A 115,343-nucleotide genomic window follows, 5' to 3' on the forward strand; every position below is an offset into this window, starting at 1 on the left:
CGCACTGGAGATGGAGGCCCAGCTTGATCATCAGGGCCCCCTCTATCCCGGTCAGCCGGTGATCTATCGGCTCACGCTCTGGCTCCCCACCACCATGCAGCAGCCCGGGCTCAGTGAACTCAACTCGCCCCATTTCATCATTCGTCGCCTTGGCAGCGATGAGTGGCTTCCCCCAGTGCAGAGCGGGCTACCCGGCAGATTGACCCGCAGCTGGCTAATCCAGGCTAAGGCACCGGGCCTCTGGCTTATCGACTCCCCGCGGCTACAGGGACAATTGCCCCAAAACGGGGGCCAGCTGCAACGCCTTGCCGCCCGAGCAGCCCCACTTCAGGTACGTGTTGACCAAGCTCCCGCAACGCCGGTAGCCAGTCGCTTGCTGCTGACCCAGCGGATAGAGCCCTCGGCAGAGGGGCACGCGGGGGAGCCGTTGATCCGGGTCATTACCATCACGCTCGAAAATGGCGACAGCAGTCAGGTGCAGCTTGCCCCTCTTATGGCACAGCGGCTCCCCGCCGAGCTGCAAACGCACCCCGATGGCGAGCAGCAGCAGGAGCGTTATCGGGCGGGCAAACTGCTGTTTGAGCGGGAGTGGCGCCAAACCCTGCTGGCCCGCGAGGCAGGAGAGTATCAGCTACCGGCAATCACCCTGCCCTGGTTCAACACCGAGACCGGTCGTATAGAACAGGCGAAGCTGCCTGCCACTCGCCTCGTTTTCCAACCGGCCAGCCGGCAAGGTGCGGGCGAGTCACTGCCACTGGCCAACGAGAGCCTCTGGTGGGTATTGCTGGCGCTGCTGCTGCGAGGCATAAGGCGCAACACTCCGCGCTGGCTCGCCTTTTATCGGCTGCAACGGGCCCTTGCCAACCATCAAAGCGAGCAAAGCCGCCTGGCCCTGCGCCATTGGGTCTCGCTTTCCGCCCCATCCGTTTGGGCCAAACCGGCCAATACAAAGCAGTTGCAAAGATGGCAAACCGAGCTGGATCGCGCCTGCTTTGCCCCCCTGGCGCCGATTGTGCCATGGCGCACAATCTCCCGTGAGCTCTGTCATGTTGAAACAGCGGGCATTGCTCAGCTCCTTGCCCTGATTGCTCACCGGTTCCCCTTGCGGGGTTAACCCAGCCTCCACAACAGGAGACACTCCCATTGCTCTTTTTTAGAAAAAAGCGGGGTCAGCCTCATAAAAGTGGAAATGATCCGGCCACTTTGCCGGTCTATGACCCTATGGCTGACAAACAAACCAAATTCGAAGCGCTGGTTCATGCGCTGCACAAGGATATCTATCGCTACGCCTACTGGCTGGTGAGGGATCCCCACGTCGCGGAAGATCTGGTGCAGGAGACCTTCCTGCGAGCCTGGAAGGGTATCGACGCCCTGCAGGACGATCAGGCAGCCAAAGGTTGGTTGATCACTATCTTGCGCCGGGAGAATGCCCGCCGTTTCGAGCGCAAACAGTTTGATCTGGTGGATCTGGACGACCATCCCCAACCCCAGCCCGATGCGCTACACAGCGAAGAGGAGATGGAGAACGAGTGGTTGCATCGTCACATTGCCCGCCTGCCCGAAGAGTATCGGGAGCCCCTGATGCTGCAGGTGCTGGGCGGATTTAGCGGTGAGGACATTGCCGAACTGCTCGGGCTCAACAAAAACACTGTGATGACAAGACTGTTTCGCGCCCGCAACCAGCTAAAAGAGGCGATGGCGCAGAAGAAATTATCAAGAGGAGATGGACATGGATGAACTGGAGTTTCGCCGTCGCGCCATGATCCAGCCCGGCGATCAGCAACCCGACTTCCTCGAGGCTGCCCGTGCCAATCCTGCCAACCTGCGCTATCTCGACGAGATGAAAACTCTCGAGCAACAGATTGCGCGCACCATGAGTATCGAGCCGCCGTCAGGGCTGGCAGAGCGGATCCTGCTCAAACAAGCTCTGCAACAGAGTGAAGAGAAACAGGAGAAAATACGGCATGTTGCCAGCAGCACTGCGCCGAAATCCCATTGGCGAGCCGTGGCTATGGCTGCATCCGTCGCTTTTCTACTTGGAGTGAGTACCCGATGGATAAGTTGGCCTGCCAGCTCTGATCAAACACTCTCCCTCGCTCAGGTGGCGATGGCCCATGTCTATGGTGAGGAGCCGTTTATCGAAGGTATCGATGAGCGGGTCAATTTGCAGAGCATCAACGCCAAGATGGAGAAATATGGCGCAACCCTGAGTGGTATGGATGGTCTCAGGGTGACTTATGTCAACCACTGCGCCTTCTATCAGGGGCCGGCATTGCATATGGTGATCCAGGGCAAGATGGGGCCCGTTACCCTCTTTCTGGTTCCCAAGCATGTTCCTCTCTCTCTGCAGCCCAGTTTTGCAGATGGCACCCTCAAAGGAGAGATCGTCCAGTTTAAAGGAGGAAATATGGTACTGATTGGCCAGATGAAGGAGCCGCTTGCCCCCGTCGCTACGGCCCTGCAATCACGACTTCACTGGAACATTTAACGAGCCGATTCCATCGGTAAAAACAGGCAGCGACACCAGCCAGCTGCCTGTTTCCCCTCTCTTTCCCGACCCATTACCTGCTTTTTGTCGCAAAATTGCGAAAAACAGGAAAATTATTTTTGTGAGCAGGATCAACCGTTTCGCCTAAAAAACACCCTGCCTTACCCCGTAAATGATGAATTAAACATCAGGTTAAAACAAATGATTAACAGAACGATCACTTTTATGTATTCTGCTGTCACTGGTCTGATTTCTTACCTCCTACCAGATACATAGAATCACGCCAGAATTGATTCGGAAGAAGCTGAAATAAAAACGGATTTTGTCGAGGTTTGCATTGAACATGCAGCCAATATCGACAAAAAAATCTGCCTACAAGAGAGACCACCATGACGACAACTATGTTTAAGAAGAGCCTGATTGCCGCCACCATTGCGCTGGCCACCGGTCAAGTCCATGCAGCGGCATTCCAGTTGAACGAGCACTCCGCCTCCGGTCTGGGTCGTGCCTATGCTGGTGAAGCAGCCATTGCCGACAACGCCTCCGTTCTGGCCCGCAACCCGGCAGCCATGACGACCTTCGACAAAATGACCTTCTCCGTCTCCGGTACCTATATCCAACCTGACGTGGATGTAAATGGTGCTGTCAACATGACCGATGGTAAGGGTAATAAACTCGCGAAGATGTCTGACTCCAGCGAATCAGGTATTGCACCTTCAGCATTTGTGCCAGCCACCTACTTTATCCAGCCGATAAACGACAAGCTGGCTTGGGGTATCGGTCTCTTCTCCAACTACGGTCTCTCCACCGAATATCCAAAGAACTTCCCGGCTGGTGCCGCTGCCGGTGACACCGAGTTGGTAACCTTCAATATCAACCCGAACATTGCCTATCGCATCAACGAGCACTTCAGCGTTGGCGCCGGTATCAATGCTGTATATGGTGAAGCTGAGCTGAACCGTTATGCAGGTCTACTTGGGCCTCTCGGTGCATTGGGTCAAAAAGTACCTTCTGATTACCGCATTGCCCACATGAAGGGCGACACCTGGGGCTTTGGCTGGAACGTCGGTACCCTGTACGAAGTGAACGAAAACAACCGTTTTGCTCTGACCTATCGCTCAAAAGTGGATATGAGCTTTGATGGTGATTTCCAGGGAGCAACCTCCGCAAACCGCACTGTTGACGGTAATCTGGAGCTGCCGCTGCCTGCACAAGCAGAGTTCGCCGGTTACCACCGCCTGAACCAGCAGTTTGCCGTTCACTACTCAGTCAACTGGACTGACTGGAGTGCCTTCGAGGAGCTAAAAGCTACCAGCAGCCAGTGCAAAGGTGGTGTTTGCCTGCAAAAAGATGAAAAGTTCAAAGATTCTGTTCGTTACTCTATCGGCGGTACCTGGTACATCAACCCGTCTTGGGAAGCTCGCATGGGCTTTGCCTACGACAACACCCCGATCGAAGCGGAATATCGCAGCCTGAGTATTCCTGACTCTGACCGTATCTGGTATAGCGCTGGTGCAACCTACCATATCAACACCGATATGAGCGTTGACTTCGGTATGGCTTACCTCGACGGTAAGGAAGTTGATGTCAACGAAGGTCTGACTAGCCATTCCGATAAGCTTCGCTGGCAGGGCACTTCCCACGGCAACGCCTTCCTGGCATCTGCCCAGTTCAACATGAAGTTCTGATTGTTGAGCAATTTAAAAGAGCGCCGCAAGGCGCTCTTTTTTTATGCAAGATCCCGTTTTCAGCGCACACATGTAGCACACACATGTTCATTTTTCTTTTTTAATCAATCCATTAGAGCTAGTTTCATCAGCATTTAATCCCGTTTTTCCCTGATTTACTCCATCACCGTTGCCTTGCTGGTCGTACCATATAAAATCCCGCCTTCAATGATATGGCCGACTGAACATTCGGTATTCACGCAAGGATAATTCATGCATTCCACTCTCAAACTATCCGCCCTTTCCCTGCTGGTGATTGCAAGTCATGCCCATGCAGCCGGTTTCCAGCTTGCTGAACAATCAGCAACCGGGCTTGGCAGAGCCTTTGCCGGAGAAGCAGCTATCGCGGACAATGCCAGCGTTCTATCTCGCAACGTGGCAGCCATGACTCGCTTCGACAAGATGGCATTTTCGGGCGGTGCAATTTACGTCAGCCCTGATGTCAATATAGAAGGCAAAACGACGGGGTTGCTGACCCATGCCGATGCGACTGCACGAGATATCGCGGCCGATGCTTGGGTTCCCAACATCAATCTCATCATTCCACTCAATGAGCAGTGGCGTCTTGGATTCTCGGCCACTTCTTATTACGGTCTCGGCGTCAAGATGCCGGATAACTACAGCGCCGGTCACTTTGGCAATGTCTCCGATATCAAGACCATGGATCTGGGTACATCCCTTGCCTATCGCATCAATGAGATGTGGTCAATTGGTGCCGGGATCTCTGCTATTCAGGGCGAGGGCGAAGTCGGTGGCACCTTCCCTTCTCGCAACCTGATAGCAAAACATCTGCAAGGGGATGGCTGGGCATGGGGCTGGAATGTAGGCACTTTACTGGAGTTGTCGGAGCAAACCCGGATTGGCCTATCCTACCGTCATGATGTCACTTTGACCCTCTCGGGTGATGCTATCGTGGGCCGACCCAATGCAGATGGCTCCGTTACCGAGATCAGAGATACCGGCAGTCTGGATCTGCCGTTGCCCGCAACGGCTGAATTGGCGGCATTTCATCAGCTGACAGACAAGCTGGCTCTTCATGGCAGCCTGAACTGGACCAACTGGAGCAAATTCGTTCAGTTGGAAGCTGATCTCAACCATTTGCAGAGCATGCACATTAAGGATGAGCACTGGGAAGATAGCTGGCGCTATGCCATTGGCATGACCTATCAGCTGACCCCCCAATGGCAACTGCGCTCCGGGGTTGCCTATGACGCAAGCCCGGTACCTGCAGATCGCCGTACCATCTCGATACCGGATGCCGATCGTCTCTGGTACAGCCTTGGCATGGGTTATCAGTTCACCCCCAACCTGACTGTGGATCTGGGGCTGACCCTGATCGACGGTAAAAAGGTCGATGTCACCGAGAAGATGGAACTGCAACCGGGTAACCCGCTAACGACGTCAACCTTCCAGGGCACTTCTGAAGGGGATGCCTGGCTGGCTGGCTTACAAATGAGCTATCTCTTCTAAATTCGGCTCTGACAGAAAAACACTATGCCAATTATTGCCTTACTCAATAGGGTCAGGACTGGCATAGTGTTCTGCAACACCATAAAATCAAGCCAGTACCCATATCGGAGCCAGGCATGTATTCCTACGTTGCAAGACAGCCCATTCTCGACAGAGACCTTAATACCTACGCCTATGAGCTGCTCTTTCGCGATAGCCTGAATAATGTCTTCCCGAGCATCTCCTCACGGCAAGCAACGTCGAGTCTTGTCGTGGAACAGTTCCTGCAACAAAACATCGATCAGCTACTTGGCGGCCGCCCCTGCTTCATCAATTTCCCTCACTCCCTGTTGCTGGATGGCTTGGCAGAGTGCCTCCCCCCCGAGAAGGTGGTGATTGAAATTCTGGAGGACGCAGCACCGGACGATGCCCTGCTGGAGAAGGTCAAACAACTCCATAAACTGGGCTATACGCTGGCGCTCGATGACTTCACCATGTCGCCAGACTGGGAGCGTTTCCTCCCCTTTATCAAGATCATCAAGTTCGATCTGCGGGCAACACCGCTATTGCAGATCAAGGTGTTCATCCAGCGCCACCAAAGCATGAATCTCACCTATCTGGCCGAGAAGGTAGAGGACAAGGCGGAATTCGAACGGGTCAAGCAGCTGGGGATCCAGCTCTTTCAGGGCTTTTTCTTCAGTCGCCCCGAAATGGTCAAGCAGGCGACCATGGAGCCAGCCCAGGTCGTCGTGATGCAGCTGCTCAACGTAGTCAATCAGTCCGAACCTGACATCAACCGGATCGAGCAGTTGCTAAGCCAGGATATATCTCTCTCCCTGAAGCTGCTGCGCTACGTCAACCATCTCAAGGGGCACACCAATCCCATCTCCTCGTTTCGCCAGGCAGCCATCTACCTTGGCAACACCCAGCTAAAGCGTTTTGTCTCGCTGGTGGCTGCCACCAGTGCAGGCAAGGGCAAGAGTGCAGAGCTCTATCAGATGTCGCTAATAAGAGCCCGCTTCTGTGAGCTGCTGGCCCATGCTCATGCCCCGACCCAGCAGGCGCCACAGGCTTTTATCACCGGCCTATTTTCCCTGCTGGATGTGTTGATGGAGCAGCCGATGGACAAGCTGCTCGGCACCATTCCGTTGATCGATGCCATCCGGCTGGCACTGCTTGAGCGCAAGGGCAATCTCGGCTTCTATCTCGCATTTTGCGAAGACTACGAAAATGCCAACTGGTCACGGGTCACAGCCAGAACGGCCAAGCTTGGCTTGAGCGAGGAGAAGGTCAGCCACCTCTATCTGGCTGCGACCACCTGGGTCAACGAACAGCTGCAGGCGATGGAAGCAACCGATTAATCGATCTCCACCGCAATCGCTGTCGCCTCTCCCCCTCCGATACACAGAGAGGCAATCCCTCTTTTTCCTCCCCGCTGACGCAGGGCCGAGATCAGGGTGACCAGAATACGGGCTCCACTCGCTCCGAGTGGATGCCCCAGCGCACAGGCCCCACCGTATACATTGACCTTGTCATGGGGAATACCACATCCTGCCATGGCCAACATGGTCACCATGGCAAATGCCTCGTTGATCTCGAAGAGATCCACCTCCTTCACTGACCAGTCAAGCCGCACCAGCAATTTGGATATTGCGCCAATGGGTGCCGAGGTAAACTCGGCTGGCAAGGCTGCATGGCTCTGATAACCGACGATCCTTGCCAATACCGGCACCTGCAGGGCAACTGCCGTAGCGCTATCCATCAATATCAGCGCCGCCGCACCATCAGAGATGGAGCTAGCATTGGCTGCAGTAATGGTTCCCTCTTTACCAAACGCAGGTTTTAGCGTTGGTATCTTTTCCGGCCGTCCTCGGCCAGGTTGCTCATCCTCTGCCAGCAGCAAGCGCCCCTCATGATGGCAAGGCGTCAGCTCCGAAATAAACGAGCCAGCCTGCTGGGCATCAAGGGCTCGCTGGAGCGATGCCAAGGCAAATTCATCCATGGCTCTGCGGGTCAAACCGGCCAGATCAGCGCTGCGCTGGGCATGGATTCCCATCAGCTGGCCATCATAGGCATCCTGCAATCCGTCGAGAAAGAGGTGATCCAGCGCCCGCTGATGCCCCATCCGAAAACCGCTACGGGCGTTATCCAGCAGATAGGGGGCACGGCTCATGCTCTCCATGCCACCAGCAACCACAACCCGGTTGTCGCCAACCCGGATAGAATCTGCTGCCAACATCACCGCCTTCATACCGGAACCACACACCTTGTTGACTGTGGTTGCGGGTATCGATGGCGGCAATCCCGCTTTCAACATCGCCTGCCTGGCGGGAGCCTGCCCCACCCCGGCCGACAGCACGTTGCCCATAAAGACTTCGTCGACCTGCTCCGGATGCAGGCCGCTTTGCTGCAACGCAGCCTCAATGGCACACGCCCCCAACTCAGGTGCCGTTACCTCTGCCAATGCACCCTGAAATGCGCCCATCGGGGTCCGCTTTGCCGCCACAATCGCAATATCCATTTGCCAGCCTCTTTTTGTTACATGGCCATAACATAGGTTTTCTGCGCCACGGGAACAAGAGTTGCAGTGCAGTTTACGTTTAGGTAAGGTGCCAGCAGGATTTAGTTCGCCAAGAAGTCTGTATGAACAAAAACAGGGATGAAGCCCGGCGCTACAGCATCAGTGAGCTGGCTCGGGAATTTGATATTACGACGCGCAGTATCCGCTTTTATGAGGATCAGGGATTACTCAATCCCGCACGAGAGGGCCAGACCCGCATCTACAGCAAGCAGGATCGGGTTCGCCTCAAGTTGACCCTGCGTGGCAAACGTCTTGGTTTCAGCCTCGCCGAGATCCGCGAATTGTTTGATCTCTATGATGCCGACAAGAGCAGCCGTACCCAGCTGCAAACCATGCTGGGACTGGTAACGGATAAACGTGAAACACTGCAGCAACAGATGGAAGATATCAGGATGGTGCTGCTGGAGCTGGATGCCGCCGAACAGCGTTGTCAGCAGGCGCTGAACCAGCTGGGGTAATGAGGCCTGAGGGCAAACATGCCCTCTTTTCACACAGTGAAAACAACCAAACGCCAGATAGCAAAAAGCCACTCCTGAGAGTGGCTTTTCTTCAACCTGACGACTCGCGATTAGACGCGAACGAAGTCCAGGTGAACCAGCTTGTAACGTACCGGGTGACGCTGGATAGCTTTCACTTTTACGTTAACTTCTTCGCCGTTGATGACCAGAGTCAGTACGGACTCATAGAATTCCGGCTTCTCTTGAGCCAGGATCATTTTCTTGTGGTCAACAGCTACGGACAGAGCTTCTTTGCCTGCACCGTAAACGATGGCAGGAACTTGGTCAGCTTGACGCAGGCGGCGGCTCGCACCTTTCCCCAGGTCAGAACGGACTTCAGCTTGGAATACGAAAGACATAGTATGTATCTCTTTTGGATGAATTTATGGTGCTAACTGCGACCGGTCAGCACCTCGCAAAACGAGCGCGAATACTACCATGGGCCAATAGCGGATACAAGGCTAATCCCGTGCCTTAACGCCCCTGCTCAAGGCGAGCAAATTGCTGTTGCCGCTGGGCCGGGCTCAGCGCATCAAACTGCGCCAGCGTCTCGGCGCGGGGACAGTAGAGACCATCCCCGGTTTTGACCCGGATGCTATGGCCAAGTCGCGCCTGATTTTCAGCCACTAACGCCAGCAAATAGCTGTACGTATCGGCCCCCATGGCACTGGAGAGCTGGTTCGCTATGCGCCACAGCGTCTCACCAGCCACCACCTGATGGCACACAGCACGCTCACCTCCTGCCGCTGGGGCCGATAGCGTAAGGGTGACGCTATCGGTGGTGGTGGCAGCAGCCAGCTGGATATCAGCATTGTTTACCGATTCACGCGCAACGCTCCCCAACATCGCCAGCAACGGCTCCGCCTCGTAGCGAGGCCTTACCGCCAGCTGAACCGGCATGGTATGCGCGGCACTGAACTCGGCAATAAAGGGGGCAAGCGGCCCATTTTCATCCAACGGAGAGAGACCCTGCTGCTGCACTGCAGCAACAGCCTGAACGGATGCGACGCCATAAGCCATCTCGTCGATGCGCCGCAACCTTGCCAGATAAGCTTTGGAGAGCTCGGCCTCCCCCTCGAACAGATCAAAAGGAGGTACCAGACGGGCAGGAAAGAGGATCTGCCAGCGACCATTTTTTTGTTTCTGGGCCAGCGGCGGAAACTGGTTGCCGTGCCATGCCACAAACATGGCGGGCGGCGTGCGTGCCAAGGGGTAATACTCCGGGTTCAACTGCACCCAGGTTTGCTCTGCAATAGGCTGGTAACCGCTGATCACCACCTGCGCCACACTCAACCAGATCCCCAGCATCCTTGCCTCCCTGACTTCCGTTTAAAAGAGCCCGCCACCTTGGCAGCCCCTTCCCACACTCTATATCACGCAGTTAAAACAGACAGATAGCAGCTTAGCACTGGGCGATAGCATTCAGCACCCGTTTATCGGAGACCGGATAGGGGGTTCCCAGATTCTGGGCAAAAAACGACACCCGCAGCTCCTCGATCATCCAGCGGATATTGGCCACCTCGGTGGGAATAAGCTGGGATTTGGGGATCTTGGCGAGCAACGCCTTGTACTCCAACTCCACGCTGTGCACCTTGAGCATGTAGACCCGATCCCGGTTGGGATCGATGGCGAGCTTCTCTAGCCGCCGCTCGATGGCCCGCAGGTAGCGCAGCAAGTCAGGCAGCCGCTGCCAGCCGGTCTCGGTGACAAAGCCCTTGTGAATGAGGTTACCCAACTGCTGCTGGATGTCCGACATGGCAAAAGCGGTGTCGAGCTGCATCTTGCCCTTGAGCCGTTTCTTGATCTCATGGGACAGCGTCAGCACGGCTTCGACCTGCTTGGCCACCTCCACCACCGCATCGTTGAGCTCGGCGCGGACATACTCCTTGAGCGCCTCGAAACCGGCCTCGTCCCAGGCCATGCCGCCGTGCTGCTCGATGAGCTTGTCACAGCCGCAGGCAATGCAGTCATCGATAACCTCGGCCACCTTGCCAAACGGGTTGAAATAGAGCCCGAGCTTGGCCTTGTTGGGCAGCTTCTCCTGCAGATACTTGATGGGGGATGGTACGTTGAGCAGCACCAACCGGCGCTGACCGGCCCACATCAGCTGCTGCTGTACCACCGGGCTCTCCACCAGCTGGATGGCGACCGAATCCTTCTGATCCACCAGGGCTGGATAGGCCTTCACCTCGAACCCGCCCCGCTTCTGACTGTACTCTTGCGGCAGCTCGCCAAAGCTCCACAAAGTGAGACCGGACTGCTCGATATCATCGTCCGCCACTTGTGACAGGGTCTCCTGCACCTTGCCGCGCAGCGACTCTTTCAAGGCCTCCAGATCTTTGCCTTCCGCCACCTTCTTGTGTTTGTCGTCCACCACCCGGAAGGTGAGTTTGAGGTGATCGGGCACCGCAGACCAGTCCCAGGATTCACGGGGCACGGTCACGCCAGTCATACGGCGCAGCTGACGCTCCATTTCGTCCAGCAGCGGCCCCTGTTCGGGGTTGATGCTGGCGAGCAGTGCATCGGCATAGTTGGGCGCTGGGACGAAGTTCTTGCGCATCGGCTTTGGCATCGACTTGATGAGGGCCACCAACAGCTCATGACGCAGCCCCGGGATCAACCACTCGAACCCCTTCACCTCTACCTGATTCAGGAGCGGCAGCGGAATATGCAGGGTCACGCCATCGGCGGCCTCCCCCGGCTCGAACTGATAGGTCAGCTTGAGCTTGAGGCGCCCCTGCTGCCAGAAGTTGGGGTAGTCGAGATCGCTGATGTGGGCGGCATCCCCCTTCATCAACATCTCTTTTTCGAAGTTGAGCAGCTCAGGATCCCGCTTTTGCGCCTCTTTCCACCACTTGTCGAAATGGCGAGCGGAGATCACCTCCTCCGGCAAGCGGGCATCGTAGAAGCGGAACAGATCCTCGTCATCCACCAGAATGTCGCGACGACGGGATTTGTGCTCCAGCGCCTCTACCTCGGCCAGGAGCTTGCGATTGTCGCTGAAGAAACGGTGACGGGTCTCGAAATCCCCTTCCACCAAGGCGCGGCGGATAAACAGCTCGCGGCACAACGCCGGATCGATACGGCTGAAGTTGATGGTGCGCTCATTGACCAGAGTCAGGCCATAGAGGGTCGCCTTCTCCTTGGCCATCACGGCGCCGTTTTTCTTCGACCAGTGGGGGTCGCTGTGGTGCAGCTTGATGAGGTGGCCTGCCAACGGTTCCACCCACTCCGGTTCAATCTTGGCGTTGATACGAGCGTAGAGGCGCGAGGTCTCCACCAGCTCGGCGGCCATCACCCACTTGGGTGGTTTTTTAAACAAGCCCGAAGCCGGGAAGAGGTGGAAACGGCCATTGCGAGCACCGAGGAACTCGGGCTTTTCCAAATCCTTGTTGCCGATATGGCTCAAGAGGCCGGTCAGCAGCGCGCAGTGCACCGTCTTGAAATCCGCCGGTTCATGGTTGGCTTTAAAACCAAGCTCCTTCACCGTCTGGCGCAGCTGGAAATGGATGTCCTGCCACTCGCGCACCCGCAGGTAGGAGAGAAACTCCTTCTGGCACATGCGGCGGAACGGGTTGCTGCCAAGGAGATCCTGCTGCTCTTTCAGGTAGTTCCACAGATTGACGAAGGCGAGGAAGTCGGAATCCTTGTCTTCAAAGCGTCTGTGCTGCTCGTCGGCGGCCTGCTTCTTCTCCATGGGCCGTTCGCGGGGATCCTGAATACTGAGGGCCGCGGTGATCACCATCACCTCGCTCAGGCAGCCAGTCTGCGCCGCGCTGATCACCATCTTCGCCAAACGCGGATCAAGGGGGATGCGCGAGAGCTGGCGACCGGCCTCTGTCAGCTGCAGCTTGGCTTCGCGATCGCCGGTGGCGGGCAGCTCGCGCACCGCCTCCAGCTCTTTCAAGAGAGTCAGACCGTCCTTGATATGGCGCGACTCAGGCGGCTCGACGAACGGGAAGGCCTCCATGTTGCCAAGGCCTAGCGCCAGCATCTGCAGGATGACGGAGGCCAGATTGGTGCGCAGGATCTCGGGGTCGGTAAAGGCGGGACGGCTATTGAAATCCTCCTCCGAGTAGAGGCGGATACAGATACCGTCTGCCACCCGGCCGCAACGCCCTTTACGCTGGTTGGCGCTGGCCTGGGAGATCGGCTCGATGGGCAGGCGCTGCACCTTGGTACGCCAAGAGTAGCGGCTGATACGGGCGGTGCCCGGATCGATGACGTAACGAATGCCCGGCACCGTCAGCGAGGTCTCCGCCACGTTGGTGGCAAGCACGATGCGCCGTCCAGCGTGTTGCTGGAACACCTTGTTCTGCTCGGCGTTGGAGAGGCGGGCGTAGAGCGGCAGCACCTCGGTATCGCGCAGGTTGAGCTTGCGCAGGGCATCGGCGGTATCGCGGATCTCCCGCTCGCCGTTCATGAAGATGAGGATGTCCCCCAGCCCTTCGCGGGCCAGCTCTTCCACCGCATCGAAAATTCCCTGCAGTTCATCGCGCTCTTCCAGCCCTTCACTCTTGTCACTGGTAAGGGGACGGTAGCGCACCTCCACCGGATAGGTGCGACCGGAGACTTCGATCACCGGCGCCTTGTTGAAATGGCGGGAGAAGCGCTGGGGGTCTATGGTGGCCGAGGTGATGATCACCTTGAGATCCGGGCGTTTTGGTAGCAGCTGTTTGAGATAGCCCAGAATGAAGTCGATATTGAGGCTGCGCTCGTGGGCCTCATCGATGATGATGGTGTCGTACTGGGTCAGCATCCGGTCGTTCTGGATCTCCGCCAGCAGGATACCATCGGTCATCAGCTTGATGTGGGTCTGCTCACTCACCTGATCGGTAAAGCGCACCTTGTAGCCCACGTAGTCACCGAGTTCGGACTCCATCTCTTCTGCAATACGGGCCGCCACGGTACGGGCCGCCAGACGGCGTGGCTGGGTGTGGCCGATAAAGCCCTTCACCCCACGCCCGAGCGCCAGACAAATCTTGGGGATCTGGGTGGTTTTGCCCGAGCCGGTTTCCCCGGCGATGATCACCACTTGGTGCTCTTGAATCGCCTTGGCGATCTCCGCCTGCTTCTGGCTGACCGGCAGGTTATCCGGATAGGTGACCTTGGGTACGCCCGCAAGACGGGATTGGTAGCGCGCCTGTGCCGCATCCAGATCGGCGGCGATGGTCTCGAGCACGGCAGCCTGTTTGCCTTCAGGCAACTTTTTGACCCCGTGCAGACGGCTGGAGAGACGGCGGGCGTCGAGGTTCATGCAGGCAGAGAGACGGCGGCGCAGCGCCTCGATAGAGAGAGACAAGGTACGAATTCCTTAAAAGAGTGCCCGGCAAGGGGGCCATATCGATAGCTGGGGCTGATCCTAAAGAGCGAGAAGGAGAGGTGCAAGCCTTAACATGAAGCTCGGGGCATACGAGTAGATCCCTTTACTTCATTGAAAGCATCAGGTCGGCGAACTTGCTGTCTCCCAAAATAACGAAGCAGGCCATTGGCCTGCTCCAACATAGAGACACAACACTCAGCCGTGGCTATGGACAAAACAGGTAGTGAGCTGAGCGTGGATCGCCTGCATCACATTGTGGCGATTGATCACCCCGAGCAGCCTGCCCTCTTCCACCACCGGATAGATCTTGGGCTTCTGTCCCATCATCATCTCAGCCAGAGTCAGGATGCTGGTATCTGGCCCTACGGTCAGCACTTCTTTGCGCATCACATCCCGCACCTGTGCCACCTGTTCACAGTGATACGCCTCCTTGAGCATGACCGCGATGCAATCCTGCTCGGAGATCCAGCCGATCAGATGTCCTTTTTCATCGGTCACCGGGCCCCCCAGTTGGTGGCTATTCAAAAATTTCTCGACTGCCGCTTGTACCATCATGTCCGCTTTAAAGGTGATGGGTCTGCTCTGCATATAATCCCTGGCTTTTAGCGATTCCATATCTGTTCCCCCATGGTGGTCAGTCAAGCCTGCTTATTGCACGTGGATATCGGCACCATGCACGGCTTATTCCAAGCATAGCTGGAAGCCGGAGCAGGTCAGCAGTACGCATGTACCTCCTCTACCGTTGGAATGGCGGCCTGTACCATCTGTGGCAAATTCTCAGCCAGCACGGCAACAACGTCGCCATCCACCCGCCCCTCTCGTACCAACTGCTTCATAAAGGAAAGCGCCTCGCCAGCAGAGAGCCCCTGCCGATAAGGCCTGTCCTGCACCATGGCCTGAAAAATATCGGCCACCCGCAAAATCCTCGCCTCCAATGCCATCGCCGAAGCCGGCAGATGAAACGGATATCCCTCGCCATCCGGTTCTTCATGGTGATAGGAGGCCCAGCACGCAATCTCTTCGAATCCCTCGATGTGGCGCAAAATCTGATAGGTCTCGAAACTGTGGGTATTGATGATGGCCCGCTCCTCGGAGGTTAATCGCCCCGGTTTATCCAGAATTTCATCCGGCACTCGCAGCTTGCCAAGATCGTGCAGCAATCCGGCAATTTCCAGCATGTCACAATGGATGGCACTGACACCCATACGCTCGGCCAGCAGACGCGAGAGACGGGCGACACCGAAGGAGTGAGCCATGGTAAACGCACTTTTGGCATCGACAATACCCGAAAAAATCAGCGCCAATGCTTTCAACTCGCCATTGGTCGTCGTGCAAGGCTCGCGCTCTTGCAGCATTTCAAGCATGTAGTCATTGATGGAACGAGCTTCCAGCTGCAGCCAGAAAGCCTCCGAGCGAGAAGCTTGCAGGAATGCCGCCACCAGCTCGGGGTCAAAAAACTCACCGCTATAACCCTGCAGCCGTTCGCGGATCTCGTTGGTATGCATCAAGAGCGACCCGTCGCTATAGTGAGGGGCCGCCAGCGCGTCACAACGGTCTACCAGAAAGATGAGATTGGCCTGACGGGCAACTTTCTTGTCCACGTCGGGTAAATTGCGCAGCAACTTCCAGTGGGTGTGGTGATAACGGATGGGAAGTGCCAGAGGAGCGAGCAGCCGGAAATCCTTTAATAGCTGATACCCCACTTCACAGTGAAGCTGTGACGACTCCCAGTCAAACTCGCTGACCAGGTGGTGATGGATGACTGTCGAGGAGACGCCGATATCATGCAGGACGCCCAACTCGAAGAGCAGTCGGCGCTCCACATCGTCCATCCCCAGTACCCGACTGCACTCGGCTGCCATGATCCCGACTCGTTTACCATGGGCAACATCGCCAATACCCACCAGATCCAGCGACGCAGACAAGGCATATACCACCTGTCTGATGTCGACCTGCAATGAGAACGAGTTCTTCCCTGTCAGCGTTCTGTCCATGATCACTATCCCATGCCGCCATGTTGTTATCAGAGGAGCCGTTTTACTCTGCCCATATAAATAATTTAGTCAACAGCCCTCCTCTTGGCCTTGGTGGACAGACAAAAAGTGTGATTTGGCAGAGGATTACCGTGAAAAGTACCTATGCGGCCTCCTACCTGCCGGAACATTTGCAAATCAGCGCTTTGTTACTGGTACACAAAGTGTCCCCTTGTCTAATAAAGCGACGAATGAGGGTCCAACCCTTCGTTCTACCTGCGCTATGGTTTACCATGCTGGCCATTGTGGTGCATGGCACCATCCACCCAGGCGCTAGCCGCCGTCATCGGATACCTCATCTCGAGCAACATGAGCAAAACAGCACACGCGGGCAACGAGCCGACCTTCTATTTCCACGACTACGAGACATTCGGCATCAGCCCCGCCAAGGACAGGCCGTCGCAGTTTGCCGGTATTCGTACCGATGCGGATTTCAACATCATTGGCGAGCCGCTAGTCATCTATTGCAAACCGCCAGCGGACTACCTGCCGGATCCGGAGGCGTGCCTTATCACCGGTATCACGCCACAAAAGGCGATGAAGGACGGGCTGTGCGAGGCGGATTTCATTCGCCAGATCCACGAGCAGTTCGCCACTCCGAATACCTGTGTGCTGGGCTACAACAGCATCCGCTTCGATGATGAAGTGACCCGCTACACCCTCTATCGCAACTTCTATGACCCCTATGCCTACAGCTGGCAGAATGGCAACTCCCGCTGGGACATTCTCGACATGCTGCGGGCCTGCTACGCCCTGCGCCCGGAGGGGATCGAGTGGGCCTTTGATGATGAGGGCAAGCCGAGCTTCCGGCTGGAGAAGCTGACTATCGCCAACGGCGTCGCCCATGCCAATGCCCACGATGCACTCTCCGACGTGCTGGCCACCATCGAGATGGCCAAGCTGGTGAAAAAGGCCCAACCCAAGCTGTTCGGGTACCTGTTTGACCTTCGCAACAAGAACAAGGTGAAGGCACTGATCGACGTGGTGACCATGAAGCCACTGGTACACGTCTCCGGCATGTTCTCCCCGTGGCAGGGATGCGCAAGTTGGGTCTCGCCGCTCGCCTGGCACCCCACCAACCAGAACGCGGTGATCATGGTAGATCTGACCCGCGACCCCACCCCGCTTATCGAGCTCACCAGCGACGAGATCCGCGAGCGCCTCTACACCAAGAAAGAGGAGCTGGGGGATCTGGCGGGCATTCCGGTCAAACTGGTGCACATCAACAAGTGTCCGGCACTTGCACCGGCCGCCACCCTGAAGGTAGAGCGCGCCGACCAGCTTGGCATCGACCGGGAGCAGTGCCGCAAGAGCCTGGATCTGCTGCGCGCCCACCCCGAAGTGCGGGAAAAACTGGTGGAAGTGTTCAATCAGGAGTTTGCGGGCAGCAGTGACGGCGATCCTGATACCCAGCTCTACGCCGGCTTCTTCGGTCACGGCGACAAGTCCACCATGGATCTGGTGCGCGCCACCCCGGCAGATCTGCTGGGCGAGCGGGAGTTCGCCTTTACCGATTCACGGCTGCCGGAGATGCTGTTTCGCTATCGCGCCCGCAACTGGCCGCACACTCTGAGCGAAGCGGAGCAGAAACGTTGGCGCCTGCACTGCAGCGACTACTTCAGCAACCGCCTGCCTGACTATGTACCGCGCCTCGAAGCGCTGGCAGAGCAGAATCAGGGTAACGAACGAAACTTTGCGATTCTTAAGAGTCTCTACCACTATCTGGAAGATTTATGAGTTGTGAGTGATTTCACACTAAATCCTCCTCGCCAATCCCCTTCTTCAGGTCATAATGACGAAGGGGATCTTCTCAAAAACCAATGTGTTGCATCCCTCTGTCTTGCCTCTATCGAACGGAAGCCATTTGCTGATGCCTCGTCACCACGCTCTGCTGGGATTACTGGCCCTGCTGCCGCTGGCAGCCAACGCCGCATACCGGTTCGATATGCCGGACTACCTTGCGCTGTTGCCAGAGCAAACCTATCACATCGTTGAGCACAGCTTCAGCACCCTGTACCAGCAGACCGACTTTACGCCTCAGGTCACCAACAGCTACTTCAACAACTCCAACCTCTACAAGTTTGTCGGGGTGCCGCTGGTCATCTCCGCCCAGTCCGGCTTTCAGCTGGAGGTGTTTGGTCAGGCCTATAACCGCGCGTCTCAGGCCTATATGCACCTGAGCGAAGATATGTCGCTTTACCGGGTGATGCGGGTCGATGTGATGGGTAACCCCAACGATCGGCTGGCTATCGGTTTTGGCTTTGGTATGCCAATCACCCCTAATCTCACCCTCAAGGCCATCACCTCGGGCAGCGATATCCCGGGTTATGGTTCAGCCAAATACGCGGCTGGCGTCGAGTGGCGTTACTGACACAGCCCCCTAAATAGCAAACAATTCAGGCTCCCGAAGGAGCCTGAATTGTTTGAGAGACGAGCCTTATCAGACGTAACGGATCACCCGCCCTTCGCCCCCTTGCAGGGTCACTGCCGTACCGACTGCCTGCCCATCCCAAAAATCGGTTCCCCCTTCCGGCAGCAGAAACTCCTGTGGTTGCCCCTCCCAGTTGAAGAGGCAGAGCAGAGTGCCGCCCTCGGGCAGGCTTACTTCGCCGCAGGCAAAGTCCATCGATTCGAAACGGGCAGAGGGTGCCTGGGCGGCGCAGAGCGCCAGCAACTTGCGCAGTTGCGCCGCCTGCTCCTCATCGAAATCTTGCAGCCGATCACCGGCCAACATCATGCCGCCGCTTGCCACCAGCGCTGCCAGATGGAAACTGTATTCCGCCTTGTTTGCCTGCTGGCTTGGCAGATCCCTCAGACAGATGCAGTCAGGATCGAGGGCCCAGAGCTTGTCATTTTGCCAGGCGCGGCAGAAGGCCTCGTGAGCGATCTGGCGATAGCGGTGGCCATTGCGCTCCACGTCATCGCTCACCCGCATGCCGTGCACCAGCCCAAGACTTGGCCAGATGGGCGCGTTGCAACCGAGCAGGAAAGCGCCTTCACCTGCACCACGCAGGATGGCCGCCATACCGCGCCGATAGGCTTCAACCCGGGTGGCTGCCGGATCGTGGAAACGGCCACCGTGGATGGCGCCCCAGAAGTTGGCATCGAGCTTGAAATAGTGGATGCCCCACTGCTCGCGCAGGGTGCGGAACACCTGCTCAAGGTGCGCCTGCACCTCGGGGTGGGTACCATCCAGCACATACCAAGGGGTACAACGCCAACCACCATAGGTGACCCGCTCGGAGGGCAACGGCAGACCGTCATCCCCCTTCACAAACCAGTCGGGATGATCCTGAAACACCTGTGAACCGGGCTCTGCAATAAAGGGTGCGACCCAGAGGGCAGGCTCGCAGCCAGCCTGTTTGATCTCGGCAGCCAGTGAGGCTACACCTTGCTCGAACTTGGCCGATGGAGTGAGCCAGTCGCCCATTTTGGCCTGATAGCCGTCGTCGATCTGCACATAGCGCAGGGCCGGGAAGCGCTCGGCACGCACCTGCAGGTTCTCGCGAATATCGGCAGCGCTCACCTCGGCGTAGTAGTGATACCAGGAGCACCAGCCGCTCGGGCGATCACTCACCTTGCCGATCAGCGAGCCGTGCTCGGCCTCGATCAACCGTGCCAGCTCGGCCAGCAGATCCTCGCGCTCCGCTCCTTCGAGGCAGATCAGCGCCTCGCTCTGCCAGTGCTCACCGGCCGCAAGTTTTCGCCCTTCGCAATTCATCAGGATCTGCAAGCGGCCATCGGGATAGAGGCGAAACTCCCCACCAAAACGGTGGCAGCTGGCAAAGGCGAGCAGCAGCCACCCCTTGCCATGTTCCACCAGCAACAGGTTGTGAATGGTGTGATAGCCATTGTCATCGGTGATGCGATAGACGCTGGCATCAGGGCAACGGCCGACATGTTGCGGTGATTGCCAGCTACCCATGGTCTGGGCCAGCATCTGGAATCCTTCGCCATAGATGGCGCTCTCCACCGGCAGGCCAAGCTTGCCGTCAAACAGCACCCAGCGGTCAACCGGAGTGGCATCAGCGCCGGTGTTGTCGAGTCGCACCCGGCACAGAGGCCCTTCCCACTGACGGGTTTGCAGCAGATGGGGTGGCAACGCGTTATCGTTCGCCAGCTGGCGAACTCGGGACAAGAGGGATGTCATCACTACTCCTTGTAGTTCGAAAAGGGTTCTATCAGGCACTTTTCAAAAAATGCCAATCAAATCAGCTTCAAATGAACTGATTTCAGTTGTTATTGTTTTAATGCCGCGACCCGGCCTCTCTGGTAAACTGCGATTTTTCATCCCAGTCGATGAGGTTCACGTGATCGCGCAACGCGCCTTGCTGTACTTTCGTGACTTTATGGTCATCGTCGCCTGCCTGCTGGCAGGCAAATCCGTGGCAGCCATCCTGCCGTTTGCCTTTCCCGGCAGCATCATCGGCATGCTGCTGCTGTTCGTGCTGCTCTCCCTGCAACTGATCAAGCTGCACTGGGTCGAGCTGGGCGCTGGCCTGCTGCTGCGCCACATGGGCGTTTTGTTCGTTCCGGTCGCGGTCGGACTGGTGGCCTGGCTTGAGCCCCTGCGCCAATCCTTCGGCGTCATCATGCTCTGCATCGTGCTCGGGATCGTGCTGATCCTCGCCACCGTCGGTCGGCTCTACCAGAGGATGAACAAATGATCTTCTGGCTAGCCATTCCCCTGACCCTGGCGCTCTATTTCGCCACCCGCGCCCTCTATCGACGCCTGCCCTGGCCCATCATCAATCCGGTGCTGGTGCCGACCGCGGTGATCATTGGCCTGCTGCTCTGGCTCGATCTGCCCCTTGAGCAGTACGAGCGCGGCAGCAGCCCCATTACCATGCTGCTGGAACCCGCCGTGGTGGCGCTGGCGCTGCCGCTCTATCAACAGGCGCGCCAGATCCAGGCCAAGCTCAAGCCCATCCTAATCTGTACCCTCGCCTCCGTCTTGATCTCGGTGTGTACAACCCTGCTGATCGGTCATTTTATGGGCACAGATCCGGCACTGCTCGCCTCATTGGCGACCAAATCCATCACCACCCCGCTCGCCATGAGCGTCAGCCAGTCCATCGGCGGCATTCCCGCCATCGCGGCCGCCGTGGTGGTGGTGGTGGGGATTGTCGGCGCCCTGATCGGCTACCCGCTGCTCAAACTGCTGAAAGTGACCGACCCGGAAGCGCAAGGGCTCGCCATGGGGGCCTGTGCCCACGCCATCGGCACCGCCACCTCCGCCGAGAAGGGGATCACCCAGGGCGCCTTTGCATCGCTCGCCATGGTGGTGTGCGGGATCCTCACCGCGGCCGTCGCTCCCCTCCTCTTTGCCATCTATCACTGGCTCACCTGACCGATGATTAGCCACCCCGACGGCTCTGCAGCGCTGTCGGGGTGCGACCTGCCGCACAATTTGCACAAGACAAACGTTTCCATTACCATCCCCCTCCGTTTGCCCGTCAGGGCGTGAGCCTGCTCACACATTTACCCGAGCTTGCTCCCTACAATGGCCGCCCAATTGGCCTTTGAGGACACACTATGCATCCCCGTTTTGCCAAGCCATTCGATACCCTATCTGCCCCGCTCAAAGCAGCCGTGCAGCCCATGCTGGATAGTGCCGACTTCAACGCCCGCTTCACGCCGGAGCAAGTCGCCACCCTGAAAGCCGCCACAGGTCTCGATGATCGCGCCCTGCGCCTCGCCCTGTTGCCGCTGGCCGCCGCCTGCTCGGTCGCGCCCATCTCCAAGTTTTATGTCGGTGCCATCGCCTGCGGCCTGAGCGGCAGCTGGTACTTTGGCGCCAACATGGAGTTTGCTGGGCAAGGTCTGTTCCACTCGGTTCACGCCGAGCAGTCCGCTATCTCCAACGCCTGGCTGGGTGGCGAGACCGGGATCAGCGAAATCACCGTCAACTACACCCCTTGCGGTCACTGCCGTCAGTTCATGAACGAGCTGAGCACCGCCAAGATCCTGAAAGTCTCTCTGCCCGATGACCTGAGCGCCCTGCAATCCTTCCTGCCCCACTCGTTTGGCCCGGCGGACCTCGACATCACGGATGCGCTGATGAGCCCGCAGGATCACGCCGAGCTTCAGCTTCAAAGCGAAGACCCGCTGTGGCAAGCCGCGCTGGCCGCCGCCCGTCAAAGCTATGCCCCCTATAGCCAGGGCTATGCCGCGGTGGCGCTGCAGTTTGCCGATGGCCGCATCTTCTCTGGCCGCTACGCCGAGAACGCCGCCTTCAACCCCAGCCTGCCACCGATGCAGATGGCCTGCACCCATGCGGTGCTTAACGGCGAAGATCTCGCCACCATCCGCCGCGCCGTGCTGCTGGAGAACAAAAACGGCCAGATCAGCCAGCGTGATTCCGCCCAGTCCACCCTCAAGGCGCTGGGCTCCGTCGAGCTGGAGTATCAGGCGGTCTGACCCCGGCCTTGCTTCGATAAACGAAAGCCCCCGCACCTTGGTGCGGGGGCTTTTTACTTGGCCGTTTAATCGGGGGCAGCCCTCGATCTCACTGCTTGGCGCGGTTGATCACCACATCTAACCGGTTGCTGATCAGACCGGTTTTAGCCGCGCAGTGAAGTGGCGCAGCAGCGGCGGCTCGTAGTCGAAGGTGAGCCCGCGAATGTCGCAGGCCCGCGCTTTCACCGCGATCAGGCAGTCGGCCACATAGTCCATGTGATCCCGGGTGTAGACCCGGCGCGGAATGGTCAGACGCAACAACTCGAAGTCCGCCGCCTCCTGCTTGCCGGTGGCGGGATCGCGCCCGAGCAACAGGGAGCCAATCTCCACCCCGCGCACACCCCCTTCCAGATAGAGCTCGCAGGCGAGCGCATGGGCGGGGAACTGCTCGGCCGGAATATGGGGCAGCAGCTTTTTGGCATCCACAAACACCGCATGGCCGCCAGTGGGGGTCTGGATCGGGATGCCCGCCTCGGCCAGCCGCTCGCCGAGATAGGCCACCTGACTGATGCGGTAGGTGAGATACTCCTCATCCATCCCCTCGCGCAGACCGATGGCAAGCGCCGCCATATCCCGCCCGGCGAGGCCGCCATAGGTGACAAACCCCTCCATCGCCACGCAGCGCACCTGTACCGCGCGGAACAGGTCGAGATCCTCTTTAAAACAGCAAAGCCCGCCGATATTGACCAGTCCGTCCTTCTTGGCCGACATGGTGAAGATGTCCCCCAGCGCAAACATCTGGCGCACTATCTCCTTGATGCTGCACTTGGCATAGGCCGGGTCCCGCTCCTTGATAAACCAGGCGTTCTCGGCAAAGCGGGCGGCGTCGATCACCACCGGAATCTGGTGGCGACGAGCCAGCTCGGAGACCGCCTCCATATTGGCCATGGAGACCGGCTGACCACCGGCGCTGTTGCAGGTCACCGTTATGATGATGCCGGCCACGTTGTCGGCCCCCAGGGTTTCGATGGTGTCGCTCAGGCGAGGAAGATCAAAATCCCCCTTCCAGGCGTAGGGGGCGGTGGTGTCGAGGGCTTTCGGGGTGAGCAGGTTGATGGCCCGTGCGCCAGCCAACTCCACGTGGGCCTTGGTGGTGTCGAAGTGGTGGTTGGAGATAAAGACCGGTGCCTTGCCCTTGCAGCGCTTGACCAGCTCGGGGAAGAGGATCTGCTCGGCCCCGCGCCCCTGGTGGGTGGGCATCACATGCTGGTAACCAAAAATCTCGCGCACCGTGCGCTCCAACTCGACGAAGTTGCGGCTGCCCGCATAGGCCTCATCTCCCATCATGATGCCGGCCCACTGACGATCGGACATGGCACCAGTGCCGCTGTCGGTCAGCAGATCGATATAGACATCTTCGGCCAGCAGCAGGAAGGGGTTCCAGCCAGCGGCCTCGAGGGCGGCGCGGCGCTCGGCGCCAGTGGTCTGTTTGATGGGCTCGACCATCTTGATACGAAACGGCTCGGGTATACGACGCATATAAGACTCCTCACCGGCGCAAGGCCAGTGTGTTTGAAATTGGAATTGGCAAAGAGACCGGGGCGATCAGGGTCGTCCGGCTGACAAATTCAAACGGCGGGTGACGCCAATCAGCGGTGAGGAAAGTCGAAGGTGAGAATGGGATCCCGGGTATACCAGTGGGCGAGCAGGCAAGCTGCCCGGGGCGTAGCTGTCATGATTGGCATCACTCCCCTCCATATCGGTTGTAGACAGTCGATGGCCAATAAGATCCGTTGATGGATGCTGCCAACGGGCAGCCTCGCCACGTTAACGGCTGGTTAATTTGCAAACAAGGAGTGCACCGACGGGCTGTGCGCCCGCTCACAAAGTGCACATCTGCGCGGCAAACTGGCAGTGAGGTTGATCCGTCCACGTCCCCGGTTCGTTATTCTCCCTACCCACACGCTACATCCCCCCATCAGCCAAGGCCGGAAGCCATCATGCATCGCAAACCCTATCTGCCCGAGAAGATCTGCCCCGTCTGCAAGCGCCCCTTCAGCTGGCGGCGCAAGTGGGCGCGCAGCTGGGAGGAGGTTCGCTACTGCAGCGAGCGCTGTCGCCACGCTCGTCACAGCAGCCAGCAACCTGAGGAGGATCGAGTGTGATGGAGCTGCGTCTTGTTCTTGGCGATCAGCTGAACGCCGCTCACAGCTGGTTTCGCACCCCGGATCCGGCAATCTGCTATCTGATGGCGGAGCTGCGCCAGGAGACCGACTACTGCCGCCACCATCGTCAGAAGGTGCTGGCCTTCTTTGCCGCCATGCGCGCCTTCGCGGCAGCCCTCACCCAAGCGGGCCACCGCGTCTGTTACCTGACCCTCGATGAGAGCGCCCGCTGGCCCGACTTGCCCAGCCTGCTGGCAGCCCAAATCGCGGCGCATCAGGCCGACAGCTTTGCCTGGCAGAGCCCGGACGAGTGGCGCCTCGCCAACCAGTTGAAAAGCTGGGCGGCTGGCCTTGCCATCCCTGCCACCGAGGTGGGGAGCGAACATTTTCTCACCCCCCGTGATGGCTGGCAGCGCTACCCCCACAGCCGGATGGAGTTCTTCTACCGTGCCCTGCGCAAGCAATATCAAGTGCTGCTCGATGAGCGCGGCCAACCCCTTGGCGGGCGCTGGAATTTTGATGACGAGAACCGCGCCAAACTGCCGGCGAGCCAGCCCATCCCGGCGCCCCTCACCTTTGCCAACGAGGTGAGCGAGATTGACGCCATGCTGACCCGCCACGGGGTCTGCACCATCGGCAAGGCGGATGCCCGCAAGCTGCCGTGGCCCATCACCCGGCGCCAGAGTCGCGAGCTGCTGGCCCATTTTCTGGCCCACTGCCTGCCCCACTTTGGTCGCTATCAGGATGCCCTGAGCGAGCGGGGCTGGAGCCTGTTTCACAGCCGACTGTCGTTTTCCCTCAACAGCAAGATGCTTCATCCGCTTGAGGTGATCCGCGCCGCCGAAGCCCACTGGCAGGCCAATCAGGCCACCATCACGTTGGCGCAGGTGGAGGGGTTTATTCGCCAGATCCTCGGCTGGCGCGAGTTTGTCCGTGCCCTCTACTGGGAAAAGATGCCCGACTATCAGCGCACCAATTTTCTCGGTGCCAACCGGCCGCTGCCCGGTTTCTTCTGGAATGGAGAAACCAGGATGGCCTGCGTGCGCCACGCCATCAACCAATCCCTTGAGCAGGGTTACGCCCACCATATTCAGCGGCTGATGGTGACCGGCAACTTTGCCCTGCTGGCGGGGATTGACCCCGATGAGGTGGATCAGTGGTATCTCGGTATCTATGTGGATGCCATCGAGTGGGTGGAGCTGCCCAACACCCGCGGCATGAGCCAGTTTGCCGATGGCGGCCTGATGGGCAGCAAGCCCTACGCCAGTAGCGGCGCCTATCTCGAGCGGATGGGCCACTACTGCAAGGGGTGCCACTATCAGGTCAAAGCCCGCCACGGCGACGGGAGTTGCCCCTTTAACAGCCTCTACTGGCACTTTCTTTGGCGCAACCGGGACAAACTGGGCGGCAATCCCCGCCTCGCCCTCCCCTATGCCAACTGGGATGGCCAAGCCGCCGAACAGCAGCAGGCCATTCTGGCGACGGCGGAGCAGTACCTGATCCAGCTGGAGCAGCTGTAAGCGGGCCATGCCCCCTGACACACACCCCTGACAACAGCGCAGCGATTTACGCTGGCAATCAGGCGCGTCATCGCACCAAACACCACCCCGTGACTGGCAGGCAGACGGAGATCCCAATCCTGCGCAGAGCGGTTGAATATCCTGTGGCGGCTGATTATGGTGGTGGCCACATCAAGGTTTCCATCAACCAAACATCAGAAAAACGAGTCTAAGGAAAGACGATATGGAGATAGTGGTTCTCGGTGGCGGCGTGATCGGGGTAACCAGCGCCTGGTATCTGGCCAAAGCGGGTCACAAGGTGACCTTGCTGGAGCGACAAGGGGGCGTTGCCCTTGAAACCAGCCATGCCAACGCCGGCCAGATATCCCCGGGCTATGCAGCCCCTTGGGCAGCTCCCGGCATCCCGCTCAAGGCGGCCAAATGGATGCTGCAAAAGCATGCCCCCTTCACCGTGCGCCCCACTGCTGATCCCTTCCAGCTGCGCTGGATGCTGAAGATGCTCGCCAACTGCACCCCGACCGCCTATGCCACCAACAAGGGGCGCATGGTGCGTCTGGCCGAATACAGCCGCGACTGCATGAAGCTGCTGCGCGACGAGCTGAGCATCGATTACGAAGGGCGCCAGCTCGGCACCCTGCAGCTGTTTCGCAGCCAGTCCCAGCTCGATGCCAGTCAGCGCGATATCGAGGTGCTGGAGGAGTACGGTGTCCCCTACCAGTCGCTGGATGCCAGCGGCTGCGAAGCGGCAGAGCCTGCGCTGGCACGGGTACGCGGCAAAATCGTCGGCGGCCTGCGCCTGCCCGGCGACGAGACCGGCGACTGCTTCCGCTTCACCAAGGCCCTTGCCCTTGAAGCCGAGAAGCTCGGGGTCAAGTTTGTCTTCAACTGCGACATCGACGAGATTGAGCAAGCCCGCGGCCGCGCCGTGGCGGTGCGGGCGGGCGAGCAGCGCTATCGCGCCGATGCCATCGTCTGTGCGCTGGGCAGTTATGCCACCGGTTTTCTGCGGCCGCTGCTGCGCCCGCTCGGGCTGGAGCTGCCGGTCTATCCGGTCAAGGGCTACTCCCTCACCCTGCCGATGATCAACGCCGAGGCCGCGCCGCGCAGTACCGTGCTCGACGAGACCTACAAGGTGGCCATCACCCGTTTTGACGAGCGGATCCGTGTCGGCGGCATGGCGGAGCTGTCGGGCTACAACCTCGCCCTCAACCCGAGGCGCCACGACACCCTAGCGATGGTGGTGGGCGATCTCTTCCCCGAAGGGGGCGATATCAGCAAGGCCGAGTTCTGGACCGGCCTGCGCCCCATGACGCCGGATGGCACCCCGCTGGTGGGGCCGAGCCCCATTCCCGGTCTCTGGCTCAATACCGGCCACGGTACCCTGGGCTGGACCATGGCGGCCGGTTCGGGTCAGCTGTTGTGCGATCTTATCAGCGGCAGCGAGCCCGCCATCAGCGATGAGGGGTTGACCCTGGCGCGCTACGCCTGAGCACCCACGCGGTCAGGCTGTTTCACCCACTTTATTGACAGGCCACCGCCATAAGCGGTGGCCTTTTCATCGTTACTGCGCCCCGTTTTATCCCTCGCTCCGCCGTTGCCGGTTATTGCAGCGAACAGCACAGAATATTGCGCAATTCGACTTGCACCCGCCGTCATAATCCGTAATGTGGATAGACGCATTTTTCGCAGCGCATATTTTTTTAATCGCTTGTAAAGACCTTGTGAATGGCCTTCGCCAGCAGGGACGCAGGCGTGCAATACCCCTTTCATTAGCAGCAATCCAGGGTAGGACATTATGAAAAAAGTAGGTTTGGTCGGTTGGCGTGGCATGGTGGGATCGGTTCTGATGAGCCGGATGCAGGAAGAGCAGGATTTCGCCCATATTCAACCCACCTTCTTCACCACCTCCCAGGCCGGTGAGGCCGCCCCCAACTTCGGCGTCGATGCCGGTACTCTGCAGGATGCCTTCGATATCGAGGCGCTGGCCAAGCAGGATATCATCATCACCGCGCAAGGCGGCGACTACACCAAGGATGTCTATCCGCGCCTGAAAGCCGCCGGCTGGCAGGGCTACTGGATTGACGCCGCCTCCGCCCTGCGGATGGAGAAGGATGCCGTCATCATTCTGGATCCGGTCAACGGCGACGTCATCGAGCATGCCCTGAACAACGGCATCAAGACCTTCGTGGGCGGCAACTGCACCGTCAGTCTGATGCTGCTGGCCCTCGGTGGCCTGTTCAAGGCCGATCTGGTGGAGTGGGTGAGCGTAGCCACCTATCAGGCCGCCTCCGGTGGCGGTGCCCGCCATATGCGCGAGCTGGTCACCCAGATGGGGATGCTGCGTGACGAAGTGGCGGTCGAGCTGGCGGATCCCGCCTCCGCCATTCTCGATATCGAGCGCAAGATCACCGAGAAGACCCGCTCCGGCACCCTGCCGGTGGACAACTTCGGCGTACCGCTGGCCGGTGGCCTTATCCCCTGGATTGACACCAAGCTCGACAACGGCCAGAGCCGTGAAGAGTGGAAGGGTCAGGCCGAGACCAACAAGATTTTGGGTATCGAAAACGCCGTCATTCCGGTGGATGGTCTCTGTGTGCGGATCGGCGCCCTGCGCTGCCACAGCCAGGCGTTCACCATCAAGCTGAAAAAGGATGTGCCGCTGGCGGAGATCGAAGCGCTGCTGGCCGCCCACAACGACTGGGTGAAAGTGATCCCCAACGATCGCGACATCACCGCCCGCGAGCTGACCCCGGCTGCCGTCACCGGCACCCTCAGCATTCCGGTGGGCCGTCTGCGCAAACTCAATATGGGCCCTGAGTATCTGGCCGCCTTTACCGTGGGTGACCAGCTGCTGTGGGGCGCCGCCGAGCCGCTGCGCCGCATGCTGCGTATCCTGCTGGCGCGCTAATCCGCTACAGAAGCAGATACAACAAGGGCGGGGAGTCACACTCCCCGCCCTTTTTATTGGCTGTTTTTATAAGCCCTTTAGCAGGCTCTCACTTTTGCTGTTACTTAAGCAGAATACGCTGACAGCCGCTGTAGATCTCGGCCCGCCCGGGGCGGCAAAAACCCACCAGGGTGAGCCCGGTCTGCTCGGCCCGCTCGACTGCAAGCTCGGTAGCGGCCGAGATGGCGAGCAAGATCTCCACGCCGGCGCTGGCGCACTTTTGCACCATCTCGAAGCTGGCGCGGCTGGTCACCAGAATGGCTCCGTCACGGCGACCCGTGCGGCACAAGTGCCCCACCAGCTTGTCCAGCGCAATATGGCGTCCCACATCTTCACGGATGGCGAGAATGTTGCCCTCACCGTCCAGATGCACTGCCGCATGGGTAGCGCCGGTACGCTGACCCAGCAGCTGGAGCGGGCGCAGAGCGCTCAGCACCTTGTCGATATGGCCCACCGCCAGACGCTGACTGTCGGGCAAGCTTGGTTGGGTGCGGATCACCTGCTCCAGACTCTCGCTGCCGCAGATGCCGCAACCGGTGCGCCCCGCCATGGTGCGCCGCTTCTCTTTGAGGCGATGGACGCAGCGATTGGCCAGGGTGATATGCAGCTCAATCCCCTGACAGCCGTCGATCTGCTCGATGTCGTGGATATCGAGCAGGCTGTCGATGATCCCCTCGGAGAGCGAAAAACCGATGGCGAAATCCTCCAGATCGGAGGCCGAGCACATCATCACGCTGTGGGCGATGCCGTTGTAGACCAGTGCCACCGGCGTCTCGGAGGGGAGCTCCATCTCGCTGTCGCAGGTCAAGGTATCGGCGCGGTAGTGCACCACCTCGCGGTGGATGGCGCAGCGTGCCAGCTCGCTCTGCTCGCTCTGTTCTCTCTGCTCGCTCCGCGCCTCAAGCTCTATGGCCTCTCTCATGGTGCGACCCCGTCAATGATCTCGGGATCTCTGGCCGAAATGCCGAGCCGCTTCATCTTGGAGAGCAGCGTGGTGCGCTTCATACCGAGGCGATTGGCCGCCCCCCGCTCGCCAGCGACTATGCCATTGCAGTCACGCAGGGCGGCGATGATCGCCTCGCGCTCATCCTCCGGCCCCTCGGCAAAGAGCGGAGTGGCGGGCTCGTCATAAACCAGGGTCTCAATCTTGTGGTAGCCCTTGAGGGGCATCAGCTCCTCCGGCGAGAGGTTGAGCACGTGACCGCGGGTCATCACCACGGCGCGCTCGATGACGTTCTCCAGCTCGCGGATATTGCCGTACCACGGCAGCGACACCAGCATCTTCATGGCATCGGCGGGGATGGCGGTGATGGTGCGGCGCATCCGCTTGGCAATCTTTCTGACGAAGAAGTTGACCAAGAGCGGAATATCCTCGCGCCGCTCGCGCAGGGGCGGCAGCTCGATGGGAAAGACGTTGAGCCGGTAGTAGAGGTCACTGCGAAAGCGCTTGTTCTTGACCATGGAGAGCAGATCACAGTTGGTGGCGGCCACCAGCCGCACATCCACCGCGATAGGGTTGCTGTTGCCGACCCGCTCCAGCTCGTGCTCCTGCAATACCCGCAACAGTTTGGGCTGCAAATCCAGCGGCATATCCCCCACTTCGTCGAGGAACAGGGTGCCCTTGTGGGCCCGCTCGAAGCGGCCGATGCGCTGGGTCAGGGCACCGGTAAAGGCCCCCTTCTCGTGGCCAAACAGATCGCTCTCGATAAGGCCGGTCGGGATGGCGGCGCAGTTCACCTTCACCATCTCGTGATCGTGGCGGGCACTCAGGGCGTGAATGGCCTGAGCGATCAGCTCCTTACCGGTGCCGGTCTCGCCAAGGATCAGTACGGTACTGTCGCTCTCAGCCACCAGCCGCACCTTCTCCAGCACGTTCGCCATCACAGCGCTCTGGTAGATGATGTGGGGGAACTCCCCCTGCATCTGCGGCTCGTTGATGCGAATGGTCTTCTCTTTGGCACCGTTGGTGTTGGAGATCTCCTGCTGCGCCTGCACGTTGTTCATGGCAATGGCCGTGCGCGCCGCCACCTGCTCCAGCAGGGAGATATCGATATCGGCGAAGAAGTTGGCCTCTGGGTGAGAGAGGATCAGCACCCCCAGCAGATTGCCCTGATAGCGCAGCGGCAAAATGCAGGAGCTGTCGGCATCGGGGGGCAGGATCTGGGAGGTAAAGCGGCAGCTCGACTGGCAGCCGTGGCCCTGCTCGCGGTAAACGAAGAAGGGCTCGCTGTGGCGCAGCGCACCCTGCAGGCAGTTCTTCTCAAAACACGAATGATCGATGATCCCCGGCTGCTCGCTCTGCTGCTGGTTGACCAGATAGCTCTTGAAGCTGTCGGAAGTGGCGTTGTACTCGGCCAGACAGAGGCTGCTGATACCAAAGTGGTGGTGCAGGATGGCAAACAGGCTCTTGGGCAGCTCGGCGATACGCACTAATTTAATCACCGCATTGGTCACATCCACCAGAATTTTGCAGCTGTCGCGCTCAAGGCGCAGGGAGTTGGCCTGCTCCAGAGTGCGCTCCTTGTCCTGCACGTTCTCCAGCGCAATGGCGATGATGGCGGCCAACTGGGTCAGCTTGGCCAGGGTCTCCATGGTGAAGCTGTCGAGGCGGGTGTTGATGAACTCGACCCCGCCCAGATGGCTGCGGGCGGTGGTGATGGGGAGCTGGCAGTAGGAGCGCAGTCCCTCGTAAATCCCTTCGGAATCGAGGGGGGCACAGCGGTTGGCAAAACGGGCGGCAGGCAGGATGATCGCCTGCTCGGTGCCATCAGTGGGAGCGTGCAGGTCTGCCTTGCGGCAGACAAGGTGCTTTGGGCCGCTCTCTCCCATATAACAGAAAGTGGCCTCCTCGCCGGAGCCCCGGTTGAGGATCAGGTTGACCCGGGTTACGCCGCCAAAGCCGGCATCTATCTTGTTGAGTTTGTGGATAAAGTCATCGAGCGTCACGGCCGACAGGAGGGATTTGGAGAGCAGGAGGAAACCGTCGTCCCAGATGGGAGAGATCTCGTCCAGGGGGATGGCACTCACAGTAAGCATTGCGGCCTCACGTTATATCAATTTCAGTCACCAGTCAGGCTGTCCATGCCATCGCATCGCGACACAAGCGTTTCACCAGAATTAATAGCCGCAGCGCACTATCCACGCTGCCAAAAGGAAGGCGGTGACGACACTTGTCGCATGTTGCAATTCCACCGTTGTTATTAACGAACGATAACAAAAAATAACATTGTCATCGGGTGATTATTATTGGAATGGCGACTCATCATAGATGAGCTCAAATTTCATTACAATCCGATTTAATATATCTGGTTGCCATATTCAGGCAATAATTACATCGCGGATTGAATAATGGATTGGTGGCCGCACAAGGGGCCATTGTCAACTGTCAGATCTCGCTGTTGCCTCCCCTTTGCTGTGCAGTAAAGGCATCATTCGAAACACGATTCGGTGGCCACTCACGAAGTGACAAGGCGGGTGTGGCAGCACTTCAAACCGCCCAAAATAAAGAGCGCGGAGAAGCCCTGAAAGGCGAGCAGCAGCCAGCTGGCGTTGTCGGCAAGCTCAACCGATACGCACTGGTGAGTGAGGTAGACCAGCAGGGTGATCACCCCCAGCAGCAGGCAGTTGATCAAGGTGGTGGAGATAAACCCGATCAGCCAGGCACTGGAAATACTCAAGGCGGAAAATACACTGCCCATGGCGAGCCTTGCTGCCATAAAACAGCCGAAAAAACCGAAGCCGAGCAGAAATATCATCTCGTCGCGCCAAATATAGCAACCTATTCCCAGCAATATCGCCGCCAGATAGGTGCCAATATAGAAAATTCCGAATAAGCGACCAATTTCATGTTGCATCATTTATCCCCTGTTTTTGGCTAATAAAAGGGTGCCCGACTCGATAAATCCGAGTCGGGTTCCCTTATTTGTGCAGAACGTCCTTTTTTAGGGCGGGTCAGCCTTTGGCTGCGCTGCGCAATTTCGCCTTGAGCGCGCTGTATTCAGTCTGGACGTACACTTCCGCCTCAGGCTGATTATCGATGCGCTCGATCTTCACCGCGCAGTACTTGTACTCCGGCGTGTGGGAGACGGGATCGACGTGCTCGATGGTGAGCTCGTTGCAGGCCCCGATCCACCACTGGTAGGTCATGTAGACCACCCCGGCGTTGACCCGGTCGTTGTAGTTGGCCCGGGTGATCACCTTGCCACGGCGCGACGAGATCCAGACCAGCGCCTGATCCTTCACCCCAAGCTTTTTGGCATCGCTCGGGTGGATCTGCACATAGCCCGGCTCATCGGCCAGGGTTTGCAGCGCCGAGCAGTTGCCGGTCATGGAGCGGCAGGAGTAGTGACCCACCTCGCGCACGGTGGAGAGCACCAGCGGGTACTCGGCACAGGGCTGCTCCAGCGGCGGCCGCCACTCGGAGGCAATCAGCTGACCCTTGCCGCTCGGGGTAGTGAACACGTTCCCCTCGAACAGGGTGCTGGTGCCCGGGTGATCCTCGGTCGGGCAGGGCCACTGCACGCTCTTGAGATCGGCCATCTTGTCGTAGCTGACCCCGGCGTAGAGCGGGCAGAGCGCACGCATCTCGTCCCAGATCTCTTCGGTGTTGTGGTACTCCATGGGATAACCCATGGCGGTCGCCATCAACGAGAAGATGGCCCAGTCCGGTTTCACGTTCTCAGGGGGCGTCACCGCCTTGTAGAAGCGCTGGAAGCCGCGATCTGCCGAGCTGTAGACCCCTTCATGCTCGCCCCAGCTGGTGGCGGGCAGAATAACGTCGGCCATCTCGGCGGTCTGGGTCATGAAGATATCCTGCACGATCACCAGCTCCATCCCCGCCAGAGTGCGGCGGAACTGACCCAAGTCTGCCTCGGTCTGGGCCGGATCTTCACCGAAGATGTAGAAGGCCTTGCACTTGCCCTCCTCCACCTTGTGGCCAAGCTCGGTCAGGCGATAGCCTGGTTTCTGGGACAGCGACTCCACGCCCCACGCCTTGGCGAACTTGGCGCTGATGGCGGGATCGGCCACCGACTGATAACCCGGGAACTGGTGCGGCAGCATCCCCATGTCACAGGTGCCCTGCACGTTGTTCTGACCACGTACCGGCCCGCAACCGGTGCCGCGGCGACCGAAGTTGCCGGTCAGCAGCGCCAGACCCGCCAGCCCCTTGACCACGTCCACTGCCTGACCGTACTGGGTCACCCCCATGCCCCACAGGATCATGGAAGCAGGCGACTCGGCGTAGGTGCGAATGGCGGCGCGGATATCGGCGGCTTTGAGGCCAGTGATCCCCTCCACATATTCCGGGGTGTACTTGGCTACCGTCGCCTTGAAGGTCTCGAACCCTTCGGTGTAGTTGGCGACAAAGGCCTTGTTGTAGAGCCCTTCATTGATCAACACGTTGGCGAAGGCGTTAACCAGCGCCATGTTGGAACCGTTTTTGAGCGGCAACCACTGATCGGCGATACGGGCGGTCTCCACCATGCGGGGATCACACACAATCACCTTGGCCCCGTTTGCCTTCGCCTTGAGGATATGGCGGGCGACGATGGGGTGAGAGTCAGCTGCGTTGTAACCAAACACCAGCAGGCACTTGGTCTCTTGAATTTCGGGAATGGCGTTGCTCATGGCGCCGTTGCCTACAGTTGTCTCCAGACCGGAGACTGAGGGTGCGTGTCACACCCTCGCGCAGTGGTCGACGTTGTTCGTCCCAATCACCGCACGGGCAAATTTCTGCATCACATAGTTGGCTTCATTGCCGGGGCCACGGGCAGAGCCGGTGGTCATGATGGCGTCCGGGCCATATTTCGCCTTGATGGCGGAGAGACGGCTGCTGGCGAACTCGATCGCTTCGTCCCAGGAGACCGCCTCGAACTTGCCACCGCGCTCGCGGCGGATCATCGGGCTCTTGAGACGGGGGGTCAGCAGGTTGGTGTCGTTCAAAAAATCCCAACCGTAATAGCCCTTGAGGCAGAGCTGCCCCTCGTTGGTCCGGCCGTTGGCGCCTTCGGCCCCCACCACCTTGTCGTTTTCAACCAGCAGGTTGATTTTGCAACCGGTGCCGCAATAGGGGCACACGGTAATGACTTTTTTCATGACTCACACTCTTGTTTGTTAACGAAAAACGGCTCGGCAAGCCCGCTCACACCCGCGCCGGCATCGCCAGCAGTGCCTCGGCACTGGCCAGCTGCTTCTGCCGGTTCAGGTTTTCAAGATGCTCCGGCGTGACCAGCCGCAGCGCCTGGGTCGGACACACCTCGACACAGGCCGGGCCCGCCTCGCGGTGACGGCAGAGATCGCACTTGAGCGCCTGCGCCTTGGTCTGCGGACGCTTGAAGAGCGAATCGGCAGCGGGTGCCACCTCTTTGAGCACCACCGCCATGGCGCCGTAAGGACAGGCCACCACGCAGGACTTGCAGCCGATGCAGCGCTCCTGCAACACCTTGACGCAACCATCCTCGCTGACGATGGCATTGTTCGGGCAGGCCATGGCGCACGGCTTGTCTTCACACTGGCGGCAGAGCACCGGCGTGGTCACCTTGCTGCCCACGATCACCTTCAGGCGCGGCTGAAAGTAGCTGTCCTTGGAGACCAGATGTCCATCCTCGATGGCAAGATGCAGGCCGCCCTCCCGCTCAAGGGTCCCGCTGCAAGACCCTGACTGGTGTGAAACGGCGCAGGCCACCTCACAGGTACGACACCCAATACAGAGACTGGGATCTGCAATCACGAAGCTGTTCATAGAGAGGGATCCTAAATGGTTCGTTACACCGGGCCGCCCGCCGACAGGCAAAGAGGCGGCCAGCCCCCCACAAAGCATTTATCAGACCAAAACGAGCCAAGGGTGCGATAAAAATTCACAACCATCTGAAAATAAAGGAGTAATCAGCAAGAGTAGCTTGCTGTTTACCGCTACTGACGAGGGTGACGACGGGGTGGGAAGTGTGATCGACACGACAAAAGTGACGAGCTCGACACCGGCTGATCAGCCCTTGCCCCAGCCGCATAAGGAGCAGTTCGAAAGAATTTGCAGCCAGGATCGGCCGCCCCAAACCGGGCAAGCGGAGGAACGATATCCCGGGAGAAAAGCCATACCAAGGGCCAAAAATGGGCTGTGCAGCACGCCAAAGCCGCTTGGGGCGATGGCAAGTTGTTTGGTTTTGCTATCCAGCTGGCAAGCCATCATCAAGTCAAACCGAACAAAAATGGGCCACTTATTGACTGATTTATTGAGCCAGAGCCGGTTTTAGGCCCCTGCCCCTTCAGTTTTCTATCCCTCCGGTTAATATGTGCCACTTGGCAACCAATTAAAATTTTCATGAAAATATATAAATAGAGGAAATATGGGTAATCAAAATCAAATAAAATTAAAGTTACTTGAATTGGAAGGCGGTACATTTCAACGGCTTTGTGATGATTGGTTACACCGTAAAGGATTTGAAAACATCAATCCTATAGGGATGATGCAAGTGACAGATCGGGTAGTAAAAGGCACACCTGATAGCTTACATATGCAAGATGATGGGTCATTTATCTTTTCTGAATATACAGTTCAACAAGAACGTTTAGTCCAAAAACTTGAAGATGATATAAATAAGTGTTTTGATGAAACTAAAACTGGCATAACCATTGAAAACATAGCTGGAATCATAATTTGCTATTTAGGTAAATTAACAACAGAAGAAATAAACAAACTTAGAAACCTCTGTTACAACAAAGGAGTCATGTTAACACTTTACGGTCTCGACTCTATTTCATTGAGCATTAAAAATTCCTATCCAGTTCTTTCTGAAACATATCTAGATTTGCCTTTAGACACAGGACAACTATTAAGTGTCAATGATTTTATAACTAGATATGGTAAAAGTAACTTCACAACATCCATAGACCATAAGTTACTCTTCAGAGAAGAATTTATAGAAAATGCGACTCAAGTCCTAGAGCGTTGTAATTTTTTGCTAATTTCTGGTGCCGCTGGTTTAGGTAAAACTTTGCTTTCTGTAAATCTAGCAAATAGATTAAAACACGAGAAACCAGAATTAAAGGTAATCTGTTTATTTGACAAAGGAGCCGATTTAATTAGAGATATAACTGCATATTTTAGTGAACCAGGTGAGTATCTAATTTTTGTCGATGATGCGAATCGACTAGATAATAGACTTGATTATATCTTGCACTATCTTAATGACCATAGTGAAAAAAGAAACTTTAAAATTATTGCAACTGTTAGAGATTATGCTCGTAACTCTGTTATCGATAAAGTAAAAAAGTATACGACTCCTAATGAATTGATTATTACTCCCTTAACAGATGAACAAATTAAAACATTATCAGAAACCCTCTTCGGTATAAAAAATAGAGATTATCAAGAGAGAATACAAGAAGTATCCTGTGGCAATCCTCGCTTGGCTATAATGGCTTCTAAGGTGGCAATAGAAACCAACCAAATTGAATCTATACAAAATGTAACTTCTTTATATAAAGACTATTTTGGTGAAAATGAGAATGTAAAAATTGTCATGGATGACAAAAGGTTGGCACTTACAGCGTGTGCTATTTGTTTTTTTCAAAAAATAGATAAGCTAAATGAAAAGCAAATGAAGCTCATTGAAAGTTCATTTGGCATTCAATCAGAGGATTTTTGGGAATTAGTAGATGTTTTACATAAAAATGAATTGGTTGATTTATATGAAAATGAAGTTGTCAAAATAACCGACCAAGTATTATCAACATACTTATTTTACACTACAGTTTTTGAGAGGAAAATTTTTTCCTTTTCTTCTATTGTTAATGATTTCTATCCGAATTATAAAAGCATCATAGTTGACTCATTGAATCCCGTCATACGCGCCTTTGATCAGAAGGCGATTCTAGCTGACATCAGAAGTGAAATACAGGATATATTCTCAAACTTCTCAACCAAGAATAATACTGACGCATCTATTGAGTTTTTAAACACCTTCTGGTTTGCACTTCCAACAGAGACTCTTCTATTTGCAGAAAGCATAATTGAAGAAATGCCAGAGGTTGAGATTAATTGGGGTGATGTTGATTTTGTTGAGTCAAAAAAAAGCACACAAAATCCATCATTGGTTGACCTACTATCACATTTTAGATTCTATGGAGAATTAGAGCTAAAGTTGTCATTTGAGTTATTGGCTAAATATACAGCTAAAAATCAATCTTCAATTGGAGTTGTTATACGAGCTTTATTGGAAACCTATAATATCAAACATGGTGACTGGAGACATGGATATTTTGTTCAAGCTAACATTATTGACACCTTAATCATTCTCATGAGCGGAAAGGATGGATACTTATTTAGCAGATTATTCATTTTGTATTCTAAATCATTATTAAAAATTGAACATCGTGAGCACAAGTGGTCTCGCGGAAACACTATCAACATAATTACCTTTAGAGTATCACCAGATAACTATTTGACGCCTATCAGAGAAAAAATCATCTTTAATATGGGCCATCTAATCGAAAAACCTGAAATGAAGCACCTTGTTATAGATCTATTTAAAGACTACGTTAATAAAATTCAAGGTGATTGTAAGGATATGGCTGCATTAGACTTGCCATTTTTTGAACAATATTTAGTTACTAAAATGGATAGAAATGATATATCCCAATGTATAGTCATGCAGAACTATTGTGATCACTTAGAATCTCTTGAGCTTAGTTTTCCAAAAAATTGGAGAGACGTCTTTTCCAATAAAATACTAGATATATCCGACTTACTGCTTGAAGACCGACAGACTCGCCGAACCTTGAATATGGGTTATGAAGAATATAACCAATATCGACATCAATCTTTAGTGTCTCACTTTGCTAATTTTTCGAGTTCTGACTTTAGTCAGTTCCTTGAGCAATGCAAAATCTTGCATAATAGTCTATGCGGTAGAGATAGAAATTACTTATTAAAGCATGGTTTAGAAATGAGCCTTATCGCTCTCGCTGAGTCGTCACATGAAATTTATCCGGAGCTAATTTCAATATATCTTGAACATGATGATTACTTTCAGATAGATCCTAACGCCATTGTCATTTTACTATTTAATAAAATATCAAGCGATGAGGTCTATTCTCTATTAACAAAAAAAGTATATAGAAGTAAAAATCGGTGGTTGTCTGCTTTTTTTGCACAGTTACCTGAAATATCTGTCAGCAGACGTGAAGCCGAGCTGTTCTTAGGGCATATTAACAATGTACAAAGTCATGAATTGCATGGATGGTTAGACTTCCTAGACAAGTATAAAAGTTCAGACTCATCAATTTATAGTAAAGTTGTTCGAATATTAGTAGATAAATCTAAGAGTGACATTACATATGGAGCTCCTCTAGGTCATCTTTTTAGCACCAACTCAAGCATGTTTGGACGATGGTTTACAGAATTCCATCCAGACCGAGAACTTGTTTTCGAAGCCTATCTTACTGCATCTAACTTAGACTGGTACTGGGATTATTCAGGCGAAGCCCTAAATATATTACTAAATGAGCGATTTGATTTTATATATAAGGTCATTGATCAAATATACATAAAAGAAAAATGGCCTAATTCACATACCAATATGCCCGAGCTTCACTTTTTATGGGAGAGGCAAAACTATATCGAAGATATAGAAAATTATGCCAAATACCTTTATCACAAGGATGTGCATGCTTATAGATACGGAGATAGTGTATTTAGCAAATTATTTATAAATAGTGAAAACTCAGATGAGCATATTCACAGAAAAAAAGAGTTCTGTCGAAATACAATCAAAAAAAATGCGTCCGACATCCCATTCGCTTGTTTTGTGTTTAATGTCCTACAACATTTAGATATTGATTTCAGACGAGAACTGATAGCTGTTTTTTTACATGAAAACAATAGTTTTGAAGACTTTCAAGGGTTAGATTATGAGTTAACCACTCGTTCTTGGTCAGGAAGTAGGGTACCAATTCTAAATCGTGAGAAGAATTTTCTAGAAAGTTTGCTACCCCTTTTTAATTCAATTAAGTTTCTTAAGCATAAACTATATGTTGAAAAGCAGATTGAAAATAAAGAAAAATCAATTGAATATGAGAAAAAGAGAGATTACCTAGAAAGTAGGTAGTGTTATCATTTGGTATATGGCTGCCATTGTGGCGGCCACTTCCCTCTCCCAAATAAAGACTCCATTGCTACCCAACACCCTCCGCCTTTGTCATCCTGCCAGCAATTAATTAGTCACTATTTTATCGTCTGTTTATCACTCAGCTCGGTAAAAAATAGTGGCCAAACCACTTCCCCAGATAAAACAAACGGTTGCCCGCAGAGCGCATGAATATTTCAATCAACGGCCAATTAATAACCTTACTCAAAAGGGCGTTTTGATTATTTATACCTGAGCATGAACCCGCAGAGTGTGTGTCATTATAAGCTTAACGACAGATGAACAGATTGTGTCCCATGAAACGCATCTTTATATCCGATTAGCTCCCTTCCCATCGCAATCCTTTGATTTCCCCCCGATGTTGTATCCACACATACCTGATGTGTTCGGGGCGATCTGCTGTGGCAAACGTGTAAACATCAAACTGACAAGATGAACTCATGAACTGTGATAAACAACAAGCCATGTCCGGCGTCATGCTGGCGGCGATTGGCGTAGTCTATGGCGATATCGGCACCAGCCCGCTCTATACCTTGCGCGAGTGCCTGTCAGGTCAATTCGGGTTCGGCGTCGAGCCGGCCTCCATTCTCGGCTTTCTCTCGCTGATCTTCTGGCTGCTGATCCTGGTGGTGTCGGTCAAGTACCTCTCCTTTGTGATGCGGGCCGACAACGCCGGCGAGGGTGGCATTCTCACCCTGATGTCGCTGGCGACCCGCAACGCCTCCACCCGCTGGACGCCGCTGCTGATCATCCTCGGCCTGATTGGTGGCAGCTTCTTCTATGGCGAGGTGGTGATCACCCCGGCGATGTCGGTGATGTCGGCCATCGAAGGTCTGAGCATTCTCACCCCCGCCCTCGACCCCTATATCGTCACTCTCTCGGTGCTGGTGCTGACCCTGCTGTTTGCCATCCAGAAACATGGCACCGCCATGGTGGGCAAGCTGTTTGCCCCCATCATGCTGATCTGGTTTATGACGCTGGCGGTGCTGGGGCTGCGCGGTATCATCCACAACCCCGAGGTGCTGGGTGCGCTCAACCCTATCTGGGCGCTGCGCTTCTTTATCCAGTACCAGACCACCTCCTTCTTTGCCCTCGGCGCCGTGGTGCTGGCCATCACCGGGGTGGAGGCGCTCTACGCGGATATGGGCCACTTTGGCAAAAATCCAATTCGCCTCGCCTGGTTTATCGTGGTGCTGCCCTCCCTGGTGCTCAACTACTTCGGTCAGGGTGCGCTGCTGCTAAGCAATCCGGCTGCCATTGCCAACCCCTTCTTCCTGCTCGCGCCGAAATGGGCGCTGGTGCCGCTGCTGCTCTTGGCAACCATGGCGACGGTGATCGCCTCGCAGGCGGTGATCTCCGGGGTCTTTTCGCTGACCCGGCAGGCGGTGCGGCTCGGTTATCTCTCCCCCATTCGCATCGTTCACACCTCCGAGCAGGAGTCCGGCCAGATCTATATTCCGGTCATCAACTGGATGCTCTATATCTCGGTGGTGATCGTCATCATGAGCTTCGAGCACTCCAGCAATCTGGCGGCGGCCTACGGCATCGCGGTGACCGGCACCATGGTGCTCACCTCCATCCTCTCCTGCTCGGTGGCCAAGAACAGCTGGCACTGGAACAAATATCTGGTGGCTATCCTGTTTGCCGCGCTGCTCTGTATCGACGTGCCGCTCTTTGCCGCCAACCTCGCCAAGATCTTCTCCGGCGGCTGGCTGCCGCTCACTCTGGGCGCGGTGATGTTCACCGTGATGACCAGCTGGAAGAGCGAGCGTTTCCAGCTTATTCGTCGCCTGAACGAGCACGGCAACTCCCTTGAGCCGATGATCGCCTCGCTGGAGAAATCCCCGCCGACCCGGGTGGCCGGCACTGCCGTCTATATGTCGCGGGTGGTCAACGTGATCCCTCATGCGCTGCTCCATAACCTCAAGCACAACAAGGTGCTGCACGAGCGGATCATCCTGCTCACCCTGCGGGTGGAGGATGTCCCCTACGTCCACAACGTGCGCCGGGTCTGCATCGAGCAGCTCTCCCCCACCTTCTGGCGGGTAGTGGCAAGCTACGGCTGGCGCGAGACCCCGAACGTGGAGGAGATCTTCCACCGCTGCAACGCCGAGGGGCTGAGCTGCCGGATGATGGAGACCTCGTTCTTTATGGCGCACGAGTCGCTCATCATGAAAGACCGCCCCTGGTATCTCTATCTGCGCGGCAAGCTCTTTATGCTGCTGCAGCGCAACGCCCTGCGGGCCCCGGATCAGTTCGAGATCCCGCCCAACCGGGTCATCGAGCTGGGATCCCAGGTGGATATCTGATGGCGGGTTGATGGCCTCTTCATGGCATAAAAAACGTCAGCAAATAGAGAGGGAGGCATTGGCCTCCCTCTTCTTTTCCGTTAACCCCAATGACTGGCCCCCTCATCCCCAACCCTTCTCCCGCAAGGGGAGAAGGGAGCAAACCACGGCGACCATATGCTGCAAACGGTGCTATTCACGTCGTTCATTGCCCCTGTTCCCGGCATGCTGCCGATATATTTGCGTTATCGTGCGTCCGATTACGCTTCGCTAATCGAACCTACGGTTTCAAAACAGGCGGCCTCTATCCGAACAGACCACCGCCGTAGGGTGCAACAAGCGCAGCGCCGTGCACCGCGAACATATGTTGGAGAGCGGTGCAATTCACTTCGTTCTTTGCACCCTGCTTATGCTGTGTTTTCCAAGGTGACGAACCCTCCCGGCGGCTTCGTCACAAGTGACGAACGTCACAGTTCGACAGCACATCAGCGCGTTCATCTAACCACACGAATATTTTTATTCATTTAAAAACAGTCACTTAAAAGCAATTTCGCAGTAAAAACCATTCTGGCCCGTATCTTGCCAACCTGCCCCTACTTTCTCCGTTCGCGACACGACAAGGTAGGCTATGAACCGCTTCGTTATCGCTGACCCCAAGCTTTGTATCGGCTGTGGCACCTGTATGGCGGCCTGCAGCGAGGTACACAAGGCGCAAGGTTTGCAGCAAGCCCCCCGTTTAACCGTTATGCGACACGAGCAGGCGACCATGCCGGTTCAGTGCCGTCACTGTGACGATGCCCCCTGCATCAAGGTGTGCCCGGTCGAGGCAATTCGCCAGACCGGCGATTGCGTGCAACTCAACGAGTCGCTCTGCATCGGCTGCAATCTCTGCGCCGTGGCCTGCCCCTTTGGCGCCATCCAGAGCGGCGGCAGCCGTCCGGTGGCCGTGGCCACCAGTTACGACACCTATATCCCCTGCTCCATCCGATCCAGCAACCCCTCCACCTCTGCCGGCCTGCGCTGCTTTGGCGAGGATCTGCTGAGCTGGGAGCCGGGAGTGCGCAGCATCGCGGTCAAGTGCGACCTGTGCGAGTTTCGCACCGACGGCCCGGCCTGTGTCGGTGCCTGCCCCTCCCAGGCGCTGAAGCTGGTCAATGACGGCGACACCGAACGCGCCGCCCGTATCCGTCGCCAGCAAGCGGCCGACACCAACCCGCAAGGGGTCTCTGCCTTCTCGGCGCCTGCCACGGCGATCCCTGCATCCGATTTATCTACCACAGAGGGAGTTCGCTGATGTTGTCCCCCCTTGTAATGGCCACGCTCCTGCTCTTTTTGCTGGGCGCTGCCGCCGGTTTGCTGCTGCAAAAACTGCCCGCACTGGCCAACCGCCTCAACAGCGGCTTTGCCCTGCTGGGCTCGCTCGCGGGTCTGGTCGCCGCCATCCAGATCTTTGCCCAAGGCGCCCCCGTCGACGGCCAGCTCTGGCTGCTGGGCTCGGTTCATCTCGACATGCTGGCCGCGCTGATGCTGCTGGTGATTAGCACCGTCGGCGTCGCCGTCGCCCTCTACTCCTTTGCCTATATCCGCGAATATCAGGGCAAGGGGGATGTGGCCATCGGCGCGCTGATGAACCTCTTCCTCTTTGCCATGGTGGGCATGGTGCTGGCCGACAACGCGCTCGGTTTCTTGCTCTGCTACGAGCTGGTGACCCTCACCACCTACTGGCTGGTCAAGACCAACCCGGAAGCCGCCAAACAGAGCCGCCTCTATCTGGTGATGAACCATATCGGCATGGCACTGGTGCTGATCGCCTTCTGGCTGCTCTGCCGCGAAAGCGGCTCGCTGGAGTTCGCTGCGCTGCGCGAGCACCATCTGGCGGGCGCATTGGCCTCGCTGGTGTTCCTGCTCAGCTTCTGCGGCTTTGGCCTGCGCGCCGGTTTCGTGCCGCTGCACGGCTGGCTGCCGGTGGCCGAGCCCGTTGCCCCCTCCCATATCTCGGCGCTGATGTCCGGCGTGATGGTGAAGCTGGGTCTCTTTGGCATTTTGCGGGTCAGTATCGATTTTCTCGGCGCCAGCCAACTCTGGTGGGGCTATGTGGTGCTGATCTTCGGTGCCTGCTCGGCTGTGCTCGGGGTGCTGTTTGCGCTGGCCGAGCACGATCTCAAGCGGCTGCTCGCCTACCACACGGTAGAGAACATAGGCATCATCCTGATGGGGATGGGCATCGGCATGATCGGCATCGCCAACCAGCAACCGGCACTGGTGGTGCTGGGGCTGCTCGGCGCCCTCTATCACCTGCTCAACCACGCCATCTTCAAGAGCCTGCTCTTTATGGGCACCGGCTCTGTGATGTTCCGCCTGCACACCCGGGATATGGACAAGATGGGGGGGCTGGCCAAGCTGATGCCCTGGACTGCGCTGGCGTTCCTGATCGGTGCCATGGCCATCTCGGCGCTGCCGCCGCTCAACGGCTTTGTCAGCGAGTGGTTTATCTACCAGTCGCTGCTCTCCATGACCAAACTCGGCACCTCTGTCGTCGCGCCGCTCGCGGTAGTAATGCTAGCGGTGACCGGCGCCATGGCGGTGATGTGTTTCGTCAAGGTGTACGGCATCTGCTTCTGCGGCGCACCGCGCAGCGAACACGCGAGCCACGCCCGCGAAGTGCCGGGCACCATGGTGGCAGGCACCCTGCTGCTGGCCGCGGTCTGTCTGGTGCTGGGTCTGGGCGCCCCCTGGATTGCCCCCCATATCGCCAGCTATGGCCAAGCCTTGGTTGCCAGCCAAATGAGTGTCGCCACCGGCGCCACCCTGCTGCCACTCGATAGCAGCCAGGCGATCCTCTCCCCGCCCGTTATCGCCATCACCTTGCTGGGTCTGTTCCTCATCCCATTGCTGGTACTGGCCATCTTCAAGGGGCCCAAGCTGGGTCGTCGTCACGCTGGCACCCCGTGGGCCTGTGGTTACGCCTATGAGGAGCGCATGAGCCTTACCTCCGGCGGTGTCACCCACACCTTGCGCCAACTCTGCGCGCCGCTCTATCGCAAGCAGCCGCAGCTCGATCTGGCCAGCGCCCTGCACGGGGTGAGCGATACCAGCGGGACGACCGGCTGGCTGCTGCACGGCATTGTGCTGGCGCTCTTTATCCTGATGGCTGTAGGAGTCTGATATGCCTGTTCTTGAAATGCCGAGCTGGGGCATGGTTGCCCTCGCCCTGACCCAGGCCATCGCCATGCTGGCGCTGGCGCCGCTCGCCACCGGTTTCAACCGGGTGCTGCGGGCCAAGATGCACTCCCGCCAAGGGCCGGGCCTGCTGCAGGATTACCGGGATATCGCCAAGCTCCTGCGCCGTCAGGAGGTAACTCCCGAGCCTGCCGGCATCATCTTCAACCTGATGCCTGCGCTGCTCATTGCCGCCCTCTTGCTGGTAGGGATGGCGCTGCCAACCCTGACTCACGAGTCTCCCTTCCCCATCGCCGGGGATCTCATCACCGATATCTATCTGTTCGCCATCTTCCGCTTCTTCTTCTCCCTCTCGGGGCTCGACAGCGGCAGCATGTTTGCAGGTATTGGTGCCCGCCGCGAGCTGACCCTCGGCATTCTGGTGGAGCCCATTCTGGTGCTCGCCTGCTTCATCATGGCGATGATGGTGGGCAGCTCGGATCTGGGCAATATCAGCAGCTATGTAGCGACCCAGCCACTGGCCGCGCCCATCGCTACCCTCTTGGCGGGTGCCGCCTGCGCCTTCGCGGTGTTTGTCGAGATGGGCAAGCTGCCCTTTGACTGCGCCGAAGCCGAGCAGGAGCTGCAGGAGGGGCCGCTCACCGAGTATTCCGGTGCGGGGCTGGCCCTGCTCAAGCTCTCCATCGGCCTCAAGCAGCTGGTAGTGGTGCAGCTCTTTCTGGTGATTTTCCTGCCCTTCGGCAAGGCGGCCAACTGGAGTCTGCCTGCGCTCATCGGCGCGGCGCTGATCCTCGCCTGCAAGCTGTTGGTGGCCTTTTTGCTGGCTGGCATCATCGAAAACGCCATGGCCCGTACCCAGTTCGTGCGCACCCACAAGCTCACCCGCTACGGCTTGGGGCTAGCCCTGCTGGCGCTGCTCGCCTATCTGGTCGGGATCTGAGCCATGCCCGCCAGCACAGCGACTTTTTCCGATTTCACCTTTACCGAATGCTCATTCCCGAATATTAAAGTGAGAACTGCATGACCATCGCCATTTCGGATCGCATCGGCTGCGACTACATCCAGCAGGTGCGAGCACAACTGCCCCACGCCATCATCGACGAGGAGTGGCAAACCGCCGATCAGGCCACCATTACCGTCAAGCCCACCAGTCTGGTCGAGACGGCCAGCCTGATCTTCCATCAGCTGGGGGGCTGGCTTCCGCTCTCCTTTGCCAATGACGAGCGCAGCCTCAACGGCCACTTCGCCGTCTACCACGTCTTCTCCATGGAGGGCGACACCAAGTGCTGGATCACCGTCAAGGTGCTGGTGGATGCAGATACCCAGGAGTACCCCTCCATCACCCCGACCATTCCGGCGGCGGTGTGGGGCGAGCGGGAGATCCGCGACATGTACGGCCTGCGCGCCATCGGTCTGCCGGACGAACGCCGTCTGGTGTTGCCGGACGACTGGCCGGAGGATATCCACCCCCTGCGCAAGGACGCCATGGATTATCGCCAGCGCCCGATGCCCACCACCGACACCGAGACCTACCCCTTCGTCAACGAACTGGGCAGTGATGCCAACCGCATCGTGCCGGTCGGCCCGCTGCACATCACCTCGGACGAGCCGGGGCACTTTCGTCTGTTCGTCGATGGTGAAGACATCATCGATGCCGACTACCGCCTCTTCTATGTCCATCGCGGCATGGAGAAGCTGGCGGAAACCCGGATGGGCTACAACGAAGTGGCGTTTCTGACCGATCGGGTCTGCGGCATCTGCGGCTTTACCCACAGCGTCGCCTACACCACCTCGGTGGAGAACGCCATGGGTATTCCGGTGCCGGAGCGGGCCAAGATGATCCGCGCCGTGCTGCTGGAGGTGGAGCGCCTGCACAGCCATATCCTCAACATCGGCCTGTCGAGCCACTTCACCGGTTTTGACACCGGCTTCATGCAGTTCTTCCGGGTGCGGGAAAAATCCATGACCCTGGCCGAGCTGCTGACCGGCGCCCGCAAGACCTATGGCCTCAACCTGATTGGCGGGGTGCGCCGCGACATCTTCAAGGAAGATCGCATCAAGGGTGCCCAGCTGGTGCGGGAGCTCCGTGATGAGCTCAAACCCTTGGTGGCCATGCTGCTGGATACCGCCAACATCTCCTCCCGCCTCATCGGTATCGGCAAGCTCGATCCGCAGATTGCCCGCGATTTCAGCTGCGTCGGCCCCATGGTGCGGGCGAGCGGCTTCAAGCGCGACGTGCGCCGGGTTCACGACTTTGCCGGTTACCGCGAGCTGCCGATGGAGATCCAGACCAAGGCGGGTTGCGACGTGCAATCCCGGGTGCTGGTGCGGATCCACGAGCTCTACGACTCCCTCGACATGATTGAGTTCGGCCTTGAGCACCTGCCGGAGGGGCCGCTTTTGACCGAAGGCTTCACCTACCAGCCGGGCAAGTTTGCGCTGGGCTTTACCGAAGCGCCCCGCGGCGAGAACGTCCACTGGAGCATGACCGGGGACAACCAGAAGCTGTTCCGCTGGCGCTGCCGCGCCGCCACCTACGCCAACTGGCCTGCCCTGCGTTACATGCTGCGCGGCAATACCGTGGCGGATGCGCCGCTCATCATCGGCAGTCTGGATCCCTGCTACTCCTGTACCGACCGGGTCACCCTGGTCGACCCCAAGAAGGGCAAATCCACCGTGGTCTCCTACAAGGAGATCGAGCGCTACGGCATCGATCGCAAAAACTCTCCGCTGAAATAAGGGGTCATCATGATCAAGCTGTTCAAGACCATCCTCAAGGCTGGCACCCCGACCGCCAAGTACCCCTTCGCCCCTTACGAGGTGAACCGGGATTTTCGCGGCAAACCCAAATATCAGGCGGATCAGTGCATCGCCTGCGCCGCCTGCACCAAGGCCTGCCCGGCCAATGCGCTGGTGATGGAAGTGGACATGGAGACCGGCGAACGGCGCTGGGAGATCTCCATGGCGCGCTGCATCTTCTGCGGCCGCTGCGAGGAAGTCTGCCCAACCCGCGCCATCGCGCTCTCCCCCGAGTTCGAGCTGGCGGTGACCAACAAGGCCGATCTCTATGAAGAGGCCCGCTTCGCGCTGGCCCCCTGCACCCTGTGCGGCACCTACTTTGCCCCGAGCAAGCTGGTGGCGCTGGTGGAGGACACCCTCAAGCAAGCTGGCACGCCGCTGGCCACCCCGGAGCGACTGCACCACTGCCCCGACTGCAAACGAAAACAGAGCATGCTGAGCCAGCCTGACTCGGCCCTGATCACACCGATAGCCACACCGATGGCCGCACAAAAGGAGTGGATGTGATGAGCAAGATCAAAGGCATAGAACCAGTTGTCGGCCATGCCCATACCCGCGCCGTGCCGCTGGTACAGGATCCCGAGATCACCAAACTCAAGAAGACCCTGCTCAAGGACATTCGCCGCTCGGCCTATGTCTACCGGGTCGATTGCGGCGGCTGCAACGCCTGCGAAATCGAGATCTTCGCCACCATCACCCCGCTGTTCGATGCCGAGCGTTTCGGCATCAAGGTGGTCGCCTCCCCCCGCCACGCCGACATCCTGCTCTTTACCGGCGCGGTGACGCGGGCGATGCGGGTACCGGCCCTGCGTGCCTACGAGGCGGCGCCCGATCCCAAGATCTGCATCGCCTACGGCGCCTGCGGCTGTGACGGTGGCATCTTCCACGACCTCTACTGCGTCTGGGGCGGCACCGACAAGATCGTGCCGGTGGATGTCTATATCCCGGGCTGCCCTCCGACACCGGCGGCTACCATCTACGGCTTTGCGGTAGCGCTCGGTCTGCTGGAACAAAAACTCAACGCCACCAGCCACGAGGTGCAACCGGGTGAGCGGGTCGAACTGCGCCACACCGGCATCCCCAATGAAATCCGGGTGATGATAGAGCGCGAAGCGCGCCGCATGGCCGGTTATCGTCAGGGGCGGATCATCGCCGACGAGTTTATGGCCCTGCTCGAAGGGGCGACCCAGCAGGATGTGGATCTGCGCATCCAGAGCTACCTCGATCAGCACGACGATCCGCGCCTGGCGGAGATCGTCAACAACCTCGCAAACGCCTGCCTCAACCGGGCGGCCGGCAAGGGAGAGGCGGTGCATGGCTGACGAGGTTTTTTTCTACCGCCTCTCGCGCAAGTTCGTCGACGAGCAGTTCGACGTGCCGGAAGAGGCCAGGGAGGTGATGTACTACAGCCTCGCCATCGGCCACCACCTCGGCATCGTCGATTGCCTGCGAGCAGACCTGGTCTGCTCGTTGATCGGTTATCGCGACTGGGTGGCCAAGCTGCCAGAGGGAAGTGAAGCGCGCCGCAAGATGGAGGGATTTCTCACCTTTGGCGAGATCACCATCTATCGCGAGCACTGCCATATGCTGGCCTGCGCCTTCGACCGACTGCGCAAAGCCGACAATCTGCTCGATGAGCAGGAGCTGGGCTGGACCAATACCTTTATGGATCAGCTCACCGCCCTCTTTAACGACCCCCATATGTACCTGATGGTAAGGAGCCGCTGATGGGCTGCAATCTCGTGTTGACCGTGGGCAATGCCATGATGGGGGACGACGGTGCCGGCCCCTATCTTGCCGACAAACTGCAAGCCGCCCCCCTGCCCGGCTGGATCCATATCGACGGCGGCATCGCGCCGGAAAATGTGGTCTACAAGGTGCGGGAGCTGCAACCGGAGCGGGTGGTGCTGGTGGATGCCGCCGAGATCGGCGAGAAGGCGGGAACCCTGCAGGTGATCCCCCCCGAGACCATCGCCGAGATGTTTATCTTCTCGACCCACAATATGCCGCTCAATTTCCTGATCGACGAGCTCAAGACCTTTGTCCCCGAGGTGATCTTTGTCGGGGTACAACCGGCCATCGTGGCGTTCTCCTTCCCGATGACCGAGATGGTGAGCGAGGCGATGGATTATCTTTATCAGCATCTTGATGCCGCCAGTGATACTGGTCTGTTAATAGATAAACTGGATCAGTGGAATATTGCCAACGCCAACCGGTGATTATTTAGCGAGTTGTTAACGACCGTTATTGACCGACGGTTCAGGCAATGTGATCGAGGCCCGATGTTAAATTAAAAACATCGGGCTAATTGTGCTGAACTTGATATAAAACAAGGTTCTTTGATTTTTTCAAAAAATCGCTAACTCTCGATTTTTTATGACAAAAAAAGCGTTGCCAGTCACAGAAATTTGCCACAAAATGGCGACCGTTACGGAAGTTGATGGGGTCTGGTGGCCTCCTCGGTCTTCAAAACCGATGTGAGCCGAGAAGGCTTTGGCAGGTTCGATTCCTGCCTCTTCCGCCAAATTCATCTATTGAACAAATACTCTCTCGCTGAATTCTTCGGCCTGGATGTTATTTCCATTGTTTGTTCAATATGTTTGAAGTAATACCTTAAAAAAGGTGCTTGCCGCTTGCCAATATAATCCGAACCCAGGTTATCTCGCTGGCCAAAAATTAATTTATCAGCATCGATGCAGCATTAATTTATACCCGCTCATTTATGCATCCAGTTTGCACTCATCCGCAAATCGCCAGCAGTGCCATAACCCGTCAGCTCGGCCTCTCTATCGGCAAACCGGTACGCATCCCGAACCCACGCACTGCACTGGTAATCCCATGCCGAACTCGTCTCACGCGCCAGCCATCCCCCATCGCCAGCCCGCATCAGGTACGGCTGCCGACGATTCACAGCCAGATTCTCAGCAACAGCCCAGCCAGCAACCAACGCGCCGTCTGCCGCAAGTGGAACAGCTGCTGCAGCAACCCTTTCTCACCGGTTTTATCGAAGCGCTGAGCCGCCCGCTGGTGACTCAGGCGGTGCGCGACACCCTGAGCGAGCTGCGCCAGAGCGAAGATTTTCGCCAGCATGGCGTTGCCCCCGAGCAGATCGAGGCACTGATTGCCAAGCGCTGCCGGCAGCAGTTGCGCCAGCGTCAGACCCGGGTGATCAACGCCACCGGCACCCTGGTGCATACCAATCTGGGGCGTTCGCCGCTCTGTAGCGAACTGTGGGACGAGGTGCGTGACATCAACACCGGCTACAACAATCTGGAGCTGGATCTCGCCACCGGCAAGCGCGGCGGGCGCAAGGGGCTGATCGCCCCCCTGCTCCGTTGCCTCACCCAGGCCGAGGATTCGCTGGTGGTCAACAACAACGCCGCTTCGCTCTTTTTGCTGCTGCAGGAGGTGGCCAAGGGGCGCGAGGTGCTCGTCTCGCGTGGCGAGCAGATCCAGATTGGCGGCGGCTTTCGCATTCCCGATATTCTGGCCCTCTCCGGTGCCAAACTGGTGGAGGTGGGCACCACCAATATCACTACCGCCAAAGATTACCTCGATGCCATCACCGATCAGACCGCGCTGGTGCTGATGGTGCACAGATCCAATTTCGCCATTCGCGGCTTTACGGAATCCCCCGATATCGGCGAGGTGGCCCGCGCCCTCCCCGAACATGTAGTGCTGGCGGTGGATCAGGGGTCGGGCTTGACCACCGAAGAGTTTGCACCGGATGAAACCTCGGTGCGCCAGTACATCAAGGCGGGGGCAGACCTGGTCTGCTACTCAGGCGACAAGCTCTTGGGCGGCCCGCAATCGGGCATCATCAGTGGCCGCAGCGATCTTATCAAGCGGCTGGAAAAACACCCCATGATGCGTACCTTCCGCCCGAGCCGCATCGTCTACTCCCTGCTCGAACGGCTGCTCATCCACAAGCTCAACAAATCCCCCATCGGTGAGGGTATTGCCCAGCGCACGTTGAGCAACCCGGCCGCCATGCAGGCGAGAGCCTCCCAGCTGATGGCCGCCCTGCCCGGCTGCTTTGTGCCGGTCCCCGCCCAGCTGGTGGTAGGTGGCGGCACCTTGCCGGACGAGTTCTACCCGGCCCCTGCGCTCGAATGTACCGACCCGCGCCCGGCCCAGCAGCTGCTCGATGCTCTGCGCGAACTCCCCGTCCCGGTCATCGCCACCGTGCGCCAGCAGAAGGTGCTGCTCAATATGGCCACCCTGCTGCCGACCGAGATGGAATTGCTGATCGCCCAACTCAAGGAATTGCTGCTGCCTGCCCCGTTCAATACAACAAATGCGAGCGAGGAGCTTTGATCCCATGACCCCCTATCGCGCCGTTATCGGCCTTGCCGGCCACGTGGATCACGGCAAAACCCTGCTGATCAAGACCCTCACCGGCATCACCACCGCCCGCGCCCACGAGCAGGCTATCGGCATGACCCAGGATCTCGGTTTTGCCCACTTTGACGACGGTCAGGGCAACACCATAGGCGTCATCGACGTGCCCGGCCACGAGCGCTATATCCGCAATATGGTGGCAGGGCTCTGGAGTCTGGATCTGGTGCTGCTGGTGATTGCCGCCGACGAGGGGTGGATGCCGATGACCGGCGATCACCTGCGCCTGCTCAAGGCGATGGGGGTGCCACGCCTCTTGGTCTGCATCAACAAGTGCGATCTGGTCTCCCCCGACGAGCTTTTGCTGTTGGAAGAGAGCCTGCTGGAGCGGGTGATGGACGAGAGCGGCATGGTGCCCGACATCGTCAGCGTCAGCGCCAAAACCGGCGCCAATATGGCTGCCCTGCACACCGCCATCGTGCGCCAGCTGGGGGATATGGCTGAGCATCATGCTTCCCTCGAACAGGCCGCCCCGCGACTGTATGTAGACAGGGTCTTTACCGCCAACGGCACCGGTACCGTGCTTACCGGCACCTTGCAACAGGGCAGCCTCAAGGTGGGAGACAAGCTGCGCCTCTACCCCGCCGATCGGGAGGTGCAGGTGCGCTCCCTGCAGGCCTATCACCAGAGCGTTGATGAAATTGGTGCCGTCTGTCGGGTGGCGGTGGGCCTTAAAAAAGTGCCCCACAAGGAGGTGGCCCGCGGTCACTGCCTCACCAACGCCGCTGGCCAGTGCGAGGCGGCAACCCACCTTATCGTGCGACTCAACGCCGAGAGCCTGAGCGGCAAGGCGCTACGCACGCAGGAAGTGGAAGTGGCCCTCGGCAGCTGGCATGGCCGGGCCCGTTTCGTGCCCATCAAGGATACCCGGCTGGCGCGGCTGATCTTTACCAACCCCATCCCCTGCTTCTTTGGCCAGCCGCTCGCCATCATTCGCCACGGCAGCAGCGAACTGCTGCACGGCGCCCGCATCGTCTGGTGCGGCGACATCCACCCCGCCAGACGCAAGGCGCTGCACACCCTGCTCGGTGAGCTGCCTGATGAGCTCGAGCACTACAACCCGGCCACCCTGCAGCTTGGCCTCAATGGCTATGTGCTGGCCAGCCGCTTTGACCAGCGGCCAGAGCAGGTCACCCCCCTCGGTGAGTGGCTGCTGGATAACTGCTGGCTGGCCCAAAGCCGCGACCAGCTGCTCGCCACGCTGGCCAGCGAACCGCTGAGTGCCGCCGAGCTGGCAACCCGCTTTGGCATCGCCCTGCCGGTCACTCAGGCCCTGCTCCAGCAGCTCAAAAGCGAGCAGCTCATTCGTCTGCACCATGACAAGTGGCAACCGGGCAGCGGCGAGTCGGAAGATGATCTGGGGGAAGAGGCGCAGCTGGTGCTCAAGGTGGTGCGAGATCAAGGCAAGGAGGGTTACGAGCCCGGTAAACTGGGCCCCGGCGGCGTGGAGCTGGATCCCTTTATCACCCGCCAGCTGCCCGCGGCCCTGCAGCAGGGCTTGCTACAAAAAGGCGCGTTGCAAAAGCAGCTGCGCAATCTGGCGCGACTCAAGTATCTGGTGCAGCTCGATGGCCCCATCTACTACGACGCCGAGCTTTACAACCAGATGGTCGCCGCCGTGCTGGCGGGCCAGCAGGTGGGAGATCTGATCGACATGGCATCCCTCAAGGAGATCACCGGCTTGTCGCGCAAATACGCCATTCCGTTCTGCCTGCGCATGGAGATGGATGGCTGGGTGCGGCGCGAGGAGAACGAGCGCCGGGTGCTGCGTTTACCGCAGACTCAAGATGAGATGGAGCCGGCATGAGCGCCACCATCTCCCCCTCTGGCTCTGCCAATCCTGTGGCCAACCGGCTACGCCGCGAATTTCATATCGACGGCATCGTACAGGGGGTCGGCTTTCGCCCCTTCGTCTATGGGCTGGCGCTGCGCCACGACCTTGCCGGTTATGTGCTGAACGATGCCAATGGCGTCACCATAGGTGCCGAGGGTTCCCCCGAGCAGCTGGCCAGCTTTGCCCGCGAACTGCGGGAACTGGCACCACCGCTGAGCCGTATCGATCATTTCAGCGAGCGGGAACTGCCCCTCGCTCATGATCCCGACTTCGATGGCCAATTTCATGGCCAGTTTCGAATTAAAGCCAGCCAGCAGCAAAGCGCCGCCACGGTCGCCATCTCGCCGGATCAGGGGATGTGCGAGGCGTGCGCCAACGATGTGGCCAACCCTGCGGATCGCCACCACCACTACCCCTTTACCAACTGCACCCACTGCGGTCCGCGCTACACCATTATCCGCCGCCTCCCCTACGACAGACCCCATACCGCCATGGCGGGCTTTGCCATGTGCCCGCGCTGCGCTGCGGCCTATGAAAACCCGCTGGACAGACGCTACCACGCCCAGCCGGTGAGCTGCCCCGAGTGCGGGCCCCATCTCAGCTGGCTCAGCGGCAATGGAAATGCGCTGGCCGAACGCGAAGAGGCCCTGCAGGCCGCTGCCCGCGCCCTGCAAGCGGGAGCACTGATCGCAGTCAAGGGGATGGGGGGGTATCACCTGATATGCGATGCCCGCAATGAACAGAGTGTCGCCAGATTGCGAACGCTCAAACGGCGCGCGCGCAAGCCGCTGGCGGTGATGATGGGCTCCCTTGCCGAGGCCAAACTGCATGTCACCGGCTGCGAGGCAGAGTGGAATCTGCTCACCTCTCAGGCCAGACCCATCACCTTGCTGCGCAAGCGCATTAACGATGATCGGCACTCAGAATCCCTACTGACAACCGCGCCGCTGGCCGAGGGGATCGCCCCCGGCATCCCCTACCTTGGCATCATGCTCCCCTATACCCCGCTCCATCAGCTGCTGCTGGATGCCTGCGCCATGCCGCTGATAGCCACCAGCGCCAATGGTCGCGGCAGCCCAATCCTTATCGAGTGCGAGGCGGTGGTCAGGGAGCTCGGCAGCGAGATTGACGGCATCCTGGATCACAACCGCCCCATCCTGCACCCGTGCGACGACAGTCTGGTGCAGTGGGCGGGCGGGCGACGCCAGACGTTGCGCCTCGCCCGGGGCTATGCCCCCTGCACCCCCAGCTTGCAAGAGGCGGTCAAGGCGCCGCTCTTGGCTGTCGGGGCGCAACAGAAGAACCAGCTGGCGCTCGCCTTCGGCCGCCAGCGCATCTACAGCCCCTATATCGGCGATCTGCACAGCCTGCCGATGCAGGAGCACTTCGAGCAGACCCTGGCGACCTTTCGCGATCTTTACGATCTCAAGCCCGAAGTTCTGGTCTCGGATCGCCACCCGGGCTATCTCAGCCACCAGTGGGCCAAGGACTATTGCCAGGATCAGGGTGCAACCCATCTCGAGGTGCAGCACCATCACGCACACCTGCTGGGGGTGATGGCCGAGCACAACATCACGGGCCCGGTGCTGGGTGTTGCCTTCGATGGCACCGGCCTTGGCGATGACGGCTCCCTCTGGGGCGGAGAGCTGCTGATCGCAGACGTTCAGGGATTTGAGCGGGTTGCCCACCTTGCCCCCTTCAAGCTGATCGGCGGCGAAGCGGCCATCCGCGAGCCGGTACGTCAGCTGCTGGGGCTGCTGTTTGAATCGCACAGCCCTGAGCAGATCAGCGCCCTCGATATTCCTTTGATCAAGCAACTGCCCCTTAAGCGGATCAGCAATCTGCACCAGCTCTGGCAGCTGGGTCGCAACACCCCCTACACCAGCTCCATCGGTCGGCTGTTCGATGCGGTGGCGGCGCTCTTGGGAGTGATCGATACCCCGGATTACGAGGGCGAAGCGGGACTCCTGCTGGAGGCAGCCGCCTTGCAGTTGGCCCCCGATGAAGCGCCCTTCCCCCTTGCCTTTGATCTCAGCCAATCAGCGGAAGGGCCGCTGCAGATCGAGTGGGCCGAGCTCATCAATACCCTTGTCAACGAGCGGCGCCAAGGCACCGCCACCGCCAGCCTGGCCGCCGGTTTTATCCGCGCCATCAGCAATCTGGTGGTTGCCCTGGCCGAGCGCTTCCCCGGCTATCCGGTGGCGCTGGGGGGGGGCGTCTTTCAAAACCGGGTGCTGATGGATCAGCTTGTTCCCACTCTCGAAGCCGCTGGCAGGCAGGTATTGACCAGCGAAACCCTGCCGCTCAATGACGGTGGCATCGCCGCCGGTCAGCTCTGGTTTGCCATCCACCATCTTGCCACGCATCAGCCTGTCACAACCGGTTGTGCCACCTTGTCGGAGTCCTGAAATCCATGTGTCTATCCATCCCCTCTCAGGTGGTGCAGCTGCACCCCGAAGATAACTGCGTCACCGTCGATACCCTGGGGGTGCAGCGGCGCGTCAGCTGCATGCTGCTCGAGGAGCCCCTCCAGGTGGGCGACTATGTGCTGCTCCACATCGGCTTTGTGATGAGCAAGATTGACGAAGAGGAGGCGCAGGCCAGCCTCGAGAGCTTCCGCCAGATGGTGGCCCTGATGCCCAAACAGGATATCTTGCCATGCTGACCTTAAATGACCTGTTTCAGGGCTTTCGCCAGCCCGAGGTGATCCGTGCCCTCGCCGCCCAAATTACAGAACTGGCCAAGGATCTGCCCGAGCCGCTGCGGGTGATGGAGGTGTGTGGCGGCCATACCCACACCATCATGAAGTACGGCCTGCACCAGCTGCTGCCCGCCTGCATCGAGTTTGTCCACGGCCCCGGCTGCCCGGTCTGCATCATGCCAAAAGAGCGCATCGATCAGGCCATCGAGCTGGCTAGCCAGCCCAGCGTCATTCTGGTCACCCTGGGGGACATGATCCGGGTGCCGGGCTCCAAAGGCACGTTGGCCCAGCAGCGGGCCAAGGGGAGCGATATCCGCCCGGTCTATGACCCCCTCGATGCCCTGCGTATCGCCAAAGAGAATCCGGAGAAAACCGTGGTCTTCTTCGCCATCGGTTTCGAGACCTCTACCCCCATGACCGCCGCCTTGCTGGCTGCGGCTGAAGCTGAGGGGATTGAGAACCTGCTGTTTCATATCAACCATGTGCTGGTGCCCCCCGCCATTCATGCGGTGATGGCCGACGGGGTCGCCAAGGTGAACGCCTTTATCGGCCCCTCCCACGTCAGCGTCATCACCGGCGCCGATATCTACCTGCCCATCGTCGATCGCTATCAGGTGCCGGTGGTGGTGAGCGGTTTCGAGCCGGTGGATGTGATGGAGGCGCTCTTGATGATGGTGCGCCAGAAGGTGGAGGGTCGTTACGCGCTGGAGGTGCAATACAGCCGCGCCGTCACCGCCAGTGGCAATAAAGCCGCCCAGCAGCTGGTCGAGCGCTTTTTCGAGACCCGCGAGCACTTTCGCTGGCGAGGTCTGGGGGATATCAACGCCTCCGCCCTGCGCCTGCGCGATGCCTTTGCCAAGCGCGATGCGGAGCGTCACTTCCAGCTTGATCAGACTCCCATCGATGACCACAAGGCGTGCCAGTGCGCCGATATCCTGCGCGGCCTGGCCAAACCGAACCAGTGCAAAGTCTTTGGCCGGGGCTGCACCCCGACCCAGCCCATGGGCAGCTGCATGGTCAGCTCCGAAGGGGCCTGCAATGCCTACTACCGATATATGGGGATCCAATGAGAGAAATTCAGTTAAGCCACGGCGGCGGCGGTGTAGAAATGAACCAGCTGATCAACCAGCTCTTCTTTCGCCACTTTGGCAACGAGATCCTGCTGCGCGGTGAAGATGCCGCCCTGCTGCCGGTAAGCGGCCCCGTCGCCTTCACCACCGACAGCTTTACCGTCTCGCCGCTCTTCTTCGAGGGGGGCGATATCGGCAAGCTGGCCATCGCCGGTACGGTCAACGATCTCGCCATGATGGGGGCCAAACCCGAGTATCTGAGCTGCAGCTTTATCATCGAGGAGGGCTTCCCCTACGCCGATCTGGCCCGCATCGTCGAGTCGATGGCGGCCGAGCTTGCCAACAGCGGCGCCCGCATCGTCTGCGGCGACACCAAGGTGGTGCCCAAGGGGGCCGCCGACAAGATCTTTATCAACACCAGCGGGGTCGGCACCTTCCCTCTGCCTGAACAGAGCCGGGGCATTTCGGTGCGGAGCCTCAAGGCCGGTGACGCCATCCTGGTGTCGCGGGATATCGGCAGCCACGGCGCCTGCATCCTGATGGCCCGTGACGCCCTGCAACTGGGATCTGATCTCAAGAGCGACTGCACCACCCTGTGGCCGCATGTAGAAGCGCTGCTAAAAGCGGGCATTACCCCTCACGCCCTGCGCGACGCTACCCGCGGTGGCCTTGCCGCCGTGCTCAACGAGTGGAGCAGTGCCTCCGGCGTTGCCATCGAGCTGGAGGAGTCCGCCATTCCGGTGTGCGATCCGGTGCGCGGCCTGTGCGAGCTCTACGGTTTCGAGCCCCATGATCTCGCCAACGAGGGGACCATGGTGCTGGCCCTGCCTGCCGAACAGGCGCAGGACGCACTGGGCATCTTGCGGCAATTCAACTCCGCCGCCAGCCAGATCGGCGTGGTTCAGGCGAGCGATCGCCACAAGGTGATCCTCAACAACCCCTGGGGTAGCCGCCGTTATCTGGAGCTGCCGCAAGGGGAGCTGCTGCCGCGGATCTGTTGAGCAGCCATGCCGTTTCGTCAATTACAGGGAGGAGTCACTGCTCCTCCCCATATCGGTTAAGGAGTCACCATGCACGAAATGTCTCTGGCCATGGCCGCCATCGATCTGGCGGCCGAACAGGCCACCCAGCGGGGCTTTACCAAGGTGACCGCCCTCTGGCTCGAGGTCGGCAGCTTCTCCTGCGTCGACCCGGACACCATTGCCTTCTGTTTCGAGGCGGCCGCCAAGGGCACCGCCGTCGAAGGGGCCAAGCTGCACTTTCAACGCCAGGCGGCAGAGGCCTGGTGTTATGACTGCAACCAGACGGTCACCCTCACCGAGCGCGGGCAGGCCTGCCCCGGGTGTGGCGGATACAAATTACGAGTCGCGCAGGGTGATAACCTGCGCATCACCGACATCGAGGTAAGTTGATATGTGTAGCGTATGCGGATGCGGCCAGGCGCGGATCGCCGGCCATGAGCATGATCATGAGCATCATCACGAACATGAACATCACCATGAACATGGTCATGACGCCAATCACCACCATGACCACGAGCAGAGCGCGCCGCGCACCCTGATCATTCACCACCACTATCACCATCAGGGGGATGTCCATCACCACTACCACGGGGTGCGGGCTCCCATAAGCCATGAGGGGCATGATCACCCCCATGAGCACCACCATGATCACCCCCACGACCATCATCATGATCATGTCCACTCTCATGACCACGGCCATTCCCACGCGCATCCCCATGACCATGACCATGACCATGACCATGACCATGACCATGACCATGACCATGACCATGACCATCAGCAGGGTGATCTGCACTACGGCAAAGGGGAAGCGGGATTATCGGTCCCCGGCATGGGACAGCGCCAGCTGATCGCCATCGAGATGGATGTGCTGGCAAAGAACAATGCGCTGGCGGCCCACAACCGCGAACACTTCACAACCGCCGACCAGCTGGTGCTCAATCTGGTATCGAGCCCGGGTTCAGGCAAAACCACCTTGCTGTGCGAAACCCTGCGCCAGCTGGCCGACAAACGCCCCTGCGCTGTGATCGAAGGGGATCAGCAGACCAGCGCCGATGCGGATCGCATCCGTGCCACCGGCGTCCCTGCCGTGCAGATCAACACCGGCAAGGGCTGCCATCTGGACGCCAAAATGGTTCACGACGCCTGCCACCAGCTGCCCGCCAATGAAGGGGGCATTCTCTTTATCGAGAACGTGGGCAATCTGGTCTGCCCCGCCAGCTTCGATCTCGGCGAGAAGTACAAGGTGGCAATCCTCTCCGTCACCGAGGGGGAAGAGAAGCCGCTGAAATACCCGGACATGTTCGCCGCCGCCCAGCTGATGGTGATCAACAAGATCGATCTGCTCCCCTACGTCAGCTTTGACGTGGCCCGCTGCATCGAGAACGCCAAACGGGTCAACCCCTATATTCAGGTGATCCAGGTCAGCGCCACTACCGGTGAAGGGATGGATGCCTGGCTCAACTGGCTGGCCAGTGCCTGAACCGGTTAAACGCCGCTGATAACGGTAGAAAACAAAAGAGGGAGGCTGATGCCTCCCTCTCTTTTATCTGCGCGCTTTGCCAACGATTCTCTCTGTACAGAATGGTCAGCGTTTCATACTCGCGCGCCCTCACCCTGGCCCTCTCCCCAGGGAGAGGGAACCGGTTTGTGGATGCCGCGGCTATACAACGCCCTCAAGCCCCTCAGGGGGCTTCGAGCATAACAACCAGCCATATTTTCACACCTCGAGGTTCTCCAAACCCTAAACCCCGAGCCTGGCGAAATGGCACCTTATGCTCCCTTCTCCCCTTGCGGGAGAAGGGCTGGGGATGAGGGGGAACTAACCCTCAGGCCGCATTTTCAGCCAATACACCAGTCACGGGCTGCATCTCACCAAAGCGCAGCACCCGATGACAGATCTGACGCAACAGCGCCTGCTGGTGACTGAATATAACCATGCCAAGCCCGCGCTGCTCGCACTCAACCATCAACTCCCGCCAGAGTTGGCGCTGGATTTGCGGATCCAGCTGGGCGGTCACCTCATCGGCAATCAGCAACCGGGTGCGGGGAGCGAGGGCGCGCAGCAACGCGATGCGGGCCAGCTCACCGCCGGAGAGCTGGCCGGGTTTACGACTGAGCCACTCAGGCTTGACCATAAAGCGGGCAAGCATGGCGTCATCGGGGCGCCATACATCCCAGAGCGCCTGCCCGGTGGTGCGATAGGGATTGAAGGTGAGCTCCGGGTGCTGGGGCACCAGCTGGATGGGGTTATAGCCTTTTACCTGTTCAGGCACCGGCTGCCCATCCAGCAGGATCTGCCCGCCTGCCCGAACAGGCTGCCAACTCGCCAATACCCGCCCCAGCGTGGTCTTGCCATAACCGCTCGGGGCGGAGATGCCGAGCCGTTCGCCCGCTTTCACCGTCAGCGATAACCCCTGCCAGAGGGGTCGCTCCCCCTGGGCGATGGTGAGATTTCGTACTTCCAACATCAGGAGACCTCCGGCACAGAGAAGAGCGCATTGAACTCGGGCAGCGCCTGCCAGTGGGCGCGGAGCATCTCGCTCCCCTGCCCCTGGCGCAGATGATGGCAACTCAAGGTATCGCTCACCTGCCCCTGATGCAGCGCCACGATGCGATCGGCAAAGCGGGCCGCCAGCGCCAGATCGTGGGTCACCCAGAGGATACCGCTGCCCTGATTGGCCAATTCACGCAACTGGCCGAGCAGCAGACAGGCCAGCCCCTCGTCGAGCCAGGCGGTGATCTCGTCTGCCAGAATGTAGCGGGCACCACCGAGCGCCGCAGTGCAGGCCAGAATGCGCTTGGCCATGCCGCCGGAGAGCTGGCGCGGGAATCTGTCCAGGGTGGTCGCGGGCAGCTGATAGCGCAGCAACTGCTCGCCGAGCCGCTCGCGAGAACAATTCTGGCCGCAGAGACGTGCCGCACGCCCCAGCTGACGCTCCACCGTCAACAATGGATTGAGGGCGCTTACCCCCTGTGGCACATAGCAGAGGGTGTGACCGCGCAGACGGGCGCGGCTGGCATCGCACAGAGGCGTGCCATCAAGGGAGATGGTGCCGCGCATCCGCAGGTTGTCCGGTAGCAGAGTCAGAGCGCTTTGCAACAGCAGGCTCTTGCCCTCGCCGCTCCCCCCCACCAGCGCCACTATCTCCCCTGGCGCCAGTTGCAGGCTGATATCGGTCAGCAAAGGCTGCCAGCTGCGCCGCCCCAGCCAGGAGTAGTGGGCCGCCTCTATGGTCACCTGATCAAAACTCAGCATGGTTCACTCCTGTGCCACAGCAGCTGTTGCAAGGCGCGGGTAGCCTGATCAAACAGCAATACCAGCAGCAGCAACATCAGCCCCGGGAAGAGGGCCAGCCACCAGCCGCCACCGGCCAGATAACGCAACGCATCGGCCAGCAGCAGGCCCAGCGAGGCCTCGTGGGCCGCCAGACCGAAACCGAGAAAGCTCAAGGCCGCGCTGTGCAGCACCGCATGGGGAAACATCAGCAGGGTGCCGATAAACCACTGGGGCAACAGCCCCGGCAGCAGGTGGATGCGCCAGCGACGCAGCGCCCCCATCCCCTGACAGCGGGCCAGCACCACATAGTCGCTGCAGGCGATCCGCCGCGCTTCTGCGCAAAGAATGAGCGCCAGCTTGGGCCAGTGGGTGAGCGCCACCGCCAGGGTCACCCCGCGCATACCGCCCCCCACGGTAAAGCAGATGAGGATCAGCAGCAGCATATGGGGCAGCGCCAGCATGGCGTCGATCACCATTCGCACCGCCGCATCACATCTGGGGTGAACGAGCGATACGCTTGCCGCCACCATGGCCAACAGGCCACTGCAGAGAGCCGTGCTGATGCCAAGCTCCAGACTGGTGAGGGTGCCCTGAAAGGCGCGCAACCAGAGATCCCGCCCCATCTGATCGGTGCCGAACCAGTGGGTCAGCGAGGGAGGCTGCTGGCGCGCCAGCAGATCCATCGGCACATCCTGATGAGAGAGGTTCCAGCCGTAAGTGGCCAGCAGCGCCAATCCGAGCAGGGCAAAACCCAGCCGCAGTATGGAGGGAAGCGGATTAAACAGCATGCTCACCCTCCCAGCCCCGATTGATGCGGGCCAGCAGCAAACTGGCCACCGTGTTGCCAATAAAGACCAGCAGGGTGCAGAAGAGCACTATGCCCATCAGCAAGGGGATATCGCCCCGCAGCCCCGCATCCACAGTGGCCTGGCCGAGCCCCGGGTAGGAGAAGACCTTTTCGGCCAAGAGCGATCCGCCAATCAGCTCACCAAGGGAGGCAAACTGCAGGCAGAGCGCCGGGGTCAGGGCGTGGCGCAGCACGTGAAAACGCAGCATGGGCCAGCCGCCATCCCCCTGAGCGCGGGCGTAGCGGATAAAGTCGCTCTCCAGCACCTCGGCCACCCGCCCCCGGGTATGCAGGGCAATGTTGCCCACCCCGAGCAGCGCCAGGGTAGTCACCGGCAGCAGCAGATGGCGCAATCGCATCAACCAGTCCGCTTCATCGGCAGCAAGCCCCGGCGTCCAGGCGCAGCAGACTGGCAGTAGCGGCCAGTGCACCGCAAACAGGGCGAGCAGCAACAGGCCGACCCAGAAGGTGGGCAGGGAGGCGAGCAGATAGGCAAACCGGCAAATCAGGCGATCGGGCCAGCGATTGAGATAGCGACCGGCGCAGAGGCCAAGCAGAATGCCGAAAAAGCCGGAGAGCAGCCAGGCACCCGCCAGCAGCAGGAAGGAGGCAGCAAAGCGCTGGCCTATGACTTCACCTACAGGCGCGTTGTAGAGCATGGAGTAACCGAGATCCCCCTGCAGCACCTGGGTAAACCAGTGCCAGTAGCGCAGCCAGAGCGGCTGATCCAGCCCCCAGCGGGCGGCTATGCGGGCGTACTGCTCCGGCGGCACATGGAGCAGATCGTTGCCAATATAGGCTTTGATGGGGTCAATCGGGGAGTAGCTCAGCAGCACAAAGGTGGCGACCGAGACCAGACATAACAACCCTGCCAGACGCAGCAGGGCTTTTAGCAACAGATAACCAGAGTGACTCAAGGGCAAACTTAACGGCACGTCCACCGCCAATCCTGCAGGTTGTTGAGGAGTGACCAGCTACCGTGAATTTCCGGCGCCCCCTTGCCAAGGTCGATGCAACGGTTGGCGAGATAAGTGTGCTGCACATTGAGCAGCCAGGCCCAGGCGGCATCTCCCTGCACTCCGGCGCCAGTTTTGCCATCCCATTCTACCTGCTGCCAGAACGGCACGGCCGCCTGCCAGTTCGGGGCATCCAGCGCCTGCTTGAGGTGGCCATCCACCACAGGGTTGCTGTAGTAGCCCGGGTTGTAGAACTCCACGCCACCGGAGCCGCTCTGGTAGTGGTGATAGAGCTCCATGGGATCCAGACTCCCCCACCCCATCAGCACCGGGTTGGCGTGCATCTCCCGCTCCACCTGCTCCCAGCTGCCGGACTTGAGGCTCACCTCGAGGCCGATGGGTTTGAGCATGGCGCGCACCGCTTCCGCCAAATCCCGGCGGGTGCTGTCGCCACTGGTGTACCAGAGGGTAAAGGCGGCGCGCAGGGAGCCCTTGTGGCGAATGCCGTCACTGCCCATCTTCCAACCCGCCTCGTCTAGCAGGACATTGGCGTGGGTAGCATCGCCATCCTTGAAGGCGGTGGCTTTGTTCAGCCAAGGCAGGCCTTCCACCGCGCTGTAGGCGGGGATGGCATGTCCTTCCAGCAGTTGGTCGGCCAGCAGCTTGCGGTCGATGGCGTAGTTGATGGCGCGGCGCACCGCCACATTCGAGGTCACGTCGTTGCCGATGGGATAACCCTTGGCATCCTTACCGCCCGCAGGCGGAATGGGGAAGACGATACCGCGGTTCTCGACACTCGGCCGCACCCACAGCTTGAGGGAAGCAGGTACGGTGGGCGCCAGTGACGGGGCAATGCGCACCACATCGAGCTGGCTGCTCTGGGCCGCGGCATAGGCGCTCTCTTCATCGATAAAGACAAACACCAGCCGTTTGAAGTCATTGTTGCCGCCAGCGTAATAGGGGTTCGCCTCCACCACCAGTTGCTGGCCGGGCAGGAAGCTCACCAGCCGGTAAGGGCCGGCACCGACCGGCTTTTGGGCATATGCTTTTGCGTCGTAATCCCGCTTCGACACTATCCCCAAAGATCCCAGCACGTTGACGAAGGTGCTCTGGGGAGCACTCAGGGTGATGGCAACCTCGGTGGGCGAGAGCACCTTGGCCGAGACAAAGTTGCCCATGTCGATCTTGCCGCCACCCTTGGCTGCGCTGTTGTAGGTAAAGGCCACATCCTCGGCGGTGAGCGGTGCACCGTTGGAGAATTTCAGGTCAGGCTTGAGGGTAATGAGCCACCCCTTGCCATCCTTGCTCGGGGTCACCGATTGGGTGAGCACATTCTGCCAGCTGAGATCGGCATTCTGTTTGAGCAGCGGACTGTGCAACAGCAGGTAGCTGCCGTGGCTCCAGCCAAGCAGAGGGTCAAACCCTTCGGTGGGTTCGGCTCCGATGGCGAGCTTGAGCTCGGCAGGCACAGGTTGGGCAGCGGCCAGCGCCGCGTGAGAGGCAGTGCCCAGCAGCAGAGTCAACAGGGCGGCAGCGCTGGATCTAGCGTAATGGCGAAGGGAATTGCGTGGAACAGTCATGGGGATCCTTCTTGTTTTGTACCACTCACGGATCATCACTCAAAAAAGAGGTGGAATGCGTGTCTGAACATGGGAGTGAGGGGCCAAAATGGCCCCCTATTCTAAACTTGATTTCGCGTGAAACCTAGCGACTATGCCGGTTGACCGCGCCGGGCACCGAATAGCCGTCTGCGGCCCAGATCCACGCCGCCAGCCCCTTGCTGCACCGGCAAGGAGAGCAGCATCTTGAGGGTACTGCCCACCAGTGCGCGCCCCTCCCTGGCCCCGAGATGGGGATCGAGCGGCGACATCAGGGAGCTGGCCAGCAACTGACCACTTTCGGGCAATTCACCCACCATAAAGGTCATGTTGCCGCAGGGAAGCTGCAGGGCGAGCCGATCGCTGCTGCTGCGCACCGGCCACAATTGATCCGGCCCCGGCAGCACCACCACGCTCAACATCCAGGGGGTGAGCACGCAGCCGAGCCACTGATCTTCAAACAACGTGCACTCGGCCACAATGGGCATGGTGGCGTGATAGAAGGGCAGCGCCTGCATCTCTTCGCGAGCGATCCGCTCGTACTGGGCTACCAGCAGGGGCGCGGGATTACTGACAAAACCCGAAAACTCCTGCACGCGCTCCTTCACAGCATCAAGCTCGCTTAAATGAGACTGCGCCATAGGCCCTCCCGTGCTTGTTCAGCTTTCTCCTGCTCAGAGAGCACAATGGCGGGCGCACCAACGGCAGCCAGCAGGGTCAAAATCCGATCCGTCGCCTCACCCATGGCAGCCACCACCACAGGGGTGAGGCCGATACGCGGTTCGAGGGATTCGGGCTCGACCCCGATCAGGGTGAGCCGCTTGGGCGACTCCCCCGTCATGTGCAGCGCCGAGAGCACATCCGCCAGCCCCAGCTGATGGGGGGAGATCTTGCGGCCAAACAGGGTCGGGATCTCCTCATCCTTCAGGGTTACCACTGTGCCCGGCGGATTACCGCTGCGCACCGCATCCACCAGAATGATGTGATCGCGACTGGCCATCGCTTCGAGCAACTCCATGCCGGCGGTACCGCCGTCGAGCAGCTCGATGCCGGGGGGGAAACGGTATTCGCGCCCCAGCCCCTCAACGATGCGCACGCCGACGGCCTCATCACTCAAGAGCAGGTTGCCCACGCCCAGGATCAGGGTGTTCATCACAGCACCTTCACCTGAGTCGTTTCACCATTTTGGGTATCCACCACATGCACAGCGCAGGACATGCAGGGGTCGAACGAGTGGACGGTGCGCACCACTTCCAGCGGCTTGGCAGGGTCAGCCACCGGGGTGCCTACCAGCGATTGCTCGTAGGGGCCGGGTTCATCGTTGAAGTTGCGCGGGCCCGAGTTCCAGGTCGACGGCACCACCGCCTGATAGTTCTCGATCTTGCCGCCCTTGATGACAATCCAGTGGGAGAGCATGCCACGCGGCGCCTCTTCAAAGCCCACCCCGCGAAACTCTTTATCCGCCGGGATCTCGGCCTTGATATAGGCGGTGGTATCCCCCTTGCCGATGTTGTCGACCAGCGCCTTCCATTGATGGGACAGGGTATCTTTGAGCACGCAGCAGCGCACCGCGCGACCGATGATGCGACCCATGGTGGAGTGCAGCTGTTCAGTCTTGATGGCCGAGCCGGTGAGCGCCTTGTAGATGCCGTTCAGCTGATCGAAGTGCGCCACCGTCTCCGGGTGCTTCGCGGCCAGCTTCACCAACAAGTCAGCAAGCGGCCCCACCTCCACCACCTTGCCGTAGAAGGTGGGGGATTTGACCCAGGAGTACTTGCCGTCATCCTGCCAGCCGGTGTAATCGGGCTCGGTCTTGCCCTCCCAGGGTTTAAGGGGCTCGTCATCCTTGTACCAGGCGTGCTTGCTACTCTCGGCGATACCGTCCATCAACCAGCCATCCTGATGGCTCTCGATGGGGCGATAACCCGCCAGATTGCCATTCTCGATGTAGCCACCGGGCATCAGGAAGCTACCGCCGTTACCGTCGGTGGGAAGCTCCGGCACGCTCAGGTAGTGCTTGGCCCCCTGCCCCAGGTTCAGCCACTCGGGGTAGTGGGCGGCTATGATGGCGGCATCCACTTTGTAGACCTGCTCGATAAACTCGCCGAGCCGGTCGATAAAGCTCTTCACGTAGAGCAGCCGCTCCAGGTTGAGCACACTCGGCGCATCCAGGTTGATGGGGTTGGCCACGCCACCCACCGCCAGGTTCTGGATGTGGGGGGTCTTGCCGCCGAGAATGGCGACGATGCGGTTGGCATCGCGCTGGCACTCCAGTGCCTGCAGATAGTGGGCCACGGCGATGAGGTTCACCTCCGGGCTCAGCTTCATCGCCTTGTGACCCCAGTAGCCGTTGGCGAAGATGCCAAGCTGGCCGCTGGCTACCAGCGCGCGGATTTTATCCTGCACCCTGGTCAGCTCGTCGGCACTGTTGAGGGACCAGGTCGATACCCCCTTGAGCATGTCCGCCGCTTTTTGCGGATTGGCCTCAAGGGCCGCGGTGATGTCCACCCAGTCCAGCGCGGAGAGTTGATAGAAGTGGACGATGTGATCGTGGATGTTGTGGGCCGCGATGATGAGGTTGCGGATGTACTGGGCATTGACCGGCACCTTGGCGCCGATGGCGTTCTCCACCGCCCGCACCGAGGCGATGGCGTGAATGGAGGTACACACCCCGCAGATACGCTGCACTATCATCCAGGCATCGCGCGGGTCATTGCCCTTGACGATCTCCTCCATCCCGCGCCACATGGTGCCGGACGACCAGGCCTTGGTGACAACGCCGCCTTCGATTTCGCAGTCGATACGCAGGTGACCCTCGATACGGGTGATGGGGTCTATGGTGATACGTTGGCTCATACGTTGGCTTTCCCTCGGGCCTGATAATCTTGGTGAACACGTTCAAGTGATGGCAGTACCGGCAACAGCCGGATCAGCAGCAAATAGGCACACACTTCGATGGCAACAAAGCCAAGGGAGATCAGCACCTCCGTCGCGGAGGGGAAGTAGTGGTAGCCATTGCCGGGGTTGAAGGCGATCAGGGAGTAATCCAGTCGCCAGAGGGCTGCGCCCAGCAGCATGCTGAGGGCCCCCAGAAAAAGCATGCGCGAGTCCCGGCGGCTCTTGTCCCAGTGGAACACCAGCAGCGGGAAGATCATCAGCGCGATCTCGCTCCAGAACAGAATGGAGTAGCGGTTGAACTCGGAGAGGTACTCCGACTTGTCGTGGATGACGATCTCGGCAAAGCGCAGCGCCACAAACAGGATCAGGAAGATGTCGATCACCTGGGTCAGTTTGTAGAAGAGCGGCTTCTCGTTAGGGCCACGCCCCGCCAGCCCCGCCTGCACCAGAGAGCCCTCAAACACCACGATGGAGAAGCCCATGATGAAGGCGGTCAGAAGCGAAAAAACCGGCAGCAGCTCATAGCTTTGCCAGAGCGGATGGATCTTCTCCCCCGCCACTATCATCAACGAGCCCATCGAGGATTGGTGCATGGTGGGCAGCAGTGCCCCCAGCGCCAGAATGAAGAACATGATCTTGTTGAGTCGCGCCATGGAGGTTTTCCAGCCGAACTTCTCCAAGAGCACGGGCGCAAACTCCAGCGCCATCACCCCGATGTAGATGGTCATGCAGACCGCCGTCTCGAACAGCACCGAGGAGGTGTTGAAGTGACCGGGCAGGTAGAAGTACGGCAGGTTCCAGTAACGGCCGACGTCGATGGTGATGGAGAGGCCGCCCAGCGAATAACCGAACAGGCTCGCCAACAGAGCCGGTCGCACCAGCGGGTGATACTCGCCCCGGTTGAAGACGTAAACCGCCCAGGCCAGCGCCCAACCACCGCAGGCGAAACCGGTACCGATCAAGAGGTCAAAGGAGATCCAGAGACCCCAGGGATAACCCCCGTTCAGATCGGTCACCGAGCCCAGCCCGAAGATGAGGCGCTTGAGGATAAGCATGCCGCACAGCACCGCAAAGGGTGCCAGCACCAGCACAGGCCAGCTCACCAGCTTGCCGCCAAGGGGATGTGCCTTGTGGTTACTCATGATCCTTGCCCCCCTGTTGTTTCCCTTGATCGACCGATGTCCCCTTGCTCTGATCGTGACCATCGTGATGATCGTGGCCATTCTTGGTGTTGCGACGGATAAGCACGGAGAGACCGGTCAGCACCACCATGGGCAGCACCATCCCCTTGTAGAGGGTGTGCTGGATATGCTCCGAGCGCGCCCCGGATGAGAGCTCCGGCAGATCGGGCATGTCGAGCTTGGTGTAGGGCACCCCAGCCAGCACCAGCACCTGGGTGCCGCCCCCCTCCTTCTCGCCATAGACGTAAGGCTGGTAGTTGGGCACTTCGTGCAGGTAGGGGTCGTTGGCCTTGAGGGTCTGGCGCGGGTAGGCATATTCGCTGCCCGGGGTGGCCAGCAGGCGACGCCTGGCCTCGGCCATCAGCTCCTCGCGGGTGCCGAAGATAACGGCACCGGTCGGGCATACCTCGACACAGCCGGGCAATTTACCCTGATCAATCCGCTCAAGCCCCTTCTGGTTGCAGAGCTCGCACTTGTGGATCGCCCCCAGCGGGTTGTCGTAGTCATATTTGGGCACGTCGAACGGGCAGCCCACCATGCAGTAACGGCAACCGGTACAGACGCTCGGGTCGTAGTGAACGATGCCGGTCTTGGGATCTTTTTTAAGGGCCTGCACCGGGCAGACGGAGACGCAGTTGGGATCGACGCAGTGCATGCACTGCTTCTTGATGTAGGCATAGCCATCCACCAGCTGATCCTTGTGCTCGCCCGCGCCGCTCTTCCACACCTGAATGATGTTGTTGGTGTAGGGGCTCAGCTTGTCGTTGTTGGACCAGGTCTGCTCGCCCGCCGGATTGGCCGGGTTGCCGTTAAGGCGCTGGCACTCCGCCACGCAGGCCTGACAACCGACACAGAGGGTGGAGTCGTAGAGCATGCCAAGCGCACCGGGAATGGGTGGCTTGTTTTTGGCAGCCGCCAGGGCTGTGCCGGGCACAGTGGCCCCGGCTGCCAGCGCGCCGACGGAGGCAAATTTGAGGAAGTTGCGTCTGTTCACGGTTACTCCTCCCGTGACGGATGCTGCCCGGCTTCATGGCGCTTCTGCTGGCGACCGAGTTCACGCACCGTCATCAGACTCACCCCGACCAGCACCCCGAGGGCACCGCCGATCAGCGCGGTGGAAGTGGGAGAGATATGACCCCCCTCCTGAATGGCCACATCGGGCTTGTTGACCCTCGGGGTCGGATTCTCAACCTTGGCAAGCTGGAAGATCCCCTTGCTGAAACCGACACCCTGCTCGTTGCAGCCGTAGCAGGGATGACCGATACCAACGGGCCAGATGCCACCACCGATATCGCAGAACTCCAGGGTCGAGCAGTTGCCGTAGGTCTCCGGCCCCTTGCAGCCCAGATGATAGAGACACCAGCCCTGCCGGTGACCCTCGTCACCAAACTCCTTGGCAAAGCGGCCGGCATCGAAGTGCGGACGGCGCTCGCAGTTTTCGTGGATGAGCCGCTCATAGGCAAACAGCGGCCGATTCTTGGCATCCAGCGCCGGCAGCTTGCCATAGGTGATGTAGTAGGCAACCGTGGTGAGGAAGTTGTGGGGATTGGGCGGGCAGCCCGGGATATTGATGATGGGGGTACCGATATTGCCGAGCGCCTCTTCAAGGCTAACAGCGCCGGTCGGGTTACCGCCACTGGCGGGGACGCCGCCCCAGGCGGCACAGGAGCCGATGGCAATGACGGCAGCGGCATCGGCAGCCGCGCGGCGAATATGGTCGACGATGGGTTCACCGGCCACCATGCAGTAGATTCCACCATCCTTGAGCGGGATGGAGCCGTCCACCACCAGCACATACTTGCCCTTGTAGCGTTCGATGGCATTGTGCTTGTTCTCTTCGGCCTGATGGCCGAAGGCCGCCGAGAGCACCTCGTGGTACTCCAGCGAAATGGTGTTGAGGATCAGGTTCTCGATGGTGGGGTGCGTGGCCCGCAGCAGCGACTCGGTACAGCCGGTGCACTCCTGCGCCCCTATCCAGATCACCGGCGGCCGCTCGGGACTGGTGAGCGCAGTGGCCATCTTGGCGACGGCATTCTGACTTAATCCCAGGGTTGCGGCCATCCCGGCACACAATTTCATAAAATCACGGCGATTAATCCCATGAGCCGATAAAAAATTATCCTCGACCATTCTTCTTATTCCCGTAGTGAGCACTTGTCTGATAAATGCTTAACAGCGGAAATGCTAAGGACTCACCTACCCCTCAGTATTGATCTCTATCAATTCCACAGGGATTGAACCTATTTACAGGGCGCGTCATATCACAAACAAAAACATTTACCCCCAAAGGGATAATCATGCCTTCATGAATTTAAAGTTTTTAATTGAATATAATTTAATTAATCACGAAGCGAGCCAGGGCGAATTTTTCGATTAATGTAATCCCCGCAGCCAGATGAATAGCTGAAGAGATAACAAGAGGATGCAACAAGCGGGAAGTCGAAGTTAAAAATGCCTTATGCCATATACCTTTACTCACGATTTTGCATACATCCTTGCCATCGCCAGTTGTCATAGACCCCATGAGCCCAACACGGTGGCGGCTTGGAGTGGTTCTCCAAGTAGCACAGCAACAGGTTAATCGGTTGCATCATGAGTGATACCTTTTCGGCAGGGCAATTTCTATAAACTGCACCGACCCAACTTGATAATATATCTTCACTGGATCATTTTACGCACAATAATGCATTCCTATTCATTTAAAAACCCAAACCAATTCGACTGGTCTCGATAATGACATCGGCTTGGTGATGCGTTTTTATAGAACAAGCAAAAAAAACAGTTGCAGTTGTTAACAATACATCCATCACCATATTTACCTTGACGTCACCTACGTTAATTAACCAGCACGTAAATATGAGCACCGACACTATAAAATGATATTTATTCTTGTTTACACGGTCTCACTTGAGATGAATCAAGAAAGATAAAGGTCGATAAAAGAAAAGCCTGGGTAATGATGCCCCTGGCTTGGCTGATCAAAATCCGCTCATTTATGCCGTAGTGTTGACCATGTAGCCATTTTGCGGCGGCTCCTGCGGCAGTTTGCTCCCGAATGCGCTGAGGAAATCCTGCAACGCAACCGGAGGAGACGGCAAGCACGAGATAACCTAAAGCTGGCGACAGTAGCAGTAAAAAGGTGGAACTGATTGAAGATGATGAAACATCAGAGGACATGCATGAGCGTTACAGAGTGGAGATAGATACAGAAAAGCGGCTTGGCATGAACTTCTGCCAGTTTCACAAACATATGAAAGGGAGGCATCAGCCTCCCTTGTTATTACAACTCTCCGCTTACTTCACTACCACCAAACTCTTTACTCGTGCTTGTGGTCTTGGTGACGCTGCAGGAGCCAAAATCTTATTTGGTTGCCGGTGCTGCTTTGGCTGCCGGAGCTTTGGCATGATGTTTGGTTTTATGATGCTGTTTTTTCACGACTTTGGTTTGAGTCGCTTGCGGTGCTGCAGCCTTGGTCGGGGTAGCTGCCATGGTGAAACCAGAGGTCAGGGCGAAAACTGCAGCGACTGCCAGGGGGATGATCTTTTTCATGGTCACTTTCCTTATTAGGGTAATGGAGCCGTTCTCCATGACTTCATCCTACGACCGGGCACGACGAACTTCCGTGTGTCGTTGGTGACGATATGTATCCAAATGTACAAGTCGAACAGTGCAGCTTTATGAGATGCCGGTGGTGTTGTTAACGCACTTCAGCGAATAATGAGGAGTCGTTAGGATATGCAATACTAACAAGCGTGATTGCACCTCACTGTTACGGCAAGATAATCCGTATTTGTGCTCATAAAATGACTTTTGCGGTGGGAATACATGGATCCAGTACAGCAACAAAAGTTGATTGAACAACTCATTCCCCAGCTGCGGAAAAAGAATTTCGCAGACATTTTTGCACAGCTTACTGAGTCTGAAAGCAATAACGGGCGCTTTCTGCTCAAAATGGAGCTACAGCGCAAGTGCGCCTCCTGCCGCAGGGTCATCGATATGCGGGACGCCTTGGCAGATGAGTGTCAAGTATATGAATTTAAAAGCATGATCCACTTCATGCCGGCAGAGGCTATCAGCCTGTTCCAGAGCCAGTGCTTCATTTACCGTGATGACTACACGATGGGTGTCTACGAGGTGATGCAGCAGTGGCAAAAACAGCGGCAGCAAGCCCGGGTAAAAGGCAAAGCCACGGCGCAGGCCAACCCTTTCCAGCAATATGAAGTCAAGACTATCCCATTCGCCAGTTATTACGGCCGTCGCCAAGAGCGTATGCATATCAGCTCCCCTGTAGAAGTCAGGCTCAAGGATGGAGCCAAACTCCTGGCCAAAACATCGGATCTTTCTCCTGAGGGCATTCGTATCTCGGTGCCTTATCTACCGACCTATCAAACCGGTGATCAGGTTGAGGTCATCTTTACCGGGTTGGAGCACGACAGCGCCAATCCACTATTACAACAACCTGTGCAGTACCAGATTCTGGGCGAGGAGAATAAAGAGGGGCGATTCTGGCTAATACTGATCCGCACTGGTGACAACCCGGCCTTTGATACCTTTATCAAAGAGTTCATCAAAGCCAATAAAGGCCATCATCGAATAAGCGTCGATCACCTGCTTTCTGCTGCGATCATCAAGGGACACGAGCAGTTCTATCTACCGCGCATGACAGGTATACCACTCTTTTTTAGCTCGGGTGCAAACCCCAAGCTGGAGATAGCCCTGCGCAGCGAGAACAATCAGCACCTTCTCGAGTACTGGCGTGACGAAAAAAACCGTGACGCACTGGCTGGACTGTTTTCGGCCGACCGGATGAAACGCCTCTGCCCGGCACCGGGGGCCACCAAAGAAACGCTGCTCTACAGCTTTGCCCATACCGTGCAAAATAAAATCTACTTCTTCTCTGCCACATCAGAAGAGTTACGGCTAAGTGGTTTGACCAAACTGTTCTTTCAGGTGGGTGCCCATCGCCCCAGCTGGCGTGTCTATAAATTTTCACTGGAACTGTGTGAGTTGGCAGAAGCGGATCTGAGCCAGATTGTCGGGCTCGAAGAGTCCCAATTACATGACATCCAGTTGCTGGAGCGCATCAAACAGATAGGTTATTGCGGTTTATTGCAGGAGATCAGCCTCGATGCACAACGAGAAGAGTTCCGTCAGGAAGGGGGGACAATCAACAACCCCAACGAGTTGCAACGATTTGGTCACGAACAAGAGCCCATGCCTTTCGTGATCGAGCTGCTGCAATATGTTCAGCTACGCAAAGAACAACGCTACATCCACAAAACGGAGATAACCATCAGCCACAATGGCAGATCCTGGCAGGGCTTAACCCGCGATATCTCCGCCCATGGTATGCAAATTGAGCTGGAAGAGGCCTTTATCGGTGAGCAAAACGATGTTGTGACCATTGCCCTGCCCCGCCTGCAGGAGCTTGCCAAAACCATGGACCTGCAGCATCTGCCTTACCGGTTGGTCAGCCTCAACATGACCCGCACGGTATTGCACCTTTGCATTGAAGGGGATACCGCCCGCCACATTGGCCGGCAGTTCTTCACTCTGCTTATCGAAAGTAACCAGAAAAAGTTGAAAACAGCCCCGGAGCACCGCCGCTATCGTGGACTTGCCAGAGCTCTACGCAATATTTACACCAGCCATCTTTTCAACACCCCACTCTATGTCAACAAGCTCAATGGGAGTCCGAAGCCGGCATCTATTGGCAAATCTCTCAAACCACGTTCATTGCAAAGAGTGCTCACTGTTTGTACTGCAAATCCGGAGCATGGCAACCTCTATCCCCTGTTTCAGGGGGAATTGTTGAAAGAAGTGCTGATGACCCCGCTTCGTCATCAGGAACGAGATGACAAACCAAAGCAGGAAGAGGTCTACGTATCGTACGTGCAAACAAACTCAGGTTGGCCCCAAATCAAGAGCTGCCTTGCCAATTCGTTCGGTAACGTGCAAGAAAAGCGGCAATTTATCGAGCAGGTATTACAGCAGGGAGAGTTCTATTCAGTGCTGGTTGGCATCTCCCGTACCGGCCGACCAGACATCAATTTCGTCGCCAACGAGCTGGATACCATAGCCAAATTTGCTATCCACAAGGCCAAGAAGCTGGAAGAAGATCTATGGAGCGTGGTCGGGGTCAGTGAGCTGACTGATACGACAGAAGCAACTCTATTCCGACTTGGTATCACACAGCCATTAACCTAGCGCCCCCTGACCAAGAGGCCAAGGTGCTGGCGAACCAACAGAAGCCATGATTTCGCCACAACAGCGCAAGCCGTAAGCTTGTCTCGGGTATGCAGGGATTTTTTGATCTCTTTACGACGACCACAGGGGAGCGTGGTGACTTTCCGGTAATACCAGATGCCGTGGGGACTGAGCCAGAGATTCATCGATGAGCTCCTTGTCGTCCACACAAAGTGGATGACCAAGGGCTTTAGGAAGCTAACTTATTGAATTGCAGAAACAAGTGGTGGCCCTACCAGCCACATCCCGGCACTCGAGTCCCCCGCCTTGGCTGCTACCTTCCGGTCCTGACCAGGTCGACGGGTTATCAATGCGAGAGGACCAATAGGACCACCGGCGAGGAGAATAGGCAAACTGGGCGTTCAATGCAATGGCTTTCTGCCTTCCAACAGATCGTTTGCCTTATTTTTCAACAAACTGGCCAATGGTTCAGCTAAACAACATGAATTTCGCCCCCACCAGCAGCATCAGCAGGGCAAACGCCTGCTTGAGTCGCTGTGGGGAGAGTCTGTGTGCCAGTTTGGCCCCCACCCGGGCAAACTGGGTACTGGTGAGCACAATACCAATCAGGGCTGGCAGATAGATGTAGCCCACACTCCACTCGGGCAGATCTGCGTGCCCCCATCCTGCATAGAGATAGCTCAGGCTACCCGCCAGCGCGATCGGCATGCTGCAGGCAGCTGAGGCCGCTACCGCGTTGCGCATAGGTACGCTGTTCCAGCTCAGATATGGCACGGTGAGCGAGCCACCACCGATGCCAAACAGTGCCGACATCCAGCCGATAACGGTACCTGCAATGCCGGTACCGAGCGCTCCAGGCAGATGGCGCTCCGCTTTGGGCTTGAGGTTAAGCCCCATCTGCAGCGCCATGGTCCAGGCAAAGCAGCCAATGATGATGTTGAGGGTGCTGGCACTGAGCAGATTGGCGGTCATGCCGCCGAGCCAGGCGCCAAGCAACATGCCGGCACCGAGCCTGCGGATCATCACCCAGTCGACAGCTCCGGCCTCCTGATGGGCCCGCAGCGAACTGAAACCGGTGAAGATCATGGTCGGCAGCGAGGTGCCAAGTGCCAGATGAGTGATGATATCGGGATCGACCCCCTGTGCGTGAAAGCTCACCACCAGCACCGGGACTATGATAAGGCCGCCGCCGATCCCGAACAGTCCGGCCAGGATGCCGGCGAAAGCCCCCAGCAGCAGATAACCCATAAACAGCATAAAAATTCCTTCCGAGGCGACGCCGACCACCTGTGACACGGACGGCGTGTAAAAGAAGAGATGGCCCTTGGGCCATCTCTTGTCTCTGTCAGTTCAGGGGGATGGTGCCGTCCATCACCTTGTAGAAGGCCAGCACGGCACAACCGAGCAAGGCCACCGTCATCCCCTGCTCCAGCCGGTTGAGGCCACGCAGACCGTGGTGCTGGCGCGCCTTCCAGTAGATGAAGATACCCGGGCTGTAGAGCAGCGCCACCAGCAGCAGATACTCGATGCCAGCCGCATAAACCAGCCAGCAGCCATAGATGGTCGCCATCAGGGCCAGCAACAGATCACGCTTGCGCTGATGCGGTTGACCCTGATAGGTCTCCCCTTTCAGCGCCAGCTTGAGACCATAGGCACCTGAGAAAACATAGGGTACCAGCGCCGCCGAGGTGGCGATGTTGACCAACGCCAGATAGGTACTGTTCTGGAAGTAGATGATGATAAGGAAAGTCTGCACCAGACAGGTGGAGCACCAGAGCGATACCTGCGGTGAGCCGTTCTTGTTCTCCTTGGCAAACCAGGCCGGGAAGACCCCGGTCTTGCCCGCAATGTAGGGCACTTCAGCCGCCAGCACGGTCCAGCTCAGCAGAGCCCCCATCACGGAGATGACCAGACCGATGTTGATGAGCCAGGCGCCCCAGGGGCCAACTACTGCTTCCAGGATCATGGCGGTAGAGGGGTTCTTGAGCTGGGCCAGCTCAGGCTGGGTCATTACCCCCAGCGAGAAGAGGGTCACCATCACGTAGAGCGCCAGCGCACCCAGCAGGGCCAGCACGGTCGCACGACCGACATCCTTGCGATGGCGGGCACGGGCAGAGACCACCACGGCCCCTTCAATACCGATGAAGACCCAGAGGGTGACCTTCATGGTGGACTTGACCTGATCCATCACGGAACCGAGATCGCTGTTGCCATGACCCCAGAAGTCCAGGGTGAAGGTCTTCATATTGAAGGCAAGCAGGATGGCCACGCTGAAAACGATGAGCGGCACCATCTTGGCGATGGTGGTCACGATGTTCACTAGGGCCGCTACCTGCACCCCGCGTAGCACCAGCGAGTGTACCGACCATATCAGGATGGAAGCCAGCGTGATGGCCACCGGCGTATTGCCGTCGCCGAAGATGACGTGATCCGGCGTATCGAAGAAGTAGCTGAGCGCGCTGAACACCACGATGGCGTAGGAGACGTTGGCCAGCAGTTGGCAGAGCCAGTAACCCCAGGCGGCGTTGAAGCCGATGAAGTCACCAAAACCGGCCTTGGCGTAACTGAAGATACCGCCATCGAGATCCGGGCGACGCATGGAGAGGTTTTGATAGACCAGCGCGAGGCAGATCATGCCGACCCCGGTGATGGCCCATCCCAGAGCGACGGCCCCGGCGCTGGCATGTGCAGCAATATTCTGTGGGAGACTGAAGACCCCGGCGCCGACCATGGAGCCGATCACCAGCGAAATGAGGGCGCCAAGCCCTAGTTTCTTGTCCATCTCAATCCTGTTTAATTAGGCGGCGGCAGAGCGTCCGTATTCATACTGCGCGCGATATGGGAGGGGCTGAAAATCCGGACCCCGTGAAAAAGGCGGCAACTATATTGCATGACTATTCCGACCGCAATCCCTCGCATCGTCAAACATGCACCACCTTGACCGCGCGCAATTTTACAGCACTGACCTCAAGGGCCTGTGAGCTGGTTCAAATTAACTGAGACCCATTGATATTTCTCATATTTCTGCCGCCACAGAGCGACCCGGATGGTGCCCATGCATCGCCATTCAGTACCTTTGGAACTCAAAAGAGTGCATAAAAAAGCCCTGACCACGAGGTCAGGGCTCAATGTAAATCTTGGTAAAGGTTTACAACCGCAGACCGCCGTCAAGCTCGATCATCCGGCCATTGAGGTAATCGTTGGCAAAGATGAAGGCAACGGTCTCGGCCAGCTGCTGCGCCTCACCCAGTTTGCCGACCGGAATAGCCTGCTGCATTCGGGTCATCGCCTCCGGCTTCATCGCGGCCGTCATATCGGTGGCGAACACCCCGGGGGCGATCCCCATCACCCGGATACCGTGGCGGGCAAGCTCCCGCCCCCAGGTCACCACCAGCGAGGCCACCCCTGCCTTGCTGGCGGCATAGTTGCTCTGGCCGATATTGCCGGCACGGGCGATGGAGGAGATATTGATGATGACCCCCCCCTCCCCGCCTGTGGCCATCAATGCGGCCCCCTCGCGCCCGCACAGGAAGGTGCCGGTGAGGTTGACGTCGATGACGCTCTGCCACTGGGCCAGGCTCATCTTCTCTACAACTTCCCCCTCTTTCACCTTGAGCAACATGCCATCGCGCAGAATGCCGGCGCAGTTGATCAACCCGTGCAACCGACCAAAGTGCGCCTTGATCGCGACAAAGGTGGTCTCTACCTCCGGTTCGCTTGCCACGTTGCAGACGAAAATGGCACACCGCCCGCCACGGCTTTGCACCTCGGCCTGCGTCACGGCCAGATCGCTGGCATTCAGGTCGATCAACGCCAGTTCGGCCCCCTGAGCGGCAAGATTGAGCGCTATGGCCCGCCCCAGCCCCCGACCGGCACCGGTAATAGCGATGACTTTCTGCTTGATATCCATTCTCTCTCCTTGTGATGCCTGCGATAGCCTGAACCCAGCAAGCCGCAAGATGGTGCCCGGCGACCACTACCCCTCTCTGCCTTTTTCCAGATAAAGCCGGACGATACTGGAAAAATCCAGCTCTCCCTCTCCGTTCACCGCATGCAGATTAAACAGGTTGCGCGCAAGTGCTCCCATGGGCACGGCGCTGTGAGCATGCTCGGCCAGCGCCATGGCGAGTCCGAGGTCTTTCACCATCAGCCGGGTCATAAATCCCCCCTGATAGTTACGTGCAGCCGGTACGTTCTCCATCACCCCGGGCCAGGGGTTGTAGCGCTCCAGACTCCAGTTGTTGCCCGAGCTCTTGCCCATGATGGTGGAGAGCACTGCCGGATCCAGCCCCTCCTTTACCCCGAGGGCCAGCGCCTCGGCGGTACCCGCCATATGGATGGCAAGCAGCATGTTGTTACACATCTTGGCGATCTGCCCGGCGCCAGGGGGGCCGGCGTGGAACAGATTCTGCCCCATGCAGGCCAGTACGGACTTGGCCGCATCAAAATCCGCAGCATCGCCGCCAACAATAAAAGTGAGCGTACCTGCCGCAGCCCCTGCGACCCCGCCCGACACGGGGGCATCGATAAAGCGCAAGCCGCGTGCACGGGCCGCGCTCCCCACCTGACGGGCAGAGGCCACATCGATGGTGGAGCAGTCGATCACCAGCACACCGGCAGGCAAAGCTGCCAGCAGATCCTGCCCACCCCGCTCACCATCACTCTCGCCCAACCAGAGGCTGCGCACATGCTCACCGGCAGGCAGCATGCTGATGACGACATCACTGTCGGTCACCGCTTCGCGGGCATCTCCTGCCGCAATGCAGCCCGCTGCAATGGCTCGCTCGACACTGTGGGCAACCAGATCAAATACCTGCACCGTATGCCCGGCCTTGGCCAGATTGGCTGCCATGGGTCCCCCCATGTTGCCCAGCCCGATAAATCCGATCCTTGTCATTCTGCTTGCTCCTTGCGTTCTTGATAGCACCGCAGCTGCCAGAGCAGAGCCTAGCCCTTGCATGCCAACGGGTTGTCTCCATGGGGCCAGCGATAGAATTCGTCCAGCCAATCCCCCTCGGCAGGCTGATCCTGCCAGTGGGGATCCCTGTCCTTGTCGATAAGCAGCGCCCGCACCCCTTCCACAAAATCGCCCTTGAGCACGCAGTTGACCGAGAGAGTCAGTTCGTCGGCAAATACCTCGGCAAGGGATTGGCGGCGAGCCTGCCAATATTGGCGCCAGAGGATGGCACGGCTGATGGGACTGCCGGTGCGACAGCTCTCCTGCGCCTGGGCCAATCCTTTCTCTCCCGCCGTTTCGTCAAATCGGACAGCAAACAGCCTTGCCAATACCCCCGCCAACGTTCGCCCCGCCAGCAGGTCATCGATTTTTGGTTGATGGGGCAGCAGGATGGGCGCTGGCAATTGTGCTGCAGCATCTTTATGAAGGCCACGCAGCAGCTGATCGATCTGCTCACGGAAATCGCAACAGGCTGACCAGTCGAGTGCCGCCAACCGGTGCAGCAAGTCGGCTCGCTCGCTGCTGGCGATGGCGTGATCCGCCAGCCCAAGGCCGATGGCATCGCTCCCGTTGAAGCGGGCGCCGGTCAGACCAAGCCAGAGCCCGAGTCGCCCCGGCATCCGGCTTAAAAACCAGCTGGCCCCCACATCGGGGTAGAGGCCGATGGTCACCTCCGGCATGGCGAACAGGCTCTTCTCGGTCACCACCCGAAAATCGGCGCCGGCAAACAGACCTATCCCACCGCCCATGCAGATGCCGTCCGCCACGCAGACAAGGGGCTTGCGGTAACAGTGGATGTGGTGATCGAGCCGATACTCCTGCTCGAAAAAATCGCGGGCATATTCAAACAGTTCCGATCCGCTCACCTCCTGCTTGCGGTAATAGAAGGAGCGAATATCACCACCGGCACAGAACGCCTTCTCGCCCGCCCCCTGCAGCAGCACGCAAGCGATGGCGGGATCCTGCTCCCAGCGAGTTAGCGTCTGTTGCAGGATCTGGATCATAGGCAGGCTCAATGCGTTGAGAGACGCAGGGCTGTCGAGAGTCAACACCCCGATCTGGTGGCCATCAGCCGTTGGATGGGTTGCGATACTTACTGGCTCACTCATGGGTTGCACCATCCGGCTTTTGGTACTGCCAGTGCGGGGCGCGCTTTTCGAGAAACGCTGCCACCCCTTCCCGCTGGTTGGCATCACTAAACAGTTCGAGGAAGAAGCTTCGCTCGAGCGGCAATGCCGCATCGCGCGGGCCGCTGCGCCCCTGATTGATCAGGGTCTTGCAGGCGCGCAGGGCACTCGGGCTCTGGCGTTCCACCAGATGGGCCATCTGATGGGCTGCCTCCCACGCCTGCCCGGTTTTCACCACCTCCTCCACCAGCCCGATCTCATAGGCAAGGGATGCACTCACCTTCTCGCCACAGAGGATCATCCGCTTGGCCCAGCCCGGCCCAACCAGCTCGGTCAGACGCTGGGTGCCACCGGCACAGGGCAACAATCCCACCGAGGCTTCCGGCAACCCCAGCAACGCCTGCTGTTCGGCGATGCGGATATCACAGGCCAGCGCCACTTCCAGCCCCCCCCCCATGGCATAACCGTTGATGGCCGCAATGGTGACGCCGTGAAAACGGGCCAGCGCTTCGAATGCACGGCCAAAAGCGTCGGCCACATCGCGAGCCAGTTCGACATTGCCATCGGCAAACAGGTTGAGATCGGCACCGGCGCAGAAGAACTTCTCGCCAGCCCCGCGGATCACCAGCGCCACCACATCGGGGCGGCTGTCGAGCTCCTCCATCATCCGCAGGAAAGCTTGCAGACTGGCAAGCGTCCAGGTATTGGCGGGCGGATGGTCAAGGGTGATGTAGGCCACGTGGCCGTTGTATTCGAGCCTGATCCTTGTCATTGCGTTTGTCCTTGTCAGTAGAGCGATAGCCATGATGACAGAGTTGCATGGAACCAACCTGTGACTGGCTCACAAAGCTGGTGCCCTTGAGGTGTCATCCAGCACTACATGAGCGCCAACCCCTGCTCGGCCAGCAGCCGACGAGCGATGATGAGTCGCATCACCTCGTTGGTTCCCTCCAGAATGCGATGCACCCGGGTATCGCGCAGGTAGCGCTCAAGGGGATAGTCGCGGGTATAACCATAGCCACCAAAGAGTTGCAGAGCCTCATCACAGACCCGATAACCGACGTCGGTGGCAAACCTTTTGGCCATGGCGCACCAGGCACTCTTGTCAGGTGCCCCGCGATCCAGCTTGTCTGCCGCCTGACGCACCAGCAGGCGAGCTGCAGCCAGTTCTGTCGCCATATCTGCTAGGCGAAACTGCACGCTCTGGAATTCGCTGATCGGGTGACCAAATTGCTGGCGCTGCTGCACATAGGCCAGCGCATCGTCCAGTGCCTGCTGGGCAGTGCCCACCGAGCAGGTGGCAATATTGATGCGCCCCCCATCAAGGGCCTGCATGGCGAACTTGAATCCTTCCCCCTCTTCGCCCAACCGATAGCAGGCAGGAATGCGAACCCCATTGAAAACAACCTCCCGGGTCGGCTGGCTGTTCCAGCCCATCTTCTCTTCTGCCTTGCCATAGCTCACGCAGGGGGCATTGGCCGGCACCATAAAGGCTGAGATCCCCTTCGCACCTTCACCACCGGTGCGCGCCATCACCACCAGCACATCGCTGCTGCCCGCTCCCGAGATAAAGACCTTGGTTCCCTCAATAAGATAATTGTCACCCTCGCGCACCGCTCGGGTCTTGAGGGCCGCCGCATCGGAGCCCGCGCCCGGCTCGGTGAGGCAATAGGAGCCCAGCAGCTCGCCACTGGCCAGTTTGGGCACCCACTCCTTGGCAACCTCGTTGGGCAGCCAGCTGCCCAGCATCCAGCTCACCATGTTGTGAATGGTCAGATAAGCCGTGGTCGAGGTACAGCCCATGGCGAGGCGCTCGAAGATGAGGCTCGCATCGAGACGAGGCAATCCCAATCCGCCAAACTGCTCCGGGGTATAGAGACCACAAAACCCGAGCTCGGCCGCCTGCTTGATGGTCGGGATCGGAAACTCATGCTCCTTGTCCCAGCGCGCGGCATGGGGTTTGAGCGCCTCATCGGCAAAGGCGGCGGCCGCCTCCACATACGCCTGTTGATCATCGGTCAGGGTAAAATCCATCTTGTCGTTCGCTCCCTTGTTGCCCCACGCTTATTTTCCTGAGTTGGTGCTTTATGACGCGGCGCCCACACACTGGTCATTCGGATCTGCCACTATAGCGCTGTTGTCGTGGTAGCTGATGATGATCTCACTACCACCTCTCTATCGACATACAACAGATTAACAATTGATTTACGTTTACGCTAACGTAAACTTGTGGCAGAAGTGAAGTACAAAAATGGACCGACCACTGCCAGCCATAACGCAGAGTCAGCCGGTCGAACCAACCTTCCTACCCGACTGTCATATCCGCAAGGAGAGCATGGATGCAGATGGATGAGACCCTGAATGCCCTGACCGAACAGGTTGCGGCTTTCTGCCAGAAAGTGATCGCCCCACGCGCCAGCGAGATCGATCAGAGCAACACCTTTCCCCGTGATCTCTGGCCCCGGATGGGTGAACTGGGGCTGCACGGCATCACGGTGGCGGAGGAGTATGACGGGGTGAACCTCGGCTATCTCGCCCACGTGCTGGTGATGGAGCAGGTGAGCCGCGCCAGCGCCTCGGTCGGCCTCTCCTACGGCGCCCACTCCAATCTCTGCATCAACCAGATCCACCGCCACGGCACACCGGAGCAGAAAGCGCGCTACCTGCCCCCGCTGGTGAGCGGCGAGCATGTGGGGGCGCTGGCCATGAGCGAGCCGGGTGCAGGCTCCGATGTGGTCAGCATGCGCCTCACCGCAGTGCGCGATGGGGATCACTTCGTGCTCAACGGCAACAAGATGTGGATCACCAACGGACCCGATGCCGACACCTTCGTCATCTATGCCAAGACCGATCCCGCCGCCGGGCCCAAAGGGATTTCTGCCTTTATCGTCGAGGCAGGTACTCCCGGTTTTTCCACCGCCCAGAAGCTCGACAAGCTGGGGATGCGCGGCTCCAGCACCTGCGAGCTGGTGTTCGACAACTGCCGGGTGCCGCAGGAAAACCTGCTGGGCCCCCTGCATGGCGGGGTCAAGGTGCTAATGAGCGGGCTCGATTACGAGCGGGTGGTACTGGCGGCCGGCCCCCTTGGCATCATGCAGGCCTGCATGGACGTGGTGCTGCCCTATGTGCGTGAGCGCAAACAGTTCGGCCAGGCCATCGGCGAATTCCAGCTGGTGCAGGGCAAGCTCGCCGATATGTATACCCGCCTCGCCAGCAGCCGAGCGCTGGTCTATTCGGTGGCGAGCGCCTGCGATCAGGGGCGCACCAGCCGCAAGGATTGCGCCGCCGCTATCCTGTTTGCCGCCGAAAATGCCACCCAGATGGCGCTCGATGCCATCCAGCTGCTCGGCGGCAACGGCTACATCAACGAATACCCCACCGGCCGTCTACTGCGGGACGCCAAACTCTACGAGATCGGAGCCGGCACCTCTGAGATCCGCCGCTGGCTCATCGGCCGCGAGCTGATGGGAGAAAATGCATGAGTCGTATCCACTCCCGCCTCGACACGGCGAGCACGGAATATGCGGCCAATCGGGCCGCCATGCAGGGGCTGGTCGACGATCTCCACGCCCGCATTGCCGAGATCGCGCTAGGGGGCGGCGCGGCCAACAACGCCCGCCATCAGGCCCGTGGCAAGCTGCTGCCCCGCGAGCGCATCAATCAGCTGCTGGACCCGGGCTCCCCGTTTCTCGAACTGTCGGCGCTGGCTGGCTGGCAGGTCTATGACGAGCCAGTGCCCGCCGCCGGTATCATCACCGGCATCGGCCGGGTCTCTGGGCGCCTGTGCATGCTGGTGGTGAATGACGCCACCGTGAAGGGCGGCACCTACTACCCGCTCACGGTGAAAAAACATCTGCGCGCCCAAGCCATCGCCGAGCGGCTGAGCCTCCCTTGCCTCTATCTGGTGGATTCCGGCGGCGCCTTTCTGCCGATGCAGGACGAGGTTTTCCCCGACCGGGATCACTTTGGTCGCATCTTCTACAACCAGGCCCGCATGTCGGCCCAGAACATCCCCCAGCTGGCGGTGGTGATGGGGCTCTGCACCGCAGGCGGCGCCTATGTGCCCGCCATGGCGGACGAGTCGATCATGGTCAGGGAGCAGGCCACCATCTTTCTGGCTGGCCCGCCGCTGGTCAAGGCCGCCACCGGCGAGGAGATCAGCGCCGAGGCCCTGGGCGGCGCCGAAGTGCACTGTGCCCACTCCGGCGTTGCTGATCATATGGCCCGTGACGATGCCCATGCGCTGGCCATCGCCCGCACGCTGGTTACTCATCTGGGTAACGAGCCGATAGAGAGCAGCCCCGGCTACGAGCCCCCCTGCTACCCCATAGAGGAGCTCTACGGTCTGGTGGGCACCAGCCTCAAACGCCCTTACGATGCCCGCGAACTGATTGCACGACTGGTGGATGGTTCTGACTTTGACGAATTCAAGGCGCTGTTCGGCACCACTCTGGTGACCGGCTTTGCTCGTATTTGCGGCATGGAAGTGGGGATCCTAGCCAACAACGGCGTGCTGCACAGCGACAGCGCCCAGAAGGGGGCCCACTTTATCCAACTCTGTAACCGGCGTGCCATCCCGCTGCTCTTTTTGCAGAACATCACCGGTTTTATGGTGGGGAGTAGCGCAGAAAAAGAGGGGATCGCCAAGCACGGCGCCAAGCTGGTCACAGCGGTGGCCTGCAGCCGGGTGCCCAAGATCACCCTGATCGTCGGCGGCAGCTTTGGCGCTGGCAACTACGGCATGTGTGGCCGCGCCTATGAACCCGATTTTCTCTTTAGCTGGCCCAACAGCCGCATCTCTGTCATGGGGGGCGAGCAAGCTGCCGGGGTGCTGGTGCAGGTGCGTCGGGACAAGCTGGCTACCGAGGGCAAAGATTTGAGTGAGCAGGAGGCGGCAGCCATCCGTGACCCGGTGATCGAGCAGTATGAGCGCCAGGGTCACCCCTACTACGCCAGCGCCCGCCTCTGGGATGATGGCGTCATTGACCCGGCCCAGAGCCGCACCGTGCTGGCGCTGGCGCTCGCCGCCTGTCAGGGTGCCCGCATTGAAACCGAGCAGTACGGCATCTTCCGGATGTAAGGAGCAAACCCATGTCAGATCCACTTACTTCCTCAGCACTTGGCTCTTCAACACAGGGCCCGTTTCGGCTGGAGCGGCACGGCCCGCTGGCCGAGCTGGTGCTGTCGCGCCCGGCCCGCCACAACGCCTTTGATGCCGACCTGATGCTGGGGCTGCTCGACTGCCTCGATGATCTGGCCCATCTCCATGGTCATGATCTCGCCGAACGCCCTCACGCCCTGCTGCTACGGGCAGAGGGCAAACACTTTTGCGCGGGCGCCGATCTCAACTGGATGCGCAATCTGGCTCACGCCGATTTTGAGCACAATCGCGAAGACGCTCGGGTACTGGCGCGGCTGATGCAGACCCTCGATGAGCTTCCCTTCCCTACGGTGGCGCTGGTGCAAGGGGCCGCCTATGGCGGGGCGCTGGGCCTCATCTGCGCTTGCGATCTGGTGCTGGCCAGCGACGATGCCCGCTTCTGCCTCTCAGAGGTGAGCTTGGGTCTGGTGCCTGCGGTGATCAGCCCCTACGTGGTGCGCACTATGGGGATGCGTCAGGCGCGCCGCTACATGCTCAGTGCCGAGCCGTTCGATGCCATCACCGCCTGTCGGCTCAATGTGGCACATCAACTCTGCAAGCCGGATCAACTGCTGGCGGAGGGACGGGCACAAGCCCTTCGTATGTGCCGCAACGGGCCGGAAGCGATGAAAGAGACCAAACGACTGCTGGCGGCCATAGAGGCCCATCCTTCCCGCCTGCACGAAGAGAAAACTGTCGAGACCATTGCCCGGGTTCGGGTGGGACTCGAAGCCCAGGAGGGGATGCAGGCCTTCTTCGACAAACGTCCTCCCGCCTGGCGCCCCCGTTTCAAGGATGAGACATGACCCATCACACTCAAATTAAGCGCCTGCTGATTGCCAATCGCGGCGAAATCGCCGTGCGCATCATCAAGACGGCGAAACGCCTCGGCATCCACACCATCGCCCTCTACTCCGATGCCGACGCCCACGCCATGCACACCCGTCTGGCCGATGAGACCTGGCATCTGGGGCCAGCACCAGCCAGAGAGAGCTATCTGGACACCGGCAAGGTGCTGAAGATTGCCAAAGAGGCGCGCGCCGATGCCATCCATCCCGGTTACGGCTTTCTGTCGGAAAACAGCGATTTTGCCACCGCCTGCGAACAGCGCGGCCTGCGTTTTGTCGGCCCAAGCGGCGCCGCCATTCTCGCCATGGGCGACAAATCGGGCGCCAAGACGCTGATGCAGGCCGCCGGCGTACCTGTACTGCCTGGCTATCACGGCACGGATCAACGGCCGGACTTCTTGCGCGATCAGGCGAGCCAAATTGGCTTCCCGCTGCTTATCAAGGCGGCCAGTGGCGGCGGTGGCAAGGGGATGCGGCGGGTCGATCAGCTGGCTGACTTTGACGAGTCGCTGGCGGCAGTCAAACGGGAGGCAAAGGCTGCCTTTGGCGATGATCTGGTACTGCTCGAGCGCTATCTGCCCCAGGCTCGCCATGTGGAAGTACAGGTCTTTGCCGATAGCCTCGGCAACGCCATCTATCTGGGGGACAGGGACTGCTCCTTGCAGCGACGCCATCAGAAGGTGATCGAAGAGGCGCCCGCCCCCGACATCCCTCCGGCTCTGCGCCGCGCCATGGGAAAGGCAGCCGTTGCCGCAGCCAAGGCCATCCACTATCAGGGGGCTGGCACCATCGAGTTCCTGCTCTGCAAGGATGAGTTCTTCTTTATGGAGATGAACACCCGGCTGCAGGTGGAGCATCCGGTCACCGAAGCGGTGACCGGGCAGGATCTGGTGGCCTGGCAGCTGGCCGTAGCCGAAGGCAAGCCGCTACCACTCACCCAGGAGGAAGTGGTGCTGCGCGGCCATGCAGTGGAGGCGCGCCTCTACGCCGAAGATGTGGCGGCCGGTTTTCTGCCCGCCAGCGGGCCTATCCACTGGCTCCACTGGCCCGTTGGCGTGCGCATCGACACCGGCGTTACCGTTGGCGATGAGGTGAGCCCCTATTACGATCCCATGATCGCAAAGCTGATCGCCCACGGCCAGAGCCGCGCCGAGGTGTTCGCCAAACTGGCCGATGCTCTGGCTGCGCTGGATCTCGGCCCGCTAGTGCACAACGGCCCGCTGCTGCTGCGCCTGTGTGAAGAGCCTGACGTCTTGGCTATGCGCCACCATACCCAATGGCCCATCCCTACCACAGCGCAACCCATTCCTGAACTCGCCTGGCCGCTAGCCACCCTCTGGCTGGCGAGCCGCCCTGCGGGCACCTCCCCCTGGCAGCAAGGCTGTGGATTTCGGCTGGGGCCGGCTCGCAGCTGGACAGCGGCGGTACGCATCGGTGATGAGCGCCTGGTATTGACCCTTCACGATCGTGACGGCCAGTTTGATTGGCAAGGGAAGACCCGTTGCTACCAGAGAGGTGACGATCATATCCGGCTACAACAGGGTGGCTGCTGGCAGCAGCTCCCCATTCAGACGGTCGCAGGCTCGGAGGCAACCTTCATCATGACCCTAGGGGGCCAGCGCATCCGTTTCACTGCTGATAATCAGCAGCACAGTCACCACCATGATCAAGCAAACGAGAAGGCACAAGGCGCCATCGCCCCCATGCACGGCATCGTGGTGGCCGTAATGGTCGAACCCGGCCAAACGGTCAACAAGGGGCAACCCCTGCTGGTGCTGGAGGCGATGAAGATGGAACACCAGCTGCGTGCAGAGCGGGACGGGGTAATAGAAGCCCTGCAGTGCAAACAGGGTGATCAGGTGAGCCAGGGGGCCGTGCTGGTGCGCTTTGCCGATGCCGCCCTAGAGGAGAACGCCATCAACCAACAAGCGAGTAGATCATGAACAGAGGAGCAGCCATGCCGGATGACAAGGTCAGTCTGGTGGAGATGGGGCCGCGGGACGGCCTGCAAAATGAAGCTGCGACCCTCTCGCTGGTGCAGCGGCTAGAGCTCATCGCCCGACTGGCCGACAGCGGTCTGCAGCGCATCGAGGTCGGCGCCTTCGTCTCTGCGAAAAAGGTGCCGCAGATGGCAGACTCCTCCGCACTTTTTCAGGCACTGCCACGCAAGGGGCCGACCCGTTACGGCGCTCTGGTACCCAATCTGCAAGGCTTGCAGGCTGCCATTGCCGCCCGCGCCGAGGAGATTGGCCTCTTTACCGCCTGCTCCGACGGTTTTACCCGCGCCAATATCGGCATCAGCGTGGAGGAGTCACTGGTGCGCTTCGCCCCGCTGGTGCAGGAAGCACGCCGCCTCGGCATCAAGGTGCGCGGCTATCTCTCCACCGTCATCGCCTGCCCGTTTGATGGCCCGACCCGCCCGAAACGGGTCGCCGCCATGGCCGAGCAGTTGCTGGATCTCGGCTGCCACGAAATTTCGCTGGGGGACACCATCGGCGTCGGCACCCCGGGCACGGTAGCGCCCATGCTGGATGCTGTGCTGCACGAGATCCCGGCGGGGCGGCTCGCGGTCCATTTTCACGACACCTACGGCCAGGGGTTGGCCAACCTGCTGCCCGCGCTGGAGCGGGGTATTCGCACCATCGACTGCTCGGTGGCAGGCCTTGGCGGTTGCCCCTATGCCCCGGGCGCCTCCGGCAATGTGGCGTCAGAAGAGGTTGTCTACCTGCTGCACGGCCTTGGCATGACGACGGGGGTGGATATCGACAAACTGGCGGCCACCGGCCAGTGGGTGAGCGAGCAGCTCGGTCGCCCCAACGGCTCGCGGGTCGGTCAGGCCTTGCACGCCAATGCCGAACGGCTGCGTGCCCGCCTCTGCCAGCCACACGCCCAGCAACAGGAGTCATGATCATGTCCCGTTCCCTGCCCGGCAAGGAGATCACCTACAGCATTTCGGAATTGGCCCACGAGTTCGATGTCACACCACGCACTATCCGCTACTACGAGGACGAGGGGCTGCTCACCCCGCAGCGGGAGGGGCAGACCCGCATCTACAGCCACAAGGACAAGATCCGGCTCAAGCTGACTCTGCGCGGTAAACGGCTGGGGTTTAGCCTGGCCGAGATCCGCGAGCTGTTCGATATGTACGACACCGACAAATCGAGCAAAAACCAGCTCAACTCCATGATCAGACTGATCGAAAGCAAGCGCAGTGCCCTGCGTCAACAGCTGGAGGATATCCAGATGGTGATGGCCGAGCTGGAGGCTGCCGAACAGCGCTGTGCTAATTCCCTTAACAACTTGAAAAGCGCAGCAGATTAACCGAATCTGGGGTTATGCAATTGCCCTGGGACATCCATGAAATATTGGTGCTGGTTTTTACTTCTGTTCAGTCTGTCCGGTTGGAGCCATCCCCTTATCAAGGTCGGCGGTTATCCTTATGCCCCGTTCGTGGTCAAAGTGTCGGATGACCACTATGAAGGACTGACGCTGGACCTCATCGCCAGGCTCAACGAGATCCAGCAAGAGGTAAGATTCGTGTTTGTTCCCACCTCGGCTGCCAATCGTTACAAGGCGCTCGATCTGGGCCGTTTCTCGCTGATGCTGTTTGAAGACAGCAAGTGGGGCTGGCAAACCGACAAGTTCAAGATGACCTCCCCATTTCTTGGCGGTGGTGAAGTGTATGTTGCCCTCAAGGCCCCCGGGCGAGACCAGCGTTTTTTCGAGGATCCCTCCCTCCACCACCTTATTGGTGTAACCGGCTATCACTATGGCATCGGCCAGTTCAATGCAGACCCGACCTATTTGCACAGCCATCTCGACATCACACTGTTCAAGGACAACGTCAGTGCCCTGCAGGCCCTGCTCAAGGGGCGCGGTGATATCGCCATCCTCAATATCTCCTATTTGAACCAGTATCTGCTCAGCAACCCCGAGGTAAAGGCGCAGCTGCTTGTGTCGCAAAAGTGGGACCAGCGCTACCAGCACCGCGCTATCTTTGATCCCGAGGCCAGCATTACCCCTGCCCAGCTGGAGCTGTGGCTGGCCAAGCTGCGCCAAACAGGTGATCTGGATCGACTTTGGACAAAGTACGGCGTATCCGAGTACGCAACCCCATGATTACTATCTGACTTTTCGGTACCATGACGGGAACCGAATGGGAGTGCATCAAATGGAGACCACCATGCCCGCATCCCCCCGAGCTCGCCGGTTGCGCTACCTGGTCTACGCACTCCTGCTACTCCTTATCCTCATTTCCCTGTTGCTGTGGCAAACTCCGCGGCTGATCCAGCGCTACCTGCCCGGCTGGCTGGCCGAGCGCTACGGCATTCATCTCACTCTGGGCGAGATCGATGTCAGCTTGCGTCACCCCGCTCTGACCATCGGCCCCAGTTCACTGCTCGATAGCAAGCAGCAACCGTTGATCAGCTTCGACCATCTGCAAGTGACCCCCGAGCTCAAAGCAAGCTGGCAGCAAAAACGCGTGGTACTAAGCGACGTCACGCTGACCAGGCCGGTGGTGCTGGTGCAGCGGCTGAGTGACAAAAAGGGGGACATTCGGCTCAACCTGACCGATGCGCTGGCAACTCTGCTTACACCGACCCCCTCAACAGAGCCGGAACCGGAAACCGCTCCCGTTATTGTCGATATCGCCCGGATTGCGCTGACCGATGGCCAGCTTGCCTATCTGGATAAACGCAAGGAGAGCGAACCCGGCTGGGTGCCCTCGCTCAAGCTCGATAAACTGACGCTGCAACTGGAGGGGCTGAGCACATCCGCAGGTCACCTCACCGCCTACCAGCTTGCTGCCACTCTCAACAGCAAGAGCCCGCTGAGCGCCCAAGGCAAGCTGGATATCACCAGCGGCATGGGCCAGGGCAAGGCAAGCCTCAAGCAACTCGACATCAAACCCTTTGCCCCACTCTGGGCCCCCTATCTCAAGCTGGCGCTGACCCGTGGTAATGCCGGGGCAGAGGTTGAATATCTGCTGAAAAACGGCAAGAAAGGGATCGAGTGGCAATTGTCCAAAGGCAAGCTGGCGCTAGACAACTGGCAAATGAAGCACGACAAGGGTGAGGAGTTTGCCCGCTTCAGCCAGCTAGCGCTCGTTGAACTTGCTGTGGATGGCAGCAAACAATCCCTGCATATCGGCAAAATTACCCTGCAACAGCCACATCTCAAGGCCACCCTCAATGAGCGGCAGGAGCTGGATCTGGCCGAACTATTGATCGATCAGCCACCAGCCAAGCCGAGCAAAGAGAAAAAAGAGAAACCGGCCCCCGCCAGCAAGCCATGGCAGTGGCAGATCAATCAGATTGCCATCAGCAAAGGGGATATCACCCTCACCGAAGCGAGCAGTGGCAAACCATTGGCACGACAGCTATCCGACCTGCAGCTGGCATTAGGCCCGCTGGGCAGCAAGAGCGAACAGCAGAGCAAAGTGGCGCTCTCGACCCGTTTCAACCAGAAGAGTCCCCTCGCCTTTGATGGCCAGCTGACCCTGGCCCCCTTTACCCTCGCTGGCGAGATAACCCAGCAGGCACTTCCTCTTGTGCTGGCCCAGCCCTATCTGAACGATCTGGTGCGGATCAAGGTGAAAGAGGGCGAGCTCAGCAGCAAAACCAAGCTGGCGCTAGCGACCACAGAGCAAGGAGAGCTGAACAAGCTGACACTGCAGGGAGGGCTCGATGTCCATACCCTCAAGGTGGTCGATCGGGCCGATAACCAGAGACTGCTCGAGATCAATGACCTGAAGCTGACCGGCCTCGATTACGACGGCATCAGCCAGAAGATGAAGATCAAGGATGTGGCGCTGACCAAGCCCTTCGCCCGCATCGAGATCAACGAAAATGGCGTCACCAATATCCAGCAACTGCTGCTGACCGCCCCTGCATCGGCCAAGGGTAAAACCGCGCCCCCCCAGAGCAAGAGCAACAAAGCGGCGCCCGCATTTCAATTCACCATCGATGAGCTGCGCACCGAACAGGGTAACCTGCGCTTTGCCGACCGCAGCCTGAGCCAGGATTTCGTGGCCGATATCGCTTCGCTGGGCGGCCAGAGCCGCCATATCAGCAACATTCCGGGCCAGCGCTCCGAACTCTCCTTCAATGGCAAGGTGGATCGCTACGCCCCGGTGACCATCCGCGGCGGTACCAACCTGCTGGTCGCCGATCCGGTGCTCGACATTGCGGTCGCCTTCAACAATCTGGAGTTGACCACCTTTACCCCTTACTCGGGCACCTATGCCGGTTACGCCATCGACAAGGGGCAGCTTTCGGTGAAACTGCACTACAAGCTGGAAGGCAAGCGGCTGGAAGGGGACAACGACATCACCATCAAGAAATTGCAACTGGGTGAGAAGATCAAGAGCGAACAGGCCAAGGATCTGCCACTCGGTCTGGCCATCGCGCTGTTGAGCGATGCCAACGGCGTCATCCAGATGAACCTCAAGGTGAAGGGCAATCTTGACCAGCCCGACTTCAGCCTCGGCAACATCTTCTGGGATGTGCTTGGCAACACCCTGAGCAAGGCAATCACCTCCCCCTTCTCGTTGCTCGCCTCTCTGGCTGGCGGCAGTGAAGATCTCGACGAGATCACCTTTCTGCCGGGCGATCCCGATCTCACCCCCACCCAGCAAGAGAAGCTGACCAAGCTGGCGCAGGCCCTCAAGGATCGCCCCAAGCTCAGCATGAATATTCGCGGCAAGGTCAACTTCAATGAAGAGCGCCCTATCCTGCAACGGCAAAAACTGGAACGGGCCCTCGCCAAACTCACCGGCAATCAGGTCGATCTCGATCTGCTGGAGCAGGACAAGGATATGCAAGATGCCCTGGCACAAGCCTATGAAGATCGCTTCGGAGAAGATTTGGGAGATCTCGCCGACCGCCTGCATCTTGATGAAAAGAGCGCGACGCTGCGGGCTCAGGCGGTTGCCCTGCTGCAGGAGCAGCAGCTCATCACCGCCAAATCCCTGCGCAATCTCGCCATGCGCCGGGCACAAAACACCAAGGAGTTTTTGGTGGATGCCCAGGGGATCACGCCAGAGCGGCTGTTTGTGCTGGACAGTCAGGTCAAGGAAGAGGACAAGGAGGCCAAAGTGGTACTGACACTGGATGAGTGAGCTTCTCCTCATCCGGTTCGCCTGCGCGTAATAAAAATACAAGCCCTCAACTATTTTGACACCTTTTGCTCACGAAACCGGCTGACCTGCTGAACAATTGGGCGTCAGTGCAAATAAATACGTAATTTTTTTACGGTTTAGTCCCTTCCCCCCCTTGCGGCGGTTTTACAAGCTGCCTAAAATCGCGCGTCTTTTTGTTAACCCCACCTCTATTTTTGGAGAACGCCACGTGAGCGAAAAATTGGCCAACCCTGCCCCCCTGGGTCTGATGGGTTTCGGTATGACCACCATTCTGCTGAACATCCATAACGCAGGTTTCTTCCCCATCAGCGCCATGATCCTGGCCATGGGCCTGTGCTATGGCGGCATTGCCCAGATCATCGCGGGCATCATGGAGTACAAGCGCGGCAACACCTTCGGTGTGACTGCCTTCACCTCCTATGGCCTGTTCTGGCTGAGCCTGGTTGTCCTGCTCGTCATGCCGACAATGGGTCTGGCCGAAGCGACTCCGCACGCCTACATGGGCTGGTACCTGCTGATGTGGGGTGTGTTCACCCTGTTCATGCTGATCGGTACCGTCAACTACCCGCGCGTGAAGCAGTTCGTGTTCGCTTCCCTGACCGTGCTGTTCTTCCTGCTGGCCGCCCGTGACTTCACCGGCAGCACCCTGATCGGCACTATCGCCGGTTTCGAAGGCATCATCTGCGGTGCCAGCGCCATCTATCTGGCCATGGCTACCGTACTGAACGAACAGTATGGCCGCACTATCCTGCCGATCGGCGATCACAAGAAAGCTGCAGCAGTCCAGCTGAAAGCCGCCGCCTGATTGGCGCACGCTCAAGCTTGAAAAAAAGGCACCCTCGGGTGCCTTTTTGCTATCTGCCATCTTGTTAAGCGGGATTCACAACAGCATGCCCTCGCCATCACCGGCCAACAGGCGGGTCGGCGGAAAACGGCGCGCGGGATCCTGACCAAACAGCAGTGCCAGTTGGTGGTAAACCTCGGGATAGACACTGCGCAGGCGCAACGGGTCGGTAAAGAAGTGCTCGCAGCAGACCGCGAAGAACTCGGCCGGATGCTCGGCCGCATAGGGGTCGATGGCGGGAACCTCGCCCTGATCGAGTTGCTGGCAAAGCGCATCAAAAGCCACCTGAAATACCTGCTGCCACTCCTGCCGGCTCATATGTCCGGGCAGTGGCGGTGCACCATCCGCCTCGCCCCCCAGCATGTCTATCTTGTGGGCAAGCTCGTGGATCACCAGATTGAAGCCATCCCAGTCACCATCCAGCTGCAGCTCGCTCCAGGCCAATACAAGCGGCCCCTGGGGCCAGGACTCACCGGCGTTTTCCTCTTCCACCTCACTCACCAGCCCAAACTCATCCTGCACCTCCTGGCGCCGGGTCACAGGCTCGGGAATGATGATGATCTCGTGAAAACCGCGATACCAGTCAACGCCAAGATGCAGGATAGGCAGAGCCGCCTGCAGGGCCAGAATGGCTTGCTGGCGCTCGCTTAAGGTAACCCCAAGCTGGGTCAAGGTTTTGCGCTTGAGCAGCTGACGGCCCAGGCTTATCAGTGTTTGTTGCTCACTCTCGGTAAGCCCCTGCAAGATCGGCACAACAGCAAGCGCTCGTCGCCACAGCTCTTCCTCTTCTTCGCTCATTTTCACCGTGCCACGGCCACGAAACCAGTTGAACAATCCCAGCACGCACACTCCTTCTCTTTACAACAGTTTGACGAATCGTTTTGGCCGCTCCTGATATGCCTGCGCCAGATAGAAGCGGTGGGCATCTTCGCGTTTGATGCTGCTGGAAAGCTCCAGCTGACTGCATCCGGCTTCGCGAGCCTGACACTCGGCCTCGCACAATAACGCAGCACCAATACCCCCTCCCCTTGCACCATCATCGACGACCAGCGCCGAGATCAGGCCCCATACAGGTGCAACATGCAGTGGTTGCAGCCAGTGCCATACCAGCACGCCAACCACCCTTTCAGCCTGTTCGGCCAGCAAGACGCGGGTGGCCACATCCAGCCCCAACAGACGTGGCAGCAGCTCATCAGCCTCTGCAGCATACCCTAGTTGGGTAAAGAGGTGGGCCATGGCAGTGGCATCCGATGGTAAAGGAGCGCGGATAACGAGTGGAACAGGGAACATTTGCATGATTGGCCTTTTGTTTGCTAACGAGATCCTGGCTGTTCCAGCAGACGCAGATCAGCATGGTAGCGGGTCTCTCTGGTCACAGAAAATAGCGCATGCCATTATCGCACCTCAGTTGTCAATTCACAAAATTGCAACAACGCAACATTTTTCGCTGGGAAGCGCCGGAACAACTCGATATGTTACAGCCCATGCATGGCGCACTATCGTGCCCTGCCGAACACTTCACCACAGCGTCAAACTGTTAATTCATTTGTTAACAATTGGCGTAACACAATGACAGCGAGCGAGACAGAGATCTCGCCGGAAGTACAACACAAAACAACAAAGGAGTTGTTGTAGATGAATGAGATCGTCAATGCCATCAACGGTGTGATCTGGAGCCCTGCGCTCATCTATCTGTGCCTGGGGGTAGGCCTCTACTTCTCAGTACGCAGCCGCTTTTTGCAACTGCGCCATATGGCCGAAATGGTCCGGCTGATGTTTGATGGCAAGAGCACGGATGCGGGGGTCTCCTCCTTCCAGGCGCTGGCCATGACCCTCGCCGGTCGCGTCGGCACCGGCAACATTGCCGGTGTTGCCACCGCCATTACCTTCGGTGGCCCGGGCGCCATGTTCTGGATGTGGATGGTCGCCTTCCTCGGCTCCAGCTCCGCCTTCGTGGAGTCCACCCTGGGTCAGGTCTACAAGGAGAAGATCAACGGCGAATACCGCGGCGGGCCTGCCTTCTACATCGAGAAAGGGCTTGGCATGAAGTGGTATGCCTGGACCTTTGCCATCGCCACCATCTTCGCCTGCGGTGTACTGCTGCCGGGCGTGCAAGCCAACTCCATCGGCGCCAGTCTGCAGACTGCGTTTGATATCGATCCGAACGTGACTGCGGCCGGTCTGGCACTGCTGCTCGGCTTCATCATCTTCGGTGGCGTCAAGCGCATCGCCAACTTTGCCAGTACCGTAGTGCCCTTTATGGCGCTCGGCTACATCATCGTGGCCTGCGTCATCATCGCCCTCAACATTCATGCCCTGCCGGGCGTGATCATGCTGATCTGGAAAAGCGCCTTCGGTTTTGATGCCGGCTTTGGCGCCATTCTGGGTCTGGCCATCATGTGGGGGGTCAAGCGCGGTGTCTACTCCAACGAAGCGGGTCAGGGTACCGGGCCGCACGCCTCCTCTGCTGCCGCAGTAAGCCACCCGGCCAAACAGGGTCTGGTGCAGGCGTTCTCCGTCTACATCGACACCCTGTTCGTCTGCTCGGCCACCGGCTTTATGCTGCTCATCACCGGCCTCTACAACGTGCAGGGACCGGATGGCGCAGCCCTCTACACCGGCATCGCCGGCGTGGCTGCAGGCCCGGGTTATGTGCAGACCGCCATGGAAAGCATGATGCCGGGCTTTGGCAGCATGTTCGTGGCCATCGCGCTGTTCTTCTTCGCGTTCACCACCATCGTCGCCTACTACTACATCGCCGAAACCAACATCGCCTACATCAACCGCAAGGTGAACCGTCCCTGGCTGACTTTTGTGCTCAAACTGACCCTGATGGCCTCTACCGTCTACGGTACCGTCAAGACCGCCGAGCTCGCCTGGGGCATGGGTGATATCGGGGTAGGTCTGATGGCCTGGCTCAACATCATCGCCATCCTGCTGCTGCAAAAGACCGCCTTTGCCTGTCTGCGCGACTATGAAGCGCAGCAAGCCAAAGGGCTGGATCCGGTGTTCCACCCGGAGAAACTCGGTATCAAGAACGCCGACTACTGGGCTGGCCATCGCTCCGAAGACAACCTGGAGCAGGAGAAATCCGGTCACCCCTTCGAGCCGGATCTGGATCGCAAGATCTCCTGATGCCAGCAACTAGAACACGTATAAAAAATGGCAGCCTCGGCTGCCATTTTCTTTTCCTGTTGTTCCACCTCAGAGTGCGTTGCGCCGTGGCCCGAAGGGCAGCCGCCAGCGAAACAGGCTGTTGAAGGTGGCGCGCCACTGATTGGGGCGTCCCAAAATCTGCTTCTGCAACCGGGTCTCTTCTTTCAGCATTGCCTCGTCACTGCGGGCCCAGGCCTGACTGTAGAGCTGCTTGATCCCCGCCAGTGCATCCGGCGACTTGGTGATGAGGGTGCGGGCAAACTCCCGCGCCTCCACCAGCGGATCGGTGCAGACCCTGCTCACCATCCCGAGGGATTTCGCCTCGACTGCATCCAGCTCGCGCCCGCTCATGGCCAACTCCATGGCGGTATCCAGACCCATCAGGTTGCGCATGGTGACGCTGCCGCTCATGTCGGGGATGATGCCCCACTTGATCTCCATCACCGAGAAACGGCAATCGGGGGTGCTAAACCGAAAATCGGCGCCAAGGGCGATCTGCAAGCCACCACCAAAACAGACTCCCTGAGTGACCGCAATCACCGGCACCGGCAGCTGGTGCCAACCATAGGCGACCCGCTGGGCCAGATTGGTCGCCTCGTCCGCCTCGCGCTTGAGAATATCGAGGGCGGCGACCGGCTGGCGCAGCATCGATTTCACATCCAGTCCAGCGCAAAACGCGCGCCCTTCGCCATGCAGGATCACCGCTCGCAATCCCTTCAGCTGAGCAAGTTGCGTCAGCGTCTCATCGATAGCGCTGAACATGGCCCTGTCCAGCGCATTGAGCTTCTCTCCCCGCGACAGCACCACTTCAGCGATGCCGTCGTGGACCTCGCACTTGACCCTTGGTTTTTCCATCTCCGCTGTCCTCTCCTTGATCCCGATAATGAACACACTGGTCATACCACCAAGTTATCAGAGTGTGAACAGACGGTACAGCTGAGACTAAAGTCGGCTGGTCGGCGCGGTTCCCCTTTGTCACACTGGGCACAAGGGGTGCCCTATCCCGCCCGAGGACGCCGTCATGTCAATTCTGTTCAATTTTGCCAGACCACCGTTTGACCGGCTGGATGCAGAGGCGCGTGAACAGCTCGCCCGCCACCTCTCGCTCTGCTACTTTCGCGCTGGCGATACTCTGCTCAACGCGGGAGAGGAACCTCCCGGGCTCTATCTCGTCATCAAGGGGGCGGTGGAAGAGTCGGCCCCCCACCACCAGTTTGGTGACTATGGCGTCGACGATCTGTTCGATGTGCGCGCCCAATTTGACGGTCGCTGCCGCCATACTTTTACTGCGCTGGAAGACACCCTCTGCCAGCTCATCCCCCGCTCGGCCTTTCTCTCTCTCTGCGAACAAGATTCGCAGTTTGCCAGCTACTTCACCGCCAATCTGGCTGAGCGCCAGCGTCAGCAGGAGCAGCGCGAACAGCTGGGACAGAAGAATCTGGCAGAATTTATCCTGACCCGCATCGAACCCGGTCATTTGCAAGCGCCGCTTATCGTCGACAGCAGGCTGTCACTGCTGGCAGCGACCGAAGCCATGGTGAGCCAGGGGACAGATTGTCTGCTCTACCCCGCCCACGACGGCTCGCTCACGCTGGCCACCCGCAAGACCCTGCTCCACGCCCTGACCCTCAAGGGATTGCCACTGACGGCGCCCCTCTCGGTACTGACCCCCACGCCGCTCATCGGTCTGCCACTGGAGAGCTATCTGTTTGATGCCCTGCTGCTGATGACCCGTCATCGCATCAAGCGATTGGTGATCTGGCAGGGCAACGAGGTGGCGGGGATCCTGCAGCTGACCCAGGTGCTGGGACTCTTCTCTACCCACTCCCACGTACTGACCTTGCGTATCGCCCGCGCCGACACTCTGCCCGCGCTGGAAGCGGTCGCCCGCGAACAACAACAGCTGACCCGTTCGCTGTTTGCCCAGGGTATCCACACCGCCTTTTTGATGAAGCTCATCGCCACCATTAACGAGCAACTGATCGCCAAGGCCTTTGCTCTGGTGATCCCGCCCGAGGTGCAAGAGAAGGTCTGTCTGCTGATGCTGGGCTCGGAGGGGCGTGGCGAGCAGATCCTCAAAACCGATCAGGATAATGCCCTGATCCTGCCGGAAGCGCTGGCGTGGCCCACCCAGGCAGCCGATCTGGCCGAATTCAGCGCCCTGCTGGAGCGCCTCGGCTACCCGCTCTGCCCCGGCCAAGTCATGGTGAATAATCCGGCCTGGGTAAAAACCGGCGATGAGTGGCAAAGCGCCATTGCCAGCGCCTGCACCACGGCCAGTGAGGAGGAGCTGCTCTGGCTGGCCACCCTGGCTGACGCCCACCCCATCGCCGGAGATCGTCAACTCCATCTGCCTGTTGCCAGAGCGCTGCGCGAGCAGCTGGCCGAGCGGCGAGATCTGCTGGCAGAGATGGTGCGACCGGCGGTGGCCTTTCACGCCCCCCTTACCCTGTTTGGCCGGCTTGAGCAGCGCCCCGAAGGGCTTGATCTCAAGCGCGGCGGCCTGTTCCCGCTGGTCCATGGCATCCGGATGCTGGCCCTTGAAGCAGGCATTCTGGAGACCTCAACCCTGGGGCGCATCGATGCGCTGGTAGCGGCCGAGCGGCTCAGCACCAGCTTTGGCACCAACCTGGCTGAAGCGTTTCGGCTCTTTATCCGGCTGAGGCTACGCAGCCAGCTCAAGGGAGGCAATAGTTGGGTACAGGTCAGCGAGCTTAGCCACAGCGAACGGGATCTGCTGCGTCAGGCACTGCATCAGGTGAAGAAATTCCAGCAGTGGCTCACCTTGCACTTTCGTCTGAGGCAGTAGCCATGTTGAGCCATCTTCGCCGCATCTGGTATGGCCGGGATTTCCGGCAAGGGGAGTTCTCCAGGCTATTCCTGCCCACTCCCGATGATGAGCTGGTCGCCCTCGATTTCGAGACCACCAACCTTGATCCCGAGCAAGCCGAGATCGTCTCTATCGGTGCGGTGCGCATCCAGGGCAATCGGCTGCTGACCGGCGAGGCCCTCACCATCAAGGTGCAAGCGCCCGCCACACTGAGCGAGCAGTCGGTGGTGATCCACGGTCTGCGCCATCAGGACCTGCAACAGGGTATGACGCTGGAAGCCGCGCTGCGCCTGCTGCTCGACTTTATAGGCCCGCGCGAACTGGTGGGTTATCACATCGCCTATGACCTGCGTATTCTCAACCTGGCTTGCCGTAAATTGTGGGGGTTGACCTTGCCACAACGAGGCATAGAGGTGAGCCAGCTCTATCACGATCACCTCTATCGTCGCTATCCGGATGCCGTTATCGATCTTCATCTGGAGGCGATCTGCCGCCATCTGGCGCTGCCTGCCCTGCCCGCTCACGATGCACTGGCCGACTCCACCACGGCAGCACTTGTCTATCTCTGCCTGACCCGAGGCTCGCCGCTGACTTATCCCAAAGTCTAATTGTCGAAAAATAACATTTAATTCACATTTCACTTACATGAGCAGGTTGCCTGCTCGTCGGGGTTACCCCATCCACCGCTGACACTCATATGTCATGGAGAACTGCAATGGAACAGCAAAGCTATCTGAGGATCCAGCAAGATCCCACCTTCCAGGAGCTGGTCGCCAAGCGCCAGCGTTTTGCCTGGGCCCTCTCGGCTCTGATGCTGGGACTCTACCTGGCGTTTATTCTGCTCATCGCCTTTGATCCCGGTTGGCTCGGTACCCCGCTCAGCGAGGGGTCGACCATTACCCGAGGCATCCCGGTCGGAGTGGGGCTGATCCTCTCCTCTTTCGTGCTGACCGGCGTCTATGTGTTTCGTGCCAACGGCGAGTTTGACGAGCTGAACCAGAAGATCCTCAAGGGAGTGAAAAAATGAAAGGCAAACTCTTGTTGTTGGCCTCACTGGCCTCTTCACCCCTGCTGGCCGCCGATGCGATAAGTGGCGAGGTACACCGCCAGCCCCTCAATATCTCGGCCATTCTGATGTTTGTGGTCTTCGTAGCCGCCACCCTGTTCATCACCTACTGGGCCTCCAAGCGCAACCGCTCGGCCTCTGACTACTATGCAGCGGGTGGCCGCATCACCGGCTTCCAGAATGGCCTGGCCATCGCCGGTGACTACATGTCCGCCGCCTCCTTCCTCGGGATCTCGGCGCTGGTCTACACCTCTGGCTATGATGGCCTCATCTACTCCATCGGCTTTCTGGTGGGCTGGCCCATCATTCTGTTCCTGATCGCGGAGCGGCTGCGCAACCTCGGCAAATATACCTTCGCCGATGTTGCCTCCTACCGCCTCAAGCAGACCGAGGTGCGCACCCTCTCCGCCTGCGGCTCGCTGGTGGTGGTCGCCCTCTACCTCATCGCCCAGATGGTCGGTGCCGGCAAGCTGATCGAACTGCTGTTCGGCCTGCAATACCATGTGGCCGTGGTACTGGTCGGTATCCTGATGGTGCTCTACGTGCTGTTTGGCGGCATGCTGGCCACCACCTGGGTGCAGATCATCAAGGCGGTGATGCTGCTCTCCGGTGCCAGTTTCATGGCCATCATGGTGATGAAATCGGTCAACTTCGACATCGGCACCCTCTTTAGCGAAGCGGTGAAGGTACACGAGAAAGGGATCGCCATCATGAGCCCGGGTGGTCTGGTCGCTGACCCCATCTCCGCCATCTCGCTCGGTCTGGCACTGATGTTCGGCACCGCCGGCCTGCCTCACATCCTGATGCGTTTCTTCACCGTGAGCGACGCCAAGGAAGCGCGCAAGAGCGTCTTCTTCGCCACCGGCTTTATCGGTTACTTCTACATTCTCACCTTTATCATCGGCTTTGGCGCCATCCTGCTGGTCAGCACCAACCCGGCCTTCAAGGATGCCACCGGCGCCCTGCTGGGCGGCACCAACATGGCTGCGATCCATCTGGCCAATGCCGTGGGTGGCAGCCTGTTCCTCGGCTTCATCTCCGCCGTGGCGTTTGCCACCATCCTGGCTGTGGTAGCAGGCCTGACCCTAGCCGGTGCCTCTGCGGTCTCCCACGACCTCTACGCCAACGTAATCAAGCATGGCAAGGCCAACGAGGCGGACGAGCTGCGGGTCTCCAAGCTCACTACCGTAGTACTGGGTGTGGTCGCCATCGGCCTTGGCATCCTGTTCGAGAAGCAGAACATCGCCTTCATGGTGGGTCTGGCCTTCTCCATCGCTGCCAGCTGCAACTTCCCGGTGCTGTTCCTCTCCATGTTCTGGTCACGCCTGACCACCCGCGGCGCCGTCTACGGCGGCTGGCTGGGGCTGGCGAGCGCAGTCACCCTGATGGTGCTGGGCCCGACCGTGTGGGTGAAGGTGCTGGGTCATGCCCAGGCCATCTTCCCCTACGAGTACCCGGCGCTCTTCTCCATGGGGCTGGCGTTTGTCGGGATCTGGTTCTTCTCCATCACCGACAGCTCCCAGAGCGCGGCTGACGAGCATGCCAAGTTCCTGCCACAGTTCGTCCGCTCCCAGACCGGGCTGGGCGCCTCCGGTGCCACTTCCCACTAACGGGTAGCCATCACGCAAAAGCCGGCTTCATGCCGGCTTTTTTATTACCCGTCAACCGGCTACGCACCCAACTTGCCCCGATCAAGATCACAGTTCTTGCTAAACCTTTTGGGGGATCTGTGCCATAATGCGCGCCATTTGACAGATCAACCGGGACATTCCAGTGCTTTCGAGTAACAACATCACCATGCAGTTCGGCGCCAAGCCGCTGTTTGAGAACATCAACGTCAAGTTTGGCGGCGGCAACCGCTATGGCCTTATCGGCGCCAACGGCTGTGGCAAGTCCACCTTCATGAAGATCCTCGGTGGTGATCTGGAGCCCACTGGCGGTAATGTGAGCCTGGACGTCAACGAGCGCATCGGTAAGCTGCGTCAGGATCAGTTCGCCTACGAAGAGATGCGCGTACTGGACGTGGTCATGATGGGCCACACCGAGCTGTGGGCAGCCATCGCCGAGCGCGATGCCATCTACGCCAACCTCGAAGCCACCGACGAAGACTATATGAAGGCCGCCGAGCTGGAAGGTCTAGTCGCCGAATATGACGGCTACACCGCCGAAGCGCGCGCAGGCGAGCTACTGCTGGGTGTCGGCATTCCGCTCGAGCAGCACAACGGTCCGATGAGCGAAGTGGCGCCGGGCTGGAAACTGCGGGTGCTGCTGGCACAGGCGCTGTTCTCCAACCCTGACATCCTGTTGCTGGACGAACCGACCAACAACCTGGACATCAACACCATTCGCTGGCTGGAGCAGGTGCTCAACGATCGTGAAAGCACCATGATCATCATCTCTCACGACCGTCACTTCCTGAACTCCGTCTGTACCCACATGGCTGATCTGGACTACGGCGAGCTGCGCGTCTACCCGGGCAACTACGACGACTATATGCTGGCCGCCACCCAGGCGCGCGAGCGTCTGCTGGCCGACAACGCCAAGAAGAAGGCCCAGATCGCCGATCTGCAATCCTTCGTCTCCCGTTTCAGCGCCAACGCCTCCAAGTCCCGTCAGGCGACCTCCCGTCTCAAGCAGATCGACAAGATCAAGATTGAGGACGTCAAGGTCTCCAGCCGCCAGAACCCCTTCATCCGCTTCGAGCAGGACAAAAAGCTCTATCGCAACATCCTGGAAGTGGAAGGTGTATCCAAGGGTTATGGCGACGGTCCCCTGTTCAAGGGCCTCAACATGATGATGGAAGTGGGCGAGAAGGTCGCCATTCTGGGTACCAACGGTATCGGTAAATCCACTCTGATCAAAACCCTTGTCGGCGCACTGGCTCCGGACACCGGCACCATCAAGTGGTCCGAGAACGCCCAGATCGGTTACTACGCCCAGGATCACGCCGAAGACTTCGACACCGACCTCAACGTGTTCGACTGGATGGCCCAGTGGAAACAGGAGAACGAAGACGAGCAGGCTGTACGCTCCATACTGGGCCGTCTGCTCTTCTCTCAGGACGACATCAAGAAGCCGGTCAAGGTGCTCTCCGGTGGTGAACAGGGTCGCATGCTGTTCGGCAAGCTGATGATGCAGCGCCCCAACATCCTGATCATGGATGAACCGACCAACCACCTGGACATGGAATCCATCGAATCCTTGAACATGGCACTGGAGCTCTATCAGGGGACCCTGATCTTCGTCTCCCACGACCGCGAATTCGTCTCCTCTCTGGCGACCCGCATCCTGGAGCTGACCGAAGATGGTATCCGCGACTTCGGCGGTACCTACGAGGATTACCTGCGCACTCAGGGCGTGGTATAACCTCTGCCCTACGCAAGCTCGCAATGAAAAACCGGCACTCAGGTGCCGGTTTTTTTATATCCCATGTTTATGGCGACTGATATGGCTTACGGCTGCGCAGCGATCACAGAGAGCAGGAAGCAGGAAGCAGGAAGCAGGGCTTGATTATTCACCTCACCCACAGATAAAAAAACGGCTCCATAAAGGAGCCGTTTTCACTGGATTGAACTGACGATTACTCGACAGTCGCTTCCACGCTGGTGAAGTACTCGATCTTGGCCGCTTTGCGCAACTCGTCGATCAGAGACTTGTAATCCACCTGTGCTTTGCCCTGACCCAGCTGACCTTGCAGCATGGCAACCATCTTGGAAGGCTCGGCAGGTACGTTCACCTTGTCCAGCGCAACCACGACGCGGTCACCGTTGCTCTCGGCAACCAGTGCCACGCTCGGCTTGCCATCCTTGGGATGGGGCAGCGTGAAGGCTTCGGTCACCAGATTCTGATCCATCTCGCGATCGAAACGTGACACCCCTTTGTGGGTTTGTACCTTCAGACCCAGCGCAGCCAGATCGCCATCGATACTCTTGCCAGCCTTGAGCTTGTCCAGCAGGCCCTGGGCCTTTCCACGAGCCACTTCACCGGCCTTGTCATGCTTGATGGCGGCAATCACCAGCTCTTTCACCTCGGCCAGCGGCTTGACCGCTTTGGGCTTGTGACCGGTGATGTGCAGCACCAGCGCCTTGCCGTCAGCCAGCTCGATCACATCGGAGTTGGTGTTGTCATCACGCAGTTGCTCGGAGAACGCCACGGAGAGAACCTTGGGATCGTTAAGCGGAGCAGGAGCAGAACCCTGACTGAAGTAGTCGGAGGATTGCACCTTCAGACCCATGGCCTCGGCAGTCATGTCCAGCGAGTCCGGGTTTTCGAAGCTGTTGTCAGCCATCTTCTGCTGCTCGGCAAAGAAGCGCTCTTTGGCCTTGTCGCTCTGCAGACGGTTGATGGTCTCTTCCTTCACATCGGCAAACGGCTTGGTCTGAGCTGGCTCAACACCCAGCAGCTTGATGATGTGGAAACCGAACGGGCTCTTGACGACGGCGGAGAGATCGCCCGCCTTGCTCAGAGCAAAGGCCGCTTTCTCGAAGGACGGATCCATCACCCCCTTCTCGAACCAGTCCAGCTCGCCGCCTTTTTTGGCGGAGAAGGTATCAGAGGAGTCGGCCTTGGCCAGCGCGGCAAAATCATCGCCCGCCTTGGCTTTGGCCAACACGGCTTCTGCTTTCTGCTCGGCCGCTTTCTCATCCTTGCCGAACGGGATCAGGATATGGGCAACATGACGACGCTCTGGACGCTGGAACAGGTCCTGATGCTGGTCGTAGTAATCCTGGGCATCCTGTTCGGTGACCTTGATATCCTTGGCGAGGTTGGTCGCATCCAGCAGCAGGTAGTCTACTTTCACCTGCTCGTCATTCATGAAGTGAGCGCCATTGGCCTTGTAGTACTGCTCCAGCTCGTTGTCGGAAACCTGTACGTCAGCCACGTAGTTGGCAGCCGCCAGACGCACCAGACGCAGATCGCGAGTCTGGTTGTAGAGCTTGTCGAGCTGCTCGGCTTCACCCTTGAGGGAGAACTCGGTACCCAGCAGGGCACTCATCAGCTGTTGGCGCACCATGTCCTGGCGCAGGGAGTCGCGGAACATTTCGGGAGTCATGCCGGCACGACGGATCAGCTGCAGGTAGCGATCATTGTTGAACTTGCCGTTCTCTGCAAACTCGGGCATGGCAACGATGGCCTGTTTGATCTGCTCATCGCTGACCCGCAGACCCAGCTCGCGAGCCTTGCTGTCCAGCAGCGCCTGATCGATCAGGCGATCCAGCACACCGCGGCGGAACTGTTTCATGTAATCAGGGTTCGCGGCCAGCTGGCTGAATGCCTCTCCCATCTGGGATTCCATGCGGGCGCGCTCGTTGCGGTAGGCATTCTCCAGTGCGGCTGCACTGATATCTGTGCCGTTGACAGTGGCGGGGGCGGTACGGGCCGGACCATTCAGGTAACTACCAACACCAGCCAAAGCAAAGGAGAGGATGATCAGGCCCAAGATAACCTTGGCTACCTTGCCTTGCGCCCCTTCGCGTAGTTTATCCAACATCATGTTTGTACTTATGCTCCCGAACTCGATGGGCGTAAATAATGAAAAGGCGCACCGATTGCGATGCGCCTTGGTCAATCAGTATGAGAGAGGACTCTCTAACCTGTCTGGTCTGCGACCAAGGACGGTAGCCGACATATCATCGGCGCCCGACTTAGTTGACCGCGTCTTTCAGGGCCTTACCGGCTTTGAAGGCAGGAACTTTACCAGCAGCGATTTCGATGGTCGCGCCAGTTTGCGGGTTACGGCCAGAACGGGCAGCACGCTCGCGTACAGCGAAAGTACCGAAACCAACCAGAGCAACCTGGTCACCCTCTTTCAGAGCTTCACCTACAGCGTCAATGAAGGCATCCAACGCACGGCCGGCAGCAGCCTTGGAGATATCAGCACCGTCTGCAATCTTGTCAATCAGTTGAGATTTATTCACTCTTATATTCCCCTTTTATCGAACACCGCTGCGGCGCTGATTTCCCTGGCCACAACAAGTGGAGGTTTTATAGCAAGCCTCCTGACCAGTTGCAAGTGACAATCTGGCGCAAACCCGCGCCACACAACGCATTGCGACTTATCACGAGAACCCGATCGGTGGTCAAGGCTACTTCCGTTATGGGATGCATGCAAGCCTTAACCACCCCCCGAATGCGCCAAATTTGCGGCGCATCAAAATTTACACGACAGAAACGCGCTCAAACCCTTGCGGATTGTCCTGCAACGCCAGTTCCAGCACCTCGTCTATCCAGCGAACGGGATAGATTTCAAGGTCTTGTTTGACGTTTGCCGGGATCTCCTCGAGGTCACGTTCGTTCTCTTTCGGGATCAGCACACGCTTGATACCACCACGGTGAGCAGCCAGCAGTTTCTCTTTGAGACCACCGATGGGCAGCACTTCACCACGCAAGGTGATTTCACCTGTCATGGCCACATCAGCACGAACCGGATTACCGGTCAAGCTGGAGACCAGCGCAGTACACATGGCGATACCGGCGCTCGGGCCATCTTTCGGGGTTGCCCCTTCCGGTACGTGCACGTGAATGTCACGCTTCTCATAGAAGTCGGCGTTGATGCGCAGCTTCTCGGCACGGGCTCGAACGACGGTCATGGCAGCCTGGATAGACTCCTGCATCACATCACCCAAAGAACCGGTGTAAGTGAGCTTGCCCTTGCCCGGCATGTTGGTGGTCTCGATGGTGAGCAGATCGCCCCCCACCTCGGTCCACGCCAGACCACATACCTGACCAATCTGGTTCTGGTCGGTGGCCTTGCCGTAATCGAAGCGCTGCACCCCGAGGAACTCCTTGAGGTTCTCCTGATTGACCTGAACATGCTTGATGCTCTTGTCCAGCAGAATGCGCTTGACCGCTTTGCGACAGATCTTGGAGATTTCGCGCTCCAGACTCCGTACCCCGGCTTCACGGGTGTAGTAACGGATCACCCCGACCAGCGCCGAATCCTCGATGGTGATCTCGGAGGCTTTCAGGCCGTTGCGCTGGATCTGCTTGGCAACCAGATGCTGCTTGGCAATGTTGAGCTTCTCATCTTCGGTGTAACCGGAGAGACGGATCACTTCCATCCGGTCCAGCAGGGGACCCGGGATGTTCATGGAGTTGGAGGTGGCCACGAACATCACGTCCGACAGGTCATAATCCACTTCCAGGTAGTGATCGTTGAAGCTGTTGTTCTGCTCGGGATCGAGTACCTCCAGCAGAGCGGAAGCAGGATCACCACGCATGTCCGAGCTCATCTTGTCGATTTCGTCGAGCAGGAACAGCGGGTTCTTCACGCCAACTTTCGCCATCTTCTGGATGAGCTTGCCTGGCATGGAACCGATGTAGGTACGACGGTGACCGCGGATCTCCGCTTCATCACGCACCCCACCGAGGGCCATCCGCACATATTTGCGGCCGGTCGCCTTGGCGATGGATTGGCCCAGCGAGGTCTTGCCCACACCGGGAGGGCCAACCAGACAGAGGATCGGGCCCTTGAGCTTATTGACGCGCGCCTGCACCGCCAGATATTCGAGGATGCGATCCTTGACCTTCTCAAGACCATAGTGGTCGGCATCCAGCACCTCTTGCGCCTTGCCCAGGTCTTTCTTGACCTTGGAGCGCGCCTTCCACGGCACCTGTACCATCCAGTCCACATAGCTGCGAACCACGGTAGCCTCGGCAGACATGGGAGACATCATCTTCAGCTTGGCAAGCTCGGCCTGGGCCTTTTCACGGGCATCTTCCGGCATGCCAGCCTCTTCAATCTTGCGATTGAGGGCTTCAAACTCATCCGGGCTATCTTCCAGCTCACCCAGCTCTTTCTGGATGGCCTTCATCTGCTCGTTGAGGTAATACTCGCGCTGGCTCTTTTCCATCTGCTTTTTGACGCGGGTACGGATGCGCTTCTCGACCTGCAGCAGGTCAATTTCCGACTCCATCATCGCCATCAGGAATTCGATGCGCTCGGAGACAGAGACAATCTCCAGCACCTTCTGTTTGTCTTCCAGCTTGAGCGGCATGTGAGCGGCCATGGTATCGGCCAGACGCGCAGCATCGTCGATCGCCGAAATCGAGGTGAGTACCTCGGGCGGGATCTTCTTGTTGAGCTTGATGTAACCTTCAAACTGGCCGATGGCGGAGCGAACCAGAACTTCCTGATCCTTGTCGTCAATGGCCTTGGAGGAGATGTACTGGGCCTCGCAGACAAAGAAGTCCTTGTCGTCGATCATCCGCTCCAGGCGAGCACGCTGCCCACCCTCTACCAGCACCTTGACGGTGCCATCCGGCAGTTTGAGCATCTGCAGAATATTGGCCACTGTCCCGACGGTGAAGATCTCCTCCACGGTCGGCTCATCGGTTGACGCATCCTTCTGGGCCACCAGCAGAACTTTCTTGTCCTGCTCCATGGCCGCTTCCAGACAGCGAATGGATTTTTCCCGCCCCACAAAGAGTGGAATGACCATGTGGGGATAAACCACCACGTCACGAAGAGGCAGGACGGGAATCTCGATGCGTTCTGAACGCTCTAGGTTCATATATGTCCTCTCGGCTTGTTATACCGTTGGCAAAGCGCTTGGCTGAGTATATGGGGGCGCTCCAACGAGATTCAATCGTCTAAACCGCAAAAAGCATGAAAGGGGCAAAAAGCCCCTTCCATTTGATTAAAAATCAGACTGTTACTCTGATGCGGCAGCTTGAGTCTCGGGATTTTCGTAGATCATCAAGGGCGCGGAGTCCCCTTTGATCACGGTCTCGTCGATCACCACCTTGCTGACCCCTTCCAAGGAAGGCAGGTCATACATGGTATCGAGCAGCACGGCTTCCACGATGGAACGCAGACCACGAGCACCGGTTTTACGCTCCATCGCCTTGCGGGCAATGGCGTGCAGCGCATCTTCACGGAACTCCAGCTCAACCCCTTCCAGATCGAACAGCGCGGCATACTGCTTGGTCAGCGCGTTTTTCGGCTCTTGCAGGATCTGGATGAGCGCAGCCTCGTCCAGTTCGGTCAGGGTAGCCACCACCGGCAGACGGCCGATGAACTCGGGGATCAGACCGTACTTGATCAGATCTTCCGGCTCCACCTTGGCGAAGGTTTCGCTCAAGGAGGCCTTGGCATCCTTGGACTTCACCTCGGCGCCAAAACCGATACCGGTTCCCTTGACGGAACGCTGCTCGATCACCTTGTCCAGACCGGCAAAGGCACCACCACAGATGAAGAGGATCTTGGAGGTATCAACCTGCAAGAACTCTTGCTGCGGATGCTTGCGACCACCTTGCGGCGGCACGGAAGCGATGGTCCCTTCAATCAGCTTGAGCAGGGCCTGCTGTACCCCTTCCCCGGAGACATCGCGGGTAATGGAGGGGTTGTCCGACTTGCGGGAGATCTTGTCGATCTCGTCGATGTAGACGATGCCACGCTGGGCCTTCTCCACGTCGTAGTCGCACTTTTGCAGCAGCTTCTGGATGATGTTTTCCACGTCCTCGCCCACATAACCGGCTTCGGTCAGGGTGGTCGCATCGGCCATGGTAAACGGCACATCCAGCAGGCGAGCCAGGGTCTCGGCCAGCAGGGTCTTGCCGCTACCGGTCGGGCCAATCAGCAGAATGTTGGACTTGCCCAGCTCCACACCACTGTTTTCGCCGCTGTTGCGCAGGCGCTTGTAGTGGTTGTAGACGGCAACGGCCAACACCTTCTTGGCGTACTCCTGCCCGATCACATAGTCATCAAGATGAGCGCGGATCTGATGAGGGGTCGGCAGCTCATTACCATCGCGCTTGGGAGAGATCTCGCGGATCTCCTCGCGGATGATGTCGTTGCACAGCTCGACACACTCATCACATATGTAGACGGAAGGGCCAGCGATCAGCTTACGCACTTCATGCTGGCTTTTGCCGCAAAAAGAGCAGTAGAGCAGCTTATCACCCTCACCCTTGCGTTTTTCTGTCATTCAGCAACCTCGTTTTATCAATAGAGGATGGGTCGGCCTGTTGAGTTTACAACAGACCGGGACACCCTGCTCAGCCGCGCTGAGTCAAGACACCGTCGACCAGACCGTAAGCGACTGCCTGCTCGGCAGACATGAAGTTGTCGCGGTCGGTGTCACGTTCGATGGTAGCCATATCCTGACCGGTATGGAAAGCCAAACGCTCGTTCAGGGTATTTTTGATCTTCAGGATCTCCTGGGCGTGGATCTGGATATCAGATGCCTGGCCCTGGAAACCGCCCAGCGGCTGGTGGATCATCACGCGGGCATTGGGCAGGCAGAAACGCTTGCCCTTGGCACCGCCAGCCAGCAGGAAGGCGCCCATGGAACAGGCCTGCCCCATGCAGACGGTGCTCACGTCCGGCTTGATGAACTGCATGGTGTCATAGATGGACATGCCGGCAGTCACGGAGCCGCCCGGAGAGTTGATGTAGATGTAGATGTCCTTGTCCGGGTTCTCGGACTCGAGGAACAGCAACTGGGCAACCACCAGATTGGCCATGTGATCTTCAACCTGACCGGTCAGGAAGATCACCCGCTCTTTCAGCAGACGGGAGTAAATATCGTAGGAACGCTCACCCTTGGCAGTCTGTTCGACCACGATGGGGACCAGCGCATTGCTGGGAGAATCGGTCACATCGTTATAGTTCTTGTACATAAGGCATTGTCCCTAAAATAAAATGGCCCGAGTGGAGATCACACGAGCCATTATACTTAACAGTCTTGACCTTAAGTCAAATGTTCTTAGGCAGCGGCGCCAGACTTGTTGATCACTTCGTCAAAGGCAACTTCTTTTTCGGTCACTTGCGCTTTGGAGAGGATCAGGTCGATAGCTTGATCTTCGATGGCCAGGTTACGAACGCCGTTCAGCATCTGTTCGTTCTTCTGGTAGTACTCGATCACTTCTTTCGGATCTTCGTACGCAGTGGCCATGGATTCGATGATGCTGGTCACGCGAGCATCGTCAGCCTTGATTTCGTTGGTGCGGATCACGTCACCCAGCAGCAGACCTACGCGTACACGACGCTCGGCCTGAGCCTGGAACAGCTCAGCCGGCAGCTCCGGAGCGTTGCCGCCCTGGAAACCACCGAAGCGCTGCAGAGCCTGCTGGCGCAGAGCGTCGATCTCTTGCGCAACGGCAGCTTTCGGCAGATCGATTTGGTTGGCTTCAACCAGACCGTTCAGAACCTGCTCTTTCACGCTGTTTTTCAGGGCTTGAGCCAGTTCGCGCTCCATGTTCTTGCGCACTTCGGCTTTCAGCTCTTCAACGGAACCGCTCTCGATGCCGAAACGCTTGACGAACTCTTCGGTCAGCTCGGGCAGGATCTGCTCTTCAACCTTGTTCAGCTTGGAAGCGAACTTGGCCGCTTTGCCTTTCAGGTTTTCAGCGTGGTAGTCAGCCGGGAAGGTCACTTCGATGGTGAACTCGTCGCCAGCTTTCTTGCCCAGGATGGCATCTTCGAAGCCAGGGATCATGCGGCCGGCACCCAGTACCAGGTTGAAGCCTTCAGCCTTGCCACCTTCGAACTCTTCACCGTCGATGGAACCGACGAAGTCCATGGTCACACGCATGCCGTTGGCAGCAGCTACGTCAGCTTCAGCCCAGGTAGCGTGCTGCTTGCGCAGGGTGTCGATCATGTTGGCCAGATCTTCGTCCTTCACGGTAGCAACCGGCTTCTCAACCTTGATGCTCTCCAGACCGGCAACTTCGAACTCCGGGTACACTTCGAAAGTGG

The 115,343-nt window shown here is 58.6% G+C and carries 94 protein-coding genes, 1 tRNA gene and 1 other RNA gene (1 of these 96 running past the window's edge); 51 read left to right on the top strand and 45 right to left on the bottom strand.

Features of this window, described 5'->3' with window-relative positions:
* The 6 genes from BS300_RS01650 to BS300_RS01675 form a co-directional block, all read left to right on the top strand.
* A partial coding sequence (locus tag BS300_RS01650; RefSeq protein WP_071910351.1) for a BatD family protein occupies positions 1-1,114 on the top strand: 1,114 nt, incomplete at its 5' end.
* A 29-nt stretch (positions 1,115-1,143) separates the two neighbouring features.
* Entirely contained in the window at positions 1,144-1,737 is a 594-nt protein-coding gene (locus BS300_RS01655; protein ID WP_041207632.1) for a sigma-70 family RNA polymerase sigma factor, read from the top strand.
* Complete coding sequence (locus BS300_RS01660; protein ID WP_071910353.1) at positions 1,730-2,488, top strand: DUF3379 domain-containing protein; 759 nt, start codon at positions 1,730-1,732, stop codon at positions 2,486-2,488. The genes BS300_RS01655 and BS300_RS01660 overlap by 8 nt, the downstream gene beginning before the upstream one ends.
* A 389-nt stretch (positions 2,489-2,877) precedes the next feature.
* On the top strand, positions 2,878-4,176 hold the full coding sequence (locus tag BS300_RS01665; protein ID WP_071910355.1) for an outer membrane protein transport protein: 1,299 nt from the start codon (positions 2,878-2,880) through the stop codon (positions 4,174-4,176).
* A gap of 252 nt (positions 4,177-4,428) precedes the next feature.
* Positions 4,429-5,685, top strand: coding sequence for an outer membrane protein transport protein (locus BS300_RS01670; protein ID WP_071910357.1), 1,257 nt, complete (start codon positions 4,429-4,431; stop codon positions 5,683-5,685).
* Positions 5,686-5,801: 116 nt separating this feature from the next.
* Positions 5,802-7,025, top strand: a complete 1,224-nt coding sequence (locus tag BS300_RS01675) for an EAL domain-containing protein (protein ID WP_033112632.1) — start codon at positions 5,802-5,804, stop codon at positions 7,023-7,025.
* On the opposite strand, the gene BS300_RS01680 is transcribed toward BS300_RS01675, so the two are convergent.
* Positions 7,022-8,185 (bottom strand): thiolase family protein, encoded by a 1,164-nt coding sequence (locus BS300_RS01680; RefSeq protein ID WP_071910359.1) that lies wholly within the window; start codon positions 8,183-8,185, stop codon positions 7,022-7,024. The two genes, BS300_RS01675 and BS300_RS01680, sit on opposite strands and share 4 nt — an antisense overlap.
* 122 nt (positions 8,186-8,307) lie before the next feature.
* Here BS300_RS01680 and BS300_RS01685 point away from each other — a divergent pair, with 122 nt between their 5' ends.
* Positions 8,308-8,703: a MerR family DNA-binding transcriptional regulator gene (locus BS300_RS01685; protein ID WP_033112630.1), complete on the top strand. Its 396-nt coding sequence runs from the start codon at positions 8,308-8,310 to the stop codon at positions 8,701-8,703.
* 110 nt (positions 8,704-8,813) lie between these two features.
* On the opposite strand, the gene rplY is transcribed toward BS300_RS01685, so the two are convergent.
* From rplY to BS300_RS01710, 5 genes are all read right to left on the bottom strand, one after another.
* Positions 8,814-9,101, bottom strand: a complete 288-nt coding sequence (rplY, locus tag BS300_RS01690; protein WP_042030867.1) for a 50S ribosomal protein L25 — start codon at positions 9,099-9,101, stop codon at positions 8,814-8,816.
* 115 nt (positions 9,102-9,216) lie between these two features.
* Positions 9,217-10,050, bottom strand: coding sequence for a hypothetical protein (locus BS300_RS01695; RefSeq protein ID WP_071910361.1), 834 nt, complete (start codon positions 10,048-10,050; stop codon positions 9,217-9,219).
* A 94-nt stretch (positions 10,051-10,144) separates the two neighbouring features.
* Entirely contained in the window at positions 10,145-14,044 is a 3,900-nt protein-coding gene (gene hrpA / locus BS300_RS01700; protein ID WP_071910363.1) for an ATP-dependent RNA helicase HrpA, read from the bottom strand.
* A gap of 216 nt (positions 14,045-14,260) precedes the next feature.
* Positions 14,261-14,680 (bottom strand): CBS domain-containing protein, encoded by a 420-nt coding sequence (locus BS300_RS01705; RefSeq protein ID WP_043850900.1) that lies wholly within the window; start codon positions 14,678-14,680, stop codon positions 14,261-14,263.
* Positions 14,681-14,778: 98 nt separating this feature from the next.
* Positions 14,779-16,059, bottom strand: coding sequence for an HD domain-containing phosphohydrolase (locus tag BS300_RS01710; protein ID WP_071910365.1), 1,281 nt, complete (start codon positions 16,057-16,059; stop codon positions 14,779-14,781).
* Positions 16,060-16,407: 348 nt separating this feature from the next.
* Between BS300_RS01710 and sbcB the strand changes: the two genes are divergently transcribed.
* Positions 16,408-17,835, top strand: a complete 1,428-nt coding sequence (gene sbcB, locus BS300_RS01715) for an exodeoxyribonuclease I (RefSeq protein ID WP_071910673.1) — start codon at positions 16,408-16,410, stop codon at positions 17,833-17,835.
* 133 nt (positions 17,836-17,968) lie between these two features.
* On the top strand, positions 17,969-18,469 hold the full coding sequence (locus tag BS300_RS01720; RefSeq protein WP_043850942.1) for a hypothetical protein: 501 nt from the start codon (positions 17,969-17,971) through the stop codon (positions 18,467-18,469).
* Between the two features lie 69 nt (positions 18,470-18,538).
* Here the strand turns inward: BS300_RS01720 and BS300_RS01725 are convergent, their stop codons facing one another.
* The gene (locus tag BS300_RS01725; protein WP_071910366.1) at positions 18,539-20,248 is read right to left on the bottom strand and encodes an alpha-galactosidase; all 1,710 of its coding nucleotides are present in this window, start codon (positions 20,246-20,248) and stop codon (positions 18,539-18,541) included.
* A gap of 160 nt (positions 20,249-20,408) precedes the next feature.
* Here BS300_RS01725 and BS300_RS01730 point away from each other — a divergent pair, with 160 nt between their 5' ends.
* The 3 genes from BS300_RS01730 (at position 20,409) to cdd (ending at position 22,518) form a co-directional block, all read left to right on the top strand.
* The gene (locus tag BS300_RS01730) at positions 20,409-20,765 is read left to right on the top strand and encodes a CidA/LrgA family protein (protein ID WP_005333279.1); all 357 of its coding nucleotides are present in this window, start codon (positions 20,409-20,411) and stop codon (positions 20,763-20,765) included.
* The gene (locus tag BS300_RS01735) at positions 20,762-21,448 is read left to right on the top strand and encodes an LrgB family protein (protein WP_033112624.1); all 687 of its coding nucleotides are present in this window, start codon (positions 20,762-20,764) and stop codon (positions 21,446-21,448) included. Before BS300_RS01730 ends, BS300_RS01735 begins: the two co-directional genes overlap by 4 nt.
* Positions 21,449-21,633: 185 nt before the next feature.
* Positions 21,634-22,518 carry a cytidine deaminase gene (gene cdd, locus BS300_RS01740; protein WP_071910367.1) on the top strand — a complete coding sequence of 295 codons (885 nt, stop codon included), beginning with the start codon at positions 21,634-21,636 and terminating at the stop codon, positions 22,516-22,518.
* Between the two features lie 132 nt (positions 22,519-22,650).
* Here cdd and BS300_RS01745 read toward each other — a convergent pair whose 3' ends face one another.
* Positions 22,651-24,036, bottom strand: coding sequence for a tryptophanase (locus BS300_RS01745; RefSeq protein WP_071910368.1), 1,386 nt, complete (start codon positions 24,034-24,036; stop codon positions 22,651-22,653).
* Between the two features lie 461 nt (positions 24,037-24,497).
* Between BS300_RS01745 and BS300_RS01750 the strand changes: the two genes are divergently transcribed.
* The 3 genes from BS300_RS01750 (at position 24,498) to BS300_RS01760 (ending at position 27,671) form a co-directional block, all read left to right on the top strand.
* Positions 24,498-24,662, top strand: coding sequence for a DUF2256 domain-containing protein (locus tag BS300_RS01750; RefSeq protein WP_071910369.1), 165 nt, complete (start codon positions 24,498-24,500; stop codon positions 24,660-24,662).
* A complete protein-coding gene (locus BS300_RS01755; RefSeq protein ID WP_071910371.1) occupies positions 24,662-26,182 on the top strand; it encodes a cryptochrome/photolyase family protein in 1,521 nt (506 codons plus the stop codon). The genes BS300_RS01750 and BS300_RS01755 overlap by 1 nt, the downstream gene beginning before the upstream one ends.
* Positions 26,183-26,375: 193 nt before the next feature.
* Positions 26,376-27,671 carry a D-amino acid dehydrogenase gene (locus BS300_RS01760; protein WP_275654711.1) on the top strand — a complete coding sequence of 432 codons (1,296 nt, stop codon included), beginning with the start codon at positions 26,376-26,378 and terminating at the stop codon, positions 27,669-27,671.
* Here BS300_RS01760 and BS300_RS01765 read toward each other — a convergent pair.
* Positions 27,662-27,952: a hypothetical protein gene (locus tag BS300_RS01765; RefSeq protein WP_071910375.1), complete on the bottom strand. Its 291-nt coding sequence runs from the start codon at positions 27,950-27,952 to the stop codon at positions 27,662-27,664. The two genes, BS300_RS01760 and BS300_RS01765, sit on opposite strands and share 10 nt — an antisense overlap.
* Before the next feature lie 25 nt (positions 27,953-27,977).
* On the opposite strand from BS300_RS01765, the gene asd reads away from it, so the two are divergent.
* A complete protein-coding gene (gene asd, locus BS300_RS01770) occupies positions 27,978-29,090 on the top strand; it encodes an aspartate-semialdehyde dehydrogenase (protein ID WP_071910377.1) in 1,113 nt (370 codons plus the stop codon).
* Between the two features lie 100 nt (positions 29,091-29,190).
* Here the strand turns inward: asd and fdhD are convergent, their stop codons facing one another.
* The 5 genes from fdhD to BS300_RS01795 all read right to left on the bottom strand — a co-directional run bounded on the left by fdhD (position 29,191) and on the right by BS300_RS01795 (position 35,871).
* Positions 29,191-30,051, bottom strand: coding sequence for a formate dehydrogenase accessory sulfurtransferase FdhD (gene fdhD / locus BS300_RS01775; RefSeq protein ID WP_239693788.1), 861 nt, complete (start codon positions 30,049-30,051; stop codon positions 29,191-29,193).
* Complete coding sequence (locus BS300_RS01780) at positions 30,048-32,165, bottom strand: sigma 54-interacting transcriptional regulator (RefSeq protein WP_071910379.1); 2,118 nt, start codon at positions 32,163-32,165, stop codon at positions 30,048-30,050. The genes fdhD and BS300_RS01780 overlap by 4 nt, the downstream gene beginning before the upstream one ends.
* A gap of 419 nt (positions 32,166-32,584) precedes the next feature.
* Positions 32,585-32,827, bottom strand: a complete 243-nt coding sequence (locus BS300_RS21460; protein WP_231499713.1) for a hypothetical protein — start codon at positions 32,825-32,827, stop codon at positions 32,585-32,587.
* A gap of 253 nt (positions 32,828-33,080) precedes the next feature.
* On the bottom strand, positions 33,081-35,225 hold the full coding sequence (gene fdhF / locus BS300_RS01790) for a formate dehydrogenase subunit alpha (protein WP_081376060.1): 2,145 nt from the start codon (positions 35,223-35,225) through the stop codon (positions 33,081-33,083).
* 46 nt (positions 35,226-35,271) lie between these two features.
* Positions 35,272-35,871, bottom strand: coding sequence for a 4Fe-4S dicluster domain-containing protein (locus tag BS300_RS01795; RefSeq protein WP_033112617.1), 600 nt, complete (start codon positions 35,869-35,871; stop codon positions 35,272-35,274).
* A gap of 601 nt (positions 35,872-36,472) precedes the next feature.
* Between BS300_RS01795 and BS300_RS01805 the strand changes: the two genes are divergently transcribed.
* The 18 genes from BS300_RS01805 (at position 36,473) to hypA (ending at position 59,955) form a co-directional block, all read left to right on the top strand.
* Entirely contained in the window at positions 36,473-40,234 is a 3,762-nt protein-coding gene (locus BS300_RS01805; RefSeq protein WP_071910383.1) for an ATP-binding protein, read from the top strand.
* 479 nt (positions 40,235-40,713) lie between these two features.
* Positions 40,714-42,582 (top strand): low affinity potassium transporter Kup, encoded by a 1,869-nt coding sequence (kup, locus tag BS300_RS01810; protein WP_071910385.1) that lies wholly within the window; start codon positions 40,714-40,716, stop codon positions 42,580-42,582.
* Between the two features lie 607 nt (positions 42,583-43,189).
* Positions 43,190-43,855, top strand: a complete 666-nt coding sequence (locus BS300_RS01815; protein WP_071910388.1) for a 4Fe-4S dicluster domain-containing protein — start codon at positions 43,190-43,192, stop codon at positions 43,853-43,855.
* Positions 43,855-45,726 (top strand): hydrogenase 4 subunit B, encoded by a 1,872-nt coding sequence (hyfB, locus tag BS300_RS01820; protein WP_071910391.1) that lies wholly within the window; start codon positions 43,855-43,857, stop codon positions 45,724-45,726. The genes BS300_RS01815 and hyfB overlap by 1 nt, the downstream gene beginning before the upstream one ends.
* A 1-nt stretch (position 45,727) precedes the next feature.
* Entirely contained in the window at positions 45,728-46,681 is a 954-nt protein-coding gene (locus BS300_RS01825; RefSeq protein ID WP_005345231.1) for an NADH-quinone oxidoreductase subunit H, read from the top strand.
* Positions 46,682-46,761: 80 nt separating this feature from the next.
* Positions 46,762-48,480 carry a hydrogenase large subunit gene (locus BS300_RS01830; RefSeq protein WP_005333319.1) on the top strand — a complete coding sequence of 573 codons (1,719 nt, stop codon included), beginning with the start codon at positions 46,762-46,764 and terminating at the stop codon, positions 48,478-48,480.
* 9 nt (positions 48,481-48,489) lie between these two features.
* Positions 48,490-49,047 carry a formate hydrogenlyase complex iron-sulfur subunit gene (locus BS300_RS01835; RefSeq protein ID WP_005345227.1) on the top strand — a complete coding sequence of 186 codons (558 nt, stop codon included), beginning with the start codon at positions 48,490-48,492 and terminating at the stop codon, positions 49,045-49,047.
* Positions 49,047-49,862 carry an NADH-quinone oxidoreductase subunit B family protein gene (locus BS300_RS01840; RefSeq protein ID WP_071910393.1) on the top strand — a complete coding sequence of 272 codons (816 nt, stop codon included), beginning with the start codon at positions 49,047-49,049 and terminating at the stop codon, positions 49,860-49,862. The genes BS300_RS01835 and BS300_RS01840 overlap by 1 nt, the downstream gene beginning before the upstream one ends.
* Positions 49,855-50,268 (top strand): formate hydrogenlyase maturation HycH family protein, encoded by a 414-nt coding sequence (locus BS300_RS01845; RefSeq protein ID WP_071910396.1) that lies wholly within the window; start codon positions 49,855-49,857, stop codon positions 50,266-50,268. The genes BS300_RS01840 and BS300_RS01845 overlap by 8 nt, the downstream gene beginning before the upstream one ends.
* A complete protein-coding gene (gene hycI, locus BS300_RS01850) occupies positions 50,268-50,759 on the top strand; it encodes a hydrogenase maturation peptidase HycI (protein ID WP_071910399.1) in 492 nt (163 codons plus the stop codon). The genes BS300_RS01845 and hycI overlap by 1 nt, the downstream gene beginning before the upstream one ends.
* Positions 50,760-50,972: 213 nt before the next feature.
* A tRNA-Sec gene (locus BS300_RS21280) sits at positions 50,973-51,064 on the top strand.
* 314 nt (positions 51,065-51,378) lie between these two features.
* Positions 51,379-52,857 carry an L-seryl-tRNA(Sec) selenium transferase gene (gene selA / locus BS300_RS01855; protein WP_071910401.1) on the top strand — a complete coding sequence of 493 codons (1,479 nt, stop codon included), beginning with the start codon at positions 51,379-51,381 and terminating at the stop codon, positions 52,855-52,857.
* 4 nt (positions 52,858-52,861) lie between these two features.
* Positions 52,862-54,745 (top strand): selenocysteine-specific translation elongation factor, encoded by a 1,884-nt coding sequence (gene selB / locus BS300_RS01860; RefSeq protein ID WP_071910403.1) that lies wholly within the window; start codon positions 52,862-52,864, stop codon positions 54,743-54,745.
* Positions 54,742-57,180, top strand: a complete 2,439-nt coding sequence (gene hypF / locus BS300_RS01865) for a carbamoyltransferase HypF (RefSeq protein ID WP_071910405.1) — start codon at positions 54,742-54,744, stop codon at positions 57,178-57,180. Before selB ends, hypF begins: the two co-directional genes overlap by 4 nt.
* A gap of 5 nt (positions 57,181-57,185) precedes the next feature.
* Positions 57,186-57,437, top strand: coding sequence for a HypC/HybG/HupF family hydrogenase formation chaperone (locus BS300_RS01870; protein WP_040065728.1), 252 nt, complete (start codon positions 57,186-57,188; stop codon positions 57,435-57,437).
* Positions 57,431-58,543 carry a hydrogenase formation protein HypD gene (gene hypD / locus BS300_RS01875; protein ID WP_071910407.1) on the top strand — a complete coding sequence of 371 codons (1,113 nt, stop codon included), beginning with the start codon at positions 57,431-57,433 and terminating at the stop codon, positions 58,541-58,543. Before BS300_RS01870 ends, hypD begins: the two co-directional genes overlap by 7 nt.
* Positions 58,540-59,544 carry a hydrogenase expression/formation protein HypE gene (gene hypE, locus BS300_RS01880; RefSeq protein WP_071910409.1) on the top strand — a complete coding sequence of 335 codons (1,005 nt, stop codon included), beginning with the start codon at positions 58,540-58,542 and terminating at the stop codon, positions 59,542-59,544. Before hypD ends, hypE begins: the two co-directional genes overlap by 4 nt.
* A gap of 69 nt (positions 59,545-59,613) precedes the next feature.
* Positions 59,614-59,955, top strand: a complete 342-nt coding sequence (hypA, locus tag BS300_RS01885) for a hydrogenase maturation nickel metallochaperone HypA (protein ID WP_071910411.1) — start codon at positions 59,614-59,616, stop codon at positions 59,953-59,955.
* Here hypA and BS300_RS21465 read toward each other — a convergent pair.
* Positions 59,933-60,289: a hypothetical protein gene (locus tag BS300_RS21465; RefSeq protein WP_239693789.1), complete on the bottom strand. Its 357-nt coding sequence runs from the start codon at positions 60,287-60,289 to the stop codon at positions 59,933-59,935. The two genes, hypA and BS300_RS21465, sit on opposite strands and share 23 nt — an antisense overlap.
* Here BS300_RS21465 and hypB point away from each other — a divergent pair.
* A complete protein-coding gene (hypB, locus tag BS300_RS01890) occupies positions 60,170-61,048 on the top strand; it encodes a hydrogenase nickel incorporation protein HypB (RefSeq protein ID WP_204378236.1) in 879 nt (292 codons plus the stop codon). The two genes, BS300_RS21465 and hypB, sit on opposite strands and share 120 nt — an antisense overlap.
* 346 nt (positions 61,049-61,394) lie before the next feature.
* Here hypB and BS300_RS01895 read toward each other — a convergent pair whose 3' ends face one another.
* From BS300_RS01895 to BS300_RS01950, 13 genes are all read right to left on the bottom strand, one after another.
* Positions 61,395-62,036 (bottom strand): ATP-binding cassette domain-containing protein, encoded by a 642-nt coding sequence (locus BS300_RS01895; RefSeq protein WP_071910415.1) that lies wholly within the window; start codon positions 62,034-62,036, stop codon positions 61,395-61,397.
* Positions 62,036-62,824 (bottom strand): ATP-binding cassette domain-containing protein, encoded by a 789-nt coding sequence (locus BS300_RS01900; RefSeq protein WP_005333358.1) that lies wholly within the window; start codon positions 62,822-62,824, stop codon positions 62,036-62,038. The genes BS300_RS01895 and BS300_RS01900 overlap by 1 nt, the downstream gene beginning before the upstream one ends.
* On the bottom strand, positions 62,818-63,633 hold the full coding sequence (locus BS300_RS01905; protein WP_071910417.1) for an ABC transporter permease: 816 nt from the start codon (positions 63,631-63,633) through the stop codon (positions 62,818-62,820). Before BS300_RS01905 ends, BS300_RS01900 begins: the two co-directional genes overlap by 7 nt.
* Positions 63,623-64,633, bottom strand: a complete 1,011-nt coding sequence (locus BS300_RS01910; protein WP_071910419.1) for an ABC transporter permease — start codon at positions 64,631-64,633, stop codon at positions 63,623-63,625. The genes BS300_RS01905 and BS300_RS01910 overlap by 11 nt, the downstream gene beginning before the upstream one ends.
* The gene (locus tag BS300_RS01915; protein WP_071910421.1) at positions 64,618-66,228 is read right to left on the bottom strand and encodes an ABC transporter substrate-binding protein; all 1,611 of its coding nucleotides are present in this window, start codon (positions 66,226-66,228) and stop codon (positions 64,618-64,620) included. Before BS300_RS01915 ends, BS300_RS01910 begins: the two co-directional genes overlap by 16 nt.
* Before the next feature lie 131 nt (positions 66,229-66,359).
* Complete coding sequence (gene hybE / locus BS300_RS01920) at positions 66,360-66,887, bottom strand: hydrogenase-2 assembly chaperone (protein ID WP_071910423.1); 528 nt, start codon at positions 66,885-66,887, stop codon at positions 66,360-66,362.
* Positions 66,869-67,399 carry a HyaD/HybD family hydrogenase maturation endopeptidase gene (locus BS300_RS01925; RefSeq protein WP_071910426.1) on the bottom strand — a complete coding sequence of 177 codons (531 nt, stop codon included), beginning with the start codon at positions 67,397-67,399 and terminating at the stop codon, positions 66,869-66,871. The genes hybE and BS300_RS01925 overlap by 19 nt, the downstream gene beginning before the upstream one ends.
* Positions 67,399-69,102: a hydrogenase 2 large subunit gene (hybC, locus tag BS300_RS01930; protein WP_071910428.1), complete on the bottom strand. Its 1,704-nt coding sequence runs from the start codon at positions 69,100-69,102 to the stop codon at positions 67,399-67,401. Before hybC ends, BS300_RS01925 begins: the two co-directional genes overlap by 1 nt.
* Positions 69,099-70,286 (bottom strand): Ni/Fe-hydrogenase cytochrome b subunit, encoded by a 1,188-nt coding sequence (hybB, locus tag BS300_RS01935; protein WP_033115848.1) that lies wholly within the window; start codon positions 70,284-70,286, stop codon positions 69,099-69,101. Before hybB ends, hybC begins: the two co-directional genes overlap by 4 nt.
* Entirely contained in the window at positions 70,279-71,319 is a 1,041-nt protein-coding gene (gene hybA / locus BS300_RS01940; RefSeq protein ID WP_071910430.1) for a hydrogenase 2 operon protein HybA, read from the bottom strand. Before hybA ends, hybB begins: the two co-directional genes overlap by 8 nt.
* Positions 71,320-71,321: 2 nt before the next feature.
* Complete coding sequence (gene hybO, locus BS300_RS01945; RefSeq protein WP_071910432.1) at positions 71,322-72,455, bottom strand: hydrogenase 2 small subunit; 1,134 nt, start codon at positions 72,453-72,455, stop codon at positions 71,322-71,324.
* Between the two features lie 753 nt (positions 72,456-73,208).
* Positions 73,209-73,502: a hypothetical protein gene (locus BS300_RS20975; RefSeq protein WP_143241680.1), complete on the bottom strand. Its 294-nt coding sequence runs from the start codon at positions 73,500-73,502 to the stop codon at positions 73,209-73,211.
* 184 nt (positions 73,503-73,686) lie between these two features.
* Entirely contained in the window at positions 73,687-73,875 is a 189-nt protein-coding gene (locus BS300_RS01950) for a hypothetical protein (protein ID WP_033113872.1), read from the bottom strand.
* A 276-nt stretch (positions 73,876-74,151) separates the two neighbouring features.
* On the opposite strand from BS300_RS01950, the gene BS300_RS01955 reads away from it, so the two are divergent.
* Complete coding sequence (locus tag BS300_RS01955; protein WP_071910677.1) at positions 74,152-76,533, top strand: PilZ domain-containing protein; 2,382 nt, start codon at positions 74,152-74,154, stop codon at positions 76,531-76,533.
* Positions 76,534-76,802: 269 nt separating this feature from the next.
* Here BS300_RS01955 and ffs read toward each other — a convergent pair.
* From ffs to BS300_RS02000, 8 genes are all read right to left on the bottom strand, one after another.
* Positions 76,803-76,899, bottom strand: an RNA gene (ffs, locus tag BS300_RS01965) — signal recognition particle sRNA small type.
* A gap of 102 nt (positions 76,900-77,001) precedes the next feature.
* The gene (locus tag BS300_RS01970) at positions 77,002-77,790 is read right to left on the bottom strand and encodes a sulfite exporter TauE/SafE family protein (protein ID WP_071910436.1); all 789 of its coding nucleotides are present in this window, start codon (positions 77,788-77,790) and stop codon (positions 77,002-77,004) included.
* Between the two features lie 88 nt (positions 77,791-77,878).
* Positions 77,879-79,315: an arginine-ornithine antiporter gene (arcD, locus tag BS300_RS01975; RefSeq protein ID WP_071910438.1), complete on the bottom strand. Its 1,437-nt coding sequence runs from the start codon at positions 79,313-79,315 to the stop codon at positions 77,879-77,881.
* 366 nt (positions 79,316-79,681) lie between these two features.
* Positions 79,682-80,443 (bottom strand): SDR family oxidoreductase, encoded by a 762-nt coding sequence (locus tag BS300_RS01980; RefSeq protein ID WP_071910440.1) that lies wholly within the window; start codon positions 80,441-80,443, stop codon positions 79,682-79,684.
* A gap of 66 nt (positions 80,444-80,509) precedes the next feature.
* On the bottom strand, positions 80,510-81,430 hold the full coding sequence (mmsB, locus tag BS300_RS01985) for a 3-hydroxyisobutyrate dehydrogenase (RefSeq protein ID WP_071910442.1): 921 nt from the start codon (positions 81,428-81,430) through the stop codon (positions 80,510-80,512).
* Between the two features lie 50 nt (positions 81,431-81,480).
* Positions 81,481-82,599, bottom strand: a complete 1,119-nt coding sequence (locus tag BS300_RS01990) for an enoyl-CoA hydratase/isomerase family protein (protein WP_071910444.1) — start codon at positions 82,597-82,599, stop codon at positions 81,481-81,483.
* The gene (locus tag BS300_RS01995) at positions 82,592-83,389 is read right to left on the bottom strand and encodes an enoyl-CoA hydratase (protein WP_071910446.1); all 798 of its coding nucleotides are present in this window, start codon (positions 83,387-83,389) and stop codon (positions 82,592-82,594) included. The genes BS300_RS01990 and BS300_RS01995 overlap by 8 nt, the downstream gene beginning before the upstream one ends.
* A 104-nt stretch (positions 83,390-83,493) precedes the next feature.
* Positions 83,494-84,651, bottom strand: a complete 1,158-nt coding sequence (locus tag BS300_RS02000) for an acyl-CoA dehydrogenase family protein (protein ID WP_071910448.1) — start codon at positions 84,649-84,651, stop codon at positions 83,494-83,496.
* A 305-nt stretch (positions 84,652-84,956) separates the two neighbouring features.
* Here BS300_RS02000 and BS300_RS02005 point away from each other — a divergent pair, with 305 nt between their 5' ends.
* From BS300_RS02005 to BS300_RS02045, 9 genes are all read left to right on the top strand, one after another.
* Positions 84,957-86,099: an isovaleryl-CoA dehydrogenase gene (locus BS300_RS02005; protein ID WP_071910450.1), complete on the top strand. Its 1,143-nt coding sequence runs from the start codon at positions 84,957-84,959 to the stop codon at positions 86,097-86,099.
* The gene (locus tag BS300_RS02010; RefSeq protein WP_071910452.1) at positions 86,096-87,697 is read left to right on the top strand and encodes a carboxyl transferase domain-containing protein; all 1,602 of its coding nucleotides are present in this window, start codon (positions 86,096-86,098) and stop codon (positions 87,695-87,697) included. The genes BS300_RS02005 and BS300_RS02010 overlap by 4 nt, the downstream gene beginning before the upstream one ends.
* A gap of 11 nt (positions 87,698-87,708) precedes the next feature.
* Positions 87,709-88,563, top strand: a complete 855-nt coding sequence (locus BS300_RS02015) for an enoyl-CoA hydratase-related protein (protein ID WP_071910454.1) — start codon at positions 87,709-87,711, stop codon at positions 88,561-88,563.
* Positions 88,560-90,548, top strand: coding sequence for a biotin carboxylase N-terminal domain-containing protein (locus BS300_RS02020; RefSeq protein ID WP_071910456.1), 1,989 nt, complete (start codon positions 88,560-88,562; stop codon positions 90,546-90,548). The genes BS300_RS02015 and BS300_RS02020 overlap by 4 nt, the downstream gene beginning before the upstream one ends.
* Positions 90,545-91,513 (top strand): hydroxymethylglutaryl-CoA lyase, encoded by a 969-nt coding sequence (locus BS300_RS02025; protein ID WP_071910458.1) that lies wholly within the window; start codon positions 90,545-90,547, stop codon positions 91,511-91,513. Before BS300_RS02020 ends, BS300_RS02025 begins: the two co-directional genes overlap by 4 nt.
* A 2-nt stretch (positions 91,514-91,515) precedes the next feature.
* Positions 91,516-91,926, top strand: a complete 411-nt coding sequence (locus BS300_RS02030; protein ID WP_071910460.1) for a MerR family DNA-binding transcriptional regulator — start codon at positions 91,516-91,518, stop codon at positions 91,924-91,926.
* Between the two features lie 36 nt (positions 91,927-91,962).
* On the top strand, positions 91,963-92,724 hold the full coding sequence (locus BS300_RS02035; protein ID WP_071910462.1) for an ABC transporter substrate-binding protein: 762 nt from the start codon (positions 91,963-91,965) through the stop codon (positions 92,722-92,724).
* A gap of 52 nt (positions 92,725-92,776) precedes the next feature.
* Positions 92,777-95,725 carry a DUF748 domain-containing protein gene (locus BS300_RS02040; protein ID WP_083593330.1) on the top strand — a complete coding sequence of 983 codons (2,949 nt, stop codon included), beginning with the start codon at positions 92,777-92,779 and terminating at the stop codon, positions 95,723-95,725.
* Between the two features lie 229 nt (positions 95,726-95,954).
* Complete coding sequence (locus BS300_RS02045) at positions 95,955-96,551, top strand: GPR1/FUN34/YaaH family transporter (RefSeq protein ID WP_041207542.1); 597 nt, start codon at positions 95,955-95,957, stop codon at positions 96,549-96,551.
* Positions 96,552-96,626: 75 nt separating this feature from the next.
* Here BS300_RS02045 and BS300_RS02050 read toward each other — a convergent pair whose 3' ends face one another.
* Positions 96,627-97,424, bottom strand: a complete 798-nt coding sequence (locus BS300_RS02050) for a M90 family metallopeptidase (RefSeq protein WP_265324574.1) — start codon at positions 97,422-97,424, stop codon at positions 96,627-96,629.
* A gap of 24 nt (positions 97,425-97,448) precedes the next feature.
* Entirely contained in the window at positions 97,449-97,886 is a 438-nt protein-coding gene (locus BS300_RS02055) for a GNAT family N-acetyltransferase (RefSeq protein ID WP_071910466.1), read from the bottom strand.
* 339 nt (positions 97,887-98,225) lie between these two features.
* On the opposite strand from BS300_RS02055, the gene BS300_RS02060 reads away from it, so the two are divergent.
* On the top strand, positions 98,226-99,725 hold the full coding sequence (locus BS300_RS02060) for an alanine/glycine:cation symporter family protein (protein WP_041207539.1): 1,500 nt from the start codon (positions 98,226-98,228) through the stop codon (positions 99,723-99,725).
* 69 nt (positions 99,726-99,794) lie between these two features.
* On the opposite strand, the gene BS300_RS02065 is transcribed toward BS300_RS02060, so the two are convergent.
* Positions 99,795-100,601 carry a crotonase/enoyl-CoA hydratase family protein gene (locus tag BS300_RS02065; protein WP_071910468.1) on the bottom strand — a complete coding sequence of 269 codons (807 nt, stop codon included), beginning with the start codon at positions 100,599-100,601 and terminating at the stop codon, positions 99,795-99,797.
* A gap of 166 nt (positions 100,602-100,767) precedes the next feature.
* Between BS300_RS02065 and BS300_RS02070 the strand changes: the two genes are divergently transcribed.
* The 5 genes from BS300_RS02070 to BS300_RS02090 all read left to right on the top strand — a co-directional run bounded on the left by BS300_RS02070 (position 100,768) and on the right by BS300_RS02090 (position 107,008).
* The gene (locus tag BS300_RS02070) at positions 100,768-102,555 is read left to right on the top strand and encodes a putative nucleotidyltransferase substrate binding domain-containing protein (protein WP_071910470.1); all 1,788 of its coding nucleotides are present in this window, start codon (positions 100,768-100,770) and stop codon (positions 102,553-102,555) included.
* Between the two features lie 2 nt (positions 102,556-102,557).
* Positions 102,558-103,184 carry a 3'-5' exonuclease gene (locus tag BS300_RS02075; RefSeq protein ID WP_071910472.1) on the top strand — a complete coding sequence of 209 codons (627 nt, stop codon included), beginning with the start codon at positions 102,558-102,560 and terminating at the stop codon, positions 103,182-103,184.
* A gap of 107 nt (positions 103,185-103,291) precedes the next feature.
* The gene (locus BS300_RS02080) at positions 103,292-103,603 is read left to right on the top strand and encodes a DUF485 domain-containing protein (RefSeq protein ID WP_041207535.1); all 312 of its coding nucleotides are present in this window, start codon (positions 103,292-103,294) and stop codon (positions 103,601-103,603) included.
* Positions 103,600-105,252 carry a cation acetate symporter gene (locus tag BS300_RS02085; protein ID WP_071910473.1) on the top strand — a complete coding sequence of 551 codons (1,653 nt, stop codon included), beginning with the start codon at positions 103,600-103,602 and terminating at the stop codon, positions 105,250-105,252. Before BS300_RS02080 ends, BS300_RS02085 begins: the two co-directional genes overlap by 4 nt.
* 163 nt (positions 105,253-105,415) lie before the next feature.
* Entirely contained in the window at positions 105,416-107,008 is a 1,593-nt protein-coding gene (locus BS300_RS02090; RefSeq protein ID WP_041207533.1) for an ABC-F family ATPase, read from the top strand.
* Between the two features lie 214 nt (positions 107,009-107,222).
* Here the strand turns inward: BS300_RS02090 and ppiD are convergent, their stop codons facing one another.
* From ppiD to tig, 6 genes are all read right to left on the bottom strand, one after another.
* Complete coding sequence (gene ppiD, locus BS300_RS02095) at positions 107,223-109,136, bottom strand: peptidylprolyl isomerase (protein ID WP_071910475.1); 1,914 nt, start codon at positions 109,134-109,136, stop codon at positions 107,223-107,225.
* A 151-nt stretch (positions 109,137-109,287) separates the two neighbouring features.
* On the bottom strand, positions 109,288-109,560 hold the full coding sequence (gene hupB, locus BS300_RS02100) for a nucleoid-associated protein HU-beta (RefSeq protein ID WP_005315375.1): 273 nt from the start codon (positions 109,558-109,560) through the stop codon (positions 109,288-109,290).
* Positions 109,561-109,800: 240 nt separating this feature from the next.
* Positions 109,801-112,155, bottom strand: coding sequence for an endopeptidase La (gene lon / locus BS300_RS02105; protein ID WP_041207531.1), 2,355 nt, complete (start codon positions 112,153-112,155; stop codon positions 109,801-109,803).
* A 141-nt stretch (positions 112,156-112,296) separates the two neighbouring features.
* A complete protein-coding gene (gene clpX, locus BS300_RS02110; RefSeq protein ID WP_033113123.1) occupies positions 112,297-113,571 on the bottom strand; it encodes an ATP-dependent protease ATP-binding subunit ClpX in 1,275 nt (424 codons plus the stop codon).
* Positions 113,572-113,641: 70 nt separating this feature from the next.
* Positions 113,642-114,265 (bottom strand): ATP-dependent Clp endopeptidase proteolytic subunit ClpP, encoded by a 624-nt coding sequence (gene clpP / locus BS300_RS02115; RefSeq protein WP_033113124.1) that lies wholly within the window; start codon positions 114,263-114,265, stop codon positions 113,642-113,644.
* Between the two features lie 86 nt (positions 114,266-114,351).
* Positions 114,352-115,343, bottom strand: the 3' portion of a protein-coding gene (gene tig, locus BS300_RS02120; protein WP_041207530.1) for a trigger factor. It continues 319 nt past the right edge of the window; only the last 992 of its 1,311 coding nucleotides appear in the window; the start codon falls outside the window, past its right edge; the stop codon is at positions 114,352-114,354.

It is taken from the genome of Aeromonas sp. SCS5, assembly GCF_001887375.1.
GTDB lineage: Bacteria > Pseudomonadota > Gammaproteobacteria > Enterobacterales > Aeromonadaceae > Aeromonas > Aeromonas jandaei.

Bases quoted from the DNA above. Each gene is read 5' to 3' on its own strand.
- hypA (WP_071910411.1), top strand. From the start codon at position 59,614: ATGCACGAAATGTCTCTGGCCATGGCCGCCATCGATCTGGCGGCCGAA.
- BS300_RS01685 (WP_033112630.1), top strand. From the start codon at position 8,308: ATGAACAAAAACAGGGATGAAGCCCGGCGCTACAGCATCAGTGAGCTG.
- BS300_RS01725 (WP_071910366.1), bottom strand. From the start codon at position 20,248: ATGACATCCCTCTTGTCCCGAGTTCGCCAGCTGGCGAACGATAACGCG.
- hybE (WP_071910423.1), bottom strand. From the start codon at position 66,887: ATGGCGCAGTCTCATTTAAGCGAGCTTGATGCTGTGAAGGAGCGCGTG.
- BS300_RS01765 (WP_071910375.1), bottom strand. From the start codon at position 27,952: ATGAAAGGGGTATTGCACGCCTGCGTCCCTGCTGGCGAAGGCCATTCA.
- kup (WP_071910385.1), top strand. From the start codon at position 40,714: ATGAACTGTGATAAACAACAAGCCATGTCCGGCGTCATGCTGGCGGCG.
- BS300_RS01720 (WP_043850942.1), top strand. From the start codon at position 17,969: ATGCCTCGTCACCACGCTCTGCTGGGATTACTGGCCCTGCTGCCGCTG.
- BS300_RS02055 (WP_071910466.1), bottom strand. From the start codon at position 97,886: ATGCAAATGTTCCCTGTTCCACTCGTTATCCGCGCTCCTTTACCATCG.
- BS300_RS01825 (WP_005345231.1), top strand. From the start codon at position 45,728: ATGCCTGTTCTTGAAATGCCGAGCTGGGGCATGGTTGCCCTCGCCCTG.
- selA (WP_071910401.1), top strand. From the start codon at position 51,379: ATGCCGAACTCGTCTCACGCGCCAGCCATCCCCCATCGCCAGCCCGCA.
- BS300_RS01870 (WP_040065728.1), top strand. From the start codon at position 57,186: ATGTGTCTATCCATCCCCTCTCAGGTGGTGCAGCTGCACCCCGAAGAT.
- BS300_RS02020 (WP_071910456.1), top strand. From the start codon at position 88,560: ATGACCCATCACACTCAAATTAAGCGCCTGCTGATTGCCAATCGCGGC.
- sbcB (WP_071910673.1), top strand. From the start codon at position 16,408: ATGAGCAAAACAGCACACGCGGGCAACGAGCCGACCTTCTATTTCCAC.
- BS300_RS01995 (WP_071910446.1), bottom strand. From the start codon at position 83,389: ATGACAAGGATCAGGCTCGAATACAACGGCCACGTGGCCTACATCACC.
- BS300_RS01950 (WP_033113872.1), bottom strand. From the start codon at position 73,875: ATGAAAAAGATCATCCCCCTGGCAGTCGCTGCAGTTTTCGCCCTGACC.
- hybB (WP_033115848.1), bottom strand. From the start codon at position 70,286: ATGAGTAACCACAAGGCACATCCCCTTGGCGGCAAGCTGGTGAGCTGG.
- BS300_RS02070 (WP_071910470.1), top strand. From the start codon at position 100,768: ATGTCAATTCTGTTCAATTTTGCCAGACCACCGTTTGACCGGCTGGAT.
- hybO (WP_071910432.1), bottom strand. From the start codon at position 72,455: ATGGTCGAGGATAATTTTTTATCGGCTCATGGGATTAATCGCCGTGAT.
- BS300_RS01905 (WP_071910417.1), bottom strand. From the start codon at position 63,633: ATGCTGTTTAATCCGCTTCCCTCCATACTGCGGCTGGGTTTTGCCCTG.
- BS300_RS02035 (WP_071910462.1), top strand. From the start codon at position 91,963: ATGAAATATTGGTGCTGGTTTTTACTTCTGTTCAGTCTGTCCGGTTGG.
- clpP (WP_033113124.1), bottom strand. From the start codon at position 114,265: ATGTACAAGAACTATAACGATGTGACCGATTCTCCCAGCAATGCGCTG.
- fdhD (WP_239693788.1), bottom strand. From the start codon at position 30,051: ATGAGAGAGGCCATAGAGCTTGAGGCGCGGAGCGAGCAGAGAGAACAG.
- BS300_RS01670 (WP_071910357.1), top strand. From the start codon at position 4,429: ATGCATTCCACTCTCAAACTATCCGCCCTTTCCCTGCTGGTGATTGCA.
- BS300_RS01710 (WP_071910365.1), bottom strand. From the start codon at position 16,059: ATGGACAGAACGCTGACAGGGAAGAACTCGTTCTCATTGCAGGTCGAC.
- BS300_RS02040 (WP_083593330.1), top strand. From the start codon at position 92,777: ATGGAGACCACCATGCCCGCATCCCCCCGAGCTCGCCGGTTGCGCTAC.
- BS300_RS01990 (WP_071910444.1), bottom strand. From the start codon at position 82,599: ATGAGTGAGCCAGTAAGTATCGCAACCCATCCAACGGCTGATGGCCAC.
- BS300_RS02075 (WP_071910472.1), top strand. From the start codon at position 102,558: ATGTTGAGCCATCTTCGCCGCATCTGGTATGGCCGGGATTTCCGGCAA.
- BS300_RS02025 (WP_071910458.1), top strand. From the start codon at position 90,545: ATGAACAGAGGAGCAGCCATGCCGGATGACAAGGTCAGTCTGGTGGAG.
- BS300_RS02015 (WP_071910454.1), top strand. From the start codon at position 87,709: ATGTCAGATCCACTTACTTCCTCAGCACTTGGCTCTTCAACACAGGGC.
- BS300_RS01845 (WP_071910396.1), top strand. From the start codon at position 49,855: ATGGCTGACGAGGTTTTTTTCTACCGCCTCTCGCGCAAGTTCGTCGAC.
- BS300_RS01660 (WP_071910353.1), top strand. From the start codon at position 1,730: ATGGATGAACTGGAGTTTCGCCGTCGCGCCATGATCCAGCCCGGCGAT.
- BS300_RS01895 (WP_071910415.1), bottom strand. From the start codon at position 62,036: ATGTTGGAAGTACGAAATCTCACCATCGCCCAGGGGGAGCGACCCCTC.
- BS300_RS01840 (WP_071910393.1), top strand. From the start codon at position 49,047: ATGAGCAAGATCAAAGGCATAGAACCAGTTGTCGGCCATGCCCATACC.
- BS300_RS01745 (WP_071910368.1), bottom strand. From the start codon at position 24,036: ATGCGTCGTATACCCGAGCCGTTTCGTATCAAGATGGTCGAGCCCATC.
- BS300_RS01900 (WP_005333358.1), bottom strand. From the start codon at position 62,824: ATGCTGAGTTTTGATCAGGTGACCATAGAGGCGGCCCACTACTCCTGG.
- BS300_RS01980 (WP_071910440.1), bottom strand. From the start codon at position 80,443: ATGGATATCAAGCAGAAAGTCATCGCTATTACCGGTGCCGGTCGGGGG.
- BS300_RS02000 (WP_071910448.1), bottom strand. From the start codon at position 84,651: ATGGATTTTACCCTGACCGATGATCAACAGGCGTATGTGGAGGCGGCC.
- BS300_RS01680 (WP_071910359.1), bottom strand. From the start codon at position 8,185: ATGGATATTGCGATTGTGGCGGCAAAGCGGACCCCGATGGGCGCATTT.
- BS300_RS02065 (WP_071910468.1), bottom strand. From the start codon at position 100,601: ATGGAAAAACCAAGGGTCAAGTGCGAGGTCCACGACGGCATCGCTGAA.
- hypD (WP_071910407.1), top strand. From the start codon at position 57,431: ATGCTGACCTTAAATGACCTGTTTCAGGGCTTTCGCCAGCCCGAGGTG.
- BS300_RS02060 (WP_041207539.1), top strand. From the start codon at position 98,226: ATGAATGAGATCGTCAATGCCATCAACGGTGTGATCTGGAGCCCTGCG.
- BS300_RS21465 (WP_239693789.1), bottom strand. From the start codon at position 60,289: ATGGTCATGGGGATGCGCGTGGGAATGGCCGTGGTCATGAGAGTGGAC.
- hypF (WP_071910405.1), top strand. From the start codon at position 54,742: ATGAGCGCCACCATCTCCCCCTCTGGCTCTGCCAATCCTGTGGCCAAC.
- BS300_RS20975 (WP_143241680.1), bottom strand. From the start codon at position 73,502: ATGTCCTCTGATGTTTCATCATCTTCAATCAGTTCCACCTTTTTACTG.
- mmsB (WP_071910442.1), bottom strand. From the start codon at position 81,430: ATGACAAGGATCGGATTTATCGGGCTGGGCAACATGGGGGGACCCATG.
- rplY (WP_042030867.1), bottom strand. From the start codon at position 9,101: ATGTCTTTCGTATTCCAAGCTGAAGTCCGTTCTGACCTGGGGAAAGGT.
- BS300_RS01735 (WP_033112624.1), top strand. From the start codon at position 20,762: ATGATCTTCTGGCTAGCCATTCCCCTGACCCTGGCGCTCTATTTCGCC.
- BS300_RS21460 (WP_231499713.1), bottom strand. From the start codon at position 32,827: ATGGGCAGTGTATTTTCCGCCTTGAGTATTTCCAGTGCCTGGCTGATC.
- BS300_RS01795 (WP_033112617.1), bottom strand. From the start codon at position 35,871: ATGAACAGCTTCGTGATTGCAGATCCCAGTCTCTGTATTGGGTGTCGT.
- ppiD (WP_071910475.1), bottom strand. From the start codon at position 109,136: ATGATGTTGGATAAACTACGCGAAGGGGCGCAAGGCAAGGTAGCCAAG.
- BS300_RS01955 (WP_071910677.1), top strand. From the start codon at position 74,152: ATGGATCCAGTACAGCAACAAAAGTTGATTGAACAACTCATTCCCCAG.
- BS300_RS01830 (WP_005333319.1), top strand. From the start codon at position 46,762: ATGACCATCGCCATTTCGGATCGCATCGGCTGCGACTACATCCAGCAG.
- BS300_RS01695 (WP_071910361.1), bottom strand. From the start codon at position 10,050: ATGCTGGGGATCTGGTTGAGTGTGGCGCAGGTGGTGATCAGCGGTTAC.
- cdd (WP_071910367.1), top strand. From the start codon at position 21,634: ATGCATCCCCGTTTTGCCAAGCCATTCGATACCCTATCTGCCCCGCTC.
- hyfB (WP_071910391.1), top strand. From the start codon at position 43,855: ATGTTGTCCCCCCTTGTAATGGCCACGCTCCTGCTCTTTTTGCTGGGC.
- hypE (WP_071910409.1), top strand. From the start codon at position 58,540: ATGAGAGAAATTCAGTTAAGCCACGGCGGCGGCGGTGTAGAAATGAAC.
- BS300_RS01835 (WP_005345227.1), top strand. From the start codon at position 48,490: ATGATCAAGCTGTTCAAGACCATCCTCAAGGCTGGCACCCCGACCGCC.
- BS300_RS02010 (WP_071910452.1), top strand. From the start codon at position 86,096: ATGAGTCGTATCCACTCCCGCCTCGACACGGCGAGCACGGAATATGCG.
- BS300_RS01805 (WP_071910383.1), top strand. From the start codon at position 36,473: ATGGGTAATCAAAATCAAATAAAATTAAAGTTACTTGAATTGGAAGGC.
- BS300_RS02080 (WP_041207535.1), top strand. From the start codon at position 103,292: ATGGAACAGCAAAGCTATCTGAGGATCCAGCAAGATCCCACCTTCCAG.
- asd (WP_071910377.1), top strand. From the start codon at position 27,978: ATGAAAAAAGTAGGTTTGGTCGGTTGGCGTGGCATGGTGGGATCGGTT.
- hybC (WP_071910428.1), bottom strand. From the start codon at position 69,102: ATGAGCCAACGTATCACCATAGACCCCATCACCCGTATCGAGGGTCAC.
- BS300_RS01705 (WP_043850900.1), bottom strand. From the start codon at position 14,680: ATGGAATCGCTAAAAGCCAGGGATTATATGCAGAGCAGACCCATCACC.
- arcD (WP_071910438.1), bottom strand. From the start codon at position 79,315: ATGGACAAGAAACTAGGGCTTGGCGCCCTCATTTCGCTGGTGATCGGC.
- BS300_RS01915 (WP_071910421.1), bottom strand. From the start codon at position 66,228: ATGACTGTTCCACGCAATTCCCTTCGCCATTACGCTAGATCCAGCGCT.
- BS300_RS01925 (WP_071910426.1), bottom strand. From the start codon at position 67,399: ATGAACACCCTGATCCTGGGCGTGGGCAACCTGCTCTTGAGTGATGAG.
- lon (WP_041207531.1), bottom strand. From the start codon at position 112,155: ATGAACCTAGAGCGTTCAGAACGCATCGAGATTCCCGTCCTGCCTCTT.
- BS300_RS01970 (WP_071910436.1), bottom strand. From the start codon at position 77,790: ATGCTGTTTATGGGTTATCTGCTGCTGGGGGCTTTCGCCGGCATCCTG.
- BS300_RS02085 (WP_071910473.1), top strand. From the start codon at position 103,600: ATGAAAGGCAAACTCTTGTTGTTGGCCTCACTGGCCTCTTCACCCCTG.
- BS300_RS02030 (WP_071910460.1), top strand. From the start codon at position 91,516: ATGTCCCGTTCCCTGCCCGGCAAGGAGATCACCTACAGCATTTCGGAA.
- clpX (WP_033113123.1), bottom strand. From the start codon at position 113,571: ATGACAGAAAAACGCAAGGGTGAGGGTGATAAGCTGCTCTACTGCTCT.
- BS300_RS01675 (WP_033112632.1), top strand. From the start codon at position 5,802: ATGTATTCCTACGTTGCAAGACAGCCCATTCTCGACAGAGACCTTAAT.
- BS300_RS01780 (WP_071910379.1), bottom strand. From the start codon at position 32,165: ATGCTTACTGTGAGTGCCATCCCCCTGGACGAGATCTCTCCCATCTGG.
- BS300_RS02005 (WP_071910450.1), top strand. From the start codon at position 84,957: ATGCAGATGGATGAGACCCTGAATGCCCTGACCGAACAGGTTGCGGCT.
- BS300_RS01755 (WP_071910371.1), top strand. From the start codon at position 24,662: ATGGAGCTGCGTCTTGTTCTTGGCGATCAGCTGAACGCCGCTCACAGC.
- BS300_RS01750 (WP_071910369.1), top strand. From the start codon at position 24,498: ATGCATCGCAAACCCTATCTGCCCGAGAAGATCTGCCCCGTCTGCAAG.
- selB (WP_071910403.1), top strand. From the start codon at position 52,862: ATGACCCCCTATCGCGCCGTTATCGGCCTTGCCGGCCACGTGGATCAC.
- hycI (WP_071910399.1), top strand. From the start codon at position 50,268: ATGGGCTGCAATCTCGTGTTGACCGTGGGCAATGCCATGATGGGGGAC.
- BS300_RS01665 (WP_071910355.1), top strand. From the start codon at position 2,878: ATGACGACAACTATGTTTAAGAAGAGCCTGATTGCCGCCACCATTGCG.
- BS300_RS01815 (WP_071910388.1), top strand. From the start codon at position 43,190: ATGAACCGCTTCGTTATCGCTGACCCCAAGCTTTGTATCGGCTGTGGC.